We start from the raw sequence: 112723 nt of genomic DNA, 5'->3' as shown, positions 1-112723 counted from the left end.
GCGGCTATTACGCCGAACTGGGCGTGGGTGAATATAACTACACCGACCGGACTTTTTCTGAGCGGGTCAAAAACATGCTGAATGCGATCAAGGATCGGTCGTCTTACCCGGTTGAAGAGGTGATTATCAGCCGTGGCGAACTGACGGAAGAATTGAACCGGGCGGCGAAAGAGAAAGGCATTGACCTGATTATCTTCGGCCATCATCACGATATCTGGAGCCGGTTGGTTTCTTCGGCCCGACAGGCGATCAACAACCTTAATGTCGATCTGTTGGTGATCCCGATCGATAAACACTAAACCCCACCATCGCCGCGCCTCAGTGTGGCGGCGATGATTTTTTGAGCCAGCCGGCCACACTATCGCGACGTTACGGAACTTATTGTTGGGCGATAATAAGCGACAAGGATAGTCACGCCGATAAATTTTATCAATCCCATCAGATGCTTGGCTTAATTCCGATAATGACTGGGCTAGCGCATTGAATTTGCGGTAGATACCTCTTTTTGATTAATAAACCGCACGTTTTGGCTGGCCCTCATCCGCCATGAGACTTATCCTCGAGCCATCAGGATTTGTATGACTTATAGAAATAAATTCACATGGAGGAGGTCTCATGCGTTTTGACAATAAAGTGGTAGTGATCACCGGTGCAGGCAATGGGATGGGGGAAGCGGCAGCGCGTCGTTTTTCTGCCGAGGGGGCTACCGTGGTATTGGCTGACTGGGCGAAGGAGGCGGTGGACAAAGTTGCCGCCTCGCTGCCAAAAGGCAAGGCACTGGCGGTACATATCGACGTTTCCGACCACGTTGCGGTTGAAAAAATGATGAACGAGGTGGCCGAAAAATTGGGTCGCATCGACGTGCTGCTCAACAACGCCGGCGTTCACGTGGCAGGCAGCGTATTGGAAACCAGCGTTGCCGACTGGCGACGCATCGCCGGAGTGGATATCGATGGCGTGGTGTTCTGTTCCAAATTCGCCATGCCGTATCTGCTGAAAACCAAGGGCTGCATCGTTAACACCGCGTCGGTTTCCGGGCTGGGTGGTGACTGGGGCGCGGCATACTACTGCGCGGCGAAAGGGGCGGTGGTTAACCTGACGCGTGCCATGGCGCTGGATCATGGCGGTGACGGTGTGCGGGTGAACTCGGTGTGTCCGAGCCTGGTGAAAACCAACATGACCAACGGCTGGCCGCAGGAGATCCGCGACAAGTTCAATGAGCGTATTGCGCTGGGCCGTGCGGCAGAACCTGAAGAGGTGGCGGCAGTAATGGCATTCCTGGCCAGTGACGACGCCAGCTTTATCAACGGCGCCAACATCCCAGTAGACGGCGGGGCGACCGCCTCAGACGGTCAGCCGAAGATCGTTTAAACAGTGATTACGGGCCCAGCTTGCTGGGCCCGATAGCCTTACACCCCAATCCGATCCCGCAGCTGGTAGTAAGCGGCACCAATCGCGGTGAAAGGAATTTGCAGGTTGCGACCGCCGAAGAACGGCAGGTGCGGCAGCTTGGCAAAGGCATCGAATCTTTCCGCATCGCCGCGCATCAGCTCGGCAATCAGTTTGCCCGCCAAATGAGTACAGGTCACGCCGTGGCCGCTGTAGCCCTGCATGTAATAAACGTTATTTTCCAGCCGGCCAAACTGCGGCATGCGCGACAGCGTCAGCAGGAAATTACCGGTCCAGCGGTAGTCGAGACGCACGCCTTTGAGCTGCGGGAAGGTTTTCAGCAGCTTTGGCCGGATCAGATTGTCGATATCGTCCGGATCGCGGGCGCCATACACTACGCCGCCGCCGTACAGCAGACGGTTATCGCCGGTGATACGGTAATAATCCAGCAGGTAGTTACAGTCTTCGACGCAGTAATTCTGCGGGATCAGCGACCGCGCCACTTCCGGCGCCAGCGGTTCGGTAGCCACCACCTGGGTGCCGCACGGCATGCTGCGTTTCGCCAGCCGCGGTTCCAGCTTATCGCCCAGATAAGCGTTGCCGGCGACAATCACATAACGCGCCGTTACCTGGCCGTTGCCGGTGCTGACGATTGCCGGTTCACCATGACGGATATTAGTGACCGCGGACTGTTCGAAGATCCGTCCACCCTGCAGGCGAATGGCTTCGGCTTCACCGAGCGCCAGATTCAGTGGATGAATATGACCACCGCTGTGGTCCAGCAGCGCGCCGACGTAGCGCTCGCTATCGACCTCCTGGCGGATACGGCTGGCGTCCAGTAATTCAAGCTGGGTATTGCCGTAGCGCTCCCAGTGCTGCTTTTGTTCGATCAACGCATGATATTGCCGGTTGTTCAGCGCGGCGAAGATGCCGCCAGGGCGATAGTCACATTCGATGGCGTACCTTTGGATGCGGCTGCGAATGACCTCTGCGCCTTCAAACATCATGCTGCCGAGCAGGCGGGCGCTTTCGGCGCCATAACGTTGTTCAATGACGTCGATATCGCGGCTGTAGGAGTTCACCAATTGTCCGCCGTTACGTCCGCTGGCACCGAAACCGATGCGGGCAGACTCCAGCACCACCACGTTGTAACCGGCCTCCACCAGAAACAGCGCCGATGACAAACCGGTGTAGCCGCCGCCGACGATACAGACGTCGCATTCAATGGATTCATTCAGCTGCGGGTAGGGCGCGTGGCTGTTGGCCGAGGCCGCATAATAGCTTTTTACGTGTTCAGTCATGATCTCTGCCCTTATTCCAATGAAATCCAGGTGGTTTTCAGCTCGGTGAATTTATCCAGTGCGTGCAGCGATTTGTCGCGGCCGTTGCCGCTTTGCTTGTAGCCGCCGAAAGGAACGGTCATGTCCCCGTCGTTGTAGTTATTGACGAACACCGTGCCGGCTTTTAACTGACGTGCCAAACGATGGGCACGGGACAGATCGCGCGTCCAGACCGCAGCCCCCAGGCCGTAGTCGCTGTCGTTCGCCAACTGCATGGCCTGCTGCTCACCGCTAAACGAAGTGACCGCCAATACCGGGCCGAAGATTTCGTCGCGCGCTACGCTCATGGCGTTGTCTACCTGGGTGAGAATGGTTGGGCCGAGATAACCGGCGTGCCCGCCTTGCGGATGATCGCGACCGTCGAGGAACAGCGCAGCGCCCTGAGTCAAACCCTGTTCGATATAGTCAGCCACTTTTTCGCAGTGGCCCTGGTCGATCAATGTGCCCATCACCGTTGCCGGATCGAGCGGATTGCCAGGCGCGAAGGCTGCTGCATGGCGGCGCAACGCCTGTAAAAATTCTTGCTGTATGCTCTCTTCCACCAACAGCCGGGTCCCGGCGATGCACACTTGCCCCTGGTTATAAAAAATCCCGGCGGCGGCGCTTTGCGCGGCCTTATCCAGATCCGGGCAGTCGGCAAAGATGATATTGGCGCTTTTGCCACCGGCTTCCAGCCAGACCCGCTTCATATTGGACTGGCCGGCGTAGATCATCAGTTGTTTGGCGACCTGGGTTGAGCCGGTGAAGGTCAGTGCGTCGACGTCGTTGTGCAGCGCCAGCGCCTTACCCGCATCCTGACCGAAACCGGGAACGATGTTCAGCACGCCGTCAGGCAGCCCGGCCTGTTGCGCCAGTTGGCCCAGATAGATCGCGCTCAGCGGGGATTTCTCAGAGGGTTTCAGGATCACGCTGTTGCCGGTGGCCAGCGCCGGGCCGAGCTTCCAACAGGCGAGCAATAACGGGAAGTTCCACGGCACTATGGCGCCGACCACGCCAATGGGTTCGCGTTCGATCAACGCCAGCGCATCGCTGCCGGTGGGGGCTATTTCACCATAAACCTTATCGATCGCTTCGGCATACCAGCGCAGACAGCGGATAGCGCCGGGCACATCATCGCGCAGGCTGTGGCGAATCGGTTTGCCGGTGTCCAGCGTTTCCAGCAGCGCCAGCTCTTCGTGGTGCTGTTCCATCAAGGCCGCCAGCTTGAGCAGCGTAGCCTTGCGCTGCGCCGGAGCCGCTCGCGACCAGTCACCACGTTCAAACACCTCGCGGGCGGCGCTGACCGCCAGATCAATATCTACGCTGCTGCCCCGGGCCACCTGGGTCAGCTCTCGCTGACCGGCAGGATCCTCCACGGCAAAGGTTTCGCCTTCGGCCGCCTGCTGATAGCGGCCATTGATAAACAGTCGGTTCTCAATATTCAGGGCCTGCGCCCGGTGTTGCCAATACTGCAGGTGGTGGAAGTCCATACCTTGCTCCGTTAATCAGAATGTCGTCGGCGTATGGGCGCTGATAATCCGGCAAATCCGCGCCGACGTGTTGCTGAAACTGTGGGGAATGCCGGTGTTGATGGCGTAGCTCTGGCCGGCCAGCAGGGGATAAGCCTGCCCGTTGACCTGCAGCACGATTTCGCCTTCCAGCAGGGTGCCGATCTCTTCCCCCTGATGCTTGATGCGTTCGCCGGTGGTGGTACCCGGCTCATAGGTTTCGATCATCATCGCCAGGGTGCGATTAGGATCGCCGTTGTGGATCAGTTTCATGGAAACCCCCTGGCTGCCAATCTCGATCAGATCCTGGTAGTCGATAACAATCCGTGGCTCAGCCGGTTTCTCCGGTTCGGCGAAAAATGCCGACAGGGACAGCCCGTACACCGTCAGCAGCTTTTGTAAGGTGCTGATGGCCGGACTGACCTTGTCCTGTTCGATGGTGCTGATGGCGCTGTGAGTTAACCCAGACAGTTCGGCCGCGCGGCGCTGCGACAATCCCAATTGCTGGCGGATTTGCGACAGACGTTTTCCCGGTGCCAAGCTGACATCGCTCATGGGCGTTTTTCCTTTTGATAGTTCCGGCAGGCGCTAATGAAACCTTCAAACAGCAGGCGCGACAGGGCGTATTCCTCACTGTTCCATTCCGGGTGCCATTGCACGCCCAGCGCAAAGGGCTGATCGCGCAGGCTGATGGCTTCAACCAACCCGTCGGCGGCGTGGGCTTCGATACGTACGCCGGCTCCCAGCGTCTTCGCGCCCTGGCCATGCAATGAGTTCACCCAGAATCTGTTGCAATCCGGTATCAGTTGCGAGAGTAAGCCCCCTTCATGAACGATGACTTCGTGGGCGGGGGCATATTGCTGTTCGAGCGGCAGATCGTGATCTTCACGGTGTTCGAGCAGCTCGGGCAGTTCATACAGCCGGCGGTGCAGGGCGCCCTGGGTAGCGACCACCATTTCCTGCATGCCACGGCAAATGGCGAAAAGGGGAATGCGCCTGTCGAGCGAGTGGCGGATCAGCGCCAGGCTCAATTCATCTCGCCCGGGATCGGCGTCAGGCTCATCGCCGTTTTCACCATAAAGGTGCGGCTGCACGTTGCTGGGGCTGCCTGGCAACAGAATGCCGTCGAGTTGCGGCAGTAACTCCTCGAGCAGTTTCGGTTCTGCCAGCGCGTGTGGCAGGGCTATCGGCAGGCCGCCCGCAGCGATAACGGCATTTAGGTACTTTTCTTGCAAGGTCTGAGTGAGGTGCCCGTTTAACCTATACCTGCACATCACTACGCCGACCACTGGTCTGTTAAATATATTGCCCATGCTGTCCCCTTGGTATGTTCGAAATTATGAACGATAAGCTTCTCCAGTGCCTTTTCCGTTCAATATTTTATAAATCTAGCAGTGGGATGGGCAATATTCAAACTAAAAGTAACACTTGCAAAACAATTTTGTTGCATCTATGTTTCATTGGTGGACATTATATTGAGCAAGATGGTCAAAAAACATCGACGGCAATAAGTGTGAGAACCACAGACAAAAACATACATGGCGGGTGAATCATGCAGACCAACATAGTAGAAGTGGAAAACTTTGTTCAGCACCACGAAGAAAAGCGAAGTAGCGCGTTCCAACGTGAAGTGAAGAAGTATCTGGAACGTTATCCATTAACTCAGCACGTTGACGTTCTGTTGACCGACCTTAATGGCAGCTTCCGCGGCAAACGCATTCCGGTTGGCGGGCTGAGCAAACTGGAGAAGGGCTGTTACTTCCCGGCGTCGGTGTTTGCGATGGATATTCTTGGCAACGTGGTTGAAGAGGCCGGATTGGGGCAAGAGCTCGGTGAGCCGGACCACATCTGCGTACCGGTGTTGGGCACGCTGACACCGTCGGCGGCGGATCCACAATATATCGGCCAGGTACTGCTCACCATGCTGGATGAAGATGGTACTCCCTTTGACGTTGAACCGCGCAATGTGCTGAACCGAGTGTGGCAGCGTTTGCGTCAGCGCGGGCTATCCCCCGTAGTAGCGGTAGAGTTGGAGTTCTATCTCATCGATCGTCAGCGTGATTCGGAAGGTTATCTGCAGCCGCCGTGTGCGCCGGGTACGCAGGAGCGTAACACCCAAAGCCAGGTTTATTCGGTAGACAACCTTAACAACTTTGCCGACGTGCTGAGTGAGATCGACGAACTGGCACGCCTGCAGGGGCTGCCGGCAGACGGTGCGGTGGCCGAAGCCTCGCCCGGTCAGTTCGAAGTCAATCTGCACCATACCGACAACGTGCTGCAGGCCTGCGACCATGCGCTGGCGTTGAAACGCCTGATCCGCATGGTGGCAGAAAATCACAACATGCAGGCCACCTTTATGGCCAAGCCGTATGAAGAGCACGCCGGCAGTGGCATGCACGTGCATATCAGCATGCTGGACCGTCAGGGCAACAACGTGCTGGCAGATGATGACGGCGAGGATTCTGCGCTGTTGAAGCAGGCACTGGCGGGAATGATTGCCCTGATGCCTTCTTCTATTGCGCTGCTGGCACCGAACGTCAATGCCTACCGCCGCTTCCAGCCGGGTATGTACGTGCCGACCCAGGCGTCCTGGGGTCACAACAATCGTACCGTGGCGCTGCGCATTCCCTGTGGCGATCGCGATAGCCACCGCGTGGAATACCGCGTGGCCGGTGCCGATGCCAACCCTTATCTGGTGATGGCGACCATTTTGGCGGGCATCGTCTACGGGCTGGAAACACCGCTGCCGCTGCAAGAGCCGGTAACCGGCAACGGGCTGGAGCAGGACGGACTGCCATTCCCTATCCGCCAGAGCGATGCGCTGTACGAATTCGAGCATCAGCCGGTGCTGAATGCGCTGCTGGGTGAAAGGTTCAGCCATGTTTATCTGGCCTGTAAAACGGATGAGCTGGTGCAGTTTGAGCGCCTGATCACCGATACCGAAATCGAGTGGATGCTGAAAAACGCCTGAACCCGCTCATCCTCGATGATACCGCGCGCGTCTGGCGCATTCCGCCGGCTATCCTGTGGCCTGCGAAGCTGCGCGCTGCGGTAAAGCATTTCTTCTACTTGGCGTACAGGACGCCGGCGAGGAAAGAACCATGACAGCCATAACTGTTCCATCAACCTGCGCGGGCGTTTGCCTGTGCCGCAGTAAATATGGGCCTTCCGCTGGCCGCGTTTTTTTGTCTTTGCACCGTCCCTTCCGCCGCCTGAGCAGCAGTTTCCCCGCGGCCTCTCTGAATGACGTTAAACGGTTACCAGCAGAGGACAAAGGGGGGAAACGCCATGGCGATTAATGCGATTGATGTTAATGAGGCGGCCAAGCCGCAACTGCGTAAAAGCCTGAAACTGTGGCAAGTGGTGATGATGGGGTTGGCCTACCTGACGCCCATGACGGTGTTTGACACCTTCGGCATCGTCTCCGGCCTGACTGACGGCCACGTTCCTGCCGCTTATTTGCTGGCGCTGGCCGGCGTGTTGTTTACCGCCATCAGCTACGGCAAGTTGGTTCGCAAGTTTCCGACCGCCGGTTCCGCCTATACCTATGCGCAAAAGGCCATTAACCCGCACGTCGGCTTTCTGGTGGGGTGGTCCTCGCTGCTCGACTATCTGTTCCTGCCGATGATCAACACCCTGTTGGCAAAGATTTATCTGACCGCGCTGTTTCCCGAGGTGCCGCCGTGGGTGTGGGTGGTAGGCTTTGTGATTATCATTACCGCCATCAACCTGAAAAGCGTCAATTTGGTGGCTAACTTCAACACCCTGTTTGTTCTGGCCCAAATAGCGATCATCGTGGTGTTTATCTTCCTGGTAGTGCGCGGTTTGCACAACGGTGAAGGGCTGGGGACAGTGTGGAGTCTGCAACCCTTCATCAATGAGAATGCGCATTTGCTGCCGATCATCACCGGTGCCACCATTTTGTGCTTTTCGTTTCTCGGCTTCGACGCGGTTACCACCCTGTGTGAGGAAACGCCCGATGCCGCCAGAGTGATCCCAAAGGCTATCTTCCTGACAGCGCTGTACGGTGGGGTCATCTTTATCAGCGTCTCCTTCTTTATTCAGCTGTTTTTCCCTTCCATCCAGCGCTTTCATCAGCCGGACGCGGCGCTGCCGGAAATTGCGCTGTACGTAGGCGGCAAGCTGTTCCAGTCGATTTTCCTGTGCATTACCTTTATCAATACGCTGGCATCGGGTCTGGCCTCGCACGCCAGCGTTTCACGGCTGCTGTATGTGATGGGGCGCGACAACGTGTTTCCGGAAAAATATTTTGGTTACATCCATCCCAAATGGCGTACTCCGTCATTGAACGTGTTGCTGGTGGGGCTGGTGGCCCTGTCCGCGCTGTCTTTCGATCTGGTCACCGCCACTGCGCTGATCAACTTCGGTGCCCTGGTGGCCTTTACCTTCGTTAATCTGTCGGTGATCAGCCATTTCTATATCCGCGAAGGGCGCAACAAAAGCTGGAAGGACCGCTTCAACTACCTGTTCCTGCCGTTGGTGGGGGCGTTGACGGTTGGCGTGCTGTGGCTGAACCTGGAAAAAAGCTCGCTGACCATGGGGCTGATCTGGGCCGGGATGGGCTTTGCCTACCTGGTGTACCTCACCCGGCGTTTCCGTCAACCGCCGCCGCAGTTTGAACGGCAGCCCCAGCAATAAGGCTAAGGCTGTTGATGAACCAATGCCAAGGGTAGATCGGTAGGGGTCGAACATGTTCGACCCGATTCAACCCATTGATTATGCTATAGGGCGCAGCATGCTGCACCCCTACCATGAAACAATGAGCATTCTGAGGCGGGGTTTCCCGCCTTTCTTTTTTTACCCCCGGGCAGTAGAGTGAAAATCCTGATAAAAAATAACTGATTGGAACTCTTTCATGTCTTCTCTGCCCGCTCACTATAAAGCCACCTTGCTCGGTCTGTTGGCGATCCTGCTGTGGAGCAGCGTGGTTGGCCTGATACGCAGCGTCAGTGAAGGGCTGGGGCCGATTGGCGGAGCAGCAATGATCTACAGCGTCAGCGCGGTATTTTTGCTGTTGGCGTTGCGCCTGCCGAATTTACGCCTGTTTCCGCGCTCCTATCTGCTCCTCGGCAGCCTGCTGTTTGTCAGCTATGAAATCTGCCTGTCGTTATCTTTGGGCTATGCCAATACCCGCCTGCAAGCGATTGAAGTGGGGATGATCAACTACCTGTGGCCCTGTTTTACCGTGCTGATGGCGCTGGTGCTTAATGGGCAAAAAGCCAAGTGGTGGCTGCTGCCGGGGTTGTTGCTGTCTTTGTTCGGCATTGGCTGGATCATGAGCGGCGAGGGCGGCTGGTCGCCGGCGCAAATGCTGGAGAATGTGCGCAGCAATCCGCTGAGTTACTCGTTGGCTTTTGGCGGCGCGGTGATTTGGGCGCTGTATTGCAATCTGACCAAGAAAATTGCCCAGGGTCATAACGGCGTGGTGCTGTTCATTACGCTGACCGCCGTGGCGCTGTGGTTGAAATATGCTTTCAGCAGCGAAAGCGGTATGCAATTCACGCTGCCGGTAACCCTGACGCTGCTGTGCGCGGGCATGGCAATGGGGGCAGGCTATGCGGCGTGGAACGTGGGTATATTGCGCGGCAATATGACGCTGTTGGCGACGGCGTCTTACTTCACGCCGGTGCTGTCGGCGGTGTTTGCCGCGCTGGTGCTGGATACTGCATTGACCGCCAATTTTTGGCAGGGCGTGGTCATGGTCACGGCAGGCTCGTTGATCTGCTGGCGGGCAACCCGAGGAAATTAACGGAAATTATCTGCCTGTCGGCCAATGTTGAACTAGAATTTAACTAGCGATTCTGCCTGAAGGAACATAAAAAATGAGAGACGATATCCAATTCATTCAGCAGCCAGTGATTGACGACGAAAGTTTTATGCGAGGGGATACCGTACGCCTGACCACCGCCAACTTGCGCCACGAATACCAGCTGGATGTCGGTATTTTACGCCGTGAAGGCAAGCTGATTTTTGGTTCGGTAATCGCTGCGGCACCGAAAGTGGACATCCCGCCCAAAGAGTGGGAAGTGGCACCGGGGCAGGAGGTAGTGTTCCGCCAGGAAAATATTGCCAAGGCGGTATTGGGCGGAAAATAACGCCTTTTACTCCGTCCTCAGGCCTTTGCTGAGGTAAATTTTGCGATAATCCGTCGGTGAAACTCCGAGCCGACGGACAAAGGCTCGCCGCAGTAATTCGACGCTTGAAAACCCGCAGCTGGCCGCAACCTGTTTGGGTGCAAGCCTACCGCTCTCTAACAATCGTCTTGCCTGTGCGATACGGATATCTTCAATCCATCTGCCAGGGGAAGTACCGACTTCACGGCTGAACAGCCGGGTAAAGTGGCGAGGAGTGATGCCGGCGCGAGCCGCCAGGCTGGCGACGCTGTGCGGCAAGGCGATATTTTCGATGGCCCAGCGTTGAACCTCCTGCAATACAGAACGGCCCGCCAACGAGGTCTTGTCCTGGTAACTGAACTGCATTTGCCCGCCTGGGCGCTGAAAGAACATCACCAACTGAGCGGCAACCCGCCGTGCCACCTCGCGACCCAGATCCTCCTCAACCATCATCAGCGCCAGATCCAGCCCTGAGGTGACGCCGGCTGCGGTTTGCAGGCGACCATCGCGCACATAAATAGCGTCTTTATCGATTTTTACCTGAGGGAAGCGCAGGCTGAGCCGTTCGGCAACGGCCCAGTGGGTGGTGATTTGTCGGCCGTTCAGCAGCCCGGTGGCCGCCAGCAGAAAGGCGCCGCTGCAGACAGATCCATAACGGCGAGTACGCGGAATAACCCGTTTTAGCCAGTCGAGCGTACGCGTCTGGCTTTCCTGTTCGGCCATGCCCGGTGCACCGGCCACCAGCAAGGTATCAATCACTTCATCACGCCATTGGGTAATCGCGCTGTCAGGAAGCACCTTCACCCCGGAGGAAGAGACGATCGGCGCGAGCGTGCGGCCCACCACCAGCAAACGATAGGCCGGGTATCCCACCTGCAGATTGGCTTCGGCAAACACGTCCAGCGGGCCGGAAACATCCAATAGCTGCACGCCCGGCACGGCAAGAATGGCGATGGTTTTTATCATGGTGGTGGCCTGCATATCCCGAACGGCAGGATAAGTCCTTAATCGTAGTATTTGTGCTATTGAGGACATCCAGTGTAATGCCTAACCTGAGCTTCTACCACACAAGCGGAGAAGTGATATGAGCCAAAACATCCAGGGTATCCGAGTGCCTGACAGCGCGTTGGCGCGCCAGGCAACCGAATTGGTACGCGACACCGAAAGCGATCTGCTGTTTCATCATTCCAGTCGGGTTTATTACTGGGCCGCGCTGGCGGGGGCAGAGCGTAATTTGCAGGTTGATCCGGAGCTGTTATACATCGGCTGTATGTTCCACGACATGGGCCTGACTCCGCAGCACTGCAGCTGCGATAAGCGTTTTGAGGTCGATGGCGCCGACGCGGCAGCCGCTTTCTTGCACAGCCACGGCGTTCAACAGCGGGATATCGATCTGGTGTGGACGGCGATTGCGCTGCATACCACGCCGGGTATTCCGCAATATATGCATCCCGTGGTTTCTCTGGTGACCGCCGGTGTAGAAATGGATGTCCTGGGCATTGACTATCAGAAGTTTGATGCCGAATTGCGCGACCAGGTGGTGCAGTTGCATCCGCGCGGTGCGCAGTTTAAGGAGGATATTATTCAGGCATTCTATGACGGGATTAAATCCAAACCGCAAACCACTTTCGGTAACGTAAAGGCCGATGTGCTGGCAGATAAAGATCTCCATTTTGTCCGTAGCAATTTCTGCAGCATCATTCGCAATTCGTCCTGGCCAGCCTAACCCTCGGTGGCCTCTTTTCTTGTCAGCCGGTCATTGCGACCGGCTTTTCTGTTTAACAAAAGTAACCGACATTAACTTTTTGTATTGAACACATTTGGCACAAAACCTGCTTTAAAAATCATCGGGCATGACAAAAATCACAGCGATCGTGAATTTGCATGAAACATAATTTGACAAATGTGAACGCAATCGATTACCTATTCGCGAAATGCATAACTGGATCACAGATTCTTACACCCAGTGATTTCTATAATGCGCGCGTCGCCCGAGAGTTTGTAAGCGGAGGCAACGCCAGGTGTCGTCAGACTGATTGTCATCTTTTCTAACGGGCAGGAAATGGCCCTTTAAGCATGTGGTAATAAAAATGAAAAAAATAGCTCTCGCAGCAGGTGTACTGCTCGCAGCGTCTTACAGTGCATCTTCAATGGCTGATAGCAAAGACAGCCAATACGTCTCGGATTGGTGGCACCAGAGCGTTAACGTGGTAGGCAGCTACCACACCCGTTTCGGACCTCAGTTGAACAACGATCTGTACCTGGAATATGAAGCCTTCGCCAAAAAAGATTGGTTCGACTTCTATGGCTACATCGACGTTCCTAAATTCTTCGGCGTGGGCAACACCCCTGACCGCGGTATCTGGGACAAAGGTTCTCCGATGTTTATGGAAATTGAACCTCGCTTCTCCATCGACAAACTGACCGGCACCGATCTGAGCTTTGGCCCGTTCAAAGAATGGTACTTCGCCAACAACTACATCTATGACCTGGGCCACAACGCTGACGGTCGCCAGAACACCTGGTACATGGGTCTGGGTACCGACATCGACACCGGTTTGCCAATGAGCCTGTCGATGAACATCTATGCCAAGTACCAGTGGGAAAACTACCAGGCTGCCAACGAAAACAGCTGGGACGGTTACCGCTTCAAAGTGAAATACTTTGTGCCGTTGACCCAGGTGTGGGGCGGCAATCTGAGCTACATCGGTTTCACCAACTTTGACTTCGGTTCCGATCTGGGCAAGGACGACTTCACCGTGAACGGTCGTCAGGCGCGCACCAGCAACTCGATCGCTTCCAGCCATATTCTGGCGTTGAACTACGATCACTGGCACTACTCGTTCGTGGCTCGTTATTTCCATAACGGCGGCCAGTGGCAGGACGGTGTGGATATTGGCACCCCACAGGGTCCAATCAAATCCACCGGCTGGGGTTACTATATCGTGGCCGGTTATAACTTCTGATTTTCCGTGGTATCAGAAACAGAAAACCCCGCTTTGGCGGGTTTTTTTTTCGTCATCACTGCGCTTGTTCACCGGGCAGATGCCGCACCGGCATAAATAATCGTCCTTTGATTACGTGGCATTCATTATCGATCCAATTGATGATTTGTTCACGGCTAACGCCTTCGGATTGCGCGTAGCGGTGAAGATCGCCATTAAAGTGCTGCGTGATGTATTCCATGAGGGTCATTTGCATGTCTTTTGCTCCTGAACGCCCACCCGTTGCCAACTGGCCACCGCGGGAGGTTAAGGTTTCTCAGACGCCGAATTTAAAGTATTGGCAACCAAATCTCAACAAAAAGCACCTCTCTGGTGCATCCGATGTCGATTTATCGGTAAAAAAGAATCCCGCACGGAGAGGCGGGAAGCGTTCAGTGTTATCACTTTAGGCGATAAAAAGATGATTTGAGGTGCGACGAAAAAGAGCAGGCTAACTCTTTTTGTGACAGTTCCAAACTACTGCATGGCTTATTTCGCTGCAAGAAAAATCTTAGGCCGGAATTCGGTTTTTTCGAATAGTTTTGCGCTGGGATAATATTCTGTCATCTGGTTTGATTCTCATCTCTGTATGGGATCAAACTCTCAGAGTTTTCCTCATGCTTTAGACGGAGAACTGCGCCTATAGTGAAGGTAATAACCCATGCAGGAAGTAACAAAATGAGCAAACGTCGTACTGCTTTCACCGTATTGGCGCTGATTGTTTCTCTGGGGTTGTCATCCGCACCGGCGCTGGCCGACAAAGGCGGCAACGGAAACGGCAACGGCCATGGTAACAGCGGCAATCATGGTAATAACGGCAACAATGGCAAGCATGGCAATAAGGCCAAAGATAACGATGGCGACCGCGGGCTGGTTTCCGTCAGCATTTCCCATGAGCGTGCACGTTCTCTGGCCGTAAACTACGGCCTGACCGGCTACCGATCTTTGCCGCCGGGGATCGCCAAAAATCTGGCGCGCGGCAAGCCTCTGCCTCCGGGCATCGCCAAAAAAATGGTGCCATCCTCCATGCTGCACGATCTGCCTTATTATCCTGGCTATGAGTGGCGCGTTGCCGGTAACGATCTGGTGCTGGTGGCGTTGAGTACCGCTCTGGTTGCCTCGGTGATCAACGGCGTATTTGATTGATTCCCGCTGACTCTGCTTTAAGGCCCCGCTTCGGTGGGGCTTTTTATTTGCCTGCAACAGGGGATCGTGGTGAACTCTTTTCCTGTTATTTCGGTGCATAAGGAAATTGTGATGTTCAGGATGTTATTGATTGCCTGCTGCCTGGTCAGCTTTTCCGCGCTGGCAAGCGGGGGGACGGCGCTTGGCGAACTGGTCAATCAGCGTCTGGGTTATATGAAAGACGTTGCCGGCTACAAAGCGCAGCAGCATTTGCCGATCGAGGATTTGGCACAGGAAGCCAAGGTGCTGGCAAGCACTCAGGCAGAGGCGGGGCGCTTAGGATTGGATCCGCTTTCGGTTCGGCCGTTTATCATCGCGCAAATGGACGCCGCCAAGGCGATTCAATACCGTTACCGCGCGGACTGGCTGGCGCAGCCGGAAAGCGGCTGGCAGCCGCGCCCGCTGGAACAGGTGAGGCCGCAGATTGCCGAGCTCAGCAGCCGAATTTTGCAGCGATTGGCGCAGGAATTAAAAGCCGGGGCGCTGACGGAGAGTGCGCGCAGTCGTTTTATTCAGGCTATTGATCAGAACAACCTCAGCGAAGCCGACAAGCAGCGGCTGTTCACCGCCTTATTGGCCGTCAGGGCCGCCAAGGCGGAGTGATCCCGGCGTCCGCTAATCGCGGCCGATGCTGCTGCGCTGGAAGGTCAGCACCCGGCTGCGATTGGCAATCAAATCTACGCTGTAGCCGCGGAAATAGAGGCAAAAGCGTTTCAACCACGGGCCGTCGCTGCTTTCGACCAGCATACGGCCCTGGCCCAACGAACTGATCTTCCCGGTTTGCGATGCCGGGCCCACGCCAATGTGCACCCGATCGCCGCAGATCTCGAAGGCGGTGCGGTACTGCGGGTGGTACCACAAGCCTTGCACGTGCTTTAAACAATCGCGGTTGGGCGTGACGGGCAGAAAGCTGCGCGGCACGTGGCACACTTCGCCTTCTACCGCTTCACCGGTCCATTTCAGCCGCATTGGCATATGGGCGGAAAGCGACACCGCGTAGCCGTCATCGGCCTGATACAGCGCCTCTTCACTGCCCAGATAGGCGACGTTGCCGTCTTTCACCTCCAGCCAGTAAGGATCTGCCACCGTGGTGTAAATGCCATCGGGAATGGCGGCGCTGCGTTTCGGCAACGCTTCGCCCAGTAAGGCGGCCATCACCTGCAGCGCCATACCGAAGCTGTCGCAGTCCTCCCGGTTCGCCACCACAACGACACCGGCCTGCCGATCGGGCGCCAGCAGGAAATAAGTTTTGTAGCCGGCGTGCGAACCGCCGTGGCCCAGCAGACGATATTCACCGAGCGGAGTTTGCGCCAGCCCCAGCCCGTAAGCGCTGAGTTGCCCTTGGTTAAGATGGCGCGGGGCACTCAGCTGCGCCAGTACCCCACGACCAGGACCTTGATTGGCCAGCAGCGTTTGTAACCAGCAGGTGAGGGCATTGGCGCTGCCGGTCAGGCTGCCGGAGGCGGAAAGGTGCAGGCCGGCGCTGGCTAACTGCCAGCCCTGTTTGGCGCGCCAGTAACCGGGGATGAGCCCAGGCACCACGTCATACCAGCTTTCAGGCGCTCGTAGCTGCACCTGCAGCGGTTGGGCGATGTGTTGCTGCACCAGTTGGTCGAAATCATGCCCCTTGGCCTGCAGTGCGGCCTCCACCAGCCGGTAACCGGTGTTGGTATAGGTGATTTCACTGCCGGCCGGGTAGTTCAGCCCTTCCAGCCCCTGCAGGAACTGCATGACCGGTTGCGCTTCACTGCGCGTATGCACCGAGATACCCAGCAGCCCCAGGGTTTCACGTACGTCAGGCAGCCCGCTGGTCATATCCAACGCCTGCCCCACGGTGACATTCGCCAGAGGATCCTGCAGCTCTGGCAGCAGATCGCCCAGGCGGTCATCCAGGCTTAGGGCGTTATCGGTGGCGTTTAGCGCCAGCGCGGCGAAAATGTGTTTGGTGACGGAAGCGTAGCGCACCACGCTGTCTGCGTTAAAAGGGGTATTTTGCGCCAGATCGGCTCGCCCGGCACTGGCGGTCGCTCGTATCTGCGCGGCGTCGAACAGGGTAATAGCCCCGCCGGGTTGGTGGTCGGACTGCCAATCGGCCAGCAGCCTGTCAGCGACGGCCTGTGCGGCACGCCAGTTTAGCGGGATTTCGGACATAGGGGCCTCCAGAGTATTTTTATCAATTTGTGCCTCGATGGGCTTTTCGCCAGATTGTCGCGTACCGCGCAAACTGTGGGCCGCCGTTTTGTGCGCTGTTCCGACCAGATTCACTTATTTTCAGTCAAAACTGCGATGCAGTGCGCAAATCGAAAAAGGAACAACCAGGAGGCAAATTGTGTGCCACAACGTGAGGAAGCTAGAGGGGGAGCGCTTGAAGGTTTGATTGTCGCAGGGCAATTAGCATTGCCCCGCAACTGGAGTAGAAAAGGATTAACGCAGTTGGTCGCCGCCGGACAGCAGGCTGTCGATCATCTGTTTTAGCAGGCGCTGCAGGGCGGCGGCACGTTCGGGTGCAAAGGCATACGGATACTGTTCTGACATGTAGTTCACCTGCGCCAGCTCTAGTTGAATGGCATGCTGCTGTTCTTGCGGGCGGCCGTAGGCGCGAGTGATGTAACCGCCTTTGAAGCGTCCGTTAAGCACGTGCGTAAACTGCTGTTGCTGTTCGCAGCAGGCGACCAGACGATCGCTCAGCGCCGGGGCGCAGCTTTCGCCGCCGTTGGTCCCCAGGTTGAGATCCGGCAGCTTGCCGTCGAACAAGCGCGGGATAACGGAGGCGATAGAATGGGCGTCAAACAACAGGGCGTAGCCGTGCTTGGCTTTCAGGCGCGCCAGTTCGTCTTGCAGCTGTTGGTGGTAGGGCTGCCAGATCTGCGCCAGATAGCCGGCGCGCTCCTGGTCAGAGGGGGCCTTCCCCGGCAAGAAGCTCGGGCGACCGTCAAACAGCACATCAGGGTACAGACCGGTGGTGGCGGTGGTGTAGAGCGGTTTGTCATCCGCCGGGCGGTTCAGGTCGATAACGAAGCGCGAGTAATTGCCGATCAGCACGCTGGCACCCATGGCGCGCGCGAAATCGTACAGCTGCGGGATATGCCAGTCGGTGTCCGGCAGCGGTCGCGCCTCTTCGGTCAAACCGGCCTCGACGGCCGGCGTCAATCGGGTACCGGCGTGGGGAATACTGATCAGCAGCGGCAGGCTGCCGGCGTGGAAATCAAAAGCATCGCGAATGGTCATTGACGTACTTCTCCTCGGAAAATCACCGTACAGGGCAGTTGACCGCCCAACCAGTAAGCCAGTTCTGCCGGACGGGACAGCGGCCAGTGCACAAAATCCGCCAGTTTGCCGGCTTCCAGCGTTCCCTGGCTTGCCTGCAGGCCCAGCGCCTTGGCCGCATGCACCGTGACGCCCGCCAACGCTTCTTCCGGCGTCAGGCGGAACAGCGTGCAGGCCATATTAATCATCAAACGCAAGGACAGTGCCGGCGAGGTCCCCGGGTTCGCATCGCTGGCGATCGCCATGGCTACGCCGTGTTTGCGGAACAGGTCTACCGGTGGGCATTGGGTTTCACGCAGCAGGTAATAAGCGCCTGGCAGCAGCACCGCAACGGTGCCTGCATCGCCCATCGCTCGTGCATCCTGTTCGGTAGCATATTCAAGATGGTCGGCGGAAAGAGCATGGTGCTGCGCGGCCAATTCACTCCCGCCGAGGGCAGAAAGTTGTTCCGCGTGCAGCTTCACGGGCAGACCCGCTTTTTCCGCTGCGGCGAACACTCGCGCCACCTGCGCCGGTGAGAACGCCAGATGCTCGCAGAAGGCGTCAACCGCATCGGCCAGTCCGGCAGCGGCGGCCTGAGGAATAATGGTGTTGCACACCAGATCGATATAGTCGTCGGCGCGATGGGCATATTCCGGCGGCAGCGCGTGCGCCGCCAGGCAGGTGGTTTTTACTTCAACCGGCAACAGTTCGCCCAGCTTGCGCGCCACGCGCAGCATTTTCAGCTCGCTTTCCGGCGTCAGCCCGTAGCCGGACTTGATCTCCACGCAGGTCACGCCTTCCGCCAGCAGCGGTCGCAGCCGGAACAGCGCCTGCTCCAGCAGCTGTTCTTCGTCGGCGTCACGGGTAGCTTTGACGGTGGAAATGATGCCGCCGCCCTGGGCAGCGATATCGGCATAGCTGACCCCGTTCAGGCGTTGTTCGAACTCGCCGCTGCGGTTCCCGCCGAATACCAGATGGGTATGGCAGTCGACAAAGCCCGGCGTGATGATGCCACCGTCGAATTTCACCGCTTCATCTGCTATCAGGGTTGCCGGTAACGCCGCATGTTCGCCCAGCCAGACAATCTTGCCGTCACGCACGGCGATCGCGCCGTTGGCGATAGTGTGATATTTGCCGTCGCGCATGGTGACGACATCGGCCCCGTGCCACAGGCTGTCGCAATGAATCTCAGAGGTCATGGCTTTTCTCCGCCGGAGCCGTGGCTCCCACATGGTTGTATATACAATTAAAAACAACCTAGCGCATTCATCGGGTTGTCACAAGGGGCGGGATAAAAATTTGTTATCGGGATGTGATCGTTGTGGAAGGGCGGGTGCCAAAACGGCACCCGCAGAGGATCAGACTTCGCTGGTGAAACGGCCGAACAGTTGATAACGGCTGCCGGGGTACAGCAGGCGTGCCGAAGTGACGACGGTTTTGCCGGACCAGGTGCGGCGGTGGATCAACAGGCCCGGTTCGTGGTCTTCCAACTGCAGCAGTTCGCGCTCCTGGCGGGTCGGCACTACCGCTTCGACGATGTGTTCGCCTGCGGTCAGCGGCGCGGCCTGCGTCAGATAGATATAGGGCGTAACGCGGTCGAAATCCTGTTTCATGTAATCGGGGGCGATGAGGGGGTTCACGCAGCGGTCTTCCACCTGTACCGGCAGGTCGTTTTCGTAATGCACAATCTGCGAATAGAAAAGCTGCTGGCCCGGTTGAATGCCCAGCGCCAATGCTTCTTCCTCGCTGGCCGGCCGCGCCTTCAACTGCAGGATCTTGCTGCTGTGGCGATGTCCACGGGCGGCGATTTCGTCGGCGATATTATGCACTTCCAGCAGCGCGGTGTGCGCCTTGGCTTCGGCGACGAAGGTGCCCACCCCCTGCATGCGGATCAGATAGCCTTCGGTGGTCAGCTCGCGCAGCGCGCGATTGATGGTCATGCGGCTGACGCCCAGTTCGGCGACCAGCTCACTTTCCGAGGGAACGCGTTGGTGCGGCAGCCAATGGCCCGCCCGGATTTGGTTCACGATCGCCTGCTTGACCCGTTGATAAATGGGGGCGGGGGTATCGCTCATTGCAGCAGCCAGTTGCAGCACGGTCTGTTGATCAACCACGGCGTTAACCTCGTCAAATAAAAAAATAATAACATCAGTTTACTGTTGATGTCGGCGTATGTATATGTATATACAACTAGGGGCCGGTCCGCCACAGCAATGCGCTGGGCCCGTGTATTTTCGGATGCGCGATTATCGCGCGTTATTAACCGTTACACTAACAGTGGAATACTGCCATGCCTGCATATTTTGCCTCACGCGCTCTGCTTCCTGAAGGTTGGGCGCATAACGTCCGGTTGGACGTGGATGCGCAAGGTTACCTGACTCAGGTGACCGCCGACGCCGATCCCGAAGGTTGCACCCGTCTGCACGGCGATGCGGTGCCGGGCATGCCAAACCTTCACTCTCACGCCTTCCAGCGTGCGATGGCCGGACTGGCGGAGGTGGCGGGCAATCCGCAGGACAGCTTCTGGACCTGGCGTGACCTGATGTATCGCCTGGTGCAGCGTTTGACGCCGGAGCAGGTGGAGGTGATTGCCCGCCAACTCTATATCGAAATGCTGAAAGGGGGCTATACCCAGGTCGCCGAGTTCCACTATCTGCATCACGGCGCCGACGGTCTCCCTTATGCCGATCGCGGCGAAATGACCGGCCGACTCAGTCAGGCGGCGGCCCAGGCGGGGATCGGCATGACCCTGCTGCCGGTGCTGTACAGCTATGCGGGATTTGGCGGCCAACCCGCTCAGCCGGGGCAAAAGCGTTTTATTCAGAATGCGGACAGCTATCTGGAACAACAGCAGACGATCGCCCGTCAGTTGGCAGACCAACCGTTGCAGAATCAGGGCCTGTGCTTCCACTCGCTGCGTGCGGTGGAGCTGGGCCAGATGCAGCAGATCCTGGCGGCGTCGGACAGTACGCTGCCGGTGCATATTCATATTGCCGAGCAGCAGAAAGAGGTCAACGACTGTCTGGCCTGGAGCGGACGGCGCCCCGTCGCCTGGCTGTACGAGCATCTGCCGGTGGATCAGCGCTGGTGTCTGGTTCACGCCACGCATCTTGATCGCGATGAACTGGAGCTGTTGGCGCACAGCAAAGCGGTAGCGGGCCTGTGCCTGACTACCGAAGCCAACCTGGGCGACGGCATCTTCCCCGGCGACGCCTATCTGCAGCATCAGGGGCGCTGGGGCATTGGTTCTGACAGCCACGTATCGCTCAATGTGGTGGAGGAGCTGCGCTGGTTCGAATACGGCCAGCGTCTGCGCGATCAGCGTCGTAACCGGTTGACCACGCCGGAGCAACCGGCCGTGGCTGACGTTCTCTACCAACAGGCCTTGCAGGGCGGGGCACAGGCCTGCGGTGCGCCGATCGGACGGCTGCAAAGCGGCTACCGTGCCGACTGGCTGGTGCTGGACGGCGACGATCCTTACCTGGCCGCGGCGCCGGACGCCTCGATCCTCAACCGCTGGCTGTTCGCCGGCGGTAAAGAGCAAATCCGCGATGTCTTTGTCGGCGGTCGGCAGGTGATCGAACAAGGACGCCATGCACTGCAGCAACAGAGCAGCGCGGCGTTCTTGCAGGTGTTGAAAACCTTCCAGCAGGAGGCGTGATGAGCCTGACGCGTTTTGATTTTGCTTCCCTGCCGGTCACGCCGTGGCGTAATGGTGGTGGGGAAACCCGAGAGATCGCCAGTTGGCCTGCGGGTGCCCAGGATTTCGACTGGCGTGCCAGTATCGCCACCATCGCGCAAGACGGCCCGTTTTCGGCCTTCAACGGGATAGATCGTTCGATCACCCTGTTGGAAGGCGATGGCGTGCATCTGTTCAGCGCCGGGCACGTTGATCATCATTTATCGCAGGCTGGTGAACCGTTCGCCTTCTCCGGCGATGTGGCGTTGAGCGCGACCCTGTTGGGCGGCAGCAGCCAGGATTTCAATATCATGACCCGGCGCGGCCGCTGGGTAGCCGACGTGCTGCGAGTGACTGAGACCATCGAGCTGCCGTCATCGCATGCTGGTGTGCTGTACGTGCTGCAGGGACGATGGTTGCTGGCGGATGGCGTGATCCTGACCGCACGTCAGGGTGGGTGGTGGCCGGCGGGAGAGTTCAGTGGGGCGCTGACGCCGCTGACCGAGGATAGCGTCATTCTGTGGGCCGACATCACACCCGGCTAAACCGGGCTAGAGTCCAGCGCTAAGTTGTGGGATGATCTGCACTTCTATCCCACACTTATCCCACATTGAGAAGGGCGCATGGCCTCGCTGAAAGACGTTGCAAAACTTGCCGGGGTATCCTTGATGACGGTATCCCGCGCCATCAACGAGCCCGATAAGCTGCGGCCGGATACCTACCAACGCGTCAAGCGGGCGATTGACCAACTGGAATACGTGCCCGATCTCGCGGCGCGGCGCATTCGCGGTGATAGTAACCGGGTCCAGACCCTCGGCGTGCTGGCGCTGGATACCGCGACCACCCCGTTCTCGGTGGAAATGATCCTGTCGATCGAAAAAACGGCGCGTGAACACGGCTGGAACAGCTTCGTGGTCAATCTGTTTGCCGACGACAGTGCGGAACATACCGTAGATTTGCTGCTGGCACACCGACCGGACGGGGTGATCTTCACCACCATGGGGTTACGCCAGGTGGCGATACCGCCCAAGTTGCTGGATAAAAAACTGGTGCTGGCCAACTGCATCAGCCAGGAACACTCGGTCGCCAGTTACATTCCCGATGACGAGCAGGGCCAGTATGACGCCATGCGCGCGTTGATTGCCAAAGGCTATCGCGCACCGCTGTGTATTCACTTGCCGGAAACGACCCTGGCGGCCGGGTTGCGCCGTCGCGGGCTGGAACGTGCCTGGGGTGAAGCGGGCGGAGACGTCGATCAACTACGACAATATCATCTCGATCTGACCGAGGGCGATGAGCATTACCGTGACAGCGTGGCATTGCTGGAACGTCACTTCTCGCCGGGGCAGCGCGACTGCGATGTGGTGGTGTGTGGTAACGATCGGGTGGCGTTTTTGGTGTATCAGGTGTTGCTGGCGCAGGGCTGGAAAATCCCGCAACAGGTCGGGGTGCTGGGCTACGACAATATGGTCGGTATTGACCAGCTGTTCCTGCCACCGCTGACTACGGTGCAGTTACCGCACTACGAGTTGGGTCGGCAGGCGGCGCTGCATTTGATTCATCAATTGGATCACCATGACAGGGTGAAAGTGGCCTGCCCGTTATTACTGCGAGGATCGCTGTAACCCAACAGGGCGCAGTTCATTCATCGCTGCGCCCTGCACATTGAGTTCGTCTCAGATCACTCCCAGATGCTTTCCAGTTCCCAGGCCTGTGCCGCACCAAACTGCGCCAATCCGCTTTCGGCGAACAGGGTGACGCCGCGCTGCCCGTCGGTCGGATAGATACGGCTGGTCAGGCTGGCCTCGCCCTGATTGACGAACACTTCCAGCGATGAGCGGTCGATAAAGACGCGCAGCGACAAAATGTCAGCCTCCTGCAGTGGCACGCTGCGGCAGCCGCACAGGCCCGGATCTTCACTGAAACGTTCCAATACCAATCGATGCGTTTGATTATCGACGTACAGCCGTGCGGCGGTTCCGATGTCGATGCCGTAGCGCTCGGCATCGCTGGTGGCCACGTTCAGCGTCAGCACCAGTTCCTGTACCCCGTCAACCAGCTTCTGGCGTTGGTTACGCACAGACACGGCGTCAAACGACTGTGGCTGCCTACGTAACGCGCTCAGCTCACGAGCCGGATTCATCAATACGTTGCCTTCGCACGACAAGGTCAATTCGCGGGGCAGGGTGAGCGCTCCGGCCCAACCGTGGGGCTTGCTCGGCATCGGCGATTCCCACATGTCCATCCAGGCGAACAGCATGCGGCGACCGTCGGCGGCGGTGAAGGTTTGCGGTGCGTAGAAATCGTGCCCGCTATCCAGCTCGCAGAAGGACTGGGTGACGCTGAAATCCTCATCAGGCCGCCAGTGTCCGAGCAGATACCCGCTCTGGAAGCGGTTGCGATTGCGGTAGCCCTGGGCCGTCAGCCCCTGCGGCGAGAACAGCAGAACCTGCTTTTCACCGAGCGGGAAGAAATCCGGACATTCCCACATATAGCCCTGGTGCGGCGATTGCGCCCCTGCGAGGACGCGATCGAACTGCCAGTCGCGCAGGTCATTCGAACGGTAAAGTCGCGCCTGGCCCAGCCCGTTTTCTTTGGCGCCTACCACCATCCACCAGCGGTCGGCTGCACGCCAAACTTTCGGGTCACGAAAGTGCTGAATGCCTTCCGGCGGCAGCAAAACCGGCCCGTGCTTGACGAAATGCACGCCATCTTCGCTGGTCGCCAGACATTGCACTTCACGTACCTGGTCGTCGTCGCCTTCTTTGCCCAACCAGACGTGGCCGGTGTAGAGCAGCGTCAATACGCCGTTGTCATCCACCGCGCAGCCGGAAAAACAGCCGTCTTTGTCGTAGCTGTCGCCGGGAGCCAGGGCGATCGGCTGATGCTGCCAATGTGCCAGATCCTTGCTGGTGGCATGGCCCCAATGCATGGGGCCCCAGTTTTGGTCATAGGGATGATGTTGGTAGAACGCATGGTAGACGCCGTTAATGTACACCAGACCGTTGGGGTCGTTGATCCAACCGGCGTCCGCCGCCAGATGAAATAGCGGGTAGTAATCGTCCTGACGTTGCGCGCGCAGCGCTTCGACCGCGTGATCGGCCTGAGCTAAAGCATTTTTCATTGGGTTGGCTCACTTGATTTTATCGTTGATTGAAATGGAGGTGCGCAGGCGACGGTTTCACCACGCAGCAGGAAGCAGGAAATCAGCGTGGAGCCAGCCACGGCGCAGCCCATCAGCAAATAGGTGTCGGCAAAGCCGATACGGTCGTAGCCGTAACCGGCCAGCGGCGCCAGGATGCCGGCGACGATTTGGCTGATAAACTGGAAGCCCACCAGATACAGCGTCGAGGACAGGCGGCTGTCAAAGCGGGTGGTGATGTACTTGAACATCGCCACCAGCAGGATAGGCAGCTCCACGGCGTGCAACAGTTTCATGGCGGAAATCATCAGGGCGCCGCTGGCGAAGCCGGAACCGAACATGCGCAGCGCCATCACGCTGCTGGCCAGCAACAAACTCTGTTTGATACCGATGCGATTGACCAGCAGGGGGGCCAGGAACATGCCGCCGGCCTCAAGAAATACCTGCAAGGAGTTGAGGAAACCGTACATGCGGTTGCCTTCTTCGTGGGTGGCGAACTGCGAGGCAAAATACACCGGGAACTGCTGGTCAAACACGCCGTAGATGCTGGTACCGAGAACGAAAACCACCAGTGCCCAGAAACCCGGCAGGCGCAGCAGGGCCAGCGCGTCCTGCAGCTTCAGATTTTCCGGTTTGCCGTATTCCAGACCGGCCATGGCGTTGGGTTTCAGTTCGCGCACCTGCCACAGCAGCAGCAGAAACACCGCCGCCGAGGCCGAAGCGATCCAGAAGTTAATATTGGGATTGATGTTGTAGTTGAAACCGGCGAAGAAGGTGGCGCTGGCCCAGCCCAGTGACCCCCACATGCGAGCCCGGCCAAACTCAAAGCCGACGATCCGGCTGACCCTTTCGGTATAGGACTCCAGCGCGCCAATGCCGGCATTGAACGCCAGGCTGACAAATACGCCGCCCACCAGCGCACCGGCCACCAGGTTGGTTTGCAGCAGCGGGGCGTAGACGTAGATAAAGAACGGGCCGGTCAGCAGCAGCAGCACGCCGACAAACAGCAGCAGGTGTTTACGCAGCCCGAGCTTATCCTGAATAAAGCCGTACAGGGGCTGTGCGCACAGCGCCATGATGGACATTGCCGAGAAGATCAGGCCGGTTTCCGTGCCTTTCAGGCCGATCTTCTGGTTCAGCCAGATGGAGATCAGAGAAAAACTGGATGACCAGGTGAAGAAGAAGAAAAACAACAGGCCGCTGAGAAGCACATAATATTTTTTTGTTTCGCGGTTCATGGGGAATGCCCTGATGGATGAAATTGGCTCTATTGTTAACGTTAACTTTAAACCAAATAAAGCCGCCAAAGCGACGGATTGCGATTTTAATCACAAAAGTTAACGTTAACATTTTACGGGTGTGATCCAAATCACCCGTTAATAAAACAGGGGCGCAGTGCGCCCCGGAGACTGCTGACAAACATATAATGTTTGGCGGCAGGCGTTAGAGATTTTGAAAATAATCAGGAAAATCTATTTCTTGATTATCGGCTGATATCACAAAGGGGGAAAAACCACGCTTTTATCCCCCTTTGTCAATAATCTGAGGGACGCAGTGCGCCCCGCAGGGTTAACGTTCGTTGAGTGAACGGAGATGGTCGTCGCGCCGCAGGGTCATCAGCGCGAACAGGCTGACTACCGAGGTGGCAACCACGTAGTAGGCTGGGATATCGAGGTTGCCGGTCTGTTTGATCAGACCGGTGATGATTAGCCCGGCAGAGCCGGAAAATACCGCGTTAGAAAGCGAATAGGCCAGCCCCAGGCCGGTATAACGCACCTGCGTCGGGAACATCTCCGCCAGCATCGCCGGACCGGGGCCGGCCAGCAAACCGACGACCGCACCGGCGATCATCACTGCGATGCCTTTGACCAGCAACGAACTTTGAGGGTCCTGCAGCAGGTGCAGCAGCGGGAAGGTGAACAGGATCACCGCCACTACCGCCGTCAGCATCACCGTTTTGCGTCCCAGCTTATCGCTGAGGATGCCGGCGGGCAGAATGGTCAGGGCGAAACCGACGTTAGCCAGTACCGTCGCCACCAACGCCTGCTGGAAGGTGGCGTGCAGCGAGGTTTGCAGGTAGGACGGCATCACCACCAGAAAGGTGTAGCCGGCAGCAGACCAGCCCATCATGCGTCCAATGCCGATCGCGATGGTTTTCACCACGCCGCTTAACTTCAGCTCGGCGGCTTGCACCTGGGTGCCGAGGTTTTGCTGCGCCTGGGTAAAGGTCGGTGTTTCTTGCAGTTTCAAGCGTAGCCACAGTGCTACCGCGCCCATCGGCAACGCCAGCAGGAAGGGGATACGCCAGCCCCAGTCATGCAACTGCTCAGGGGTTAAAAGCGCAGCCAACAGCGCCACCAGTCCGGCCCCCGCCAACAGCCCGAAGGCCACGGTCAGCGACTGCCAGGCCCCGAACAGGCCACGTTTTCCCTTTGGCGCGAATTCGGTCATCAGCGAGACCGCACCGCCGAATTCCCCGCCGGCAAACAGCCCCTGGAACATGCGCAACAGGGTCAGCAGCAGCGGGGCGGCGACGCCGATGGAGGCATAGGTCGGCATCACGCCGATCAGGGCGGTGGCCACCGTCATCAGCAACAAGACTGCGATCAGCGTCGGTCGGCGGCCAATGCGATCGCCGATGCGGCCGAAAATCACGGCGCCTATCGGGCGACAGAAAAAGGCCAGCGCAAAGGCGGCATAGGTGAGGATCAGGCTGGTAATTTCACTTTCACCCTGCAGAGTGAAAAAATTGGCGGCGATCACGGTAGCGAGAAAACCGTAAACGCCGAATTCGTACCACTCAATAAAGTTGCCGACCGATCCGGCCAGCAAGGCCTGACGCGACTGACGTGCGTCGATAACCGCTGTTTGTGTGTCCATCCCCATTCCCGTGCGTTTGAATTATTGTCATTCAGTTCTAAATTCTTACGGCAAAACAATCAATTATTTTAAACGGGAAGTGTGAAGGCCTCAGACGATGTCGTCGATTTTCCACCAGTCGGGGCAGCCATCGGCAAAGGAGTGCGCGGTGGGGCGCAGCGCCGCCAGGTCGCCACGATCAAAACTGCCGGTGACCAGTGCGACGGTCGGTTCGTCATCGACAGCGCCCAGAGTACTGCCGCAACGTGGGCAAAAGGCGCGGCTGGAATAGTCGGAAGAACGGTACAGGGCAGGCATGCCGCCGGCACCGATCCAACTGACGGCCTCACGCGGAAACTCAACCCAGCACAACGTTGGCGCGCCGGAGTGACGCTGACAGAACTCGCATGAGCAACTGTGAGGATTACCGGGCTGGCCAACGGCCTGAAAACGGATATGCCCGCAAAGACAGCCACCTGAATACCGCCGTTTTTCCATCGCTTCACCTGTCGTTTGTCGTTGTAGCCTGTAGGTTGAGCTTACTATAAAGGCCCTGGCGGAAAATAAAACGCCGGGGCGAATGATTACCAGGGTAAGGGGGCGGTCTCGTGGCCGTTTTCGGCGTAGTACAGCGAAGGCAGGAATTGCGCCAGATAGCTGAATTCATTGTAGCAATGGCGCATCAGGTTAAAGCCAACCTCGTCCGGCAGTTCTTCATGGGCGTTGGCACAGGATTTCCCCAACAGAAAACGGCTGCGTAGCACGCAACCATAGGGGGTATCGCGGGCCAGATGCAGCATTTCGCCGTCGAGCGGATCGCCGTAGTCGTCCAGAGCCACCTGCTCGCCAAAGCCGATCCGTGCGCATACGGCAGCGGATAACGCCTGACCGTCCCGCGCCTGTCGCAAAGGTTGTGCGGCAAAAAAGTCTTCTGCCGCGTGAAATTTGAGCCGTGCCGGTACCGGCGGCAACTCGGCTAACCATTCCACCGCGTCGATGCTGGCGCCCACGTAGCTTTGGCCTTTTCTCCAGTGCTGATCCCAGCCGCGGTGCTCGACATGATCGTGCGGGTGCCACCAACGGATATGCTGGGTGGTATCGAAAAAGGTAAACCACCAATCCAGCATGCGGCCCTTGCAGCCATGCAGATCGGTACGGATTGCCACGGTTAACCAGCCGTCGCTGTTGCGTGTCAGCCCCATCTCCAGCCGCAGCGGTTCAGGTTTGAGCAACTCGTTGATATCATTTACGCCCCAGGGCAGCATCAGTGATTGATGTGTCATCACGCTCATCCTTTTTTATTTAGGAAACGATATTTGTTTCCTAAATGAGGCTATGCCGCTATGCTGACTCTGTCAACGACTTCGAGGAACTGTGATGGCAAATAAAGTGGAAGCCGAACCGCGTACGCGTGGAAGGCCCTCGGCTCCGGAAGAGGAGTTACGCGCGGCGGCAGTGGAGGCCACCCTGGCGCTGTTGCTGACGCAGGGCTATGCCGCCACCACCGTGGACGCGGTGGCGAAGCGGGCGGGCATGGCGAAGAAAACCCTGTATCGCTTTGCCGAGAACCGCGATGCGCTGGTGACGCAGGCGATCGCGAGCTGGACCGACGCCTTTGCGCCGGTGTTTGAACAGGACGCGCAGCGGGCGACAGAGCTACCGACGCTGTTGTCGCAGGGCTTGCAGGCCATTGCGCGACAGGTGCTGAGCGAGCAGGCGGTGGGGATGTTTTGCCTGCTGCAGAGTGAATTTCCGGGGCGTGAAGACTTGCTGGCGGCTTATCAGCGCAACGGCATTGAACGCGGCAGGGCGATTGTGGCGCAGTGGCTGCAGCGTCAGCAACGCCGTGGCTGGCTGTATGAACGAGATTACGCGCAAATCAGCGATCTGCTGCTGGCGATGGTGATGGCAGAACCCTTACGTCAGATGGCGCTTGGCCTGTTGCCGCCGGGCAGTGCGATCGACACTCGCATAGCGGCGGCGTTGGCACTGGTGTTGCCGGGTTTGCTCAGGGCACCGTCGTCCGGGCCCTGAGGCTGGTGGGGGGGCAAGTTACTTTTTACTTACCGTACCGGCGCAGCAACTGCTCTGCCGCGGCGAAGTCTGGCGCCAGCGGGCGGTCAACCTCGATAAACGGCACCTGCTTGCGCACCGCCGTATAGAGTGCTGCGGTGGGGGCGGATAGCGTAAAACCGTTGTGCCGCTGCTGGCGCAAATCCACTGCCTGCGCGTCATGCACCAACAAGATCCCCAGCAATTGATAGCTGTTGTCCACCTGCTGCTGAACGCGAGCCACTACCGAAGGCGCATTGGTGGCGATGTCTTCAATATCGCCGGCGACCGGGAAGTAATCGAGCGATACCGGCATGGCGAGCTCTTTATTGCGCATCGCCAGCATCATGACCGGCTTTTCCATCGCGCCAAAGGCGTGCACGGTGTGGTCGGTGCCGAGAAAACGACTCAGGCCGGTAAACGCCGGGTTATTCAGCTTGACCACCTGTTGAGCGCTGGCCAGCGAATTATGCGCCAGCGCCAATCCCAATTGCTCAAAGGCCAGCACCCAGGGCAGCGGCTCAAAGTTGGCGCTCGGCAGCACGGCACCTTGCAGACTGCCTTTGCTGACGTAACCTACCGCCTCCTGCGGCCGCTGCGACGGTGCCGTAACGTCGAGTGCCACTCCAGGATTGTCGTCGGAGCTGTTTAACTGTACCAGCAACTGGTCATAAGCCTGCTGATAGCTGCGCTGGAGCTCCGCCAGCAGATAAACCCCGGAGCGAAAACTCAGCGGATCCTGCAGGGGGCGGCTGTCATCGTGCTGCCACAGGCTGGAGCCGGTCAGCAACTCGCGCAGGTTTTTCCCCATGGTCGCCACTTCCGGGTAAGGGCGTAGCGCCAGGGTATTGGCGAGGAACGGCGAGAGGTTGCCGTTCAGCGCCTGCAGGCTGAGCGCATAGGTCAAGGTATTGACCTGCATCAGGTGGGCCAGCGAATCCAGTGCCAGTGCAGCGCTGGCGGCGGAATAGGCATTGGAACTGAGGATCGCCAGCGCGTCTTTGGCATAGGGGGCAATGGCCGGTGTTTGGCTGCCTTGCAGCGCCGCTTTGGCCGCCACTTTGTTGCCCTGGTAATACACGTCACCTTCGCCGAGCATTGCCAGTCCAATGTGGCTGATCACCGTGATATCCCCTTCGCCCACCGATCCGTCTGCCGGGATCACCGGGGTGATGCCTTTGTTGAGAAAAGCGACATAGGCGTCGACAATCGCCGGTTGGACACCGCCGCCACCGCTCAACAGGGCATTGAGCCGGGTGACCATGGTGGCCCGCGCGATGCGGACGCTCATGGCTTCGCCAATACCGCCAGAGTGGGCATGCAGCAGGCCGACGTTAAATTTTTTCGAGGCGTCGATCACCTCCTGCGTCAGTTTGCCGTGGACGTCGACCATGGGCCGGTCCTTGTTTAATCCGACGCCCACCGTCAGCCCATAGATTTTCAGCCCGCTCTGCGCAGCTTCGATCAGCACCTGATGTGACCGTGTCACGCGCTCCATGGCGACGGGCGCGACGCTCACCGCTTCGCCATCGGCGACCTGCGCAATCAGGTGCGGGGTAATAGAGTGTCCATCGAGCGTGACGGTAGCCAAGCCCAATGGGTGGTAACCGAACGTCAGCGCGGCCAACAGCGATAAAGCGAATTTTCCTGGCATGATAAGTAAACCCTTGTTGTTGATTTTTATGATGTTTTAACGTTGTTCGGTTCAGGACTGCTGCGCCGGACGGCGGGCGATAAAATACAGGGTGATCAGCGCCAGCAAGCTGGCGATCATCACGTACCAGGCCGGCGCAAAGCGGGTGCCGGTATTCTGGGTCAACCAGGTAAGGATCGCCGGTGCAAAGCCGCCGAATACCGTCACCGCCAGGTTATAGGACACCGACATGCCGCTGGCCCGGACCTGGGTGGGAAACAGATCGGACAGTGCCGCAGGGGCCACGCCGACGAACAGCGACACCAGCATGCAAAACAGGGTCTGTACCAGGATCAGCATCGCGGTGGTGTGGTAAGCGTCGAGCAGCAATAACAAGGGGTAGCTGGCAACCAGCAACAAGGCGGCACCGGCCTGCAGGATTTTCAGGGTACCGATGCGATCGGACCAGGCACCTGCCGCTACGCAGCAAACCACCATAAAGCAGTTACCGATCAGCGCCGCTAAAAACGCCTGATGGCTCTCGAAATGCAGCACGCGCTGAACGTAAATCGGCATATAGATAATCAGCGCGTAGACGCTGACCGCCCACAGAATAGACAGCCCGGTGCCCAGCAGCACGGCCTGACGATGGGTTCGGAACAGCTGTCTCAGCGGCTTTTCCGGAGCGCATTGCTCCCGCTGACGCCGGGCCTGCTCTTCGGCAAACAGCGGCGTTTCTTCCAGGGTTTTACGCATCCACAGGCCAATCGGAGCGATCGACAAGCCGATGATGAACGGAATACGCCAGCCCCAGTCGCCTACCTGTTCGTGACTGAGCGTCAGGGTGACCGCGGTGGCGACCAGAGCGCCCAGGATATTGGAGATCCCCATGCTGGCCTGCAGCCAGGAGGCGTATTGGCCTTTCTGGTGCGCGGGGGCGTGTTCGATTAAAAATGCGGCCGCGCCGCCCACCTCGCCCCCGGCGGAAAACCCTTGCAGCACCCGGCCGCACAGGATCAATAAAGGGGCGCCTATGCCAATAGCGCTGTAGGGCGGTGCAAAGGCAATGATCGCCGTGCCGACCGCCATGGTCATGATGGTCAGGGTCAGGGCGGCCTTGCGGCCAACCCGATCGCCATAAGCGCCGATCACCAGGGCGCCGAGCGGGCGAATGACGAAACCGAGACCGAAGGCCAGAAAGGCTTCAAAGAGTTGGGTGCCGGCATCGTTGGGGTGGAAAAAGTTCTGCGCGATGTACACCGCGAAGAAGGCGTACACCGAGAAGTCATACCATTCCAGCGCGTTGCCGATAGAAGCGGCGGCAATCGCTTTGCGCCCACGGCTTTTGCGCGGCGTAACGGCGGTGTCGGCAGCCAGCAGGGGGGATATGGGCGGAACCGTGCTTTTATTCATCGTTGTTCTCCGCGAGGCAGTGAGATATAGGGCAGGGATTTTTCGGCAATCTCATCGAGCGACTCCTGATAACCGGCGTCGGCGTATCGCATCACGCCGGTACTGGTGTCGTTGGTCATCGACAATTGCAGGCGTTGCTGCGCCGCGGCGCTGCCATCGGCGATGGTGGTGACGCCTGAGCTGGTCATATAGCCGCTGTAACCGCCGCCGCCGGAGTGGATCGCCACCAAATCCGCCATGGAGGCGCAGTTGACCAGCGCATTGAGCAGCGGCCAGTCGGCGATCGCATCGGAGCCGTCCTTCATCTTTTCGGTCATGATATTCGGGTGAGCCATCGCCCCGGCGTCGAGATGATCGCGGGTGAAGGCGATAGGCCCGGAAAGACGGCCGTCCGCTACCATGCGGTTCACTTCCAGCGCCAGCTCGGTGCGTTCCCCGTGACCGAGCCAGGCGATGCGCGCCGGCAGGCCTTCAAAGGGCACATGTTGGCGCGCCAGGGTGATCCAGTTACTGACGATGCGGTTATCGGCAAAGCGTTGCAGCAGGTAGTCGTCGATCACCCGAATATCGTTGCTGTCGTTGGACAGGGCAATCCAGCGGAATGGGCCGATGGCGCGACAAAACAGCGGCCGCAGGAAGGCCTCGGTGAATATGGGGATCTCGAATGCGCGTGACACGCCGCCCTGGTGGGCGTGGGTGCGGATAAGATTGCCGTTATCGAACACCACCGCGCCGCGATCCATAAAGCCGATCATGGCTTCTACGTGTTGCACGATAGAGCGGCGGCTGGCGTCCATCAGCGCATTGATATCCGCCTCGCGTTGCGCCGCCACCTGCTCAAGGCTGTAGCCGGCGGGGACATAACCGTACACCAGGTCGTGCGCCGCCGTTTGGTCGGTAACGATGTCAGGAATCACGCCGCGAGACAAAATCGCCGGGTAGACTTCGGCGGCATTGCCCAGCAGCGCGACCGACAGCGCCTCTTTGCGCTGTTGTGCGGCGGCGATCATCGCCAGTGCCTGGTCGAGATCTTTCGCCTGGTGCTGTAAAAAGCCGTTTTTCAGCCGTTTGTCGATACTGGCCTGATTGACCTCGACGGTCAGAATTGCCGCGTTGGCCAGGGTGCCCGCCAGCGGTTGCGCACCGCCCATGCCGCCCAGCCCGGCGGTGAGGATAAAGCGGCCGCGCAGATCGCCAGCGAAATGCCGTTCGGCGATGCGCGAGAAGATTTCATAAGTCCCCTGGATCACCCCCTGCGAACCGATATATTGCCAGTCGCCGGCGGTCAGCCCGCCCCAGCAGAGCAGGTTTTCTTTTTCCCAGCGGTAGAAGTTCTCCGCCTTCGCCCACTGACCGACCATATTGCAGTTGGCCATGATCACCAGGGGGGCATTAGCGTGGGTCTGCAGCACGCCGATTGGCTTGCCGGATTGCACCAGCAGCGTTTGGTCTTCACGCATGGCTTTTAACGCATGAACAATGGCATCGTGTGACGGCCAGTCACGCGCCGCACGTCCCAATGCCGCATATACCACCAGTTCGTCGGGGTTTTCGCCAACGGCCAGTACGTTTTCCAATAGACGCAACAGCGCTTCTTGCCGCCAGCCCAGGCAGCGCAGCTCGGTGCCCGAGGTCACTTCAAAGGTTCTTTTCATGCGGCATCTCCCGTCGGCAGGTAGCTGCGTAAGTCAATCCCGAGGGTTTTCTCCACCGGGGGATAGACCGCCGGATCGGTGACCGACGAGGAAAGCGGGAACTGCGAATGATGCATATGGAAAATCACCACTTCCATACCTGGCTTTAACTGCCCGGCGCTGATCGGGTTGCCGGCCTTGTCGAGGGTGGTGATCACGTCCGGATAACTGGCGAGACGCTCGCCGTGGGCGTCTTCCACCGCCATATGTTCATTCATGATATGGATACGGCGCAGGTCCTTGCCCTGGCCGACAGTCACGATGCCGACGTCAAACGCCTCTTCGGTATAACGCAGGCTGTTGGCGGCCACCTTACCGCTGCCGATAATATTGCCGCCGGTGTGGCGACAGATGGCCTCGACGATGCCGTTGCCGTTTGCCGCCAGAATGCTTTCACCCAAGGCAATCGCCTGGCTGATGCCCCCCAACGCAGCGTGTTGGCGTACGTAGGCGACGGGGATCGGGTTGCGACAGCTGGCGATAAAGCCGCCGGACATGTCTGCCGCTTTGCGCAGCACCGGCGACACCTTGACCGTGGCACCTTTCACCACCAGTTCGATATAGGCGTTGTTGGCCCGATTGCCGCCGACGGCAGCCTGGATCATCGGTTCAGGGCTGGAAGCCAGGCCGATGGAGCCCATGTCGCCGGTCGGGTGGGCGCGCAAATCGCCGACCGCATCGACGACCTTGCAACCGAGGATCGCGGCAGGCAACCAGCCGTTGAGGGTGCTGGACATACCGTTCTGTCCGACCATCAATCCGGCGATAGGGGCGCCCAGTTCCTGCTGCACCAACTGCACGGCCTTAACGTAGTCGACGCCGAGCATTTGCCAGTCGGTCAGGCCGCCGGGGGCGCCAATCGCTGCCGCGGTAGCGATCCAGTCGTTATCGTTCAATTCCTCGAGGCTGACCAGTTCCGGCCGGCCAATGGTTACCGCCAGTCGCCCAAGCTCCAGGCCGTGGGCAACCCAACCGCCACCGCCGCAGGCAAATACCGAACCGCCTTTTACCGCGGCCTCCACATCGCTAAGTGTTAAAACACGCCCCATGGTCTGTGCTCCTGAAAGTATCGGTGAGATTGCGCTTGAATGAATAATCTGTGAATAGTTGCGCTACCGGAATTCGATACTAGGGGGCGGTTAACCAAAATGTCGCATTACTTTTTATCACCTGCGTATAACACAATGTTAACCCATGCTTCAGGCGCAAAAAATGAGCCGCCGTCATCCTGGGGAGCTGCGATGAAATGCGTTAGCGCGACCAGTGGATCTGTACGGATTCGAGGGTGGCAATAAACGCCTGAGCCAGCCGTGACAGGGGCTCGTACATGCCGTGTACGATGCTGATGGGGGTTTTGGCGGTGGGTTCGATGGGCCGGAAAACCACCTTGGTCCACACCGGGCCGTTGGCGGTAATTTCATCGATCAGCGCAATGCCAACCCCGGCCTGTACCAGCGCGCAGGCGACGTGGATCTGCTGCACCTCGACGGTAGGGCGCAGAATGATGTCGGCGTCGCTTAACAGTTTGCGCACCAGTTGGCCGATCGGGATCTCGGCACCGTAACCAATAAAAGGCTGGTCGATCAGATCCTCGATCCCTATCACATTTTTGGCGGTTAATGGGTGCGAGGCAGGCAACGCTACCACCAGCCGGTTTTCATACAGCTGGCGCGAATGCACGTTGGGATGGCCTTCATGCAGAAAAGCGACCCCCAGTTCAACCTGCTGCGTCAGCACCGCCTGGAGCAGCACGTCCGGGATCATGGTGTGCAGGATCACCCGCGCTTCGGGCAATTGTGCGTGGAACTTGGCGATGGCGCTGGGGATCAGTCCTTGCCCCAGGCTTGGGCTGCAGGCGATACGCAGGTGGCCCATACGGTTTTGGATCAGGTCCTCTGCCACTTCGTTAACCCGCTGAACGCCCTGATAGACCGAATTGACCTCGACAAACAGGTGGCGAGCCTCCGGGGTCGGGTACAGTCGCCCCTTGATGCGTTCAAACAGCGTCAGACCCAACCGTTGTTCGGTGTAGCCGATCAGCCGGGATACCGCCGGTTGTGAAACGTGCAGCAGCTTGGCGGCACCGCTGATCGAGCCGGTCAGCATGATGGCGCGGAACACTTCGATTTGCTTGAGGTTTAAACGCACAGCCCCTCCACGATGGTTAACATTTTGTTATGCACGAGTGATAAACAAGCATAAGACAGAATAGATAGCCTCACCCTACACTGGCCTGACTGTCGGCACAATCGACCGATTGATAACCTGAGATATATGCATTTTTATGCATTTATTCTATGCAATGGAATAAGAGAGGTGGCGCTATGAATCTGAGTCAACGGCCAGAACTGGTGGTCAAGGGCAATCTGGTGGATGCCGAGCGGGTGACTCCGGAAGGCTGGCTGGCCATCGCCGGCGGTAAAATCATCGGCAGCGGCAGCGGTCAGGCACCGGAGGCCCCGCAGGTGATCGACGCCGGCGGCAAGTGGATCCTGCCGGGGGTGATTGACGGTCAGGTGCATTCCGGCAGCCAGGCGAATCAGGAAGGATTGGGCTGGGCGTCGCGGGCGGCGGCGGCGGGCGGTATCACCGTGATGGTCGATATGCCTTATGACGATCCGGAGCCGGTGGCATGCCGCGCTCTGCTGGAAGCAAAAATTGCCGAGGTGGAGCGTGACTGCCACGTCGACGTAGCGCTGTTTGGCACCCTGAACGCAACCTATGGGTTCGATGCCGCTGCCGGACTGATCGAAGGCGGGGTATGTGCCTTTAAGTTTTCCACCTTCGAAGCTACGCCGGGCCGGTTTCCTCGGGTAGACGAAGACGACCTGATGCATGCCTTTGAGCTTATTGCGCCGACCGGGCTGGCCTGTGCGGTACACAACCAGATGCAGGAGCTGACGCGTAAAAATATCCAGCGAATGGTCGAGGCCGGCGACACCGGCTGGGATGCATTTATGCGTGCTCACACCCCGCTGATTGAAAATCTGGCAACGGCGCTAATTTATGAAATGGGGGCGGAAACCGGGGCTCGCGCCCATGCGGTGCATGTTTCCACTTCACGCGGTTTCGAGCTGTATCGGATGTATCGGCAGGCAGGCTACCCGGTCAGTATTGAAACCTGCGTACAGTATTTGATGCTCAACCATGAACAGCATACCCGCCAGTTTGGCGCCAAGACCAAACACTACCCGCCGATCCGCCCTAAAGCGGAAACCGAACTGTTGTGGAGCCATATTGCCCAGGGCGACTGCACCTTCGTTTCTTCCGATCACGTCAGTTGGGGCCTGGAGCGCAAAGGGGACGACAACGTGTTCAAAAACGCCTCCGGCGGCCCCGGGCTGGAGACGCTGTTGCCGGCGTTGTGGACCGGCTGCGAGCAGCACGGTATTGCGCCGACCACCGTCGCACAGTTGCTGTGTCGTAACCCTGCACGGCATTTTCTGCTCGACGATCGCAAAGGGGGGTTTGACATAGGTATGGACGCCGATTTCGTGGTATTGCGGCCCGAGCGCTACAGATTCGATCCCGCTAACAGTTTGTCGGCGGTGAAATGGAGCGCCTTCGAAGGCATGGAGTTCAGCGTACGGGTGGAAGCCACCTATTGTCGCGGCCAGGCCGTCTTTGCCGAGGGCCGCATTCTCAATTCGCCGGGCTCGGGACAGTTTCTGCGCCCGCACGCTGCCAATGGAGCAGGCCAATGATCGAGTTAATCAACAGTGAACGCTTATGGGCGCGAGTCAATCATCTGGCGCAAATGACCTTGCCGGATGTGCCCTGGACGCGGCGGGCCTTTACGCCCTTGTTCAGCGAGGCGCGAGCCTGGCTGGCGGAACAAATGAAGCAGGCTGGGCTGACGGTGACGCTGGACGAAGGCGGCAACCTGATCGGTCGGCGCGCCGGGCTGCGCAACGATCTGCCACCGCTGGTGACCGGTTCGCATTGCGATACCGTGGTGGGCGGCGGCCGCTATGACGGCATTATCGGCGTGCTGGCGGGGATTGAGATGGCCCATGGTCTGCACCAGCAGGGGATAGTTTTGCAGCACCCGTTTGAGGTTATCGACTTTCTGTCCGAAGAACCCAGCGACTACGGTATTTCCTGCGTGGGCAGCCGGGCGATGAGCGGTGAACTGGACGGCGGCATGCTGGCATCCAGAAACGCGCAAGGCGAAACGCTGGCACAAGCGATGACGCGTATTGGCGCTCAGCCGGAAAAATTGACCCGGCCGCTGCGCCTGCCGGGCGGTACCGCCGCTTACGTCGAGCTGCACATTGAACAAGGGCCAGTGCTGGAGCGCCAGAACCTGCCGATTGGCGTGGTGACGCATATCGTCGGCATCCGCCGGGTGTTGGTGACGGTGCTTGGGCAGCCGGATCACTCTGGTACCACGCCGATGGATATTCGTCGCGATGCTTTGGTCGGGGCAGCGCATGTGATTGAGCAGGCGCATGCGATGGCGTTACAGCAAAGCGGTAATCCGCATTATGTGGTGGCGACCGTAGGGCGCATCGCCATGACGCCAAATGTCCCCAATGCGGTGCCAGGGCAGGTAGAGCTGATGCTGGAGGTGCGCAGTGACAGTCAGCCACTGTTGGACACTTTCCCGGAAGCGCTGTTGGAAAACTGCCGGCCACGTTTGCAGAGTCTGGATTTACAGACGCAATTGCAACATGTCAGCCGCGCACGGCCTACCGCCTGCGCGGAAACGGTGATGCAGGCGATTGAGGGAGCCGCGCAATCGCTGGGGTTGGCCGGCCGCCGGCTGCCGAGCGGTGCCGGGCATGATGCGGTTTATATGGCGTCGACCGGGCCGGTGGGGATGGTGTTTATTCCCTGTCTGAATGGGCGTAGCCATTGCCCTGAGGAGTCGATTACCGAGCAACAGCTGGCCGACGGGGCCAGGGTGCTGGCGCAGGCATTGCTCAACCTGGATAAGCAATTGGCATAAGAAAGGGGCCTGCAGGCCCCTTGTAAGGTTAATAAGGCGCGCCGGCGATCAGAGTTTAGGCCCGGCGCTCACCAGTTTTTCCCCTGCCGCAGTCACGGTGTATTTGGCAAAGTTATCGATAAAGCGCTGGGCCAGATCCTGCGCCTTTTCCTGCCACAATGATTCATCGGCGTAGGTTTTACGCGGATCGAGGATCGAAGGATCCACCCCCGGCAATGCCTTCGGTACCGCCAGGCCAAAGATTGGCAGGGTGAAGGTGTCGGCGTGCTCGATCTCCCCGTTCAAAATGGCGTCGATGATGCCGCGGGTGTCCTTAATGGAAATACGCTTGCCGCTGCCGTTCCAGCCGGTATTCACCAGATAGGCCTGTGCACCGGCCGCTTCCATACGTTTGACCAGCACTTCTGCGTACTGCGTCGGGTGCAGCGTCAGGAACGCCGCGCCGAAACAGGCGGAGAAGGTCGGGGTTGGGGTGGTGATGCCGCGCTCGGTGCCGGCCAGCTTGGCGGTGAAGCCGGACAGGAAGTGATATTGGGTTTGTTCCGGCGTCAGGCGTGACACCGGCGGCAGTACGCCGAAGGCATCCGCCGTCAGGAAGATGATCTTCCTGGCATGCCCCGCCTTGGACACGGGTTTGACGATATTTTCGATGTGGTAAATCGGGTAAGAGACGCGGGTATTTTCCGTCTTGCCGGCATCGTCGAAATCAATGCTGCCATCGGCCAGTACCTGCACGTTTTCCAACAGCGCGTCCCGGCGGATAGCCTGATAAATCTCTGGCTCCGCCTGAGGAGACAACTTGATGGTCTTGGCGTAGCAGCCACCTTCGAAGTTGAACACGCCGTCGTCGTCCCAGCCGTGCTCGTCATCGCCGATCAGCTGGCGTTTGGGATCGGTGGAGAGGGTGGTTTTGCCGGTGCCGGACAGGCCGAAGAACACCGCCACGTCACCCTGTTCGCCCACGTTGGCTGAACAGTGCATCGAGGCAATACCCTGCAGCGGCAGCAGATAGTTCATGATTGAGAACAGGCCCTTTTTCATTTCGCCGCCGTACCAGGTCCCGCCGATCAGCTGTATGCGCTCGGTCAGGTTAAAGGCGACGAAGTTTTCCGAATGCAGCCCCTGCTGCTTCCAGTCAGGATTGGTGCATTTGGCGCCGTTCATCACCACAAAGTCCGGCTCGAAATTCCGCAGCTCTTCATCCGACGGGCGGATAAACATGTTTTTGACAAAGTGCGCCTGCCAGGCCACCTCGGTGATGAAACGCACTTTCAGGCGGGTGTCTGCGTTGGCGCCACAGAAGGCATCCACCACAAACAGACGCTTGCCGGAAAGTTGGTTACCCACCAGCGTTTTCAGATGCTGCCACACTTCCGGCGACAGCGGCTGGTTGTCGTTTTTGCCGGTGCCGCTATCGGACCACCAAACGGTATCGCGCGTGGTGTCGTCACGCACGATGTATTTGTCTTTCGGAGAACGGCCAGTGAATTCGCCGGTATCGACGTTGACCGCGCCCAGCGTGGTTAACGTACCGCGCTCCAGCGCCGGCAGGTCGGCACGGGTTTCCTCGATAAACAGTTGTTCATAGCTTGGATTATGGACGATCTCGGTAGCCTGATGGATACCGTAGCGGGCCAGCGTTTGTGGGGTAATCGCGATTGAAGACATATCCTACTTCCTTATTAGTTCTATGCCCTTCGTCTTTCTGACCGCGGCCTTTGAAAGCGATAGGGCATATATTATGTGCCTGCTTTCCGCACGGTGCCGCGTGCAGAGCAAGGCTCGGGTACAAGCTGACCGGATTCAGCTATTTGCCGCTCCGGTTCTCATTAATAAACGCACGGATTTTTACTTCCATCTATAGCATAGCAGTGAATTAGCGCCTGATTAATTTAATTACAAAACGCTGACGATAATTAATTAAAACCAACATTGGTGGGGGCTCACAATATTGAATTAATAAGAGGTAATTTAGTTTTGTATTTTTATTTTTTATCATATCGTCAGTGCTGTCCACTATTTTATTTATTATAAAAAGCCCATTCCGAAACGTACCTTTTAAAGTTTATAAATTATTTTATATGTCATTAGACGATCCGCTCCACACTGAACGCTTGTCAGCAGGGTGAATAATGAAACAGATAAATGCAGAAATGACCTGTGAGAAAGAGATACCGCAACCTGATTCATCAGGATTGATTAACCACCTGCGGAAAATGGATATCGGCGCCGTACCGGTCGCACTGTTTATCACCATTTGCGCGATTGTCGCCGTATCGGCCTACGCCAACTTCCTGCCAAAGAATATGATCGGCGGCCTGGCGGTGATCATGACGCTGGGCTTTGCGCTGGCGCATTTAGGTAAAAGCATTCCGGTACTGCGTGATATTGGCGGCCCGGCCATTCTGTGCCTGATGGTGCCTTCGGTGCTGGTGTACTTTAATTTCTTCCAGCCCAACGTGATGGGTACTGTTCATCTGCTGATGAAAGACGCCAATCTGCTGTACTTTGTGATAGCCAGTCTGGTGGTCGGCAGTATTCTTGGCATGAACCGGGTGATTCTGATCCAGGGCATGATCCGTATGTTCGTCCCGCTGGTGGTGGGCACGGTGACGGCGGTGGCAACCGGATTGCTGGTGGGCAAGCTGTTTGGTTTTACCTTCTACCACACCTTTTTCTTTATCATCGTGCCGATCATCGGTGGCGGTATCGGCGAGGGCATTTTGCCGCTGTCGTTGGCGTATTCCGCCATTCTGGGTTCGACGCCCGACGTGTACGTCGCACAACTGGCGCCCGCTGCGGTGTTGGGCAATATCTTTGCCATTGTGGCGGCCGGGGTGCTGGCGCGGCTTGGCATGAAGCGCAAGGCGCTGAGCGGTGACGGCATGCTGATCCGCTCTGCGGAGGAAAACGCGGTGTTCGATATCAAGGAAACCAGCGGTAACGTCGATTTCCAACTGATGGGCGGCGGGCTATTGGTGATCTGCGCCTTCTTCATCGTCGGCGGCCTGTTCGAACATATCGTTCATATTCCCGGTCCGGTGCTGATGATTCTGTTTGCGGTGTTGTGCAAATATTGTCGGGTGATCCCGACCTCGATGGAAACCGGCGCGCACAGCTTTTACAAGTTTGTTTCTACCGCGCTGGTGTGGCCGCTGATGATTGGCCTCGGCATGCTGTATGTTCCCCTGGAAAGCGTAGTGGCGGTGTTTTCCGTCGGCTATGTGGTGGTCTGCGGTTCGGTGGTGTTGTCGATGGGGCTGGTGAGTTTCCTGATTGCGCCCTACCTGAAAATGTTCCCGGTTGAAGCGGCGATTGTCACCTGCTGCCACAGTGGATTGGGCGGCACCGGCGACGTGGCTATCCTTTCTGCGTCCAACCGAATGGGATTGATGCCGTTTGCGCAAATCGCCACGCGTATCGGCGGTGCTTCCACCGTAATTGGCGCCACGCTGTTATTGGGTTGGTTAATTTGAATCCGGGCTAAATTAAGGATTGCCGGGGTGGATTGCCCCGGTTTTTTTATTTTCGCCTGCCGCTAATAATAAGCACTCAAATGGAATGAAGATTAGCGAGGATATTTTTAATCGGATAGTTCTGTATTTTTATAAAAAGCGTCTATTCTTTTCTCTAAGGGATTATCGTTCTCATTTAGAGTGCTCATGGAGGGTGCCAACCGCATTACCGAGATCCCCGTATTTATTCAGCACCGGAACACGGCCATTAAGGCCATCCGACAGTGAGCGTATCGACTCACTGAAATGACGAATATGGAGATACTCTAATGTCATCAAGCAATCAACGCGTTAACGCCTCCGCAGAAGCTGCCACCGTATTGGCCCTTCAGGGGGCTTATAAGCCTGACAGCGATCCTGGACTGAACGTCATTCACCCCTCGAAAAGTTTTGAAGATGCCGGATTGGCATTGATCCGCGGTGACAACGGTTGGCATGCCAAAGGCGTGACCGATACCCCGGTTAATCTGAGTTACAGCTTCTGGGAACAAGCACCCGGTAATATGTCCAGCATGGCGATCGGCGGCTTTAGCAGCTTTAGCGAGCTGCAACGAGAACAGGCAAAACTTTCACTGCAATCCTGGTCGGACGTGGCCAATATCACTTTCACCGAAACCAGCGATACCCAAAGCGCCAATATCACCTTTGGCCTGTTCGATGTCAGTGCTCGCGGCTCTTACGCCTTTGCTTATTACCCTGATTCCTCGCCCTCGGTGGCCGGCCAAACCTGGTATAACGCCACCAGCTACGTGTTTGCCAATGACCTGCTCAATGAAAACGAATACGGTCGCCAGACGTTGACCCATGAGATTGGTCATGCACTGGGGTTGGAGCACCCGGGGGATTACAATGCCGCGCCCGGCGTCAGTATCACTTACAACAATGACGCAACCTATTTTGAAGACAGCCGCGCCCACAGCGTGATGAGCTATTTTGACGAGAGCAGCACCGGTCAGGATTTCCAGGGCGCTTATTCTTCCGCACCGCTGTTAAATGACATCACGGCGATCCAGCAGTTTTATGGCGCCAATATGACCACCCGTAGCGGAGATACGGTCTACGGCTTTAATTCCAATACCGATCGTGATTTCCTCACCGCCACCCACGCACAGGATAAAATTGTGTTCAGCGCCTGGGATGCCGGTGGTACGGACACCTTTGATTTCTCGGGCTTTAGCCAGGATCAGCGTATTAACCTCAACGAGAAGTCCTTCTCCGACGTGGGGGGATTAAAGGGGAACGTATCGATTGCCGCCGGCGTGACCATCGAAAATGCGTTTGGGGGATCCGGCAACGATGTGATCATCGGCAACGCCACCAACAACATTTTGATCGGCGGTGCGGGGGATGACATCTTGTACGGCGGAGGTGAAGCGGATCATCTGTTTGGTAATGAGGGCAAGGATACCTTCGTTTATTTCGGCGCCAACGAATCACGTGCTGATGCGCCGGATTGGATCGCGGATTTTGTCAGCGGTGAAGACAAAATCGATCTGACGCTGTTCAACACCGGCAGCAGCAATGGCATCGAGTTCGTTAGTCAGTTCAGCGGTAAGGCAGGTGAAGCCATGTTAACTTACGATCAACTCAATCACGTCAGTGATGTGGCAATCAATCTGGGAGGTGGGTTCGACAGCAGCGACTTCCTGGTGAAAGTGATTGGCCAGCCGCTGGTGGAAAGTGATTTCGTGCTGGTTTGACGGTTGCGGGCAACAAAAATAGTGCTTTATTGGGAAAAACACGACAATTCCTATTAATTTCGTCATGTTAGCCTGACATAGTAGCGTACAGAAGGCCGGGCTTGCATACCTCGGGCTTCTGCCGAATCGCCAACCATTCCGGTTGGCGATTCATTTTCCATCTTTCAACATGTTGATCGCCGCGCCGATCAAGATCCGACGTTCAATGTCGTTGCTTTCGGCCAGTTGTTGCGCCAGGTGTTTTGCCAGCGTTTCGACCGATAAAACCTCGCCGCGATGACGCAACTGCATCACGCTGTCGCCGATCAAACGCGCCACTTCGTCCCACACGGTTTTTATCTCCTGCTCCGAGTACATCATGGGTTACCTCGGCTGGGTGATTTTTGGTCAATGTAGCAGTTGAGGTCAGGAGGCGCCACCGTACCGATCGCACAATGCCAAAACCGGATGTATAAAAAACAAGCCATCAGTGTTTCTTCTGGTTTTTTCGTCCAATACTGAAGGTGTCGAATATCTGGAGGGTGAATGATGAAACTGGTCGATAAACTGGCTGAGTACCATCGCCGCAGCCGGCGGGCTGAAGCGCAACATTGGCTGTACCGGTTATGGCTGCCGCAGGGGGAGGCGAGAATTACCTATTTACGTGAGTTGTTGGAGCCTGAGGCTAAGCAACCCGCGAAGCGGGAACACTGAAAGAAGGCGTGTCAGTATCCGGCCGGACTGGCGTTACTCTAGAATATCTTCAATCTCTTCAAGCACCTGATGACCCAGTTCGGTGGTGATCATCAAAATGCCGCAGACCAAAATAACCAGCGCCAGCAGCAGTAAGGCGATTTGTACGCCGTTGCCATTTCGTTTTGCCATCGGGCCTGCTCCTTGCCATTAGCCAAAGACAATCGCCGCCCAGCGCAATAACAGGAGGGCGAGACAGATCAGTAACAATATCAAAAACATCTTCCAATGCTTGCTGCGCATACGTTTGGTGGCCAATGTGACCTCCTGTTTTAGTGATCAGCTGAAATACCAGCCGCCGATAACAAAGATAACAATCACGGCGACCGCCAGAACTTTTAACAGGTCGCTGAAGGTGTCATCGGGGTCTTTGTCGTCATTCTTCATTTTACCGCCTGGCCGAGAGCCATTGAGTGAATTGCGTCCACAGTATGCCTGTTGTCCCGGCATAGGCACAGGGATTTACCCCAAACAGCCGGTAAAAGAGCCCGATAAGGCGGCTGTGGGGCGAATTCGGCAGTGCAGGCAGCGGCGGATACGTTGTACTATTCTGTCTGCACAAGGATTCATTTAAAAAGGTATGGCAATGGCGATCGAAATTCCTAAGAAATACGAAAATACCGAGCGTTGGGCGTTCGGCAAGACCGAGCAGCAGGCTGACGACGTGGCCAAGCTGATCCTCAACGGCACCAAGACGGCAACCTGCTCCAATCTTGACGGCGAAGGCATCCCGCTGGCCGGTGACGTATTCGTGGTGGTGGATGGTAAAGGTCAGCCGGTTTGCGCGGTGGAACTGACGTCGGTAGAGATGAAAACCTACGATCAGGTTGATGAGGCCCATGCTTTTGCCGAAGGGGAAGGTGACCGTTCGCTGGCCTACTGGCGTAAAGAACTGCAGAGCTTCTTTGAAGAATATGAGCTGTTCTCACCGGACATGACGCTGGTGCTGATGAATTTCAAAGTGACAGAGACTTTCTGATTTGACGTCCCCCGTTCCTTACTTCTGCCAATGGGCGACGCCTGAGCTGGCGGCCGACCTGATTGCCGGTCGTGTGACGTTGGCGGATGACGCCAACTGGGCGCTCAGCGGCGCGCGCGATCGGGCGGAATATCTCGAATGGGCTAACCACGTCTGTGGCATGGCCTGCCTGAAAATGGTGTTGAGCCACCGCGACGGCGATGCGCCGCCGCTGTTGGAACTGGCGCGCCGCAGTTTGCCTTATGGGGCTTACGTGCGTGACGGTGAACGTATCAAGGGGCTGATTTATGCGCCCTTTGTCGACTTTGTGCGTGAGCAGTTTGCCCTGGAGGCGGAGGTTCAGGTGGGTATCGAGGCAGAGGCGCTGCCGAAGTTGTTGGCGCAGCGACGCTATTTTATGGCCTCGGTACATCCCGGTATCCGCCAGCCTGAACAGACACCGCCACTGCGAGGTGGCCATCTGGTGTTGATTACCGCCGCTGAGGCGCAGAGCGTGACCTTCCACAATCCGTCTGGCGATCGGCCGCAAACGCGTCAGCAGGTGACTTTACCTTTGGGCAGCTTTGCCCGTTTCTTCGCCGGGCGCGGTATAGCAATCGCATAAAAAAACGCGCGTTGTTCCCAGCGAAACAGCGCGCGTTCTTCCGTATTCCTTCATTCAATCCAACCGCATCACCCAGGCATCGGTCTGCCGATCGTAATGTTGCTTATACAGCAGCGATTGCTTGCCATCGAGTATTGCCGGGATGCTGGTGTGCTCATCCCAACCGTCCAACTGCATGCACAGATCGGGATCCGACTTGCAAGGGATCGCCAGCGTGCTGACCTGCTCCGGCGAGGAGGACAAATGCGCATCATCGACCTCGAAACTGCCTATTTTCACCACGGTTTTGCCCATTGGAACTCCTTGCTTGCTGTGCTGGTATGAGGTGTGACCAGTTGGTCATCTTAATCAGCATAGCCAAGTGAGCAAAAAATGCCACATAAAAAATACAAACTGGCAACATGAGCATTCAGCGGCTAGCGCAGGGGCTTAATACTCCACGACAAAACTCAGGTTGTCCTGGTAGGTGCCCACCGGCACTTCGGTTTGTGCCGGGTTGATTTGCGCCAGATAGGGAATACTTTGCGCCAGCCCTGTACCGGAGCCGGCCTGTTTGTTAGTGCTGTTCCACACCGTGGTGGTGTTGGGCAGGTAAATTTGATACTGCAGATAGTTGCTGGTGCCACTTTTCATTCGCCGCCATCCGGTGACGGGGTTATTACCATCGGTAAAGTAGGTATTGTAACCCTCGGTTTTAGTGCAGGTGAGGGTGATGCTTTGGTTCACCGGATTAAACTGACCCACCAATGCCATGCTGCCGAAATTGACGTTTTGCGCGGTGCCCAGCAAACAATCTTTGGTGATCGTCAGGCTTATGTTCACGGTGCTGGGCTTATTGGTGCCGTCCCACCAGACGCAGATTCCGAGCAGGCCCAGGCCGCAGATATGGTAGTTCCACACCAGGTTGACGGTATCGGTATAGGTCCCTGCGCGTACGTTAGCCCCGGCGGTGGTTTTGATATACAGCGGGAAGTTGACGTTAGGAGAGATCAGGATCAGCGTTAACAGGTTCAGTGAACTGTAATCGATGGTTTGTCCGACGCTGTAGGGATACTGGTAATTCGCATCGGGGTATATCAAATAAGGGATCTGATCGCCGGAACCGTCGATATTGGCCAGCGCCATATTGTGGGTGGTCGAGTTGATTTTAACCGTCACGGTGTTTTGCGTCAGCAGCGACAGGCCAAGGCCGGTGCAGTTGAGTCCGGCGGTACCTTGAGCGCTGAGCGAACCGTTGTAGACGGCAAAAGAGCTGCTGCCGGGCAGGGTCACGGTACCATTGGTGGTGGTACAGTCGGCGAGCGCCTGGCGGCCTGCGAGCAAGAGCAGCGCCAGCAATAACGCCTTGGTTCCACGGATCATATTTGTCTCCATAATGAGTTACTGGCAAACGATCGGCCCGATACTTTGAATACCCTGGGTTTTCGTCAGGTTGAATTGCGCCTGACAAGGGGCACTGCCGTCTGCCGGGATCACGCTCAGCCGGTTTTGCAATTGCACCGGTTCCACATAGACCATGCCATCCCAGCCGACGTAGCTTTGCTGTTTGCTGCCGATTACGGCCACTTCACTGCCATTAGCCAGTGGTTTGCCCTGGGCGTCGACCAGTTTGACGTCGGCGGCAGAAATGTGCTGGATGGGAAAATCGACCAGAAAACCGCTGTGATCGCGGATCGCCACGGTTTTCTCTACCGTGGGAACCGCCACGTCCGCAGGCAGGTTGAGCGGATCGATTTGGAATTTGGCGTGGTAATAGGAAGTGACGGTTGGCACCAGTAAATAGCCTTTGGCGTTGGTCACCCCGATTAACTGATTTTCATAGCGGACCGGGATGTCCGGGTAGCCCTCGGTAGAGATCAGGGCGAAGGCGTCATTGATGGTATTGGTGGCATACAGATCGCCTTTCATCGCCACCAGCGAGCCGCTCACTTCGCCCCAACGGGTATAATCATTGCTGTTACCGTACATCCCCCCGCGGGCTTCGAGCAGGCGGGTACGCCAGGTGATATCGGCCTGGCTATAGCTGTTGCTGCTCTGTCCATCTGCATAGGCCAGGTTCCAGCCCAAACCACCGTCGGTCGGTGCGGCGCGGCTGTAGCTGACGCGCTGGTTCCAGCGATTGTTGTTGTCACGAGAGGCGCTGACGCTGGTGGTACCCCAACTGTCGAAGGGAATGGACAGTTGCAGTTGGGCGCTGTAGCCGCTGCTGCCGATTTCACGGTTTACTGACGCATACAGACTGGTATTGCGCCACAGCGAGATGCTGTAGGAGAAGTTGACCAGACGGGTGCGTTGGCCAATGGCGTCACGCACATCGAAATAGCCGGCGCCAATGCTACCGAATCGGTTCAGACCGATACTGCCGGTCAGCTGATCGGTGCGGCGGCTCAGACGATAGTCGCTTTTATACACCGAAATATCACCGAAACCGGCGCTGCGCAGGATGCGCTGAGCATTCAGACTGTAATAGCGGTTGCTGTAGGTGTAACCGATGCTGCTTTGATCGCCATGGTTGGTGCTGTATTGATAAACCGGCTGTGGATCGGGCTGAGGGATAGGTTGACCGGTCAGCGGATCGTAGTAGTTGGGTTGTTGTGAGGGGTGATAATCGTTAAAGGCATTATCGCTGGCCTGACTGTAGCTGTACGAGGCATTGAAAACGCCCCATTGACCAAGGCGAACATTCGCGCCTGCACCACCCACCGCCAATTCCGCTGCGCCTTCGGCACGACCTTCCAGAGTTAACCAATCAGTGACGCCGTAACGTCCGCTGCCACTGGTCACCCACTGGCCGTAATCACCGGAGCTGATGCCATAATTGCGCCGCAGAGCACCGGCGGACAGGCTGAAGTCACTCATGCCGGCCTGCAACAGATTACTGGCGACATAAAACGGCACCACGGTACTGACCTGTCGGCCCAGTGCATCGGTGGTGACGACGGTGGCCTGGCCCGCGCCGTTAATGTAGGGCACGGTATCCAGGGTGAAAGGACCGGGGTTAACGCTGGTGCTGCTGTTTTTATAGCTGTTGATATACAGATCGACGCTGCTGGGCAGTGCCGCCTGACCAGAAAACTGCGGTAGCGGATAGGTTATCAAGTCTGGCCGGGAGGCAAAATTACGCGCCAACTGGGCGCCGCCGATACGTACCGAACTGCTCCAGGTCAGGGCTCCGGTGGCGAGATCGCCGGCGGTATAGCTAAGCAGGCGGTCATCATCATTGTAGCGCCACTGACTGTCGTAGCGGATATAGCGGTTGTCCTGATCAGCGTTGGCGGAGGTGTTAAAGCTGCTGCGGAAAATACCGGTGTTGGACACCACGCCAAAGCCATCGAACAGCCGTTGTTCAGTCCAGGCAGAAAGGTAACCCGGCTGGCCGTTGGCGCTGCTTTGGCTGGCGTAAAGATCGTAATTGAACAGCAGGCCGAGGCTGCTCTGCGCCGGCAGGCGATCCAGTGGATTCTGAGCGTTGAATTTCTGCTTGGGGAGCCAGTCGTTGGGCACGTTGATCATCAACTGTTGGGTTTCACCGCTGTAGGTGACGTCCACTTTTTCTAATTGGTCGACTGCGATTTCTTGCGCCTGTTTATCCGCTACCGGCAGACCGGCGTCGAGCAACTGCTGCGGTGTGAGGTAATAGTGGCCACCGCGGTAGGTCACCGGCACCACTTTTCCGGTCTGACGACCATTGACCACCGGCTCCAGATACAGAGTAGTATCCGGCATATTGATGGCGCTGGGCGGCGGCGGCAAATCATCGGCGCAAGCGTACGGTAGCCACGGCATGGCCACTGCGCAAAGTACGGCGAATGCTAACGGCTTCAGCCCGAACCCGTTACGCCTGGGGGACGGCATCCTGGTTAACGGCACATCAAGCTCAATAAGCAGTTAAGGTTATCGGCTGCTTGTTATCGTTAACCGTGGCTTGCAGTTGACCACTGCTGAAACTTCCCGACGCAGGCAGTGCAAAACGCATCTGCGAGCCGGGCAACACATACCCCATCAGACCGGCATTAAGCGTCTTTCCCTGCATCGTCACTTTGGATATGCGTGCATGTACGATGCCCTGGTTGCGTACCTCCAGCCAACGCTGGCTGCTCTGTTGCAACAGGCGATAGCTGAGCTGCGGCTGGTTGGCGGTGGCGTAATCGCGCGGTTTTTCTGAATCTTGCTTGGTCCAGACGCCTTTTCCGCTGACAAACAAAGGCACTGAATAACGCATCTGGAATTTCAGCCCCATCTGCGCACCTTCTGGCGCGGACTGACTGCCTGAATCTTTTACCGGGACTTCATCAATCAGAATACGGTAGGCGCGCTCCTGCCCGGCGGGCGGTGGGGTTTGTTTAACCAGCCGGATCAGTTGGCGTTTACCTGGTGCAATTGAGGCAACGGGTGGGCTGGCGATCACTTCGCTTTGGTTGCTGTAGTCGTCTTTGCCGCCGGTCTGTTTCCAGCCGAGCACGCGCACTTGCATATAGACAGGCTTGCTGTCCCGATTTTCCAACCACAGCGCCGTCGCGGGTTGTTGATCTTCAATCACTGGATCGATGGGCCAAATCAGGATCGACGCGGCGGCCAGTGCCTGTTGTTGGCCGACAATCAGCAGTGCTGCCGTCAGTGGCAGTCGGAAGGGTATGCGCATGGCTAAATCCTTATTCAAAATACTAATAAGTGACCGTCAGTAAGACCGTATCGCTGTATGTGCCACTGGTGGGCAGGGTACTGGTCGAGAACAGACGGGCATAAACTTTTATTTCCTGGGTGCTACCGGTCGCAGCGACGATCTCTGTGGTGCCGCCGTTACTGCCATCGCCCCAAATAGTGGAATAATTACTGTCCTGGTAGAGCTGGTAAATCAGGGTCTCGGGGGTCTGGGTATTTTTCAATTTGCGCCCGGCGGAGATAGAACCGGTGACGTTGTTGCCGATGCCAAGCGCCAGCGTGACGCTCAGGCCAGGATTGCAGCGAAACAGCACGGAGCCGGCCCCCGAACTGGAAACTATGCTGATATTGCTGGCTAACGAGGAGATCTGTCCAAAATTGAGGTTTCCGAAAGTGGTGACATCGCTGCTGCCGCTGCCCAAAATACAGCCTTTCACTACCGTCGCGTTGACGGTAAGCGCCTGGGTTTTTTGCTGATCGTTGACACCCGTGTCGCCCAGTACCGGCGGCGTTATCATCCAGAGCAGTAAACCACCGCTTAAAATACGCATTACCCTTACCAATTGATGGTGACCTGCACGGTGTCGGTGTAGCTGCCGATCGGCGGAGTGGATTGCACCGGGATCATGCCATACACCGGTAACCAGTTATCCTGACCGTTGGCGGTTTGGGATACCCCGGTCAGGTTATCCCAAATGGTGCTGTGGGCACTGTTGGTATACAGGTTGTAGTTCACCTGTTGGCCAGCGGCACTTTTCAGGTAACGGGCCGCGGTGTTACCGCTTTGCCCACCGCCCAGCAAGACGTTGTAACTGGTGCCGTTGTTGCATTTGACACGAATGGCGCCCGCGTTTTGTTGTCCGGCTATGCTGACGTTGGTCGTGAGGAAATAGACCGTACCAAAGTCCAGCGAACCAAAGCTGACATTGCCGCCCGAGTTGCTGCCTGCTTCACAGGCATTCAACAAGGTGGCGCTGACGCCGATGGTGGCGGTTTTGCTATCGGCATTCACCGCCAGGCTCAGCGTCAGCAACCCACAAACAAAAAGGGCCTGCCGCACTGTTACCAGGTTACCGTCATCGTCACGGTATCGTTGTAGGTATCAGGATCTGGCGTGGTGGCTGCCGCCGGGACGCGACCATAGACAATTAATGGAACCGCTGCGCCGGTACCGGTACCGGTCAGGGCATTGGCACCGCTTGACCATGCGGTAGCGCGGGCCTGATCCTGATAGAGGTTGTACTTGATCAACGCACCCGCCGTGCTGGCCATTTGGCGCTGGTTACCGGCACCCACGTGCAGACCGTTGTTCAACGCCACGGTGTAGGCGGTGCCTGTGGTACAGGTCAGTGACAGGGTACCTGCACCGCCGGAACCGGTTGCGCTGGCGTCAATAATGTTGGACAGGGAAGAGTAAGTCCCGAAGCTAATGGCGCCAAAGTCGTTGACGCTACCTGCGCTGTTTCCGCCGCCGACCACGCAACCGGCGCCGATGGTTAAGGTTACCCCCAGGTTGCCCTGAATAGTGCCTGCTGCGTTGGCTGCGCCACTTGCGCACAGCAAGGTGGCTACCGAGGTCAATGCCATCAGAGTTTTTTTCATATTAGTTTCCTTGCTGTGTAAGGGAGAACCCCACAAAAGCGCCGCCCGGAATCGGGTTAAACGCATTAATTTATTTACAGTTTAATTAATAGAATAAGAATGCTGAATTGTCTTGGTCAGAAACAAAAAATTATCTTTATTTTTGAAAGGCGTCGGAATGTTTGCGAATGAAAGGCGATAATGCTGAAAGGGGCAAATGATTAGAATAATAATATTCCCCAGTCGGAATATTATTAGAAGCATTAATTGGCCGAGCGTTTCCCGGCCAGTATTGCGTCAATTGTTGGAATTACTGATGAAAATCCAACGCGCCGTCGCGAACCAGTTCACGTGGCAGGTTGTTTTTCATCCGGCTGCCGATCCGTTTGGCGATCCCCAACGGTTGCTGCTGATAGGTCACAATGCATTCATCGGTCAGCGGCGGCACGTCCGGGTAAAGGTCGCGACCGTGGTACCACTCCTGCGCCAGTGCGGCATCCAGTTCAAAGCATTGCTTGCCGTCGGCAGCCGCCAGCGCGATGACAGCTTCGTGCTGCCAGCGATAGCCTTTGGTGAAGCGTTCGGCCAGTTTCAGCCCAATGCGGGAAAAACGTACTTTGTTGACTAACGTTTCCAGCTCGGCGGGGAACAGCCAAATCTCTTTATCGCGCGCCCACAGGCGGCTGGTTTCATCCCAGACCAACCCGGAAGCAGCGGCGGCCTGGGCTATTTCAGCAGAGTCCTTGGCGGAAAGCGGCGCGAACGGGAATTTGCCCAGCTTATAGCTTGGTTTCGCCAATGCGGGCACGGAGTGATGTTTGCGCAGGCGGGCCACGAAGAAACCTTCGCTGTCGTAGATCTGCGGGAACACGTGCAGGAAGCCTTCGGCGGTCAGGGCTCGTTTTGCTCCTGGGAACAGTTCACCCAATGGCTCGATACTGACCGCGTCGCCATAGGTCGCCAGCAACCCATTGACGATCTGCTGATTTTCCTGCGCGTTAAGCGTGCAGGTGGAGTAGACCATGACGCCGCCCGGCGCCAGGGCATGGAAGGCGCTGTCGATCAGCTCGCGCTGAGTCTCGGCGATGGAGACTACGCTTTCAGGCGACCAGTTGCTCATGGCGTCCGGATCTTTGCGTACTACGCCTTCGCCGGAGCAGGGCGCATCCAGCAGGATGGCATCGAAGCTTTCCGGTAGTGCGGCGCCGAATACCCGCCCATCAAAGTGGGTCAGGGCCGTGTTTTTAACGCCACAGCGGCTGATGTTGGCATGCAGCACCTTGACCCGGCTGGCGGAGTATTCGTTCGCCACAATACCGCCCTGATTGTTCATCAAGGCCGCAATCTGAGTGGTTTTGGAGCCCGGTGCGGCGGCAACGTCCAGCACCCGACGCGGCGTTTCCCCTGCGGCGAACAGTGCGCTGACCGGCAGCATCGAGCTGGCTTCCTGAATATAAAACAGGCCGCTCAAGTGTTCCGCCGCGCTACCCAGCCGCAGCTCCTCGTCCTTGCGTTCGATCCAAAAGCCTTCCGCACACCAGGGGATCGGCTCCAACTGCCAGTCGTAATCCTGCACCAGCGTCAAAAAGTCGGCAACGCTGATCTTCAGCGTATTGACTCGCAAACTGCGGCGCAGCGGGCGTTGGCAGGCGGCAATAAAATCGTCCATCGACAGGTCGGCGGGCATGATGGTGCGCGTCGCGTCGAGAAAGGCGGGCGGCAAATAAACGGAGGCAGGTTTGGCCACGGGGTGAGCTCTCTGGCAGCTGTCAAAATAAGGGCGGAAGTTTACCACAAAGAGGGAAACAGTAGGGGCCCAGCATTGCTGAGCCCCTGAGAAGGCAAGAAACTTACTCTTTAGGGATGGCGGTGCCCCAGTCTCTCCAGTCCTTAGGTTCCTCCGCATTCAGCATAAAGTGCTTGTGCGGCGTGGCCTTAGGCGCCAGCGGAATACTTGGCGGGGTGGCGAAAGCAATGCCGCCGCGAATGAACTGCTGGAAGGTGCCGCTCTTGATCACGCCGCCGGTCAGGCCGAACTGCAGGTTATAGCCGGAGGCTTGCCAGAACACGCTGTTGTTGCGAACCAGATATTGATATTTCTTGCTGATGCGCAGCGCCACGTGGATGCGATCGGACATGGCCCCCAGATAGAAACCGGTGACGGTGCCCACTTCCACGCCGCGGAACAGCACCGGGGTACCAATCTGCAGCGAGCCGGTTTCGGCCGCGTCAAGGATCACGCTCAGACCGTCCAGATAGCGCGAGTCGGTGATGCTGGCTTCCTGCAGCTCAAAACTGCGCAGTTCACGGCCGCGACCGGGTTCTACGTTGATATAAGGCTGCAACAGGGTGTCGAGATTACTGACCCCAGCGGCGGAAATCTCCGGCGAGACAATCGAGAATCGACTGCCCAGGCGTGCGAAGGTCTGGACGTATTCCGGATACAGCACCGCCTTGGCCAACACTTCATTCCGCTCTGGCGCCAGCTTCAACGAATCCACCTGACCGATATCGATACCGAGGTAGCGCAGCGGCATACCCGGTGACAGTTTGCTGGCGTCGTAGGTTTTCAGGATGATCTGGCTACCCACTGCACGGGCCGCGGTTTCCGTGGCGTACAGTACGCGTTTGGCGCCTTTGTCCAGCGTCACGCCCTGCAGGTTGTCGAAACTGATGGCGCCTTTCAACGCGCGGTTAAGCGGGGAGGCTTGTACCGTCAGGCCGTTACCGTTCAACTGTACTTTGGCACCGCCTTCGGCCCAGAAGATACTTTCGCTGGTCAGCAGCTTGCGGTATTCCGGGCTGATATAGACATCGACCTCAAACTCGTTGGCTTTCGGCCGCACGTTAACAATTTCACCCACCTGGAATTTACGGTACAGCACCACCGATCCGGCCTGTACGTCCGGCAGGCTAACGGCGTTCAGCGTCAGGGTAGGCGTTGGGTTGTTGCCGACGATGCCGGCTTCGGCTTTTTCGCTGTTGCCATACAGTGGGTACTGGCCGACAGGATCGCCTTTGCTGCCGGGAATGATGCGTACGCCGCCGTCCAGCCATTCCTGTGCGCTGGCACCCAGCACTTCCATGCCGTCCAGCCCCAGCTTGACGTCGACGCGGCTGTTGACCACGAACTTGCTGTCTTTATGCAGCAGGCGACGATATTGGGCTTCAACGGCGGCGGTGAACACCACGCCGCTGTCGGTCAATGCGCGGCTCATTATCTGGCCGACTTTGACGCCGTGAACCACCAAGGGTTGGCCGACGTCGATGCCGTAGCTTTGCGGCGCGTTAAGCGTTACGGTCAGCACGCCCGGCTGTTGCAGCAGGGTTTCGCTGCTGTCCAGCACGTTGAAATGCTGCTGTGGCTCGCCTTCGCCCGGCACCAGCTCCAGCGTATTGCCGGTCAGCAACTGGCTGAGTTTGGCATCGTTCAGGCTAAGACGCGGACTACGCATGACGATCCGCGTACCGCTGCGCATTAAATCCACCACCGACGGATCGATAGTCAGCTCGCCGGTGACCTTGCTGTCTTGTTCCAGCGTCAGCTTGGTCAGGGTTCCCACCTGCAGCCCCTGGTAAATCAGCGGCGTGTGATTTTCACTCAGGCTGTTACCGCTGGGCAGATCGAGCGTAATATTGACGCCGCGCTGGCTGTGCGCCAGATCCGGGTAGAGGGTGTAGCTTTGATCGGCCTTGGCCTGCAGGCCGTCGAGCGGTGAGTCAAAGGCGATGGCGCCGTTAACCAGCGCGGCCAGGCTTTCCATCTGCACCGAGGCGCCCGACAGGCTGAAATCGCCCTTAAAGCCGGAAACGTTCCAAAAACGGCTGCTGCTCTTCACCAGGTTGGCAAAGCGGCGATCGATCAGCACATCGATAGTAACGCCTTTATTCCCTTCGGAGATGGTGTAGTCATACACTTTGCCTACCGGAATTTTGCGGTAATAAACCAGCGAGCCGGTATTGAGCGAGCCCAGATCGTCGGCGTGCAGGTGAATCATCAGCTCGCCGGTATTCAACCGGTATTTGGGTTGGGTATCAAGGGCGGTGAAGTGGGTTTGCGGCTGCCCGCTGCCCGGCATCATGCCTATATAGTTACCGCCGACCAGAGCATCGAGACCGGATACGCCCGCCAATGAGGCTTTTGGCGTGACCAGCCAAAACTGGGTGCCGTCGCGCAGCGAGTCTTCCAAATCGCTCTTGATGCTGACTTCGACCACGATGCTGCGCAGATCCTTGCTCAGGCTGATGCTTTGTACGGTGCCGACTTCTACCCCTTGATAGCGCACGGGGGTACGGCCGGCGACGATGCCTGCCGCAGACTGAAAATCAATGGTCACCGTGGTGCCGCGTTCCTGGAAATTGCTATAGACCAGCCACCCCGCAATCAGCAGGGCTATAAATGGCAGTAACCAGAACGGCGAAATGCGGCGCTTGTTTTTGACCCGCGCTTCAGTCGGTGTACTCGGCGTTTCCTGTTGCATGTGCATCCCAAATCAATCGGCTATCCAGCCACTCTACGGCAAGAATAGTTAAAATAACCGCAGACCCAAAGTAAAAGGCTGCCGGTCCCATAGTAAAAGATAACAACTGGTCGCGGTTCACCAGCGACATCATCAGTGCAATAACGAATAAGTCGAGCATCGACCAGCGGCCGATCCAGGTCACCAGCCGCAGCAGGCGGATCCGCGTTTTCAGGCTGTGCGAGGTCTTGAAGTGAATGCTGAACAGCAAGGTGATCAGCACAATGACTTTGGTAAAGGGCACCAGCACGCTGGCGATGAAGACGATGGCGGCGATCGGCGCGTTGCCTGAGGTTGCCAGCGAGACCACCCCAGAAAAGATGGTGTCTTCCATCCGCGCGCCGTTGGCGTAAATAATCGATATCGGCAGCAGGTTGGCCGGGATCAGCAAAATCATCGCCGCAATCAGCGCCGCCCAGGTTTTTTGCAGGCTGTAGGGCTGGCGGTGGCACATGGGCACATGGCAGCGCGGGCAGCGTCCGCGCTCGTCGGGATAACCGGTGAAGTGGCACGACAGGCAGATGTGCAACGCCGTCGGCGGGCCTTCCGGCTGCTCTTGCGGATAGTAGCGTTCCCACAGCTGTTCCAGATTAACGTGGATCAGCGTCAGGATGCTGAGCAGGGTGAGCGACAGGTAGGCTATCAATGCGCTGCCGGCCTGGATATCGGCGTACTCTTTGACCTTGATGGTCGCCACGGCCATGCCAATCAGATAAATATCGAGCATGACCCACTCTTTTAGCCGTTCCAGCATCAGCAGCACCGGGCGCAGGTTCATGCCCAGCGCATGGCCGAAACGCAGGTACAAAAGCGACAGCGCCAACGTCAGTGGAGCGCCAATGGTGCAGAACGCCACCATGCTGGCGGTGATAGGATCGCCCTGGCGGCTCATCTGCCAGATGCCCTCGAGCAGGCTGGCGTCGATGCGAACCCCCAGCAAACGGATGCTGATCAGCGGTTCGCTGAAGGCAAAGGGCATCAGCAGCAGCATGGTGACCGCCATGGCGGTCAGGCGGGTCATCGACCAGTCGCGTCCGCTGACCACCTTGGCATCACAACGCGGGCAGTAGGCCGCCTGTTTGGCGCTCAGCGGCGGCAGCACAAACAGCAGGTCGCATTCGCAACAGCGCTGGTGGCGTGCTTTGGAAAGTGGGCCGGTGATCGCGTGTATTTTCATCATGACAAAAGCTGCCCTAAAGCTCGCCGCAACTGTTAGCGTAGCTGAAAAATAAATCTGTCCGTGCCTTATAAGGTCAAGCGCCGGGCGGCAAAACAGGGTTTCTGACCGGCAAACATACCTTGCCCGGTAGGGTTTTGTGAAGCAACAGATGATTAACCTTGTGGCTATAGGCATTTAATGCTTATTTTATAGGGCTTAAGACTTGGGCTTCTGGCCATCTTCACGGTATTAATGGTTAACACATGACAAAAGAACAATTCTACGCGGAATTAAAACGCGATCTGTGCGCGCTGCTTGACGGGGAAACCAACTTTATCGCCGCGTTGTCCAACGCCAGTGCGTTGATCAACGAGCGTCTCGACGACGTCAACTGGGCCGGTTTCTACCTGATGGAAGGCACCCAATTGGTGCTCGGGCCGTTTCAGGGGAAAATCGCCTGCGTGCGCATTCCGGTAGGTAAGGGCGTGTGCGGTACCGCGGTGGCGGAAAACCGCGTGCAGCGCGTTGGCGATGTCCACGCGTTCCCGGGTCATATCGCCTGTGACGCGGCCAGTAATGCAGAAATTGTGCTGCCGCTGAACGTAGGCGGTCAGATTATCGGCGTTCTCGATATCGACAGCACAGTTTATCAACGTTTCGACGAACAGGATGAAAGGGGCCTGGAAGCAGTGGTGGCGGGGCTTTGTGCGCAGCTGGAACAGTGTGATAGTGCGAAATATGTCACTGTGGCAGCAAGTTGATCTACGGTTAACGTGGCATTTACCGATGGCGTCATTATAATGACGCCTGTTCATGCCTGCGCTGGTTGGCAAACCCGTTGTAATCAGGAAATTTCATGGAAAATCAACCTAAGTTGAACTCTAGTAAAGAAGTCATTGCTTTTCTTGCCGAGCGTTTTCCGCTCTGCTTTAGCGCCGAGGGCGAAGCTCGCCCGTTGAAAATCGGTATTTTTCAGGATCTGGTCGAGCGTGTTCAAGGGGAAGAGAACCTCAGCAAAACGCAATTGCGTTCTGCCCTGCGCCTGTACACCTCTAGCTGGCGTTACCTGTACGGCGTCAAAGTTGGCGCACAGCGCGTCGATTTAGACGGCAACCCGTGCGGTGAACTCGAACAGCAGCATGTCGATCATGCCCGCCAACAGCTTGAAGAAGCGAAAGCGCGCGTTCAGGCACAGCGTGCCGAACAAAACGCCAAAAAACGTGAAGCTGCCGGCGAATCAGCCGATGCGCAACCGCGTCGTCCACGTCCAGCCGGTAAAAAACCTGCTGCACGTCGCGAAGGCGGAGCCGCACCGGAGAACCGCAAGCCGCGCCCACAAACTCGCCCACAGCCCGCTCGCCAACCTCGTGAAGTCAAAGAGGAAAGCCAGCAGCGCCATGTGCCAGTCACGGATATCTCTAAACTGCAAATTGGCCAAGAAATCAAAGTCAGAGCAGGCAAGAGCGCGATGGATGCTACCGTACTCGAAATCGCTAAAGATGGCGTACGTGTGCAGCTCTCTTCCGGTCTGGCGATGATTGTGCGCGCAGAACACTTGCAGTTCTGATACGGAGGCCAACCAAGGCATGAACAAATTTGTCAGATTAACAGCAGTCGCGGGTCTGTTGTGGGCGGGCGTCAGTTACGGAGCGGACACAGCCAACATCCGCATCGATCAACTGCCCCAGCTTAAGCAGGAACCGCAACATGCAACGGTGAGTGAGCGCGTAACTTCGCGCTTCACTCGCTCTCATTACCGCCAGTTTGCGCTCGATGCGGACTTTTCAGGCAAGATCTTCGATCGTTACCTGAATATGCTGGACTACAACCATAACGTGTTGCTGGCCTCCGACGTGGCGCAATTCGCCGACAAGCGCAACCAGCTTGGCGAAGAGCTGAAAAGCGGTAAGCTGGATACGCCATACGCGCTGTACAATCTGGCCCAAAAACGCCGTTTTGAGCGTTACACCTATGCCTTGTCGCTGCTGGAAAAGCCAATGAGCTTCACCGGCAACGACACTATCGATCTCGACCGCAGCAAAACGCCGTGGCCGAAAGACAAGGCCGAACTGGACAGTCTGTGGGATGCCAAAGTCAAATATGACGAGTTGAACCTCAAGCTGACCGGCAAGACCGATAAAGAAATTCGCGAAACGCTGACCAAACGCTACCAGTTCGCTATCAAGCGCCTGACGCAAAGCAACAGCGAAGACGTATTCCAACTGGCGATGAATGCCTTTGCGCATGAAATCGACCCGCACACCAATTACCTGTCCCCGCGCAATACCGAACAGTTCAACACCGAAATGAGCCTGTCGCTGGAAGGCATCGGTGCGGTATTGCAGATGGATGACGATTACACCCTGATCAACTCCATGGTGCCGGGCGGCCCGGCGGCGAAGAGCAAGGCGATCACCGTGGGTGACCGCATTGTCGGCGTTGGCCAGGCGGGCAAACCTATGGTTGATGTCATCGGCTGGCGTCTGGACGATGTGGTTTCGTTGATCAAAGGGCCGAAGGGCAGCAAAGTGCGCCTGGATATCCTGCCTGCAGGCAAGGGCACCAAAACCCGTGTGGTGACGCTGACCCGCGAGCGCATTCGTCTGGAAGATCGCGCGGTGAAAATGACCATCAAGACCGTCGGCAAAGAGAAAGTCGCGGTGATGGACATTCCTGGCTTCTACGTTGGCCTGACCGACGATGTGAAAGTTCAGTTGCAGAAGATGGCCAAGCAGAACGTCAAGAGCCTGATCATCGACCTGCGTACCAACGGCGGCGGCGCGCTGACCGAAGCGGTGTCGCTGTCCGGTCTGTTCATTCCGAGCGGCCCGGTGGTGCAGGTGCGTGACAATAACGGCAAAGTGCGTGAAGACGCGGATACCGACGGCGTGACCTACTACAAAGGGCCGCTGGTGGTGCTGGTTGACCGCTTCAGCGCCTCGGCTTCCGAGATCTTTGCTGCCGCGATGCAGGACTACGGCCGCGCGCTGATCGTCGGTGAACCGACCTTCGGTAAAGGGACCGTGCAGCAGTACCGCTCGCTGAACCGCATTTACGATCAGATGCTGCGTCCGGAATGGCCGGCGTTGGGCTCGGTGCAATACACCATTCAGAAGTTTTACCGCGTGAATGGCGGCAGTACCCAGCGTAAAGGCGTAACCCCGGATATTCTGATGCCGAGCGGCATCGATCCGGCGGAAACCGGTGAAGCCTTTGAAGATAACGCGATGCCGTGGGACAGCATCAACGCCGCGACCTACACCAAAACCGGCGATCTGAAGCCTTTCGATCCTGAATTGCTGAAAGATCACGAGCAGCGTATCGCCAAGGATCCTGAGTTCCAGTATATCGCGCAGGATATCGCGCATTACAAGGCTCTGAAGGACAAGCGCAACATCGTTTCACTCAATCTTGCCCAGCGCGAGAAAGAGAACCACGATGATGACGCTACCCGTCTGCAGCGCATTAATGACCGCCTGCAGCGCGCCGGTAAAAAGCCGTTGAAGAAGCTGGAGGATCTGCCGAAGGATTACCAGGAGCCCGACCCATACCTGGATGAAACCGTGCATATCGCTCTGGATCTGGCGCACCTCGAACAGGCGCAGCCAGCGGCGGCGAAGTAACGTCGGCGAGCATCAAAAAAGAAAAGCGCACCTTCGGGTGCGTTTTTTAATGGGCGCGGCCAGGGCCCCGAGTCGAAATTAAACGTTTTGTGAGGTCACGATGAGCGACTTAAGCTCCCCAATGCGCGGCGTACTTCGTTTTGAAGCCGTGCTGGTGTTGATACTGTCCGTGGTGATATACCACGGACAACACTACAGCTGGGGGCTGTTTGCCGCCTGTTTCCTGATCCCCGACATCTCTTTTCTGGCCTATGCATTGGGTAAAAAAGCGGGGGCCATCGGCTATAACATCGCTCACTCTTATATTGGACCGGCGTTGTGCGGCCTGGTATTTGCAGGAACCCAACAGCCACACTGGTTGATGGCGGCGTTGATTTGGGGCGCGCATATCGGCTTTGACCGCACCTTGGGTTACGGACTGAAATACGTTAGCGGCTTTGCCGATACCCATCTGGGCAGGCTGGGACGTAAACCACAGCGTTGAAATACCGGCCCCACGAAGTGTGAGGCCGGTGTTCAGACCGCCTTCTTGCGGTTGCGTAAGCCCAGTTGAATACAGGACACCACCACCAGCAAGCAACCCAGCATCGACAGCAGTAGCGGTACCTCATGCCAGAACAGCCAGCCCCAGGCGATATTGAAAACGATGCCAATGTAGCGCACCACCGACACCACAATCAGGTTATCTGAAGAGAAAGCCTGGGTTAAGACGACCTGCCCCAGCAATGACACCAGCGCAATGGCAATCAGTATTGCGAGCTGATAGCCATTGGGCCAAACAAACTCTCTCCACATCAGCGGGATGGAGATCAGCGTTGCGATAAACAGGAAATAGAACACGATCTCAAAGTTGTGGTGCCGTTGACTGAGTTTATTGACAGACAAATAGGCAATGGCAGCAAAGACCGCACTCATGACCCCAACCAGCGACGCCAGAGTATAGGTGGAGAAATTCCACGGTCTGATCAGCAAGATTGCGCCAACCACCACCAGCGTCAGCCAGAAGGCGGTACTTAAGCTGACCCGTTCGCGAAGCACCAGCAGTGACAGCAGGATTGAAAAAAACGGCGATAAATAGGCCAGCATGCTGGCGTCGGCCAACGTCAGATGAGCAATGCTGTAAAAATAGCAGATCAGATACAGCGCCCCCATGGTCCCGCGCAAAACCAACAGGGGCCGATCTTGGCGACTAAAGCTGACGCCGTGTCGGTACATCAACAGCGCTATCAAAAGACAGCCAATGCTGCTGCGAAAGAACACGATCTCGCCGGTGGGGATCTCATCGGCGATGGTTTTGACCAGCGCATTCATGATGCTAAAAATCAATGAAGCGAAAATCGCCAATAGTGCGCCCCGGTTCATTGCTGTTCCTGCCATTGCTGATAAGTGATTTGCGCCTGCATGGCGCAATGGTCGCCCAGTAATGAGCTATGGCAATGCTCGGTACCGACCTGGTCAATAAATGCCTGTAGCGCCTGTTGGAAACGCACCAATAGCCGTTGGGCGGTTGGCATGGCCACGCCAAGATGATCGGCCAGCAGCCCCAGAGTACGCAGTTTATGCACGTCCTCAAGGGGCACTCGCGGCAAATGCCATAACCCGTTCGCATCCTGGAATACGCCGGCGACCCTCACGGCTGAAAAGTCGTAAAACCGCCCGTGTGCGTCGGGTTCGGAATAGGGATCAACCAGCAGGGCGGTGTAGCGGACAAACAGCGCGTACTGTTGTTCCAGAGGAGCAAGCTGCGGGAATTCGTCTATCCAGCGGCGATTTACCATGCTGGCGGGGACCGGGTAATTGTCGTCATTCAGAAAGCGCAGCAGATTGATCTCGTCAACGCCCAGCCGGTTGAGCAGTTTTTTATAGTCTTCTGCCAGGCCGAGCATGTCGGCGATGACGCCGGGGCAAATCGGCCCTTCGGGTTGGGTTTTATACAGATACTGTGCGCGCTGTTGCGGTTGAAAAATCACCTGCAGCGTGGTGTCGGCCAGCGCCAGCGGAGGATGGACATAGTTGGTGATGCTAAAGCGCTCGGCCTCGAGCAGATTACGGCAGCGAAGGGTCGCGATATTGTGGCGCGACAACACGGATGTCAGCCATTCGAGTTCGCTGAAGCCATGCTGTGCGCCCGTTGCGGCGACATAGACACGCTGTTTAAAGGCTTTGGTATAGACGCTGTAGGGGGTTGCCGCATCATGGTACTTGGTGTCAGCGTAATAACTCGACAGGCTGATGATATCCACAGAAGGGTAGCCCGCGGCGGTTAGCAGGCTTTGCACCATCAGCCCGGAACCGATGGACGGCGATAGCAAAACCACCGAATGCAGCTGCGGTAGCGCTCCCCAGGGCACCTGTTTCAGCACGTCGTAATACTGATCGGCCGGGACAGCGAGTACCAGCCGTTGCCAATTGCCCCCAGCCTGGCTCAGGTTGTCGATATAGCTGTCGATATGCACCCGACATTTCCCCTGGGTTTTCTGCGCTTTTCCGGTGGCCTCTACCAGCAGGTCAGGCGTCTGCGCCAGATGCAGACGCAGACGCTCGCCTTTGATGCTGGGGCGGTTATAGAGCCCGATGCTGGCGTGGCCTGCAGCTTTGATGTCGGCAGCCAATTGAAATGCCGCCGGCCCGGCGCCTAAAATCAGGGTTGAGAAAATATTATTCATGGCGGTGGGACTCCAGGATCATGAGGTCATAAAGCGGGGTGGTGACCGGTTTGCCGACTGCGCGCCAGTGAGTCCCGGCAATCTGATGGTGGTAAGGGCAGTTGAAAATCGATTTAAGGCCGTTGCCGTAGCGCATCAGCAGTTTGCCGTCTTTAGCCAGGCAACGGCTCAGTTGGGGCAGGAGCGTCTGCTTATCCGCTACCAGTGACGCGACAATGATGTGGTCAACGCGGTGCCCCAGCACCTCGAGGCTGTCGATACACTGAATCTGCTGTTCGAGGCCGAGATGGCGAATCAAACGCCGCGCCAGTTGTTGTGCGGCGGGATCGCAGTCGTAGCAAAAGACGGTGGCGGCCAGTTTGGTGACCAGCGTCACTGCGGTGGTCGGCAAGGCGCCGCTGCCGACCAGCAACACCTGTTCACCGGGTTTTATGCCGGCCTGAGCAATCTCCACCTGGAGGGCCAGATCAAAGCTGCTCAGATAGGCATTGGATTGTGCCGGTTGGCTGCACAAGGCGCATACCCGATGCTTTTCGTAGTCGCACAACGCGGCATTGGCGACATCGCGCAGCTGGGCGATTTGTGCCGTGACAGCTTCGTCACTCTCCAATCGTGGCCGATAAGGCTGTAGTTGCGGCTGATGATTGAACGCCTGCAAACGGCTGAATCGACATTCCAGCAGGCTAAAATGCGTCTGATCCTGCCGGGCGAACTGATGTAGCCTGCTGATTTCCTGTTGTAACCCGGCCAGTTGCGCCAGCGCTTCCGCTTTCATCAGGGTGTACATGTGTTTTCTCCATGAGTGGGCAGCAGTTGGGTTGGCAGCAGATAGCGATAGCCCAGAGGGCTCACGCCGCTTTCAATACCCACGCCGAATGCCTGGGACATCATCGGATGTTCCATCATCTGTTGTGCCGCGCCATGACAGGCGACGCGGCCGGCTTGTATCAGGGTGAGCGTCTGGCAAAATCGCAGGGCCAGGCCCAGATCGTGAATAACCATCAGCGTGGTGCACTGATGGCGTTGGCTGTAATCGGCAATTTTGTGCAACACGCGCAGCTGGTGGCTGATGTCCAGGGCGCTGGTGGGTTCGTCCAGCAGAATGATCTGCGGGCGCGAGACGAAAGCCTGCGCCAGCATGACCAACTGCCGTTGACCGCCGCTGAGCCGGTTGAATGGCTGGGCGGCGAGATCGGCGATACCGCATTCCGCGAGGGCCTGTTCAACCGCCTCTGCCTGGGCAGCGCTGACGCGCCAACGCAGCTGCCGTACCTTGCCGAGCAACACCATTTCAAAGACGGTCAATGCGGAATCGCTTCGGTTGAGCTGCGGAACGTAGGCGACCGGCGTCGTTTTCGGGTTTAGCGCTTGTTGCCGATATTCAACTTTTCCGCTGGCCGGCAGCATGTGGTTAATGGCCTTTAACAACGTGGATTTTCCGGCGCCGTTGGGGCCAATAATGCCGCTGAGCTGTGCAGCGGGCCAGGTCACGGAAATATCGCTGAGCAGTTGGCGCCCGTGCAGCCTGACGCCGAGGCCGGTGAGAGTCAGCTGCGTCATGGGCGTTTTACCTGTTTGGTGACAAAGTAGAACAGTACCGGCACGCCGATCAGCGCAATGATGATACCGATCGGCACTACGCCATTGGGCAGGATCAGCTTGGAGATGATCGAGGCACACACCAGCAGCAGGCTGCCACACAGGGCGGAAATGCAGATCAGATAGCGTTGGTCTTCGCCTACCAGCAGGCGGGCGAAGTGGGGAGCCACCAGTCCGACAAAACCTATGGTGCCGACGAACGACACCGAGGCGGCGGTCAGCAGCGTGGCCAGCAAAAAGATCAGCTTGCGCAAGGCTCCCACGTTAATCCCCAACCCCTGCGCCTGCTCTTCACCGGCGGAAAGGGCAGTGAGTCGCCAGGCCTGCTGCAGGCAGATCGCCAGCGCGCAGCCCAACACACAGCTGGTTATCAGTACGCCGTGCAGGGTGGCTTTCAACAGGCTGCCGAAAAGCCAGAACACGATTTGCTGCATGGCCTCGGGGGAAGCAAGAAACAGCATCAAGGATTGCAGCGACTGGAAGAAGAACAGCACCACGATACCGCTTAGCACCAGGATCTGCGGCGTCATGCCCTGCCGCTTTCCCATCAGGTAGATTGGGATACAGGCCAGCAATGCCATCAACGAGGCCAATATCGGCGTTCCCAGCGCCAGAGTGCCGCCTATGCTGAAGCCGGTGAGGATCGACAGCGCGGCGCCAAACCCGGCCGCCGCAGAAATGCCCAACGTATAGGGGCTGGCGAGCGGGTTGGCCAGCACGGTTTGCATCAGCAGGCCCGCCAGCGCCAGGCTGGCACCGACCACCACGGCGGTCAGGGTCATCGGCAGTCGAATGGACCAGAAAATGACTTGATGCAACGCGTCTTGTGGTTGCGAAGAGGGTAAAAACAGCCGCAGGACGTCGAACGGGGTTAGGTCAGCGGCGCCGATGACCAAATCGATAAGAACAGCGGCCAACAGCGCGCCGATCAGTGCCAGGGTCAGCAGCCAGCGGCGCAGCAACAACTGCCGTAACAGTTGTTGCCCCGGGACGATAGCGGGAGAAAGGGAGGACATGGTTATTCCCCCTGCCAGTGCAGCAGAAAGACGCCCTCTGCGGCTATCGGCAAATACTCCTGATAGAAACGCTGCAGATTTAGCTGCGGATCGACATCCTCAAACGCGGAAGGATAGAGTGCCTTCGCCAGGAATTGCACAAAGATGGCGTCATAGAGTGTGCGTGCACCCCCATGATAAAGCGCGTAAATACGCTGGTTTTTGACCGCCGGCAACTGCGACCAACCCGGCCGATGGGCATATTGTGTCAGGCGTTGCTGCACCTGAGCCGGCGCAACGCCAAAGCCCATCGTCACCGCATTGGGCATATTAGCCCAGTCGCCGCCGGCGAGGAAAATGACTTCGGGCCGCTTGGACAACACATACTCAGATCGCAGAGGAGAAGGACTGGTGACCACACCGGCGGCGATGTTGTCGGCGCCGGCCAATTGCAGCAACGGTCCCCAGACCGAAGCCCCATAGCTGCTGCTGTACTCTCCGGGGCCTTTGTCTCCGAGCTCAATATAGGTGGTCGGCGGTGTTAGATTGGCCTGGCGGATGCGTTTTTGAGTGTCTTCCAGACTCTGGCGGTAAGCGCTGACCAGCCGTTCGGCTCGCTCGGCATGACCCAATGCCTGGCCCATCGCCCGAATGCTGGTGAATTTGACCTCTTCACCTTGATTGAAATCGATAACGATGTAGGGGATGCCAAGCTGTTGCAGCACCGGCAAGTAGTTCGAGAATCCTTCAAGTTGCCATTTTGCCAGGATCAACAAGTCTGGTCGGGTGGTCAGCAGGCGCTCAAAATCAAAGCTCTGGTTGTAGAGTGAACCGACATCTACCAGCTCGCCGAGCCGAGGCAGGGCTGATAAATAGCGGGGCCATTGGCTGGTACGCAAGGTCCAGTCGCTTTTGGAGAAGGCGACCACTTGCTGAAGGCTGTCGGGGCCGTTAACCGCCAGGAAATCCTCGTAGTAAAAACCGATATAGACGCGCTGAGCCGGAGCAGTCAGCGTAACCTGCCGTCCCTCAACGTCCGTCAGGTGGATCTCGGCCAGCGCGTTGTGGCAGAGAAATAGCCACGCGCATAACCCCCAGAAGATACGCAACATCATGAGTGACATCCTTTTACGTTAAATTGTTATGTTATATTGTAACAATTATAATTAAGATTCAAACCTTCTGTCTGTATGGAATAGGCCAGGCGTCAGCGAGAATGGCGGTGCTTTGTGTCGAAAGCCCTACCGGCTGGGGCTGGCGTAAATTTTGCTTCCCGCACAGGGGACGAAATTTTGTTCGGTTGAACGTATTGGGTCGCAGATAAAATTCCTATAAAAACTCACCGCTTTGCGCAACAATCGTTTACAATTTGAAAGGTATTGCTTGAGCGCCGTTTTTGTAAAGTTTCGTATTTTTAGTAGGTTAATGGCGCACAACTCTTGAAACTGTGACGAATGCCCATACGATCTAGGGTATCCGAGGCAGCGTTTTGTTAACATTTATGAGGAAGTAAACATTTTATGATGCGTATAGCTCTGTTCCTGCTCACCAACCTGGCGGTGATGTTGGTTTTCGGGCTGGTGCTCAGCCTGACAGGAATCCAATCCAGTAGCGTTCAGGGCCTGATGATCATGGCCGGGCTGTTTGGTTTCGGCGGTTCTTTTGTCTCACTGCTGATGTCCAAATGGATGGCGCTGCGCTCCGTTGGCGGGGAAGTGATTGAACAGCCGCGTAATGAAACCGAAAACTGGCTGCTGGAAACGGTACGCCGTCAGTCGCAGCAGGCAGGCATTGCCATGCCGCAGGTCGCTATTTATCACGCACCGGACATTAACGCCTTCGCCACCGGCGCGCGTCGTAACGCTTCATTGGTCGCCGTCAGTACCGGTCTGCTGCAAAGCATGAGCCGTGACGAAGCGGAGGCGGTTATCGCCCACGAAATCAGCCACGTCGCCAACGGTGACATGGTCACCATGACGCTGATTCAGGGTATCGTGAACACCTTCGTGATCTTTATCTCGCGCCTGATTGCGCAGGTCGCCGCCGGCTTCCTGGGTAACCGCGACGGTGAAGGGGAAAGTAACGGCAACCCGATGATCTACTTTGCCGTGTCGATGGTATTGGAACTGGTGTTCGGTATCCTGGCCAGCATCATCACTATGTGGTTCTCGCGTCACCGTGAGTTCTACGCCGATGCAGGCTCCGCCAAACTGGTGGGCCGCGAGAAGATGATCGCGGCGCTGCAACGGCTGAAGACCAGCTATGAACCGCAGGAAGCGGGCAGCATGATGGCGTTTTGCATTAACGGCAAATCCAAGTCGTTCAGCGAACTCTTCATGTCTCACCCGCCGCTCGATAAGCGTATCGAAGCGCTGCGTTCAGGTCAGTACCTGAAGTAACCCAAAGAACGTAAAAAACCCCGGCTTGCCGGGGTTTTTTATTTCAGGCGTCGCCGGGCTGATGGAGAAGCTTTCCTACCAGCAGACAGAGGCGAACGCCTGCGCAGGCCACGCAGTTTGTCGGGTAGGGTTGATTCGATCCCCCGAGCCGATGGTTAACCATCAGGACTTAAAAAGCGCCGCGCCCATGAAGTCGATGAACGCGCGCAGCTTCGGTGCCAGGTGCTTGCTCGACGGCCAGAGCATGCGGAAGGTGCCCTGATGCTGGTTGAAGTCGTCCAGTACGGTCACCAGCTCGCCCGCCATGATCGCGTCGCACACCATGAAGTCCGGCAGGCAGGCGATCCCGAGGCCATCGCGGGCGACGTGAACCAGGGCCTCGGTGGTATTGCACACCATTGAGGCCGGAAGGACAGGTTCCGCTTCGCCCTCCGGCACGCGCAAGGGCCATGGCTCGAACTTGCCGGTGCTAGGGAACTTGTGTTGCAGGCAGGAATGGCCCGCCAGGTCGGACGGCACGCGTGGCGTGCCGCGTGCGGCGAAGTACCGGGGCGCACCGATCAGCAGCAGCTTAAAGGTGCCCAGCGGACGCGACATCAGCCGGGAGTCCGCCGGTTCCCCGGTGCGAATGACGGCATCGAATCCATCCTCGATCACATCGACCATCCGATCCGAGAAATCCACATCCAGCTCGATGGCCGGGTAGCGGTGCATGAAGGCCGTCAGCGCCGGCATGACCAGGCCGCTGACCAGCGGCAGGCTCACGCGCAGCTTGCCTCGGGGCGCCTGCTGGGTTTCCGACAGTTCCAGCTCCGCAGCCTCGACTTCAGAGAGGATACGACGGCAACGCTCGAGGAACAGAGCGCCTTCGGCCGTTAGTGTAATGCTGCGCGTGCTGCGATGGAACAGGCGCACCCCCAGCCGTTCTTCAAGTCGCGCCACGCTTTTACCTACGGCGGAAGACGAGATGCCGAGCACCCGCCCAGCCTCAGAAAAGCTGCGGGCTTCGGCCGCCTGCACGAAGAATTCGATGCCGTTGAGGAAATCCATTGCGCCGCCAATTTAAGAATATTTGTCCGATATGTTCGGAACCTTAGCCTATTTTTCTTAATCGTGCGAACGCCTACGCTGGCGGCTGCACAGGTTGGATGCGGCGGCCTTGGCTTTCGAGCCATGGCTTTGACGCCTGCCTGCCCCTTCACGGATTCTTTAGCGGAGCTTTTCCATGACACACGCCTCGGCCGCCATTGGCGGCACTAACGGCCGCGACTGGCTGCAACTGCTGGCCGCCTGCCTCACCGGCATCCTGATCCCGTTGTGCTTCACCGGGCCGGCCGTCGTGCTGCCGTCCATCAGCCAGGAACTGGGCGGGACGGCGGTGCAATTGAACTGGGTGGTTAATGGCTACATCCTGACCTACGGTAGCGCCATGATGGCGGCCGGCAGTCTGACCGACACCTATGGGCGTAAGCGCGTGTGGCTGGTTGGGCTGGCGCTGTTTGCGCTGGTGACGTTCGCCATTCCGCTGGCACCCTCGGTCGGCTGGATCGACGGCCTGCGCCTGGCTCAAGGACTGGGTGGCGCAGCCGCCTTTGCCGGCGCCATGTCCTCGCTGGCGCAGACCTTTCACGGCCCGATCCGCACGCGGGTATTCAGCCTGCTTGGCACCACGTTCGGAATCGGCCTGGCCTTCGGGCCGTTGGCAGCGGGCTGGCTGGTGGAAATCGCCGGCTGGCGCTGGGTGTTTCTGGCGACGGCGCTGATCGGTGTAGCTGGCTTCGGGCTGGTATGGGCCAGCGCCACGGAGTCCCGCGACCCGCAGGCCACCGGCCTGGATTGGCCGGGCGCCATCAGCTTCACCGCCGCGCTCACCTTGTTCACCTACGGCATCCTGCTGGCGCCGGAGGATGGCTGGCATAGTGCCACGGTCATAGGCTCGCTGCTGGCGGCGGTAGTGCTGTTCGTGGCCTTCGTGCGGATCGAGCAGCGTGTCGCCCGCCCGATGCTTGACCTATCGTTGTTCGGCCGTGCGCGTTTCGTCGGCGTGCAGGTGCTGGGCGCGTCGCCGGCCTTCTTTTTCGTCACGTTGATCGTGATGCTGCCGGGCCGCTTTATCGGTATCGACGGGCTGGGCGCACTCGATGCGGGGAAAATGATGATTGCTCTGGCTGCGCCGCTGCTGGTGGTGCCGTTCCTTGCCGCGCTGCTGTCGCGCTGGTTCACCTCCGGCATGTTGTCCGGCGTCGGGCTGCTGATGGTGGCGGTCGGGCTGATCTGGCTGGGCCAGGTGCTGGCGGGGGGGGCTGGTCCCGCGTTGGTGGTGCCGCTGGTGCTTATCGGCATCGGCATTGGCCTGCCTTGGGGGTTGATGGACGGCATGGCCGTGAGCGTGGTGGAGAAAGAGCGCGCGGGCATGGCTACCGGGATCTTCAACTGCGTGCGCGTCTCGGCTGACGGCATCGCCATTGCAGTGGCGGGTGCGCTGTTGGCGTTCCTGATCCAGACTGGGTTGCTCGGCACCTTGGGCGCGGCTGCTCCAACCGTTGTGATCGAGGCCGCCAACCGTGCCGCACTGGGCGATTTGGCGCAGGCGTCCGCGCTGGTACCCGGTGAACGCGCCTTGCTGTTGGCAACCTACGACCACGCATTCCGCTGGGTTTTGTACGTTCTGGCTATCTCGTCGGCACTGACGGCATTGCTGGTGTTTGCCTTGCTCGGCCGTTCGCGTGCCCATGAAGACTCGGGAGCGGCGGCATGAGCCAGGCTGATGCACTCGGTTTCGCTGCCATCTGGCTGCGCGACGTGCCATTCCTTGACACCGGTACTGGCAGGCATGCGCTGATCGTCCTTTGGAAGCAGCAACTGGCGCAAGGGGTGCTCCTCGTCGTGTTGAATCTGAAACTGTTGCGGCGTCCCTCCGCTGAAGTCCTGGCAGAATACCTGCTGCCGGATTTTCCCGTCGGGGTGGACGATGCAGCGATGCAGGATGCCGGAGAGGCCCAGCCATGACCGGCCGCTCATCGACGGTTCCCATGTGGAGCGCGGCATGGCTGGTGACGGCCGTGTTCATGCTGTCAAACTCACCGACGCCGCTGTACGTCTACTGGCAGCAGCAACTCGGATTCTCCACCGGTATGCTGACGGTGATCTTCGCCCTCTACATCGCCGGGTTGCTGGGCTCCTTGCTGGTCGCCGGGCAGTTGTCCGACCGCTATGGCCGCAGGCCGATCCTGCTGCCAGGCCTGCTGGCCGCGCTGACGGCCTGCCTGCTGTTCGCCGGTGCGCAGTCAGTGCTGGCTCTGGGTATTGCCCGACTGCTGACGGGCATCGCAGTGGGCGTCATGGTATCGGCTGGCATGGCGGCAGTCGGTGACCTGGGCGGTAGAGATCGCAGGCGCCAGGCGGCGTTGCTGGCTTCGGTGTCGATGGTGTTCGGAGCCGGACTGGGGCCGCTGCTCGCGGGTGGCTTGGCGCAAACGCGGGCGCATCCGATCCTGCCGGTGTTCGGCACCGAGCTGGCCGTTCTTGGCAGTGCGCTGGTCGTTGCCTGCTTGCTGCCCTTGGGCCGTCCGGTTCGATCCAGCGGCCAGCCATTGCAGCTTCGGCTGCCCAAGGTGCCCGCCGCCAATCGGCGGCATCTGGCCTGTGGCATCGCCACCTTCGGGCCGGCTATCACTGCAACCTCGTTCGTGCTGGCGCTGGGGCCATCGCTGCTTTCCCGGCTGCTCGACGTGAGTAGCCCCATGATCGCCGGCGGTATGGCCTGCGCCATGTTCCTGACCGCCACCGGAGTGCAGTTCGTGGTGCGACACTGGCCGATACGCTCGATCTTCCTGGCCAGCACCACAGCAACGGTACTGGCGATGGCGAGTCTGGGCATCGCCGCGCATACCTCGCTCACACCGATGCTGGTAGTGGCGACGCTGCTGGCGGGTGCCGGACAGGGCCTGGGCCAGTTGGGCGGCCTGACCCTGATTGGCCTGCATGTGACCGACGGACGACGCGCCGAAGCGAATGCAGTGCTCAACATCGGCGGCTACATCCCGGCGGGGCTGCTGCCGGTGGCGGCCGGCTATCTGATCGACCGGCTTGGGCTGGCGGGTGGCGCCACGCTGTTCGCTATCGTGCTGGCCCTGATCGCAGGCGTGGGTGGGTTGTTCGTATTCAAGGCGTTGGCGGTTCTTGGCGAACCTCGCACAACGCAACCCTCCAAGAGGGAATGACGATGGAGCTGCGGCATCTCCGTTGCTTGCCGTAGCCTAAGAACCGCGCGTCTTTTTCGACGGCGCCCACGCTGCTGATTCTCTATGAAGCGTGGCTATTCCTTGATGAGCCGTTTTTCGCGGCCCGCATCCGGCAATGGCTCAAGACGCTCAGGAAGAAACGTCAACGTCATCTTCGTTACGCCATCACTGGTGATAACATTTTTATGCCTGCTATTTGGCTTGCTCAGGGTTTTCTGCCGTTTGCGCTCGCGGTTGGGTAATGCGCAGGCTACTGACTGCCGCCGCCAGCGTGGCAAAGGTACCGGCCAGGATCAGCGAGGCGTGGGTGCCTGAGGTGGGGAACAAATTGAACATCAGCGCCACCAGAGCGGCGCCGGAAGTCTGCCCCAATAAGCGAGCGGTACCCAACATGCCGCTGGCACCGCCGCTGCGGTTGCGCGGGGCGGAGGAAATAATGGTGTGGTTATTGGGCGATTGAAACAGCCCGAAGCCGGCACCGCACAGCACCATGCGCCAAATGATATCCAGATCGGAAGGGTTATGCGGCAGCAATGCCAGCAAGAATAACCCCAATGCAAACACCGCCAGGCCGATACACCCCAATAATCCGGCGTGGATCCGCTCCACCAGCCGCCCGGCCAACGGTGCCATGACGATAATCGCCAGCGGCCAGGGGGTCAGCAACAGTCCGGTGGCAACCTCATCGCGTCCCAGCGCCCCTTGCAGAAAGAAAGGTAGCGAAACCATCGCCAGCATTTGTGCGGTAAAGGAACAAATCGAGGTGCCCATCGACAGAGCGAAAATCGGGATACGCAGCAGGTCGACCGGCAGCAGCGGAAATTCCTGGCGCAGCTGGCGGCGGACAAAAAAGAAACCAATGACCAGCAGCGCGGCGATTTCACTGAAAATCAGCGTCAGGCTCTGGCCCTGAGCAAAACCGCTGATGGCGGTGATCAGCAAGCCGAACGTCAGCGCATTCATCACCGCGCTGGTCGGATCAAAACGTTGATTGGCGCTTTTCTGGCTGTTGGCGGGAAGGTATTTCATCCCCAGCAGCAGCGCCACAATGCCGATCGGCAAGTTGATGGCAAACAGCCATTGCCAGGAGGCCACCGAGAGTATTGCCGCCGCCACCGTGGGCCCGGCAGCCGAAGAAAAGGCGACAATCAGCGAGTTGATGCCCATACCGCGCCCGAGAAAACGCTGCGGATAGATAATGCGGATCAGCGCGGTGTTGACGCTCATGATGGCGGCAGCGCCAAACCCCTGAAGCACGCGAGCAATAGTCAGTGTCGTCAGCGAATCTGACAGCGCGCAAAACAGTGAGGTCACGCTGAAGACCAGCAGACCGGCCTGATAGATACGGCGGTAGCCAATCAGATCGCCGAACGACGCCAGCGACAGCAGGGAAATGGTGATGGCTAACTGATAGGCGTTCACCACCCAGATGGAGCTGGCCGGGCTGGCGTTCAGATCGCGGGCGATAGTCGGCAGCGCCACGTTGGCGATTGCGCCGTCGAGCACGGAAACGGTAATGCCGAGGGCAATGGCGAGGATTGCCCCATAGCGCTGCGGGACGGGGAGGCCGTCGGTACAAGAACGCATGTTGATCTCGAAGGTATTAATCCGGGGGAGTATTACCATGCTAATCATGTTCGTCTGCGATTGCATCCACAGTTTTCCGCTCAATTGTAATAACCGATGAGATCCTGCGGGCATTCAGCCCAGCCGCGATTGCGTGGCTTCTGCGGTACCGCGTATACTGAAACCCTTGTTCAAATTTCTTAAAACACAAAAGCTGGGTAGGATTTTGACTATGGTGAACGCAGATCCAGATAAACAACCGGATGCGGTTTCCTCCGTGCTGAAGGTGTTCGGCATCTTGCAGGCGCTGGGCGAGGAACGCGAGATCGGCATTACTGAGCTTTCCCAGCGGGTGATGATGTCCAAAAGTACCGTATACCGTTTTCTTCAGACCATGAAGTCGCTGGGCTATGTGTCGCAGGAAGGGGAAACGGAAAAATATGCGCTGACGCTCAAGCTGTTTGAACTGGGTGCCAAGTCGTTGCAGAACGTCGATCTGATCCGTATTGCCGATGTTCAAATGCGCGAGTTGTCGAATCACACCCGGGAGGCCATTCATCTTGGGGCGCTGGACGAAGACAGCATTGTCTATATCCACAAAATCGATGCGCAATATAATCTGCGCATGTATTCGCGCATCGGCCGGCGCAACCCGTTGCACAGTACCGCTATCGGTAAAGTGTTGCTGGCCTGGCGCGATCGGGCGGAAGTGGAGCAAATTCTTTCGCAGATCGCGTTTACGCGCAGCACGCCAAACACCCTGACCGATGCCACAACGCTGTTGTCGCTGTTGGATCAAGTGCGCGAGCAAGGGGTGGGTGAGGACATCGAAGAGCAGGAAGAAGGGCTACGCTGTATTGCGGTGCCGGTATTTGACCGCTTTGGCGTAGTGACCGCCGGCCTGAGCATTTCGTTCCCGTCGATTCGTTATTCTGATGATGCCAGGGCAGATTATGTCAAACGCCTGCACACAGCTGCACGCAACATTTCCGAGCAAATGGGCTATCACGACTACCCGTTCTGATCCGGTCAGTTGATCAAATCAAGGGCGCAGCCATTCACCGGCGGCGCCCTTTTTTGTTTGGCACAGGGCAGAGATCACAGCGTATCGACCTCAATACGCAGGCTGTCATGTCGCCAGTATTCGATATCAAAATCGAGAATTCGCCCGTGCTGGTCGTAGTTTAACCGGCGTAGCAGCAGTGCGGGCAAGCCAACCATCGCGCCCAACGCAGTGGCGGCGGCGTATGGCAGGGCGGTAGGGTAAAACGACAGGTGCATCCGGTGGTAAATCAAATTGTACCGTTGCTGATAAATCTCGGTCAGGCTGCCGTTAAGATCCTGGTTGAGCAATTCAGGCACCCGCTGCGGCAGGCAGTGGTTCTCGCAATAGCAAATAGCCCGGCCGTCGGCATAGCGTACGCGGCGCAGCAGATAAATTAGGTCACTCGGCTCCAGCGCTAACGGTTGCATCACGTCGAGTGGCACCGCAGTTTTTTCGGCGGACAACAGCTCAGTGCGCGGCGTGCGCCCCTGCTCCTGGCACAATCGGTGGAAGTTGGTGTTCTGCGTTGGATCCAGCCACAGCCTCTCCGGCGTAACAAACCAACCCCGGCGGTCGGCGCGATAGATGGCACCGGTGGCTTCCAACTGCGCCAGGCTTTCCCGCACGGTGACGCGGGTAGTAGAGAAAATGGCGCACAGTTCACGTTCGGAAGGCAGCTTATCGCCCGCCTTCAGCGCGCCGCGAGTGATGCGCGCCTGTAGCTGTTCCTTGATTTGCAGGTAGTGGGGCAACTCACCCAGATGTTCTTTCATTTCATCTCGCTATGGCATTTCGGCACGTGCTCATTATACATGCCCAGATGAATTTTTTGTTTCACCTGCGGTTGGCGTTTGACCCGAGGGCCAGATTGCCATCAGTATAATACCCATCTGGTATAGACCAATTAGGTGAATGACATGTCTGAGCGCGATTATTTGCTGTTAACCCCTGGCCCGTTGACCACTTCAAAAACGGTGAAGGAAGCGATGCTGTTCGATAGCTGCACCTGGGATGAAGATTACAACCTGGGCGTGGTGCAGAGTATTCGCCGCAAGCTGGAAGCGCTGGCAACCCGGTCAAGCGGTTACAGCTCGGTGCTGTTGCAAGGCAGCGGCAGCTTTGCGGTCGAGGCGGTATTGGGCACGGCGATCGGCCCGCAGGACAAACTGCTGATCGTTAACAACGGCGCCTATGGCGCTCGGATGATAGAAATGGCCCGGCTGATGGATATCAATCACCACGCATTTAACTGCGGTGAAGTGAACGAGCCTGATATCGAGGCGATGGAAGCGGTACTGAAAGGCGATGCGGGCATCAGCCATATCGCCATGGTGCATTGCGAAACCACGACTGGGATGCTCAATCCGCTGGAGCGAGTTTCGGGCCTGGCGGCGCGAAATGGCAAAACCCTGATCGTGGATGCGATGAGCAGTTTCGGCGGCATTCCGCTGGATGTCGATGCGCTGGGCATCGATTATCTGATCAGCTCGGCGAATAAATGCATTCAGGGCGTGCCAGGCTTCGCCTTTGTTATTGCCCGTCGTAATGAGCTGGACAAGTGCGCAGGCCGCTCGCGATCGCTGTCGTTGGATCTGTATGCCCAGTGGCGCTGTATGGAAGATAACGCCGGTAAATGGCGCTTTACCTCGCCAACGCATACGGTACTGGCTTTTGCGCAAGCACTGTGCGAACTGGAGCAGGAAGGGGGCATCGATGCCCGCCACGCCCGCTACCGTGGAAACCAGCAGCGGCTGGTGGCTGGAATGCGCGCGCTGGGGTTCGAGACCCTGCTGGAGGATGATTTGCACTCGCCGATCATCACCGCGTTCTATTCGCCGAAGGCTGAGACTTACCGCTTTACGGAGTTCTATCAGCGCCTGAAACAGCAGGGCTTTGTCATCTATCCGGGTAAGGTGTCGCAGAGCGACTGCTTCCGCATTGGCAATATCGGCGAAGTTTACCCGCAGGATATCGAACGTTTGCTGGCTGCGGTCGGGCAGGCAATGTACTGGGAGCAATAAGGATTAGCATGAGTCAGATTAACGCAGTGATACTCGACTGGGCCGGCACCACGGTGGATTTCGGCTCCTTTGCGCCGACGCAGATTTTTGTTGAGGCCTTTAAGCAGATTTTTGATATCGACATCAGCCTGGCGGAGGCGCGCATTCCGATGGGGTTGGGCAAATGGCAGCACATAGAGGCCTTGGGTAAACTGCCCGAGGTGGATGCACGCTGGCGGCAGCAGTTGGGCCGCTCCATGAGCCATCAGGACATTGACGCGCTGTATCAGGCTTTTATGCCGTTGCAAATTGCTAAGGTGGTCGACTTTGCCGACCCGATTGAGGGCGTTCCGCAGGTGATTGCTGCATTGCGTGAGCAGGGCATCAAGATAGGTTCCTGTTCGGGTTATCCACGGGCGGTGATGGAAGTGCTGGCGCCGGCAGCGGCGTTGCGGGGTTACGCGCCGGATCACTGGGTTGCAACTGACGATTTGGCCGCCGGTGGGCGTCCAGGCCCGTGGATGGCGCTGCAAAACGTGATTACGCTGGGTATCGATTCGGTGGCGCACTGTGTGAAAGTGGATGATGCAGTGCCGGGTATCAGCGAAGGATTGAATGCAGGCATGTGGAGCATCGGGCTGGCGCTGTCGGGTAACGAGTTTGGTGCTACCTGGCAGGAATACCAACAAATGAGTGAGTCGGAAGTTAACAAGCGGCGCGCTTTGGCAACCGATAAACTGTATGCCGCCGGTGCGCACTACGTGATTGATACATTGGCACAGCTGCCGGATGTGATTGCTGAAATCAATCAGCGGCTGGCGGCGGGCGAACGGCCCTGAGCGGATTGCGGATATAAAAAACCGGGGCCTTTAGCAGCCCCGGTTTTTTATTGCCGACGAGGTTTACTGGTGAGCCAGTTCCACTTCGTCTTCACTGTCCATAATGGACTTGTCCGTTTGCTTCATCAGTTGGCTGGTGATGGTACCTGCCGCCATAGAGCCGTTGACGTTCAGCGCAGTACGGCCCATGTCGATCAGCGGTTCAACGGAGATCAGCAGGGCAACCAGCGTCACTGGCAGGCCCATTGCCGGCAGCACGATCAGCGCAGCGAAAGTCGCGCCGCCACCCACGCCGGCGACACCGGCAGAGCTGATGGTGACGATACCGACCAGGGTAGCGATCCACACCGGGTCCAGCGGGTTAATCCCGACGGTAGGTGCCACCATGACCGCCAGCATCGCTGGGTACAAGCCTGCACAGCCGTTCTGGCCAATGGTGGCGCCGAACGAGGCCGAGAAGCTGGCAATGGATTCCGGTACGCCCAGACGACGGGTCTGCGCTTCCACGTTCAGCGGAATGCTGGCGGCGCTGGAGCGGCTGGTAAAGGCGAAAGTGATGACCGGCCATACCTTGCGGAAGAACTTCAGCGGATTAACGCCGGTGAAGGCCAGCAGGGCAGCGTGCACAGCAAACATGATCGCCAGACCCAAATAAGAGGCGACCACGAAGCTACCCAGTTTGATGATGTCGTGAACGTTAGAACCGGCAACCACTTTGGTCATCAGCGCCAGAACGCCGTACGGAGTCAGTTTCATCACCAGACGCACCAGCTTCATCACCCAAGCCTGCAGGGTGTCGATAGCGACCAGCACGCGTTCGCCCTTAGGCTTGTCGTCTTTCAGCAACTGCAGCGACGCTACGCCAAGGAAGGTCGCGAAGATCACCACGCTGATGATCGACGTCGGGCTGGCACCGGTCAGATCGGCGAACGGATTTTTAGGAATGAAGGACAGCACCATCTGCGGCACGGTCAGGTCTGCCAGTTTGCCCACATAGTTGCTTTGGATCGCTGACAGACGCGCGCTTTCCTGCGCACCCTGTACCAAACCTTCCGCCGTCAGCCCAAACAGGTTGGTCACCAGTACGCCGACCAGCGCTGAAATCAGCGTGGTGAACAACAGGGTGCCGATAGTCAGGAAGCTGATTTTCCCCAGGGAAGAGGCGTTGTGCAGCTTGGCGACCGCGCTCAGAATCGAGGCGAAGACCAGCGGCATGACAATCATTTGCAGCAGCTGCACATAGCCGTTACCGACGATGTTGAACCAGCTGATGGATTCTTTCAGTACCGGGTTGTCCGAGCCGTACACCAGCTGCAGCGCCAGTCCGAATACCACGCCCATCACCAGGCCGATCAGTACTTTTTTCGCCAGGCTCCATTGCTTATGGCGGCTTTGCGCCAACAGCAAAAGGAGGGCGACAAAAATCACCACGTTAATAACCAGCGGAAAATTCATCCCCAATGTCTCCAATAATTTTTTCTTATATGAAAATGGCTATGCACCATGGCGTAGCGATACTAAATATCGTAACAGTTTGCGTAACGGCCTACTTATATCCAAATGGAATTTGATATAACTCATCGCATTAATTTGTTTAATTAATGTGCTTTCCGGTTAATCGGTGGCCGATTTTTTGTGATCACAGTCTGATATTTTTTATTTGCTCAAAATAAGATTGCACTGGGATGGTGCATCCGCCCTGCCAATAGATAGCGAAAGCCACCAGACAAAGGCACAGGGCGCGCTCGAGCTGATTGCCTTTCTGAGAATTTAGCAGCGGCAGACGAAAACGCCAGCGGCATGGCCAGAGTAAAGGCACGCCGGCGGGGGTGAGCATGTCTGCCAGCAGATGGCTGAAGTAACCGATGATCATGGCATGCAAGACGTCGGCCGGGATTGGCCAACTGCGCGGCACGTCAAGTTGAAACAGCGCCATGCCGCCGGCGATCGCCAGCAGGCTATGGGTAAAACCGCGGTGACCGAAGGCGCGAGAGATCGGAATGGCAATCCAGCGCAGGCGTTGACCCAGTACCGACTTGGGGTGATCGATATCGGGCAGCAGCGAGGTGAGTAGCGCCGCGGGGATGATATGCCACCAGTCGCCGGTAGCCAGCTCCGGTGTCACCTCGGCCTTCTTGGCGAAAATCGCGCAAGCGACAGAGAAAATAAGATGTCCTTCCGCGGTCATACTGCTGTTCCGGCTGATAAACTGTTAATTTATCCAGTATATGGGAAAATTCCCAGTGGTGGAAGCAGTTACCCTGTAACCAATTGTTTATTTTTCTCAGTTTTACAACGGCTTGTTACTTAAATGGCCAGGCGTTGTCTGTTTTTGCTGCAGTCAGAGAGAGGGCGGAGGAGAAAGCGCCGGGCTACAGGATTCGGCTGCGTGGCAGTAACAGCCTGCGCCAGCATCCGGCGACTTTCTTGAACCGCAGAATAAAGAAGGCGGAACGGTAACTCAATAAAAATGAAATAATGTTTTATTTATTTTATGACGCAAGGCGCGGTTTTGAGATTAAGTGGGGATTTCAAGGAAAGGCAATAATGAAAGCGGCACCGGGAGCAACCGATGCCGGACAAACTATGCCAGGTGTTCGGACGTGAGCTGCTCAAGCGAGTCGAGCTTGTGGTCGGCCAACGCCCAACGGCTATCATGACGATACTCGTGGGCAGGGATAACGATAGAACGCATTCTCGCGGCCTTGGTGGCAATCATGCCGTTGAACGAGTCTTCCAGCGTTATGCAGCGCAGGGGATCGCTACCCAGACGCTCGGCGGCGATCAGGTACACCTCCGGGTGCGGTTTGCTGTAGGGCAGATACTCGGCGGAAACCAAGTGATCAAAGTAGCCTTCGAGGTCAAACATCTGCAGCACCTGTTGCTGCATGTGCAGCGGTGAGGCGGAGGCCAGGCCAATATTCAAATCCAGGCTGCGACACAGCTCCAGCGCCTGTTGCACGCCAGGCAGCAGGGGACGCTTTTCGCGCACCAGTTCGATGGCGCGCTCGATAATGCGTGCAGAGACTTCCTCCTGCGACACCCCTTGCCACGGCATGGCCTGGTACCACATTCTCACCACCAGATCGATGCGCAGACCCAGGGTATCCGGCAGCTTGTGGCGGTCAGACAAATCCAACCCCAGTGCGCCAAAGATATCCAGCTCTGCCTGTAGCCACAGCGGTTCTGAATCGATCAATAAACCGTCCATATCAAAAATTGCGGTTTCAATGCGTTGCGAATAGGCCATTAACGGTTAACTCCTGCCGGTGCCGGTGAATGTGCCCGACACTTTATCATCGCTGGCGGCGAGACTAAAATTTTTGCCTGCGTGGCTGAGCCTTGCCGAAACGCAGGATGCGCCACATCTCCTGCACTTTTAGCCACCAGCGCTGATGCTGGCGTTCGGTGACCTGTTGCAGCATGCGGGCATAATCCAGCACCAGTCCCGGTGTCCAGGTCATGCTTTCGCCACGGCTACGGAGCACCGCCAACATCCACAGGTTGGGATCGAGCATCAGCAACAGGAAACGTCGCCACAGATGTTTATCGCCCAGCACGCCTTCCAGCGCACTGTCGAGCGCCTGGATGACCGTGGTGGAGCAGTTGCGTCGGGTCAGATTGTAGGTGGCGTCCTGTTGATAACTTTGCCAGAAGGTGCGCAGCGCCGCAGGGTTGTAGCGGTGAAACTGGATTTTTTTGTCCGGCGGGCACCAGGCCGCCACTTCCTGCTGCAAATCGGGCAGAAAACGCCCTTCGACGTTGTTTTGCTCGCCGGAGTGCAATAACCGGCGGAAATCTTGTGACGACTGGCTGATATCGTTAAGCGGGTAGTGGCTGATGTAGACATCCGGCGCCAATGCCAGGGCGACATGACCGGTGGAGATATTGCCGCCGCCGTCCACCGCTGCGATGTAGCGATCGACGATATAACGTCGGCGGGCATCCCTGGCCGATCCCATCGGTGTCCAGACATGAACCCTGAGCGGGGTAGCCTCATCGGTCGCTAGCGCAGCGGGGTGTTGCGGGCTTTGATTCAGCGAAAAACTCTCCAGACGCCGCGCAATGCGCAGCAATGCCCAGCCGGAAAGCAGGATCATCACGCCGATACAAAAAGGCACCGTCATTCGGTGTGGCACCGGCCAGCCGACAAAAATCATCAGTGAAAGCAGGATTTCTCCGCTGCCCGCCAGTGCGACCGGTTTCCAGCGGCTGTGCTGGATCACCGTAGAAGAAGCGATGCGAACCGCGCCATCAAGCAGCAGCGCGCTGCCAAACACCAGCGTGGCGACGATGTTGTCGTCGGCGGGCACGTCCCAAACTAAAAAGGCCAGAAACAAAAAGCCCAGTCCCTTCAGCATCACTGGGCGACTGGCGGATGAGCCGATCACCAGTGCGGCGGAAATCGCCACTAACCCCTCCAGCGCCAGCAGTACCGCCAGCGCATCCAACGCCAGCACTGAACGCCCGTCCTGAAGTACATCGAACAGCATCAGCGCGCCGACGGCGATCCAAACCCAGCCGAACAGCATCAACAGACGGCGTTGACCCTGCAGAGCTTGCGCACCGAGCAATAAGATAATCAGCCGAATCATGGCGGCCCCTGTTTAAACGGATTGATTTAACTATATAACTATTTACCGGTACTGCGCGGCCGCCGTTAAGCTGTTGATTTCGGATAATCCCGGCTACGCTTGTAGCACAGCAGTGCTGAAGAAAACGGTGGGCGAGTTTCAGTAACTACAGGTAGACTTAGCCCATTACGGTTACGTCGCTTACAAGGGGAACACATGACGTATCAACAGGCTGGGCGCATTGCCATTTTAAAACGCATTCTTGGCTGGGTGGTTTTCATCCCTGCGTTGCTGTCAACGCTGATCTCAATGCTGATGTTTGTGTATCAGCACAGCGAAAAAACTAAAGGCATCAATGCGGTGATGCTGGATTTTGTCCACGTGATGGTGGACATGGTGCGCTTCAACACCTCTTTCCTGAATATCTTCTGGTATAACTCGCCGGTGCCTGACGTAGAAAAAAGCCTGTTCAGCGGCGCGAACCTGATGTTTATCATCATTTATATTCTGATTTTTGTCGGACTGGCGCTGCAGGCCTCTGGCGCACGTATGTCACGTCAGGTGAAGTTTATCCGCGAAGGCCTGGAAGACCAGATGATCCTCGAACAGGCTAAAGGCAGCGAAGGGCACACGCGTGCGCAGTTGGAAGAGCGCATTACGCTGCCGCACCACACCATCTTGCTGCAATACTTCCCGCTGTACATTTTGCCGGTGGTGATTGCGGTGATTGGCTGGTTTGTGATCAAGCTGCTGGGTCAACTGGCCGGAGCGGCCTGATTTATTGAGTGTAGGCGCTGATATCAGCGCCTTTATTTTATCGGGACTCTGGATGCAGCAGCACTTCCACCGCGCGTTGAGCCCGAACCAGATGCTGACCGCCGAACAAGTTGCTGCGGTTGAGCAGGTAATACAGCTGATACAGCGGCTGACGGTCGATAAAGCCGCTCTCCAACGGCCAGACGCTTTGGTAGCCGTCGTAGATCTGCGGTGGCAGCTCCGGGTACAGCGGCAGCATGGCCAAGTCACACTCTCTGTCGCCCCAGTAGCAGGCCGGATCGAACAGCAGTGGACCGTCGGCGGTCATTGCGCAGTTGGCCGGCCACAAATCTCCGTGCAGAAGAGAAGGTTGCGGCTGATGATGCTGCAAACGCAAATACACGATGTCGACAATCTCGTCGATATCCCCGAAGGTCATGCCTTTCTCTGCCGCCATTTGCAACTGCCAGCCAATGCGCTGTTCGGCAAAAAATTCTGACCAGCGGCGCTGCCAGGCGTTGGGTTGCGGGGTGGTGGACAAATCGTTGTCGAAGTCGAGGCCAAACTGCGGCTGCTCGCTCCATTTGTGCAGGTGGGCCAGCTGTTGGCCAAGACAGTAGGCGCCATGGGCGTCGAAAGGTTTCAGGGTTTGGTATTCCAGCAGCAAGAAGCTGTAATCCCGATCGCTGCCGACGCCGTAGACCTGCGGGACACGTACGGTTTTACTGCGCGCCAACAAGGCCAGTTGGTCGGCTTCGGCGGTGAAAATGGGCAACAGTTCGCGAGCATCGCATTTGACAAATACCTGGTTGTCACCGTAACTCACGCGCCACGCCGGATGGATTTCTCCCCCGGGCAGTTCGGTCCTTTCGCGGATTTCTGCGCTGCCAAGATGTTCACTTAACAGACGGCTAACGGCTTGCCACATGGTACACCCCCTCTGTGCTGCCTGCGAATTCATTAGGTTAGCGTCTTTAGCCCTGTGAAAACACGACCTGGCGCACAGCTGGCGCCGACAACCGGCGATTTTATCGCCATCGCGTTTGCTCAAAGTATATACGCTATTGATTAATTTAAGTACGGCGTCGGTTGCAACTTGGCGACGCGGGAGCGATGTTTATTGGGCCAGCAGCGATTGCGGCAAGGGCAGAGTCTTCAGATAACTATCATTATCAATGAGATGAAAAACGATGGAGCAAAACTGGCAGTGGCAGCGGGGCGAATACCGGATCAGCAGTGATAAAAGTGAATTAAATCTCGTCTTTACTCACGCATTCTTGACCACCTCAAGCTGGGCGAACGGCATTTCGTTGCCGACGGTGCAGCTGTCTATCGACAATAGCCTGTGTTTTGGCCTGTACCATCAACACCAGCAGATTGGATTTGCGCGTCTGGTGACGGATTATGCCACTTTTGGCTATCTGTGCGATGTGTTTGTCTCCCCGGACTACCAGGGACAAGGGTTAGCTCGTTGGCTGATGGACTGCACGCTGGAGCATCCGGTGTTGCAGCAGCTGCGGCGGATTATGCTGGTGACCGGTACTGCGCCGTGGTTGTATCAAAAGGTGGGCTATGAAGCGATAAACCGCGAGGATTTTGTCTGGCACATTGTCCGACCGGATATCTATCGGCAGCCATAATGAGAAGCGGCGGTGCTATTAGGCACCGCCGCCTGTTTCAAGGTTTCGCGTCGAGCACTCCACTTTCGTGACGTTGTAACGGTCTGAATTTGCTGTAGAGCAGGGCGAACACGAACAGGATTGCCTGGACTATGACAATGCAGGGGCCGGTGGCACCGTCAATGTGGAAGCTGATCAAGGTGCCGAGTACGCAGGAGAAAACGGACACCACAGTGGCGACCATCAGCATGCGGTCGAAGCTGCGGCACAGCATAAAGGCAATGATGCCCGGGGCGATCAGCATCGCAATCACCAGAATGACCCCGACGGCCTGCAGTGAGGCGACAATGGTCAGCGCCAGCAGGCACAGCAGCCCGTAATGCAACAGTTTCACCGGCAGGCCTATCACTCTGGCATGGTTGGGATCGAAACAGTAGAGCATCAAATCTTTGCGTTTCAGCAGCACCACCAGCAGCGTAATGCCGGCCATCAGCAACGTCTGCTTCAGCTCTGCATCGGTAATGCCCAGCATATTGCCGAACAGAATGTGGCTGAGGTGCTGATCGGTATCGATGCGGGAAAACAACACCAGCCCAAAGGCAAACATGCCGGAGAAAACGATACCCATCACCGTGTCTTCTTTGACCCGACTGTTTTCTTTCAGGTAGCCGGTGGCGACCGCACAGAAAATGCCCGAGAAGAAGGCGCCTATCACCACCGGAATGCCGAGCACGAATGCCACCACAATACCGGGCAGCACCGCATGCGAGATGGCGTCACCCATCAGCGACCAGCCTTTGAGCACCAGATAGCAAGAGAGCACTGCACACACCACGCCGGTCACGATGGCGGCCAGGATTGCCCGCTGCATAAAGGGATAGGCGAAGGGCTCGCTGAGCAGTTGATACAGGGTTTCCATCAGTGGCCTCCGGTTTGTTCACGTGCCACGCGGCGTTTGGATGCCAGCAGCCCGTGCTTGGGGGCGAAGAAAAAGGCCGCCAGGAACACCAGCGTTTGCAGGGTTACGATCACCCCACCGGTAGCGCCGTCGAGGAAGAAGCTGAGGTAAGCGCCCAGTCCGCTGGTCAGTGCGCCAATCACGATGGCGATAATCACCAACCGGCTGAAACGGTCGGTCAGCAGGTAGGCGGTAGCCCCCGGCGTGATCACCATGGCGATCACCAAAATAGCTCCTACCGTTTGCAATGCCGCTACGGTGCAGGCGCTGAGCAGGGTGAAGAACAGGATCTTTAACCGCAGCGGTGACAGGCCGATAGACACAGCGTGGTTTTCGTCAAAAAACACCGCCAGCAGGTCTTTCCACACCAGACACAAGATCAGCAGCGAAACGCCGATGATAATCTCGACCTGCAATACGTCTTCATCGGCGATACCCAGGATGTTGCCGAAGATAATCGACTGGACGTTAACCGACGTCGGGTTGAGCGACACAATCAACAGGCCCACGGCGAAGAAGGTGGAAAAGATAAAGCCGATAATGGCATCTTCACGCAGGCGAGTGACATGGCGCACCAGGGTCATCGCCAGCGCGGCCAGCATGCCGGTGAAAAAGGCCCCGGCGGCGTAGGGCAGGCCTAGCGCATAGGCCCCGGCAACGCCGGGCACCACCGAATGCGACAGTGCGTCACCCATCAGCGACCAGCCCTTTAGCATCAGGTAGGCAGAAAGGAACGCGCAGGCGGCGCCGACGATGGCGCTGACCCAAATGGCTTTGACCATGTAGTTGTAACTGAAGGGTTGCAGCAGAAGTTCCAGCATCAGGGTTGTTTCTCCTTCGGCTGGCTTTGCGCCGGCGGATCGCTCTTGGTATGGCCATAGAACACCGCCGGGCGCTCGTCATCGGTCAATACCGTTACCGTGCGTGGATCGTTGTCGTCGTGCAGATCCGGGCCTGACAGATTGATATGGCGCAGTACGCCGCCGAATGCCTGTTCCAGATTGCTCTGGGTAAAAGTGGTTTCTGTTGGGCCGGCGGCCAGCACCGTGCGGTTAATCAGGATCACCCGATCGCAAAATTCCGGTACGCTCCCCAGGTTATGGGTTGAAACCAGGATCAGGTGGCCTTCATCACGCAGTGCGCGCAGCAGGTCGATAATGGCGTTCTCGGTTTTGACGTCGACCCCGGTGAAAGGCTCGTCCAGCAACAGAACGCTGCCTTGCTGTGCCAGCGCACGCGCCAAAAAGACGCGTTTTTTCTGCCCGCCAGAAAGCTCGCCGATCTGGCGGGTACGCAGCTCACTCAGCCCAACGCGCTCCAGCGCCTTATCTACCCGCAGCCGGTCTTCCTTTGAAGGAATACGCAGGAAGTTCATCTTGCCGTAACGGCCCATCATCACCACGTCTTCCACCAGCACCGGAAAATTCCAGTCGACGTCTTCGGTTTGCGGCACGTAGGCAATAACGTTTTTCTTCAGTGCCTGCGCGACCGGCTGCTCGTTGAGCTGCACGCGGCCGGTCGTGGGGCGCACCAGGCCCATAATGCTTTTGAACAGGGTCGATTTACCGCTGCCGTTGACGCCGACCAGCGCGCAGATGGCACCGCCGCTCAGGGTAAAGCTGGCGTTATGGATCGCGGTATGGCCGTTGTTGTAGGTCACGGTAACGTCGTCCACGCTCAACTCAGGGCGGACAAAAACCTCGTTGCTCATTGATCAAATCCTTTGGCAATAGTTTGTACGGTGACATTGAGCAGGTCGATATAGGTCGGTACCGGGCCATCCTGGGTGGACAGGGAGTCGACATAGAGTACGCCGCCGTATTTTGCGCCGGTTTCTTTCGCCACCTGCCTGGCCGGTTTGTCCGAAATGGTGCTTTCGCTGAACACCACCGGGATATGGTTGGCGCGCACGGCGTCAATCACGCGGCGAACCTGCTGCGGTGAACCTTGTTCATCGGCGTTGATCGGCCACAGATAGACTTCTTTCAACTGATAGTCTTTAGCCAGATAGCTGAAGGCGCCCTCGCTGGTCACCAGCCAACGCTGGGCTTCAGGAATACGAGACAGGCGTTCGCGCAACGGGGCGTCCAGCGCGGCAATTTTGGCGGCGTAGGCTTTGGCATTGCGATTGTAGGTTTCGGCATTGGCCGGGTCGTGCTGCACCAGCGCTTTGCGGATATTTTCAATGTACACCTGCGCATTGCTGGCAGACATCCAGGCGTGCGGGTTCGGGTTGCCGTTATAAGGGCCTTCGCGGATCGGCAGCGGGGTGATGCCCTCGGTGACCACGGCCGCAGGTACCTGCTTAATGTTCTCGAAGAAGCGTTGGAACCAGCGTTCCAGATTCATGCCGTTCCACAGGATCAGGTCGGCGTGCTGCGCCTTGACGATGTCGCGCGGCGTAGGCTGGTAATCATGGATCTCGGCACCCGGCTTGGTGATTGACTCCACCACGGCGGCGTCACCGGCCACGTTCTGGGCGATATCCTGAATAATGGTAAAGGTGGTCACCACGCGCAGCTTCTTTTCCGCCAACGCGGCATGGCTGGCAAGGCTGGCGGTCAACAACAGACACAGCAGGGCGAAAGGGCGGAAACAGGCCCTGCTCTTAATGAGGGAAAGGCGGGGAAAAGCGCGTTGTTTCAAAAACATGGTGACATCTCCTGGCTCAAATGAAAATGATTATCAATATCAATTAGAGCAAAGTCAAGCGTCACCTGCAGGCAAACTGCCGGTTATTTCCACAGCGAAGGGAAATAATACCCTGCAGTGAGTTATAGCATTTTATGTATCAGCATGTAACCGCTTTACGTAGTCCTCATAGGTGACGATGTCGACCTCCGGCGCCTTGCCCAAGGCCACCTGCCCAAGCTTTTGGGCCAGTTGTTGTACATCCTCTTGATCCAGTGGGGTTATTAACGCAAAACTGTTGCTGCCCAGCTCGTGCGGAACGCCATTTTCGTCGGCCACCGACGTGACAAACCCTTGCAGGGTTAATTGTCCTGTCAGCCTCGCTAAATCAGCCAATCCTTCTTCCTGATAGCGAAAAGTCACCACAAAACACGTCGTTGCAGATTGACTCATAAATCACCTCTTGGTATACGAGTAGCTTGAGAATAGACCAAAAAAACCGTACAGGCGTCCTTACAAGTTGTATATGCTACGCAACTCATTGAAAGGAGTGAGGGATTCTGTGAAAACAAAAATAGGTTGCCTGACGGCAATTTTGCTTTTGTCGGGGTGCGCGAAAGACCCGCAAACAGCAACTAATAATTCAGGCAGTGGCACATCGCGTGGTGGTTGGCTAAAGACCCCCCCGCAGGCACCGGTTAACCGCACGGGGACACCGATAGCCTATAACGATTACATTCGTCAGGCCGCCAGCAGCTATGGCGTTGACGAGACGCTGATTAAAGCGATTATTCAGGTGGAGTCCGGGTTTAACCCGAACGCGGTCAGCACCTCGAACGCAGTGGGATTAATGCAGCTGAAGCCTTCAACCGCCGGGCGTGATGCCTATCGCCTGAAAGGAAGAAGCGGGCAGCCAAGCTCGCGTGAGTTGAAGGATCCGGCGGTCAATATTGATCTGGGAACGGCCTATATCAATATTCTTCAAAGCCAGCAGCTAGCCGGGATCAACAACCCACAGACGTTGCGTTACGCCACCATCGTTTCTTACGTGAATGGGGCGGGCGCTATGCTACGTACCTTTTCGTCAGACAAGCGGGTGGCGGTAAACCGCATCAACCAGATGAGCCCGGATGAGTTTTATCAGCACATCCAGAAAAAGCATCCGGCCCCTCAGGCGCCGCGCTATTTATGGAAGGTGACCACCGCCTACCAGGCGATGTCACCCTAGGTAAGATTGCTTCGTCAAACCGGCTGTGTAAACGGCCGGTTTTGTTTTTGGCGCGCGAAAAATCGCGACACATCTCTCATTTCTCGTTATTTCCCATCCTGTTATCTAAAAAACCGCACGAATAGTTAATTTTACATTAACCATCAAATCTTTACGTTCATTCAATAAGTTACCGGTAACATTCTGGCGTTTGCTCACATTCTGGCCTTCAATAAATATACAAATAAGTAACAATTTATGTTTAAAACCCGCAGCGACCGCAAGGTTGAGGTTAAATAGTTGTGATTATCTTTGGATGGAATGTGATATGTCGGACGATAAAACTAACAATTCACGGCGCGATTTCCTGTTGAAATCGATGACTTTAATTCCCGCAGCGGTGATTGGCGGCAGTGGCGTTAGCGCCCTGGCGGCACCCTTACCGGCAGTGGCGGCAGCAGACACCCCAAAACAGTCAGATTACCAACCGACCTTCTTTACGCCAGAAGAGTGGGCCTTCGTCAAGGCCGCTGTAGCGCGGCTGATCCCGGCTGACGAGCGTGGCCCGGGCGCGCTGGAAGCCGGCGTACCGGAGTTTATCGATCGTCAGATGAATACCCCGTACGCCACCGGTTCCATTTGGTACATGCAGGGGCCGTTTAACCCGGATGCACCGAAAGAAATGGGTTATCAACTGCCGCTGGTGCCGAAACAGATTTATAACCTGGGCATTGCGGATGCGGATGCCTATTGCAAAAAAACCGCCGGTAAACCTTTTGCCGAACTGGACGCTGCGCAGCAAGACGCGCTGTTGCAGAAGTTCGAGTCCGGAGAGGCGGAATTTTCGCAGTTGCCTGCAAAACTGTTCTTCTCCTACCTGTTGCAAAACACCCGCGAAGGTTTCTTCAGCGACCCGATCCATGGCGGCAACAAAGACATGGTCGGCTGGAAGCTGATTAATTTTCCGGGCGCGCGCGCCGACTTTATGGACTGGGTTGAGCGAGGGGAACGTTATCCCTTACCTCCGGTATCGATTCGTGGGGAAAGGGGGTAACAATGGCAACGGTAATGAAAAAAGTAGACGCGGTGATCGTCGGTTTCGGTTGGGTAGGCGCCATTATGGCCAAAGAGCTGACCGAAGCGGGCCTGAACGTGGTGGCGCTGGAGCGTGGTCCGATGCGCGATACCTATCCGGACGGTTCCTATCCGCAGGTGATCGACGAGCTGACCTATAACATCCGCCGCAAACTGTTCCAGGATCTGTCGAAAAGCACCGTGACTATCCGTCACAATACCAGCCAGACTGCGGTACCTTACCGCCAGTTGGCCGCGTTCCTGCCGGGTACCGGCGTGGGTGGCGCAGGCCTGCACTGGTCCGGCGTGCATTTCCGGGTCGATCCTATCGAGTTGCGTATGCGCAGCCATTACGAAGAGCGCTACGGCAAAAGCTTTATCCCGAAAGACATGACCATCCAGGATTTCGGCGTGAGCTACGCCGAGCTGGAGCCGTTCTTCGATAAGGCCGAGAAAGTGTTTGGCACTTCCGGCACCGCCTGGACCATCAAAGGCCAGAAAGTGGGCCAAAAGGGCGGCAACCCGTTTGCCGGTGACCGTTCGGACGATTTCCCGCTGCCGGCGCAGAAAAATACGTTCTCTGCCCAGCTGTTTGAGAAGGCGGCGCTGGAGGTGGGCTATCACCCGTATAATCTGCCTTCCGCCAACACCTCCGATTCCTATACCAACCCGTATGGCGCGCAGATGGGGCCGTGCAACTTCTGCGGTTTCTGCAGTGGTTACGCTTGCTATATGTATTCCAAGGCTTCGCCGAACGTCAATATTCTGCCGGCGCTGCGCATGGAAAAACGCTTTGAGTTGCGCACTAACGCCAACGTGTTGAAAGTGAATCTGACCGCCGACAAATCCCGGGCGACCGGGGTGAATTACATTGACGCGCAGGGCCGTGAAGTCGAACAACCGGCGGAGCTGGTGATCCTGGGTGCGTTCCAGTTCCACAACGTACACCTGATGCTGTTGTCCGGCATCGGTAAACCTTACGATCCGGTCACCGGTGACGGGGTGGTCGGGCGTAACTTCGCCTATCAGAACATGACCACCATCAAGGCGTTCTTCGACAAGGACGTATACACCAACCCGTTCATCGGTGCCGGCGGTAACGGAGTCGGGGTCGATGACTTCAACGCCGATAACTTCGACCATGCCAAAGAAGGCTTCGTCGGCGGTTCGCCGTTCTGGGTCAACCAGGCGGGGACCAAACCTATTTCCGGCTTGCCAACGCCGCCAGGAACGCCAGCCTGGGGCAGCAAGTGGAAAGCGGCAGTGGCCGATGCCTATACCCACCATGTGTCGATGGATGCTCACGGTGCGCATCAGTCGTACCGCAGCAACTATCTGGACCTCGATCCCAACTACAAGAACGTCTTCGGCCAGCCCTTGCTGCGCATGACGTTCGACTGGCAGGAAAATGACGTCAAGATGTCGCAGTTCATGTACGACAAAATGGCGCCTATCGCCAAGGCCATGAACCCTAAACTGATCGCCGGCAGCGCGAAAAACGCCAATAGCCACTTTGATACCACCAACTACCAGACCACCCATATGAACGGCGGGGCGGTGATGGGCGAGGATCCGAAAACCAGCGCGGTGAACCGCTATCTGCAAAGCTGGGACGTGCATAACGTGTTCTCGATCGGCGCGTCGGCCTTCCCTCAGGGGCTGGGTTACAACCCGACCGGCACCGTGGCCGCGTTGGCTTACTGGTCTGCCCGTGCCATTCGCGAGCAGTATCTGAAAAACCCAGGCCCTTTGGTGCAGGCATAAGGACGGCGACTGATGAAAGCATTTGTTCCCGCACTGGTTCTCAGTGCACTGAGTTTTTCCGTTTGGGCGCAGGACGCCACGGTCAGCAGCGAGCTGATCAAACGCGGCGAGTATTTGGCGCGCGCCGGTGACTGCGTGGCCTGCCACACCAACGGCAAAAGCGGTAAAGAGTTTGCCGGCGGTCTGGCGATGGAAACGCCGATCGGCACCATCTACTCCACCAATATTTCGCCGGACAAGAAAACCGGTATCGGTGACTACAGCTTCGAAGACTTCGACAATGCGGTGCGCAAAGGCGTCGCCAAAAACGGCAGCACCCTGTATCCGGCCATGCCGTATCCGTCGTTTGCGTTGGTGAAAGAGGAGGACATGCGAGCCATGTACGCCTATTTCATGCACGGCGTACAGCCGGTGGAGCAGGCCAACAAGGATTCTGACATCCCCTGGCCGCTGTCGATGCGTTGGCCGCTGAGCATCTGGCGCGGCATGTTTGCGCCTTCGCCAGCCGATTTTGTGGCTGATGCCAAGGCGGATCCGGTGATCGAACGCGGTCGCTATCTGGTGGAAGGGCTGGGCCACTGTGGTGCCTGCCATACGCCACGCAGCCTTACCATGCAGGAAAAAGCGCTGAGCAATAACGACGGCGACAGCTATCTGTCCGGCAGCAATGCGCCGATCGACGGTTGGGTGGCTTCCAGCCTGCGCGGTGACAACAAGGATGGGCTGGGGACCTGGAGCGAAGCCGAACTGACGGAGTTCCTGAAAACCGGACGCAACGACAAGTCTATCGTGTTTGGTGGCATGAGCGATGTGGTGGAGCACAGCCTGCAGTATCTCAGCGATGAGGATCTGACGGCGATCTCGCGCTACCTGAAAACGCTGCCACCGAAAGACGGCAAGCAGCAGGCGGCACCGGTCGAAGACAGCGTAGCCAAGGATCTGTGGCGCGGTAACGACAGTAAGCCCGGTGCGGCGCTGTACGTCGATAACTGCGCAGCCTGCCACCGCACCGATGGCGTAGGCTACAAACGCGCCTTCCCGGCGCTGAAGGGCAATCCGGTGGTACAGACCGAAGACGCGACTTCGCTGATCCACATTGTGCTGACGGGTAACACCACGCCGGCGGTGAAGGGGGCGGTTTCCAACATCACCATGCCGCCGTTCGGCTGGCGTCTGAACGACCAGCAGGTGGCGGATGTGGTGAACTTCATCCGTTCAAGCTGGGGTAACAGCGCCAAGCCAATCGATGCCTCAGACGTGGCCAGCGTGCGTAAAGACCGCTCGATGATCCGCGATGAGAAGGAGATGGGCAGCGCCGTCGTGCCGGAACATCCGGACGCCAACAAGTAAATCTGAAAGGGCCTCGTTCGAGGCCCTTTTCTTTTGACCCGGCGTGCTGATTTTGGCAGCATTTTCTGCTCGTAAATCACCCTGTCAGCCGATAAAACATAGACCCGAGCCGCATTTTTCATTATCCTTTGCCGTCCTTTTAGCAGGAACAAGAGTGAAATACTGCGTTAATCCACTGATTAATATTAAAAATTCGCGGAGAAGGATATCCCGTTGAGCGCAATCGTTGTCGCTGAAGAGTAAGGTAAGCTTTCTTATGAGTACGATTTCTCCCGATTCAGGCACGCTGGCAACTGCCCAGGCAGCCAAATGGAATAAAACCGATACCGTGTGGATGTTTGGGCTCTATGCCACCGCTGTCGGCGCAGGAACCCTGTTCCTGCCGATCAATGCAGGTCTGAATGGCCCGCTGGTCCTATTGTTGATGGCGTTGTTCGCTTTCCCGCTGACTTATTTACCGCACCGCGCATTGAGCCGCTTCGTGCTGTCCGGCTCCAGCCGTGACGGCAATATCCATGATGTGGTGGTGGAGCACTTTGGCGTGCTGGCCGGCAAAATCATCATGGTGCTGTACCTGATGGCGTTCTTCCCGATCGTGCTGGTGTACAGCATCTCGATCACCAATGCGCTGGACAGCTTCCTGATCCATCAGTTTCATCTGGCTCCGCTGCCACGTGTCTGGCTGAGCCTGGCGGTGGTGGTGGTTCTGAACCTGGTATTGCTGCGCGGCAAAGACGCTATCGTTTCGGCGATGGGCATGTTGGTGTTCCCGCTGCTGGTGTTTTTGATGGGCATTTCGCTGTACCTGGTACCGACCTGGCAAACGGCGGCCTTTGTCAACGGCTTGGCCAACACCCAGTTCAGCAGCCCGGATCTGTGGCATTCACTGTGGCTGGCGGTGCCGGTGATGGTGTTTTCTTTCAGCCATGCGCCAATTATTTCGTCCTTCGCCTCCACGCAAAAGAGCCTGTACGGTGAAAAGGCCGAGCGCCGCTGCGCGCGCATCATGCGTTACAGCTATGTGCTGATCTGCGTCACCGTATTGTTCTTTGTCTTTAGCTGCGTACTGAGCCTGTCTCATGAGGATATGCAGCAGGCTAAAGATCAAAACATCACCGTGCTGACCACGCTGGCGAACAAGTTCTCCAACCCGCTGATTGCCTACCTTGGCCCGATGATGGCGATGTTGGCGATGGCCAAGTCTTATCTGGGCACTTCCCTGGGCGTAACCGAAGGGGCGACCAGCCTGATTGATGGCCTGACGCGTGCGGTGGGCAAACCCTTGAGCTCACGTATTACGCACCGGATTTCCGCCGTGTCGCTGTTCCTGTTGACCTGGGCGGCGACGGTGTGGAACCCGAGCGCACTGCACATTATCGAAACCATCAGCGGCCCGCTGATTGCGGCAATCTTGTTTATTCTGCCGATGTACGCGGTCAGGGCGGTGCCCGCGATGCGCCGCTATCGTGCGCTGAGCAATGTCTTTGTCCTGGTGATGGGCCTGATAGCGCTGTCGGCGCTGATTTACGGCCTGATTTGACCTCGGTAGCGCATCGGATCCGGTGCGCTACTTTTCCCTGTTCACATCCCTTTTCAATTAAGCGAAAACGCACCCGGGGTTCTCTTTGATAATGGGAGCGGTTCTCATTATTATTTCCGCACTGATTTCCTACGCTAAGGAGTTTTAAGTGCACCGTCGAATGACTATGTTGGCTTTGGCCTGCGCCTGCGGTTTGTCCGCTCAGGCGATGGCGACCACTTATCCGTTAACCCTGACAGACACCTCCGGTCAGAGTCTGACCATCAAGCAAGAGCCGAAACGCATTGTGGTGCAGGACGGGCGCGATATTCTGACGCTGGCCTTGCTCGACCGCGCCGATCCTTTCACCCGGCTGGTGGCCTGGAATAACCTGCTCAAGAAAAGCGACGGCGAAACCTGGAAAATCCTGCGTAACAAGTGGCCGGAAGCCAACGGCATTATCGATATGGGCTTTAGCGACAAGGGGGAGATCAACCTGGAAAGCGTGATCGCCAAACAGCCTGATCTGATGGTGGCACAGCTGCGTTCCAAGCCCTCACTGAGCCAGACCGGCGTATTGGATAAGCTGAAAGCGCTCAACATTCCGGTGCTGTTCATCGACACCATGCTCAAGCCGGTGGAAAACACCCCGAAAAGCATCACGCTGTTGGGTGAGACCCTGAACCGAGAAAGCGAAGCAAAGCAGTACACCGATTTCTATCAGCAGCATTATCAGAACATCCTGGATAAAACCAAAGCCGTGGAGCCGAAGCCGTTGGTATTTATCGAGGCAAAAGCCGGTCTGAACGGGCTTGAGTCCTGTTGCTTCACCCATTCTCACGTCGGTTGGGGCGGGATGATCGAGGCGGTGGGGGCACGTAACCTGGGCTCCGAATTGTTGCCTGGCGCTACCGGCGACGTCTCCCTGGAAAAAGTGATCAGCATGAAACCGGACGCCTATATCGTTTCCGGCTCTCAATGGGCGACGAAAACCAATGCCGCAGTGCCCTTTGGTTACGGCGTGACGCAGCAACAGGTTGATGACGCTTTTAACCGGATGAAGCAACGCCCGGGGTTTGCCCAGGTCACGGCGGTGAAGGAGGGGCGCTTCTACGGCATTTACCATAACTTCTATAACCACCCGTACAATATCGTCGGGCTGGAATATCTGGCGAAGTTTATCTATCCGAATCAGTTCAAGGAATTGGATCCGGCCAAAACCTACAGCGAGATCCTCAGCCGCTTTACCGAGGTGCCGGAAGGCAAGGGGATTTTGGGGGCGCAGGCACCGGCAGGGAAGTAAGCATCGTGAAGGGCGCGGTTGATACCGCGCCCTTATTGTCAGGCCGCAGGCACGTAGGTGGAGATGATTTCCAGCACGCCGTTGATAATAAACTGCACGCCCATACACACCAGCAAGAACCCCATCAGACGCGAAATGGCTTCGATGCCGCTTTTGCCCACCAGGCGCATAATGGCGCCGGAGCTGCGCAGGCAAACCCACAGGATAAAAGCAACCGAGAAGAAAATCGCCACCGGGGCCACCAACAGTACCCAATGGGCGAAACCCAGCGTATTTTCGTGAATGCTCGACGCCGAGCTGATGATCATGGCGATAGTCCCGGGGCCAGCGGTGCTTGGCATTGCCAACGGGACAAAGGCGATATTGGCCGAGGTTTTCTTACGCAGCTCGTTTGACTTGGTTTCCACTTCTGGCGCTTCTTCTGCGCTTTGCTGTGGGAACAGCATGCGGAAACCGATAAATGCCACAATCAACCCACCGGCAATACGCAGACCTGGAATGGAAATGCCGAAGGTGTTCATCACCACTTGGCCGGCGTAGAACGCCACCGTCATGATAAAGAACACATAAATGGATGCCATCAGCGACTGCTGATTGCGTTCTTCGCGCGTCATATTGCCCGACAGGCCAAGCAACAGCGCGACGGTAGTTAGCGGGTTGGCCAGTGGCAACAGCAGCACCAAACCCAGTCCTATGGCCTGGAATAGCTGCAAAATACTTGTCATAAAGCGAACTCCCTGTTTTCAGTTAAAACGCGGCAGCGCAACCCGAACGCCTGCCAAGACGGGCGAATTGCTGCCGCAATAAGTTACTTAAAATGCAATGAATTAATAAAAACGCCCACGGCGTCAGCCCGGACTGCCCGGAGGGAGCAGTTCAGGAACGGCGTCGGCATTAGCGTCATCGTCGTTCACGCAATCATTGGCAATCTCCGGCGTATCCTCACATTCCATCGGCGGCTCATTCACCGCAATGGCTCGGGGATGACGGTCTGCCCCCAGATGGAGCAGGACAAAAAGAGCCGTCAGCACCAGGCAGGCGCCAACGAGTAACTTCAATAACCGGTTCATGATGCGGGGTGCTGTCTCAACTCTGCCGTTAATGGCATCAGAATAGCGGGAGCCAGAGATGTTCGCCATCGCTGATTTACTCGATGTGCAGGGAATAAAACACCGGCTAAACACGGACAAACAGTGTTTGTATCATTAGTTAATTTTATATTTTTGATCATTAAGCCACCCGTTTTTTTATTGGATTCTATACTGATAGGGCTTTCGGGCAGTTTTACTTAATCGAAAAGCTTAAAAGGAGTTTTACTATGCAAGTGGCAAACGAATTGGCAACGGTTAAAAAAATATCGTGGGGAAGCGTGATTGGTGGGGTCATCACCGTATTGGCGGTGTCGCTGCTGCTGTCTACCTTGGGCACCAGCCTTGGGTTTTCTATCGTTGACCCGACTTCTGACGATCCGGTCAACGGGGCGGGCACCACCGTGGTGGTTTGGTCTGCAGTTTCGATCATCCTGAGCCTGGCTGCCGGTGCCTTTATTGCCGGCCGTCTGGCGGCAAATGATGGGTTAATTCACGGTTTCCTGGTTTGGGCGACCTCGCTGATTGTGGCGGCCGTGTTGGGCACTTTATTGGTGGGTTCTGCGGTCAAAGCTACGGGGAACGCGCTGGGGGCTATTGCCTCGACTTCCGGTAGCCTGCTTTCCGGTGCCGGGTCAGCCATTGGTAAAGGCGCTTCGGGTATCGCGGATGCCGGTGGCAAAGTGTTTGATAAGTTGGGTATCGACACCCAGCTGGAACCCGAAAAGTTACAAGACAATGTCGTGGCGGCACTGAAAAAAAGCGATATCCCTTCATTGCAGCCGGAGTTTATGCAGCAACAGTTGGATGCGGCCAAGAGTGAAGTGGGGGACGCGGTGAAAGCATTGGCGCTGCAGCCGGACAATAGCGATGCGATTATCCAGGATCTGGTGGCGAAATTGAAAAAGCATGGTGAGGCCATTTCTCAGGACGTCGATGAGGATTCGCTCAAGAAAGCGCTGTCGGAGAATACCGATATGACACCGCAGGAAGTTGACCAGACCGTCAAAAATATGGTGGATGCGAAAAACAAAACGGCGCAGTTGGTGAATCAGCGCTTGAACGATGTGGAAGTAAAAATCAATCAGGCTAAGCAGGAATATACAGAGCTGAAGCAAAAAGCGCGCGAGCAGGCAGCGGAAGCTGCTAAGGCCTTGTCGCATGCGGCCCTGTGGTCATTCTTCGCATTGCTGATTGGCGCAGTCATCAGCGCGTTGGCCGGCCTGTGGGGCGTTAAGACCAACAGCCGTATCGTGGTGGTGAGAGAATAACGGCGACAAGGAGTAAGCCGGGTCTTACTTGCGCGTCTCAGTATCGGGATGAGAGGCCCGGATCTTCACGACGGTGAAGTGACAGCCAGGAAAGACTGGCATCCTCCCTGGCAATTTGCCGGGGATTTTTGTTTTTTATGGCCATTTAGTGGTAAATCAGGCACGAAGCAGGCCTATTCCGCATCAATTGCCACGATCCCCTTACGCAGGTGAATACCATAGTCGCGCTTTAAATAATAACGAGTATGACTATGAAACATGATCTGCAAATTTTACTGGGAAAAATAGGCTCCTTTCTGCTTTACAGCGCATTTTTGGCTGCGCTGATGGGCTTAATGTTCATTGATGTGCACTGGCTGCATAATTTTGTCTACGAAACCTCCTTAACTGAATCGGCGCAGGAAGTGATGCTGGCCGCCATCTCCGGCTTATTCTTTGTGGCTGCACGCCGGCAAGTTGCCTATCGGCCCGCATGGGTGTTGGCCGGCGGTTTCTTCCTTTGCATGCTGATCCGCGAGATGGATTTTGCCTTCGATATGCTGTGGCATGGTTCCTGGTTGTGGTTCGCCTTGGCGGTGACGCTTGGATGCCTGTGGTATGCCTCACGCCATGTCACGGCCACGGTCAAGGGCCTGGTGCATTTTGTTACGCACCCGAGCTACGGCATGATGTGCGCGGGCCTGCTGTGCATTCTGGTATTTTCACGCTTGTTCGGCATGAATTCCCTGTGGCACATGCTGATGCTGGATGGCTACAACCGGGTGGTGAAGAACATGGTGGAAGAGGGCTGCGAGCTGTTGGGTTACGCCTTCTGCCTGATTGCCGCGTTGGGCTATCTGAAGGATCGCCCGGCGTCCCGTTAGAGCCGGGCCTGTGCTGCAGTTTATTTATCCGGAACAATTTTAGTGATACTATCCGCTTAGCCAATATGGCTGTGAAGGTATGCTTTTCATTCTGTGTACCAAGTTAGGTTTCAATCTGGCAATTGTGGGCGAGATCTGAAACCTGGCTGACTAAACCCAAACTCAATTTTCGTACTGCATGTGATCTGTCGTGTGGGTCACCACTGTAGATAAGGAATTATTAATGCCTGTTATTACTCTTCCTGACGGAAGTCAGCGTCATTTCGATCACCCCGTTTCCCCTTTGGATGTTGCCCGCGATATCGGCCCTGGCCTGGCGAAAGCCTGTATTGCCGGCCGTGTGAACGGTGAGCTGGTTGATGCCGGCGATCTGATCGAATCAGACGCGCAGTTGGCTATCATCACCATCAAGGATGCCGAAGGCCTGGAAATCATGCGCCACTCCTGTGCGCACCTGTTGGGCCATGCTATCAAGCAGCTGTGGCCAGACACCAAAATGGCTATCGGCCCGGTGATCGACAACGGTTTCTATTATGACGTTGATATCGACCGTACCCTGACGCAGGAAGACCTGGATCTGCTGGAAAAGCGGATGCATGAGTTGGCCGACAAAGATTATGACGTCATCAAGAAGAAGGTGAGCTGGCAAGAAGCCCGTGACACCTTTGCCGCGCGTGGTGAAAACTACAAGGTGGCGATTCTGGATGAGAACATCAGCCATGACGACCGTCCTGGCCTGTATCACCACGAAGAATATGTCGACATGTGCCGCGGTCCGCACGTGCCGAATATGCGTTTCTGCCATCACTTCAAACTGCAGAAAACGTCTGGCGCCTACTGGCGTGGCGACAGCAAAAATAAAATGCTGCAGCGTATCTACGGCACCGCATGGGCAGACAAGAAACAGCTGAATGCCTATCTGCAGCGTCTGGAAGAAGCCGCCAAGCGTGACCACCGCAAGATTGGCAAGCAGCTCGACCTGTACCATATGCAGGAAGAAGCGCCGGGTATGGTGTTCTGGCACAACGATGGCTGGACAATTTTCCGCGAGCTGGAAGCCTTTGTGCGCATGAAGCTCAAAGAGTACCAGTACCAGGAAGTGAAAGGGCCATTTATGATGGACCGTGTGCTGTGGGAAAAAACCGGCCACTGGGAAAACTATAAAGACGCCATGTTCACCACCTCGTCGGAAAACCGCGAGTATTGCATCAAGCCGATGAACTGCCCGGGTCACGTGCAGATCTTCAACCAGGGCCTGAAATCCTACCGTGATTTGCCGCTGCGTATGGGTGAGTTCGGCAGTTGCCATCGTAACGAGCCTTCGGGTTCTCTGCATGGCCTGATGCGCGTACGCGGGTTCACCCAGGATGACGCCCATATCTTCTGTACTGAAGAGCAGGTGCGTGCCGAAGTGAACGAATGTATCCGTATGGTCTATGATGTTTACGGTACCTTTGGCTTCGACAAGATTGCGGTAAAACTGTCTACCCGCCCTGAAAAGCGCATCGGGACTGACGATATGTGGACCCGTGCGGAAGAGGATCTGGCTGCGGCGCTGACTGAAAACGGGATTCCGTTTGAATATCAGCCGGGTGAGGGTGCCTTCTACGGACCAAAAATTGAATTTACTCTGCATGATTGTTTGGATCGTGCATGGCAATGTGGTACCGTGCAGCTCGATTTCTTCTTACCTGGCCGTTTAGGCGCATCGTATGTTGGCGAAAACAACGATCGCGTGGTCCCGGTAATGATTCACCGCGCTATTTTGGGCTCCATGGAGCGTTTCATCGGTATTCTTACCGAAGAATACGCAGGGTTCTACCCAACCTGGATTGCTCCGGTGCAGGTGGTGGTGATGAATATCACCGACAGCCAGTCTGATTATGTCCAGCAATTGACCAAAAAACTGCAGGACGCAGGGATTCGCGTTAAAGCGGACTTGAGAAATGAGAAGATTGGCTTTAAAATTCGCGAACATACTTTACGACGGGTTCCTTACATGTTGGTCTGCGGTGATAAAGAGGTCGAATCAGGCAAAGCTGCCGTTCGTACCCGCCGTGGCAAAGACCTGGGAAGCCTGGACGTAAACGAAGTCGTAGACAAGCTGCAAAAAGAGATTCGCAGCCGTAGTCTTCATCAACTGGAGGAATAAAGTATTAAAGGCGGAAAACGAGTTCAACCGGCGCGTCCTAATCGCATTAACAGAGAAATTCGCGCGCAAGAAGTTCGCCTAACCGGCGTCGATGGCGAGCAGATTGGTATTGTCAGTCTGAATGAAGCTCTTGAAAAAGCTGAGGAAGCGGGCGTTGATTTAGTAGAAATCAGCCCAAATGCCGAACCGCCAGTTTGCCGAATCATGGATTACGGCAAATTCCTCTACGAGAAGAGCAAGTCGACAAAAGAACAGAAGAAGAAGCAAAAAGTTATTCAGGTCAAGGAAATCAAATTCCGTCCTGGTACCGATGATGGCGACTATCAGGTCAAACTACGCAACCTGATTCGCTTTCTGGAAGATGGCGATAAAGCCAAAATCACCCTGCGTTTCCGTGGGCGTGAGATGGCGCACCAACAGATCGGTATGGAAGTGCTTAACCGCGTCCGTAAAGACCTGTGTGAAGATTCTGATTTGGCCATTGTCGAATCCTTCCCTACGAGGATCGAAGGCCGTCAGATGATCATGGTGCTCGCACCGAAGAAGAGACAGTAAGGCTTCCAAGTAATCGAACCCACGCAGCGCTTGCGTTGTGTGGGTTTTATTCGCCTCACTGATTCGTTGTTTAACAATGCGAAGTGGATTTAATTAAAATGCCAAAGATTAAAACTGTACGTGGTGCAGCCAAACGCTTCAAAAAAACCGGCAGCGGTGGTTTTAAGCGTAAACATGCTAACCTGCGTCATATTCTGACCAAAAAAGCAACCAAGCGTAAACGTCACCTGCGTCCGAAAGGCATGGTGTCTAAAAACGATCTGGTCCTGGTTACCGCGTGCCTGCCGTACGCTTAAGCCATTTTTTTTGAATCTAGAATAAGACTTTAGGAGAGAGCATATGGCTCGCGTAAAACGTGGTGTAATTGCACGCGCACGTCACAAGAAAATTTTAAAACAAGCGAAAGGTTACTACGGTGCCCGTTCGCGCGTTTATCGTGTTGCCTTCCAGGCAGTAATCAAAGCAGGTCAGTACGCTTACCGTGACCGTCGTCAACGTAAGCGTCAGTTCCGTCAGCTGTGGATTGCACGTATCAACGCAGCTGCACGTCAGAACGACATGTCTTACAGCAAATTCATTAACGGCTTGAAAAAAGCTTCTATTGAAATTGACCGTAAGATCTTGGCTGACATCGCGGTCTTCGACAAAGTGGCATTCTCTGCACTGGTTGAGAAAGCGAAAGCAGCACTGGCGTAAGTCAGTTGAAGAGGGAGCTTGCTCCCTCTTTTAATCTTTAGCTTTCAGAGACAATATTGACTTTTATTGCCCATCGCTATATCACTGGTGGACAATCATCGACAAGGTAACGCAATCATGCACGCTGCTATTTTTCGTTTCTTCTTTTACTTTAGCGCCTGATCTCAGGAGGCTTTGCGCGTAAGAAAAGAAACGAAAAGTAGCGCCTAAGCCTCCCCTGTGGAGGCTTTTTTGTTTTTGGCCGTCTTCTGAGCCGGGTTAAAGCGTTAAATGCTTTGAAGATGTGCCAAAGGCGTGTTCGAATAATAGATAACAATTACTTAGAGCCATATCGGCCAGAGGAAGAGGAAAGCAATGCCACATCTCGCAGAGCTGGTTGCCAATGCCAAGGCAGCCGTAGAAGATGCCCAGGATGTTGCCGCGTTGGATTTGGTGCGCGTCGAATATTTAGGCAAGAAAGGCCATTTTACCTTGCAGATGCAATCGCTGCGTGACGTGCCGGCAGAAGATCGCCCGGCAGCAGGCGCGGTAATCAACCAGGCAAAACAGGCAGTGCAGGATGCGCTGAACGCGCGTAAAAATACGCTGGAATCGGCTGCGCTGAACGAGCGACTGGCAGCAGAAACCATCGACGTTTCCCTGCCGGGCCGTCGTATGGAAAACGGTGGGCTGCATCCGGTCACCCGTACCATCGACCGTATCGAAGCTTTCTTCGGCGAACTGGGTTTCTCCGTGGAGACCGGGCCTGAGATTGAAGACGACTATCATAACTTCGACGCGTTGAACATTCCGGGTCACCACCCGGCGCGTGCCGATCATGACACCTTCTGGTTCGATGCTACACGCTTGCTGCGCACCCAGACTTCCGGCGTGCAAATCCGCACCATGAAGAACCAGCAGCCGCCAATCCGCATTATTGCGCCGGGCCGCGTGTACCGTAATGACTACGACCAAACGCACACCCCGATGTTCCATCAGATGGAAGGCCTGATTGTCGATAAAGACATCAGCTTCACCAATCTGAAGGGCACGCTGCATGATTTCCTGAACAACTTCTTTGAAGAAGATTTGCAGGTTCGTTTCCGTCCGTCTTACTTCCCGTTTACCGAACCTTCCGCTGAGGTGGATGTGATGGGTAAAAACGGCAAGTGGCTGGAAGTTCTGGGTTGCGGCATGGTGCACCCGAACGTCCTGCGTAATGTGGGCATCGATCCGGAAATCTACTCCGGTTTCGCTTTCGGTATGGGTATGGAGCGTCTGACGATGCTGCGTTACGGCGTCACCGACCTACGTGCGTTCTTCGAAAACGATCTGCGTTTCCTCAAACAGTTTAAGTAAGGCGGGAATATCACATGAAATTCAGTGAACTCTGGTTGCGCGAGTGGGTAAACCCGGCCATCAGCAGCGAAGCATTATCCGATCAAATTACCATGGCCGGCCTGGAAGTGGACGGCGTGGAACCGGTTGCCGGTGCCTTTAACGGCGTGGTAGTAGGCCATGTGGTTGAGTGCGGTCAGCACCCGAACGCAGACAAATTGCGCGTGACCAAGGTCAACGTGGGCGGCGATCGTCTGCTGGACATCGTCTGCGGTGCACCTAACTGCCGTACCGGCCTGAAAGTGGCGGTTGCCACCGTAGGCGCAGTACTGCCGGGCGACTTCAAGATCAAAGCCGCCAAACTGCGTGGTGAGCCTTCCGAAGGCATGCTGTGTTCGTTCTCCGAGCTGGGCATTACCGACGATCACGACGGTATCATTGAGCTGCCGGAAGACGCGCCGATTGGCACCGACATCCGTGAATACCTGTCGCTTGACGACAACACTATCGAAATCAGCGTAACGCCAAACCGTGCCGACTGCCTGGGCATTATCGGTGTGGCGCGCGATGTTGGGGTGCTGAACCAGGTTGCCCTGAACGAACCGGATATGAGCCCGGTAGCGGCCACTATTGCGGATACGCTGCCAATCCGCGTTGACGCGCCGCAGGCGTGCCCGCGTTACCTGGGCCGCGTAGTAAAAGGCATCGACGTCAAAGCGGCAAGCCCGCTGTGGATGCGCGAGAAGCTGCGTCGTTGCGGCATCCGTTCCATTGACGCGGTGGTTGACGTGACCAACTACGTGCTGTTGGAACTGGGTCAGCCGATGCATGCCTTCGATCTGAGCCGTATTGAAGGCGGTATCGTGGTGCGCATGGCGAGCGAAGGCGAGACCCTGACGCTGCTGGACGGCAACGAAGCCAAACTGAATGCCGATACCTTAGTGATCGCCGATCACAAGAAAGCTCTGGCAATGGGCGGTATCTTCGGGGGTGAACATTCCGGCGTGAATGAAACTACTCAGGACGTGCTGCTGGAATGCGCGTTCTTCAGCCCGCTGTCCATTACTGGCCGCGCGCGCCGTAATGGCTTGCACACTGACGCTTCACATCGCTACGAGCGCGGCGTTGATCCTGCGTTGCAGTACAAAGCGATGGAACGTGCGACCCGCCTGCTGATTGATATCTGTGGTGGCCAAGCCGGCCCGGTTATCGATGTGACTACCGAAGCCGAGTTGCCCAAGCGTGCCACCATCACCTTGCGTCGCGAAAAGCTGGATCGTCTGATCGGCCACGTGGTACCGAGCGAGCAGGTCAGCGATATTCTGCGTCGTCTGGGCTGCCAGGTGACTGAGCAGGGTGACAACTGGCTGGCAGTGGCGCCGAGCTGGCGTTTCGATATGGAAATCGAAGAAGACCTGGTGGAAGAAGTAGCGCGTGTTTACGGCTACAACAATATTCCTGACGTTCCTGTACGTGCTGATCTGATCATGACCAAGCATTGCGAAGCGGATCTGACCCTCAAGCGGGTGAAAACCATGCTGGTCGATCACGGTTTCCAGGAAGCGATCACTTACAGCTTCGTCGATCCCAAGGTTCAGGCCTTGCTGCACCCGGGCGAAGAAATGCTGATCCTGCCAAGCCCAATCTCGGTAGAGATGTCCGCTATGCGCCTGTCGCTGTGGACCGGCTTGCTGTCTGCGGTGGTGTATAACCAGAATCGTCAGCAGACTCGTTTGCGCCTGTTCGAAAGCGGCCTACGCTTTGTGCCTGATACTGCGGCAAATCTGGGTATCCGTCAGGACGTCATGCTGGCAGGCGTGATTGCCGGTCATACGCATGAAGAACATTGGGATCTGGCGCGTAAGCCGGTCGACTTCTATGATTTGAAAGGGGATCTGGAGTCTGTCCTGGAGCTGACCGGTAAATTATCCGAAATTCAGTTCAAGGCAGAGGCTAATCCGGCCTTGCACCCAGGGCAAAGCGCGGCTATTTATTTCCAGGGCGAACGTGTTGGTTTTATCGGTGTTGTTCATCCGGAACTTGAACGTAAACTGGATCTTAACGGCCGCACCGTGGTGTTTGAACTGGAGTGGAACAAGGTCGCAAGCCGCGCCGTGCCTCAGGCGCGGGAGATTTCTCGCTTCCCGGCAAACCGTCGAGATATCGCCGTTGTGGTGGCTGAAAACGTCCCCGCAGAAGATATTTTGGCAGAGTGTAAGAAAGTTGGCGCAAATCAGGTAGTTGGCGTAAACTTGTTTGATGTGTACCGTGGCAAGGGCGTGGCAGAGGGTTATAAGAGCCTGGCTATCAGTCTGGTATTGCAGGATACCGCTCGTACACTGGAAGAAGAGGAGATAGCCGTTACCGTTGCAAAATGTGTAGAGGCTCTAAAACAGCGATTCCAAGCATCCTTGAGGGATTGAACCTATGGCGCTTACTAAAGCTGAAATGTCAGAACACCTGTTTGAAAAGCTTGGGCTTAGCAAACGGGATGCCAAAGACCTGGTAGAACTGTTTTTCGAAGAGGTACGTCGTGCTCTTGAGAACGGTGAGCAGGTGAAACTGTCAGGTTTTGGCAATTTTGATTTGCGTGACAAGAACCAACGTCCGGGGCGTAACCCGAAGACCGGCGAGGACATTCCGATTACGGCGCGCCGCGTGGTCACTTTCCGTCCAGGGCAAAAACTGAAAAGTCGGGTAGAGAACGCAAGCCCGAAAGAGTAAGTTACGTGAAACCAAAAAAGGCCGCATTAGCGGCCTTTTTCTTTTTCGAAGCTAAATTCGGTTTATTCTTAGCGGAACGGTAAGACAATCCCCAATTAATTATATTGAGATTTTCTTTATATTGGTTTTACGGACTTATCTTATGGCTATTTGTACATTGTAGGTTGTTTGAAATAAAACAGGAGCCTAAGCCCCTGAGTATTAATCGTGGTTATAATAGTGGCCCGGGCCACCACCGCCACGATGACCGCCACCGTGGGGCCCGAAGCAGCAGGCGCTGAGCGCCGTGGTCAGAACGGCGACCGCGAACAACAATCCAATGCGTTTAATCATAATAATATCTCTCTGGTCAATGTCAGCGTAATTATAAATAGCGGTATGGCATCAGGTATGTCAGCTATTCGTTAAGCGTTGTTAGCAGCTATTTTATTTAATTTTAAAAATGAGAGTGTATGGATTACGTAAGGGAGATGAAAACGATCTGAAAATAGGCATTGAGGCGATAGGCGGAAAATAATCACGCTGATATAACCAGCTCAGCAAGAAAATAAAGCGAGAGTGTAAAATGAAAAAGATCCTGTTGCTGGTGTGTTTACCGCTGCTGTTGCCGCTCGTGGCACAGGCAGATGTCTCTATTGATATTAACGTGCCGGGCGTCTCGGTCCATCTGGGGGATCAGGATCGGCGAGGTTACTACTGGGACGGTTATGACTGGCGTCCGCCACAGTGGTGGCACGCGCATCAGGGACGTGGCATGGGTGAGCGTAACAGTCGCGGGATGTATTGGGATGGTGGTCGCTGGCAAGCTTCTCCACCACGCGGCAACGGCCATTCTGGCCCCGATCGGCCCGGCAATCCGTTCCACGGTGACCGTGATAACCGTAACGATGGCAACCGTCATGACAATGATCGCGGTAAGGGCCGCGCCAATGACAATGAGCACGGCAAACCTTACCCGCAAAACGGTAACGATCCTCGACGCTAATGGATTTTACGGCGGCTGATGTTGCTCCTCTGCCTAGGGGGGCAGTATCAGCCGCTGTTTTCCGGCCATAATCCTTAAGCAAGGCTTTCCCTTCTGGCGCTAACCCCCTAATATTTGACCCAGACGTCAATTATTCGACCGCTTTCGCGGCCCGCAGGGAATCGCCACATCTATGTCAACCAGCCAGACCTTTACTTTATTACTGCACAAACAGCGCCATCGCGATAAACGCCATTTATTGCTGTTGGCGCTGGGCGTTGCCGTGGCTTTTGTTTTTAGCCTCAGTGCGGGTGATATCTGGCTCTGGCCTTCACAGTGGTCAGGTGAAGCGGCTCAGCTGTTTGTCTGGCAATTACGCCTGCCGCGTGCGCTGGCGGTGATGTTGGTGGGGGCCAGTCTGGCGGTGGCCGGTGCGGTGATGCAGGCGCTGTTTGAGAACCCGCTGGCCGAACCTGGCTTGCTGGGGGTGGCGAACGGTGCCGGCGTGGCGTTGGTGCTAACCGTGCTGCTTAGCAACGGCCTGTTACCGGTAGCGTTGATGAGCCTGAGCGCCATTGCTGGTGCGTTGATTATGACCTTTATGCTGCTGAGCTTTGCGCGCCGCAAGCGCCTGACCAATGCGCGACTGTTGTTGGTGGGAGTTGCCTTGGGCATTGTGTGCAGCGCAGTGATGACCTGGGCAGTGTACTTCAGTTCAAGCCTGGATCTGCGCCAGCTAATGTACTGGATGATGGGCGGCTTTGGCGGCGTAGACTGGCGCCAAAAATGGCTGGTGCTGGCCCTGGTGCCGGTGGTGCTGTGGCTGTGTTGCCAGGGCAAGGCGCTGAACTTTATGGCACTGGGCGAGGTGCAGGCGCGTCAGCTCGGGCTTTCCCTGCATCTGTGGCGCAATCTGCTGGTGCTGGCAATCGGCTGGCTGGTGGGCGTTAGCGTGGCGTTGGCGGGGGTGATCGGATTTGTCGGGCTGGTGATACCGCATATGCTGCGTCTTAGCGGTCTAACCAATCAGCGTTATTTATTACCGGGTTGCGCACTGGCCGGTGCCGGTGTCTTGCTGGCGGCCGACGTGGTGGCGCGTATTACGCTGCTGTCGGCTGAGTTGCCCATCGGGGTGGTGACCGCCACACTGGGGGCACCCCTGTTTATCTGGTTGCTGACCCGGGTAAAAAGCGTAAGGTAGTTTCTCTGTTCACCTGCTAGTAAAACAAGAGGATAAGCTTCATGACTCAAGCTATTTATGACATTCCCCTGAACACCATCGAAAATCAATCCACCACGCTGGCACAATATAAAGGCCGCGTATTGCTGGTGGTGAATGTGGCGTCGGAATGCGGCCTGACCAAGCAATATGAAGGGCTGGAAGCCCTGTACGAAACCTACCGCGATCAAGGTCTTGAGGTACTGGGGTTCCCCTCCAACGAATTCCTGGGGCAGGAGCCGGGCAGCAACGAAGAGATCCTGGCATTTTGCCGGGGCACCTTTGGCGTCCAGTTCCCGATGTTTGCCAAACTGGAAGTGAACGGTGAAAACCGTCATCCACTGTATCAGGCGTTGACCGCCGCCAAACCGCACGCCGTTGCGCCACAGGGCAGTGAATTCCTGGCGCGCATGAGCAGCAAGGGGCGGGCACCAAAGCAAACTGGCGATATCCTGTGGAACTTCGAGAAATTCCTGATTGGCCGCGATGGCAAGGTCATCGAACGCTTTTCCCCGGATACGACGCCGGAAGATCCTGCGTTGGTGGCCGCAGTCAAACAGGCGTTGGCCGACTAAAGAAGGAGCGGTAATACATCATGCTGCAACTCAGGCAGGTTGGGGTAGAAGGGCGCTTGGCCCCGTTTTCAGCACAGGTTGATGCTGGGTTGCAGTTTCACCTTATCGGCCCTAACGGCGCCGGTAAAAGCACTCTGCTGGCCTGTCTGGCGGGGATATTGCCCGGCATAGGGGAGATCCTGCTGGACGGTCATCCGCTGAAAAGTTTTCAGGGCAATGAGCTGGCGCTGCGCCGCGCCTATTTAAGTCAACAGCAGCCACCGGTGGCGTTGATGCCGGTATTCCAGTATCTGGCATTGCATCAACCGGCGGGAGCGTCGGAAGAGGTGCTGGAAAGCACCATTCTTTATCTGTGCCAACGTTTAAAGCTGATGGACAAGCTGCCGCGCATGCTGACTCAGCTCTCCGGTGGGGAATGGCAGCGAGTACGTCTGGCCGCGGTGCTGCTGCAGGTTTGGCCGACGGTCAATCCGAACAGCCAACTGCTGCTGCTGGACGAACCGACCAACAGCCTGGACGTGGCGCAGAAGGTGGCGCTGGATCGGCTATTGCGGGAGTTTTGCCAGAGTGGACGCAGTGCATTGGTATGCGCGCACGATCTTAACCACACCTTGCAGCAGGCGGACCGGGTCTGGTTGCTGCATGCCGGCCGCCTGGTCACGCAGGGCACTACGCGAGAAGTGATGGAACCGGTTCTGCTTTCACAAATTTATGACGTCGATTTTCATTTGCAGGCGGTGGGCGATCAACGCTGGATTATGACCAAAACGGCCTAGCTCGTCACCGTAGTGAAAATTCGACTTAAACGAAAATTAAACAGACCTGATATAAATAGCCGGGTAAGTACCGGCATTATTTCCCCCCTAACTAAAAAATACCCCACCAATCTTGAAAACCGTCGCTGACGTGCTACGCTGATTGAGTT

The 112723-nt window shown here is 56.9% G+C and carries 110 protein-coding genes and 1 other annotated feature (1 of these 111 cut by a window edge); of the genes, 54 read left to right on the top strand and 56 right to left on the bottom strand.

Annotated elements, in window-relative coordinates:
• Together H5P17_RS15590 and H5P17_RS15585 are read left to right on the top strand one after the other, a co-directional pair.
• Window positions 1–299, top strand: the 3' portion of a protein-coding gene (locus H5P17_RS15590; protein WP_044550158.1) for a universal stress protein. 130 nt of this gene lie to the left of the window's left edge; only the last 299 of its 429 coding nucleotides appear in the window; its start codon lies off the left edge, out of view; it ends in the stop codon at window positions 297–299.
• Between the two features lie 316 nt (window positions 300–615).
• Entirely contained in the window at window positions 616–1371 is a 756-nt protein-coding gene (locus tag H5P17_RS15585; protein ID WP_020826497.1) for an SDR family NAD(P)-dependent oxidoreductase, read from the top strand.
• A gap of 38 nt (window positions 1372–1409) precedes the next feature.
• Here the strand turns inward: H5P17_RS15585 and H5P17_RS15580 are convergent, their stop codons facing one another.
• The 4 genes from H5P17_RS15580 to puuD are packed head-to-tail and all read right to left on the bottom strand — an operon-like array spanning window position 1410 to window position 5529.
• Window positions 1410–2690, bottom strand: a complete 1281-nt coding sequence (locus tag H5P17_RS15580) for an FAD-binding oxidoreductase (protein ID WP_182823866.1) — start codon at window positions 2688–2690, stop codon at window positions 1410–1412.
• Between the two features lie 11 nt (window positions 2691–2701).
• Window positions 2702–4198, bottom strand: a complete 1497-nt coding sequence (gene puuC, locus H5P17_RS15575; protein ID WP_182823864.1) for an aldehyde dehydrogenase PuuC — start codon at window positions 4196–4198, stop codon at window positions 2702–2704.
• A gap of 15 nt (window positions 4199–4213) precedes the next feature.
• Complete coding sequence (gene puuR, locus H5P17_RS15570) at window positions 4214–4771, bottom strand: HTH-type transcriptional regulator PuuR (protein ID WP_044550164.1); 558 nt, start codon at window positions 4769–4771, stop codon at window positions 4214–4216.
• Complete coding sequence (gene puuD / locus H5P17_RS15565; protein ID WP_182823862.1) at window positions 4768–5529, bottom strand: gamma-glutamyl-gamma-aminobutyrate hydrolase; 762 nt, start codon at window positions 5527–5529, stop codon at window positions 4768–4770. The genes puuR and puuD overlap by 4 nt, the downstream gene beginning before the upstream one ends.
• Before the next feature lie 239 nt (window positions 5530–5768).
• Between puuD and H5P17_RS15560 the strand changes: the two genes are divergently transcribed.
• From H5P17_RS15560 to H5P17_RS15545, 4 genes are all read left to right on the top strand, one after another.
• The gene (locus H5P17_RS15560) at window positions 5769–7187 is read left to right on the top strand and encodes a glutamine synthetase family protein (RefSeq protein ID WP_182823860.1); all 1419 of its coding nucleotides are present in this window, start codon (window positions 5769–5771) and stop codon (window positions 7185–7187) included.
• Between the two features lie 317 nt (window positions 7188–7504).
• The gene (locus tag H5P17_RS15555; RefSeq protein ID WP_044550170.1) at window positions 7505–8875 is read left to right on the top strand and encodes an APC family permease; all 1371 of its coding nucleotides are present in this window, start codon (window positions 7505–7507) and stop codon (window positions 8873–8875) included.
• 217 nt (window positions 8876–9092) lie between these two features.
• Complete coding sequence (yddG, locus tag H5P17_RS15550; protein ID WP_182823858.1) at window positions 9093–9986, top strand: aromatic amino acid DMT transporter YddG; 894 nt, start codon at window positions 9093–9095, stop codon at window positions 9984–9986.
• Between the two features lie 73 nt (window positions 9987–10059).
• Entirely contained in the window at window positions 10060–10332 is a 273-nt protein-coding gene (locus H5P17_RS15545; protein ID WP_044550176.1) for a hypothetical protein, read from the top strand.
• Window positions 10333–10338: 6 nt separating this feature from the next.
• Here H5P17_RS15545 and H5P17_RS15540 read toward each other — a convergent pair whose 3' ends face one another.
• Entirely contained in the window at window positions 10339–11316 is a 978-nt protein-coding gene (locus H5P17_RS15540; protein WP_182823856.1) for a GlxA family transcriptional regulator, read from the bottom strand.
• 118 nt (window positions 11317–11434) lie between these two features.
• Here H5P17_RS15540 and H5P17_RS15535 point away from each other — a divergent pair, with 118 nt between their 5' ends.
• Window positions 11435–12076, top strand: coding sequence for an HD domain-containing protein (locus H5P17_RS15535; protein ID WP_182823855.1), 642 nt, complete (start codon window positions 11435–11437; stop codon window positions 12074–12076).
• A 364-nt stretch (window positions 12077–12440) separates the two neighbouring features.
• Window positions 12441–13316 carry a nucleoside-specific channel-forming protein Tsx gene (locus H5P17_RS15530; protein WP_041414482.1) on the top strand — a complete coding sequence of 292 codons (876 nt, stop codon included), beginning with the start codon at window positions 12441–12443 and terminating at the stop codon, window positions 13314–13316.
• Between the two features lie 55 nt (window positions 13317–13371).
• On the opposite strand, the gene H5P17_RS15525 is transcribed toward H5P17_RS15530, so the two are convergent.
• The gene (locus H5P17_RS15525; RefSeq protein WP_020826507.1) at window positions 13372–13551 is read right to left on the bottom strand and encodes a hypothetical protein; all 180 of its coding nucleotides are present in this window, start codon (window positions 13549–13551) and stop codon (window positions 13372–13374) included.
• A gap of 461 nt (window positions 13552–14012) precedes the next feature.
• Between H5P17_RS15525 and H5P17_RS15520 the strand changes: the two genes are divergently transcribed.
• Window positions 14013–14480: an anti-virulence regulator CigR family protein gene (locus tag H5P17_RS15520; protein ID WP_182823853.1), complete on the top strand. Its 468-nt coding sequence runs from the start codon at window positions 14013–14015 to the stop codon at window positions 14478–14480.
• A 111-nt stretch (window positions 14481–14591) separates the two neighbouring features.
• On the top strand, window positions 14592–15122 hold the full coding sequence (locus H5P17_RS15515) for a chorismate mutase (RefSeq protein WP_182823851.1): 531 nt from the start codon (window positions 14592–14594) through the stop codon (window positions 15120–15122).
• A gap of 12 nt (window positions 15123–15134) precedes the next feature.
• Here H5P17_RS15515 and H5P17_RS15510 read toward each other — a convergent pair whose 3' ends face one another.
• From H5P17_RS15510 to hutC, 4 genes are all read right to left on the bottom strand, one after another.
• The gene (locus H5P17_RS15510; RefSeq protein ID WP_182823849.1) at window positions 15135–16670 is read right to left on the bottom strand and encodes a serine hydrolase; all 1536 of its coding nucleotides are present in this window, start codon (window positions 16668–16670) and stop codon (window positions 15135–15137) included.
• 273 nt (window positions 16671–16943) lie between these two features.
• Entirely contained in the window at window positions 16944–17747 is an 804-nt protein-coding gene (hutG, locus tag H5P17_RS15505) for an N-formylglutamate deformylase (protein ID WP_182823847.1), read from the bottom strand.
• Window positions 17744–18967, bottom strand: a complete 1224-nt coding sequence (gene hutI, locus H5P17_RS15500; protein ID WP_182823845.1) for an imidazolonepropionase — start codon at window positions 18965–18967, stop codon at window positions 17744–17746. The genes hutG and hutI overlap by 4 nt, the downstream gene beginning before the upstream one ends.
• 159 nt (window positions 18968–19126) lie before the next feature.
• Window positions 19127–19882 carry a histidine utilization repressor gene (gene hutC / locus H5P17_RS15495; protein WP_020826513.1) on the bottom strand — a complete coding sequence of 252 codons (756 nt, stop codon included), beginning with the start codon at window positions 19880–19882 and terminating at the stop codon, window positions 19127–19129.
• Window positions 19883–20058: 176 nt separating this feature from the next.
• Here hutC and H5P17_RS15490 point away from each other — a divergent pair, with 176 nt between their 5' ends.
• The 3 genes from H5P17_RS15490 to H5P17_RS15480 all read left to right on the top strand — a co-directional run bounded on the left by H5P17_RS15490 (window position 20059) and on the right by H5P17_RS15480 (window position 23072).
• The gene (locus H5P17_RS15490) at window positions 20059–21429 is read left to right on the top strand and encodes a formimidoylglutamate deiminase (protein ID WP_044550192.1); all 1371 of its coding nucleotides are present in this window, start codon (window positions 20059–20061) and stop codon (window positions 21427–21429) included.
• Window positions 21429–21992: a HutD family protein gene (locus H5P17_RS15485; RefSeq protein WP_182823844.1), complete on the top strand. Its 564-nt coding sequence runs from the start codon at window positions 21429–21431 to the stop codon at window positions 21990–21992. The genes H5P17_RS15490 and H5P17_RS15485 overlap by 1 nt, the downstream gene beginning before the upstream one ends.
• A 78-nt stretch (window positions 21993–22070) precedes the next feature.
• Window positions 22071–23072 (top strand): LacI family DNA-binding transcriptional regulator, encoded by a 1002-nt coding sequence (locus tag H5P17_RS15480; RefSeq protein ID WP_182823842.1) that lies wholly within the window; start codon window positions 22071–22073, stop codon window positions 23070–23072.
• A 56-nt stretch (window positions 23073–23128) separates the two neighbouring features.
• On the opposite strand, the gene H5P17_RS15475 is transcribed toward H5P17_RS15480, so the two are convergent.
• From H5P17_RS15475 to H5P17_RS15455, 5 genes are all read right to left on the bottom strand, one after another.
• Window positions 23129–24571, bottom strand: a complete 1443-nt coding sequence (locus H5P17_RS15475) for a glycoside hydrolase family 32 protein (RefSeq protein WP_182823840.1) — start codon at window positions 24569–24571, stop codon at window positions 23129–23131.
• Window positions 24568–25827, bottom strand: a complete 1260-nt coding sequence (locus H5P17_RS15470; protein ID WP_182823838.1) for an MFS transporter — start codon at window positions 25825–25827, stop codon at window positions 24568–24570. The genes H5P17_RS15475 and H5P17_RS15470 overlap by 4 nt, the downstream gene beginning before the upstream one ends.
• A 331-nt stretch (window positions 25828–26158) precedes the next feature.
• Entirely contained in the window at window positions 26159–27469 is a 1311-nt protein-coding gene (locus H5P17_RS15465) for an MFS transporter (RefSeq protein WP_182823836.1), read from the bottom strand.
• 90 nt (window positions 27470–27559) lie between these two features.
• Window positions 27560–27946 carry a GFA family protein gene (locus H5P17_RS15460; protein WP_182823835.1) on the bottom strand — a complete coding sequence of 129 codons (387 nt, stop codon included), beginning with the start codon at window positions 27944–27946 and terminating at the stop codon, window positions 27560–27562.
• 86 nt (window positions 27947–28032) lie between these two features.
• Window positions 28033–28731, bottom strand: a complete 699-nt coding sequence (locus H5P17_RS15455) for a DAPG hydrolase family protein (protein WP_182823833.1) — start codon at window positions 28729–28731, stop codon at window positions 28033–28035.
• A 94-nt stretch (window positions 28732–28825) separates the two neighbouring features.
• On the opposite strand from H5P17_RS15455, the gene H5P17_RS15450 reads away from it, so the two are divergent.
• Window positions 28826–29482 (top strand): TetR/AcrR family transcriptional regulator, encoded by a 657-nt coding sequence (locus H5P17_RS15450; protein WP_182823831.1) that lies wholly within the window; start codon window positions 28826–28828, stop codon window positions 29480–29482.
• Window positions 29483–29507: 25 nt separating this feature from the next.
• On the opposite strand, the gene hutH is transcribed toward H5P17_RS15450, so the two are convergent.
• The 5 genes from hutH to H5P17_RS15425 form a co-directional block, all read right to left on the bottom strand.
• On the bottom strand, window positions 29508–31154 hold the full coding sequence (gene hutH / locus H5P17_RS15445) for a histidine ammonia-lyase (RefSeq protein WP_182823829.1): 1647 nt from the start codon (window positions 31152–31154) through the stop codon (window positions 29508–29510).
• 51 nt (window positions 31155–31205) lie between these two features.
• Window positions 31206–32546, bottom strand: coding sequence for an MFS transporter (locus H5P17_RS15440; RefSeq protein ID WP_182823827.1), 1341 nt, complete (start codon window positions 32544–32546; stop codon window positions 31206–31208).
• Window positions 32543–34201 (bottom strand): urocanate hydratase, encoded by a 1659-nt coding sequence (locus H5P17_RS15435; protein WP_182823825.1) that lies wholly within the window; start codon window positions 34199–34201, stop codon window positions 32543–32545. The genes H5P17_RS15440 and H5P17_RS15435 overlap by 4 nt, the downstream gene beginning before the upstream one ends.
• A complete protein-coding gene (locus H5P17_RS15430) occupies window positions 34198–35289 on the bottom strand; it encodes a DUF917 domain-containing protein (RefSeq protein ID WP_182823823.1) in 1092 nt (363 codons plus the stop codon). The genes H5P17_RS15435 and H5P17_RS15430 overlap by 4 nt, the downstream gene beginning before the upstream one ends.
• Before the next feature lie 202 nt (window positions 35290–35491).
• Window positions 35492–36388: a LysR family transcriptional regulator gene (locus tag H5P17_RS15425; RefSeq protein ID WP_044550217.1), complete on the bottom strand. Its 897-nt coding sequence runs from the start codon at window positions 36386–36388 to the stop codon at window positions 35492–35494.
• A 176-nt stretch (window positions 36389–36564) separates the two neighbouring features.
• Between H5P17_RS15425 and H5P17_RS15420 the strand changes: the two genes are divergently transcribed.
• A complete protein-coding gene (locus tag H5P17_RS15420) occupies window positions 36565–37944 on the top strand; it encodes a dihydroorotase family protein (protein WP_182823821.1) in 1380 nt (459 codons plus the stop codon).
• A complete protein-coding gene (locus tag H5P17_RS15415; protein ID WP_182823819.1) occupies window positions 37941–39191 on the top strand; it encodes a Zn-dependent hydrolase in 1251 nt (416 codons plus the stop codon). Before H5P17_RS15420 ends, H5P17_RS15415 begins: the two co-directional genes overlap by 4 nt.
• Window positions 39192–39239: 48 nt before the next feature.
• Here the strand turns inward: H5P17_RS15415 and pckA are convergent, their stop codons facing one another.
• Window positions 39240–40859 (bottom strand): phosphoenolpyruvate carboxykinase (ATP), encoded by a 1620-nt coding sequence (gene pckA, locus H5P17_RS15410; RefSeq protein WP_044550224.1) that lies wholly within the window; start codon window positions 40857–40859, stop codon window positions 39240–39242.
• Window positions 40860–41323: 464 nt separating this feature from the next.
• On the opposite strand from pckA, the gene H5P17_RS15405 reads away from it, so the two are divergent.
• Together H5P17_RS15405 and H5P17_RS15400 are read left to right on the top strand one after the other, a co-directional pair.
• Window positions 41324–42667: a 2-hydroxycarboxylate transporter family protein gene (locus H5P17_RS15405; protein WP_020826531.1), complete on the top strand. Its 1344-nt coding sequence runs from the start codon at window positions 41324–41326 to the stop codon at window positions 42665–42667.
• Window positions 42668–42975: 308 nt separating this feature from the next.
• Window positions 42976–44406: a serralysin family metalloprotease gene (locus H5P17_RS15400; protein ID WP_182823817.1), complete on the top strand. Its 1431-nt coding sequence runs from the start codon at window positions 42976–42978 to the stop codon at window positions 44404–44406.
• Window positions 44407–44556: 150 nt separating this feature from the next.
• Here the strand turns inward: H5P17_RS15400 and H5P17_RS15395 are convergent, their stop codons facing one another.
• Complete coding sequence (locus H5P17_RS15395) at window positions 44557–44766, bottom strand: hypothetical protein (protein ID WP_044550229.1); 210 nt, start codon at window positions 44764–44766, stop codon at window positions 44557–44559.
• Between the two features lie 165 nt (window positions 44767–44931).
• Between H5P17_RS15395 and H5P17_RS15390 the strand changes: the two genes are divergently transcribed.
• Entirely contained in the window at window positions 44932–45099 is a 168-nt protein-coding gene (locus tag H5P17_RS15390) for a hypothetical protein (protein WP_182823881.1), read from the top strand.
• A gap of 33 nt (window positions 45100–45132) precedes the next feature.
• On the opposite strand, the gene H5P17_RS15385 is transcribed toward H5P17_RS15390, so the two are convergent.
• Together H5P17_RS15385 and yniD are read right to left on the bottom strand one after the other, a co-directional pair.
• Window positions 45133–45270: a hypothetical protein gene (locus H5P17_RS15385; protein ID WP_017892602.1), complete on the bottom strand. Its 138-nt coding sequence runs from the start codon at window positions 45268–45270 to the stop codon at window positions 45133–45135.
• Between the two features lie 18 nt (window positions 45271–45288).
• Window positions 45289–45381, bottom strand: coding sequence for a small membrane protein YniD (yniD, locus tag H5P17_RS26655; protein ID WP_369982358.1), 93 nt, complete (start codon window positions 45379–45381; stop codon window positions 45289–45291).
• A 343-nt stretch (window positions 45382–45724) separates the two neighbouring features.
• On the opposite strand from yniD, the gene H5P17_RS15380 reads away from it, so the two are divergent.
• Complete coding sequence (locus H5P17_RS15380) at window positions 45725–46117, top strand: ASCH domain-containing protein (RefSeq protein WP_044550232.1); 393 nt, start codon at window positions 45725–45727, stop codon at window positions 46115–46117.
• A gap of 1 nt (window position 46118) precedes the next feature.
• Window positions 46119–46721, top strand: coding sequence for a hypothetical protein (locus H5P17_RS15375; protein ID WP_182823815.1), 603 nt, complete (start codon window positions 46119–46121; stop codon window positions 46719–46721).
• 54 nt (window positions 46722–46775) lie between these two features.
• Here H5P17_RS15375 and H5P17_RS15370 read toward each other — a convergent pair whose 3' ends face one another.
• The 10 genes from H5P17_RS15370 to yebS form a co-directional block, all read right to left on the bottom strand.
• Window positions 46776–47015 (bottom strand): DUF1480 family protein, encoded by a 240-nt coding sequence (locus H5P17_RS15370; protein WP_044550237.1) that lies wholly within the window; start codon window positions 47013–47015, stop codon window positions 46776–46778.
• 135 nt (window positions 47016–47150) lie between these two features.
• Window positions 47151–48083, bottom strand: coding sequence for a spore coat protein U domain-containing protein (locus tag H5P17_RS15365; protein WP_044550239.1), 933 nt, complete (start codon window positions 48081–48083; stop codon window positions 47151–47153).
• Window positions 48084–48101: 18 nt separating this feature from the next.
• The gene (locus tag H5P17_RS15360) at window positions 48102–50507 is read right to left on the bottom strand and encodes a fimbria/pilus outer membrane usher protein (protein WP_182823813.1); all 2406 of its coding nucleotides are present in this window, start codon (window positions 50505–50507) and stop codon (window positions 48102–48104) included.
• 91 nt (window positions 50508–50598) lie between these two features.
• The gene (locus tag H5P17_RS15355; RefSeq protein ID WP_044550241.1) at window positions 50599–51363 is read right to left on the bottom strand and encodes a molecular chaperone; all 765 of its coding nucleotides are present in this window, start codon (window positions 51361–51363) and stop codon (window positions 50599–50601) included.
• Between the two features lie 22 nt (window positions 51364–51385).
• Window positions 51386–51934, bottom strand: coding sequence for a spore coat U domain-containing protein (locus tag H5P17_RS15350; RefSeq protein WP_044550243.1), 549 nt, complete (start codon window positions 51932–51934; stop codon window positions 51386–51388).
• A gap of 5 nt (window positions 51935–51939) precedes the next feature.
• Window positions 51940–52443 carry a spore coat U domain-containing protein gene (locus tag H5P17_RS15345; RefSeq protein ID WP_182823811.1) on the bottom strand — a complete coding sequence of 168 codons (504 nt, stop codon included), beginning with the start codon at window positions 52441–52443 and terminating at the stop codon, window positions 51940–51942.
• Window positions 52444–52445: 2 nt separating this feature from the next.
• Window positions 52446–52985 (bottom strand): spore coat U domain-containing protein, encoded by a 540-nt coding sequence (locus tag H5P17_RS15340; RefSeq protein WP_182823809.1) that lies wholly within the window; start codon window positions 52983–52985, stop codon window positions 52446–52448.
• A gap of 289 nt (window positions 52986–53274) precedes the next feature.
• On the bottom strand, window positions 53275–54711 hold the full coding sequence (rsmF, locus tag H5P17_RS15335; RefSeq protein WP_182823808.1) for a 16S rRNA (cytosine(1407)-C(5))-methyltransferase RsmF: 1437 nt from the start codon (window positions 54709–54711) through the stop codon (window positions 53275–53277).
• A gap of 103 nt (window positions 54712–54814) precedes the next feature.
• Complete coding sequence (locus H5P17_RS15330; RefSeq protein WP_182823879.1) at window positions 54815–57445, bottom strand: PqiB family protein; 2631 nt, start codon at window positions 57443–57445, stop codon at window positions 54815–54817.
• Window positions 57414–58661 (bottom strand): membrane integrity lipid transport subunit YebS, encoded by a 1248-nt coding sequence (yebS, locus tag H5P17_RS15325; protein ID WP_182823877.1) that lies wholly within the window; start codon window positions 58659–58661, stop codon window positions 57414–57416. Before yebS ends, H5P17_RS15330 begins: the two co-directional genes overlap by 32 nt.
• Window positions 58662–58906: 245 nt before the next feature.
• Here yebS and H5P17_RS15320 point away from each other — a divergent pair, with 245 nt between their 5' ends.
• From H5P17_RS15320 to H5P17_RS15305, 4 genes are all read left to right on the top strand, one after another.
• Window positions 58907–59404 carry a GAF domain-containing protein gene (locus H5P17_RS15320; RefSeq protein WP_044550255.1) on the top strand — a complete coding sequence of 166 codons (498 nt, stop codon included), beginning with the start codon at window positions 58907–58909 and terminating at the stop codon, window positions 59402–59404.
• Between the two features lie 95 nt (window positions 59405–59499).
• Complete coding sequence (gene proQ / locus H5P17_RS15315) at window positions 59500–60210, top strand: RNA chaperone ProQ (RefSeq protein WP_020826550.1); 711 nt, start codon at window positions 59500–59502, stop codon at window positions 60208–60210.
• A 19-nt stretch (window positions 60211–60229) separates the two neighbouring features.
• Window positions 60230–62266 (top strand): carboxy terminal-processing peptidase, encoded by a 2037-nt coding sequence (prc, locus tag H5P17_RS15310; protein WP_182823806.1) that lies wholly within the window; start codon window positions 60230–60232, stop codon window positions 62264–62266.
• Window positions 62267–62366: 100 nt separating this feature from the next.
• A complete protein-coding gene (locus tag H5P17_RS15305; protein WP_182823804.1) occupies window positions 62367–62750 on the top strand; it encodes a DUF4260 domain-containing protein in 384 nt (127 codons plus the stop codon).
• A 32-nt stretch (window positions 62751–62782) separates the two neighbouring features.
• On the opposite strand, the gene H5P17_RS15300 is transcribed toward H5P17_RS15305, so the two are convergent.
• Genes H5P17_RS15300 through H5P17_RS15275 form a run of 6 tightly spaced genes read right to left on the bottom strand, consistent with a single transcriptional unit; the run spans window position 62783 to window position 68641 of the window.
• Window positions 62783–63628 carry a DMT family transporter gene (locus H5P17_RS15300; RefSeq protein ID WP_044550362.1) on the bottom strand — a complete coding sequence of 282 codons (846 nt, stop codon included), beginning with the start codon at window positions 63626–63628 and terminating at the stop codon, window positions 62783–62785.
• Window positions 63625–64932: an opine metallophore biosynthesis dehydrogenase gene (locus tag H5P17_RS15295; protein ID WP_182823802.1), complete on the bottom strand. Its 1308-nt coding sequence runs from the start codon at window positions 64930–64932 to the stop codon at window positions 63625–63627. The genes H5P17_RS15300 and H5P17_RS15295 overlap by 4 nt, the downstream gene beginning before the upstream one ends.
• Window positions 64925–65719: a cyclopropane-fatty-acyl-phospholipid synthase family protein gene (locus H5P17_RS15290; protein WP_182823800.1), complete on the bottom strand. Its 795-nt coding sequence runs from the start codon at window positions 65717–65719 to the stop codon at window positions 64925–64927. The genes H5P17_RS15295 and H5P17_RS15290 overlap by 8 nt, the downstream gene beginning before the upstream one ends.
• Window positions 65707–66492 carry an ABC transporter ATP-binding protein gene (locus H5P17_RS15285; protein ID WP_182823798.1) on the bottom strand — a complete coding sequence of 262 codons (786 nt, stop codon included), beginning with the start codon at window positions 66490–66492 and terminating at the stop codon, window positions 65707–65709. The genes H5P17_RS15290 and H5P17_RS15285 overlap by 13 nt, the downstream gene beginning before the upstream one ends.
• Window positions 66489–67547 (bottom strand): iron ABC transporter permease, encoded by a 1059-nt coding sequence (locus tag H5P17_RS15280; protein WP_182823796.1) that lies wholly within the window; start codon window positions 67545–67547, stop codon window positions 66489–66491. The genes H5P17_RS15285 and H5P17_RS15280 overlap by 4 nt, the downstream gene beginning before the upstream one ends.
• A 2-nt stretch (window positions 67548–67549) precedes the next feature.
• Complete coding sequence (locus tag H5P17_RS15275; protein ID WP_044550373.1) at window positions 67550–68641, bottom strand: ABC transporter substrate-binding protein; 1092 nt, start codon at window positions 68639–68641, stop codon at window positions 67550–67552.
• Window positions 68642–69046: 405 nt separating this feature from the next.
• Here H5P17_RS15275 and htpX point away from each other — a divergent pair, with 405 nt between their 5' ends.
• The gene (htpX, locus tag H5P17_RS15270) at window positions 69047–69925 is read left to right on the top strand and encodes a protease HtpX (protein WP_182823794.1); all 879 of its coding nucleotides are present in this window, start codon (window positions 69047–69049) and stop codon (window positions 69923–69925) included.
• Between the two features lie 162 nt (window positions 69926–70087).
• On the opposite strand, the gene H5P17_RS15265 is transcribed toward htpX, so the two are convergent.
• Entirely contained in the window at window positions 70088–70975 is an 888-nt protein-coding gene (locus H5P17_RS15265; protein WP_182823792.1) for a LysR family transcriptional regulator, read from the bottom strand.
• 175 nt (window positions 70976–71150) lie between these two features.
• Here H5P17_RS15265 and H5P17_RS15260 point away from each other — a divergent pair, with 175 nt between their 5' ends.
• From H5P17_RS15260 to H5P17_RS15250, 3 genes are read left to right on the top strand one after another with little or no spacing between them, the layout of a single operon-like run.
• Entirely contained in the window at window positions 71151–72683 is a 1533-nt protein-coding gene (locus H5P17_RS15260) for an MFS transporter (RefSeq protein ID WP_182823790.1), read from the top strand.
• Window positions 72680–72934, top strand: coding sequence for a hypothetical protein (locus tag H5P17_RS15255; protein ID WP_182823788.1), 255 nt, complete (start codon window positions 72680–72682; stop codon window positions 72932–72934). The genes H5P17_RS15260 and H5P17_RS15255 overlap by 4 nt, the downstream gene beginning before the upstream one ends.
• Entirely contained in the window at window positions 72931–74148 is a 1218-nt protein-coding gene (locus H5P17_RS15250; RefSeq protein WP_182823786.1) for an MFS transporter, read from the top strand. Before H5P17_RS15255 ends, H5P17_RS15250 begins: the two co-directional genes overlap by 4 nt.
• Window positions 74149–74361: 213 nt before the next feature.
• Here the strand turns inward: H5P17_RS15250 and H5P17_RS15245 are convergent, their stop codons facing one another.
• On the bottom strand, window positions 74362–75756 hold the full coding sequence (locus H5P17_RS15245; RefSeq protein ID WP_182823875.1) for an MFS transporter: 1395 nt from the start codon (window positions 75754–75756) through the stop codon (window positions 74362–74364).
• A 211-nt stretch (window positions 75757–75967) separates the two neighbouring features.
• Between H5P17_RS15245 and kdgR the strand changes: the two genes are divergently transcribed.
• A complete protein-coding gene (kdgR, locus tag H5P17_RS15240) occupies window positions 75968–76759 on the top strand; it encodes a DNA-binding transcriptional regulator KdgR (RefSeq protein WP_044550376.1) in 792 nt (263 codons plus the stop codon).
• Window positions 76760–76833: 74 nt separating this feature from the next.
• Here kdgR and phnR read toward each other — a convergent pair whose 3' ends face one another.
• Window positions 76834–77553: a phosphonate utilization transcriptional regulator PhnR gene (phnR, locus tag H5P17_RS15235; protein WP_182823784.1), complete on the bottom strand. Its 720-nt coding sequence runs from the start codon at window positions 77551–77553 to the stop codon at window positions 76834–76836.
• Between the two features lie 144 nt (window positions 77554–77697).
• Here phnR and phnW point away from each other — a divergent pair, with 144 nt between their 5' ends.
• Both phnW and phnX read left to right on the top strand, forming a co-directional pair.
• Window positions 77698–78801 carry a 2-aminoethylphosphonate--pyruvate transaminase gene (gene phnW, locus H5P17_RS15230; RefSeq protein ID WP_182823782.1) on the top strand — a complete coding sequence of 368 codons (1104 nt, stop codon included), beginning with the start codon at window positions 77698–77700 and terminating at the stop codon, window positions 78799–78801.
• An 8-nt stretch (window positions 78802–78809) separates the two neighbouring features.
• Window positions 78810–79619, top strand: a complete 810-nt coding sequence (phnX, locus tag H5P17_RS15225) for a phosphonoacetaldehyde hydrolase (RefSeq protein WP_182823781.1) — start codon at window positions 78810–78812, stop codon at window positions 79617–79619.
• Window positions 79620–79682: 63 nt separating this feature from the next.
• Here the strand turns inward: phnX and H5P17_RS15220 are convergent, their stop codons facing one another.
• The 4 genes from H5P17_RS15220 to H5P17_RS15205 all read right to left on the bottom strand — a co-directional run bounded on the left by H5P17_RS15220 (window position 79683) and on the right by H5P17_RS15205 (window position 84214).
• Window positions 79683–81074: an L-cystine transporter gene (locus tag H5P17_RS15220; RefSeq protein ID WP_044550383.1), complete on the bottom strand. Its 1392-nt coding sequence runs from the start codon at window positions 81072–81074 to the stop codon at window positions 79683–79685.
• Between the two features lie 184 nt (window positions 81075–81258).
• Window positions 81259–81807, bottom strand: coding sequence for a metal-dependent hydrolase (locus H5P17_RS15215; RefSeq protein ID WP_020826560.1), 549 nt, complete (start codon window positions 81805–81807; stop codon window positions 81259–81261).
• Between the two features lie 396 nt (window positions 81808–82203).
• On the bottom strand, window positions 82204–82869 hold the full coding sequence (hxpB, locus tag H5P17_RS15210) for a hexitol phosphatase HxpB (protein ID WP_044550390.1): 666 nt from the start codon (window positions 82867–82869) through the stop codon (window positions 82204–82206).
• 64 nt (window positions 82870–82933) lie between these two features.
• Entirely contained in the window at window positions 82934–84214 is a 1281-nt protein-coding gene (locus H5P17_RS15205) for an HdeD family acid-resistance protein (protein ID WP_182823779.1), read from the bottom strand.
• 195 nt (window positions 84215–84409) lie between these two features.
• On the opposite strand from H5P17_RS15205, the gene H5P17_RS15200 reads away from it, so the two are divergent.
• Window positions 84410–84970, top strand: coding sequence for a YniB family protein (locus H5P17_RS15200; RefSeq protein WP_044550395.1), 561 nt, complete (start codon window positions 84410–84412; stop codon window positions 84968–84970).
• A gap of 37 nt (window positions 84971–85007) precedes the next feature.
• Here the strand turns inward: H5P17_RS15200 and H5P17_RS15195 are convergent, their stop codons facing one another.
• A complete protein-coding gene (locus tag H5P17_RS15195) occupies window positions 85008–85877 on the bottom strand; it encodes a fructosamine kinase family protein (protein ID WP_182823777.1) in 870 nt (289 codons plus the stop codon).
• Between the two features lie 262 nt (window positions 85878–86139).
• On the opposite strand from H5P17_RS15195, the gene H5P17_RS15190 reads away from it, so the two are divergent.
• The gene (locus tag H5P17_RS15190; protein ID WP_182823775.1) at window positions 86140–86589 is read left to right on the top strand and encodes a GNAT family N-acetyltransferase; all 450 of its coding nucleotides are present in this window, start codon (window positions 86140–86142) and stop codon (window positions 86587–86589) included.
• A gap of 37 nt (window positions 86590–86626) precedes the next feature.
• On the opposite strand, the gene H5P17_RS15185 is transcribed toward H5P17_RS15190, so the two are convergent.
• The 5 genes from H5P17_RS15185 to ghoS form a co-directional block, all read right to left on the bottom strand.
• The gene (locus H5P17_RS15185) at window positions 86627–87487 is read right to left on the bottom strand and encodes a metal ABC transporter permease (protein ID WP_044550403.1); all 861 of its coding nucleotides are present in this window, start codon (window positions 87485–87487) and stop codon (window positions 86627–86629) included.
• Window positions 87487–88347, bottom strand: a complete 861-nt coding sequence (gene yfeC, locus H5P17_RS15180) for an iron/manganese ABC transporter permease subunit YfeC (protein WP_046373759.1) — start codon at window positions 88345–88347, stop codon at window positions 87487–87489. The genes H5P17_RS15185 and yfeC overlap by 1 nt, the downstream gene beginning before the upstream one ends.
• On the bottom strand, window positions 88347–89237 hold the full coding sequence (locus H5P17_RS15175) for a manganese/iron ABC transporter ATP-binding protein (RefSeq protein WP_044550410.1): 891 nt from the start codon (window positions 89235–89237) through the stop codon (window positions 88347–88349). The genes yfeC and H5P17_RS15175 overlap by 1 nt, the downstream gene beginning before the upstream one ends.
• Window positions 89234–90178, bottom strand: coding sequence for a metal ABC transporter substrate-binding protein (locus tag H5P17_RS15170; RefSeq protein ID WP_182823773.1), 945 nt, complete (start codon window positions 90176–90178; stop codon window positions 89234–89236). Before H5P17_RS15170 ends, H5P17_RS15175 begins: the two co-directional genes overlap by 4 nt.
• 132 nt (window positions 90179–90310) lie before the next feature.
• Window positions 90311–90610 carry a type V toxin-antitoxin system endoribonuclease antitoxin GhoS gene (gene ghoS / locus H5P17_RS15165; RefSeq protein WP_182823771.1) on the bottom strand — a complete coding sequence of 100 codons (300 nt, stop codon included), beginning with the start codon at window positions 90608–90610 and terminating at the stop codon, window positions 90311–90313.
• Between the two features lie 109 nt (window positions 90611–90719).
• Between ghoS and H5P17_RS15160 the strand changes: the two genes are divergently transcribed.
• The 6 genes from H5P17_RS15160 (at window position 90720) to H5P17_RS15135 (ending at window position 98374) form a co-directional block, all read left to right on the top strand.
• Window positions 90720–91385, top strand: a complete 666-nt coding sequence (locus tag H5P17_RS15160) for a transglycosylase SLT domain-containing protein (RefSeq protein ID WP_020826571.1) — start codon at window positions 90720–90722, stop codon at window positions 91383–91385.
• A gap of 307 nt (window positions 91386–91692) precedes the next feature.
• On the top strand, window positions 91693–92418 hold the full coding sequence (locus H5P17_RS15155; RefSeq protein WP_182823769.1) for a gluconate 2-dehydrogenase subunit 3 family protein: 726 nt from the start codon (window positions 91693–91695) through the stop codon (window positions 92416–92418).
• 2 nt (window positions 92419–92420) lie between these two features.
• Entirely contained in the window at window positions 92421–94202 is a 1782-nt protein-coding gene (locus H5P17_RS15150; protein ID WP_182823767.1) for a GMC family oxidoreductase, read from the top strand.
• Window positions 94203–94214: 12 nt separating this feature from the next.
• Entirely contained in the window at window positions 94215–95552 is a 1338-nt protein-coding gene (locus H5P17_RS15145) for a cytochrome c (protein WP_182823766.1), read from the top strand.
• A gap of 256 nt (window positions 95553–95808) precedes the next feature.
• Window positions 95809–97092, top strand: a complete 1284-nt coding sequence (locus H5P17_RS15140) for an HAAAP family serine/threonine permease (protein WP_182823763.1) — start codon at window positions 95809–95811, stop codon at window positions 97090–97092.
• A 148-nt stretch (window positions 97093–97240) separates the two neighbouring features.
• Window positions 97241–98374, top strand: a complete 1134-nt coding sequence (locus H5P17_RS15135; RefSeq protein ID WP_182823761.1) for an ABC transporter substrate-binding protein — start codon at window positions 97241–97243, stop codon at window positions 98372–98374.
• 38 nt (window positions 98375–98412) lie between these two features.
• On the opposite strand, the gene H5P17_RS15130 is transcribed toward H5P17_RS15135, so the two are convergent.
• Together H5P17_RS15130 and H5P17_RS15125 are read right to left on the bottom strand one after the other, a co-directional pair.
• Entirely contained in the window at window positions 98413–99099 is a 687-nt protein-coding gene (locus H5P17_RS15130; protein ID WP_044550431.1) for a MarC family NAAT transporter, read from the bottom strand.
• 123 nt (window positions 99100–99222) lie between these two features.
• On the bottom strand, window positions 99223–99513 hold the full coding sequence (locus H5P17_RS15125) for a hypothetical protein (RefSeq protein ID WP_255477929.1): 291 nt from the start codon (window positions 99511–99513) through the stop codon (window positions 99223–99225).
• A gap of 179 nt (window positions 99514–99692) precedes the next feature.
• Between H5P17_RS15125 and H5P17_RS15120 the strand changes: the two genes are divergently transcribed.
• From H5P17_RS15120 to ihfA, 10 genes are all read left to right on the top strand, one after another.
• The gene (locus H5P17_RS15120) at window positions 99693–100733 is read left to right on the top strand and encodes a PspA/IM30 family protein (protein WP_182823759.1); all 1041 of its coding nucleotides are present in this window, start codon (window positions 99693–99695) and stop codon (window positions 100731–100733) included.
• Window positions 100734–100984: 251 nt separating this feature from the next.
• Window positions 100985–101596 carry a hypothetical protein gene (locus H5P17_RS15115; protein ID WP_182823757.1) on the top strand — a complete coding sequence of 204 codons (612 nt, stop codon included), beginning with the start codon at window positions 100985–100987 and terminating at the stop codon, window positions 101594–101596.
• Window positions 101597–101819: 223 nt separating this feature from the next.
• Window positions 101820–103748, top strand: coding sequence for a threonine--tRNA ligase (gene thrS, locus H5P17_RS15110; protein WP_182823755.1), 1929 nt, complete (start codon window positions 101820–101822; stop codon window positions 103746–103748).
• Between the two features lie 3 nt (window positions 103749–103751).
• Window positions 103752–104303 carry a translation initiation factor IF-3 gene (gene infC, locus H5P17_RS15105; RefSeq protein WP_013812633.1) on the top strand — a complete coding sequence of 184 codons (552 nt, stop codon included), beginning with the start codon at window positions 103752–103754 and terminating at the stop codon, window positions 104301–104303.
• A gap of 98 nt (window positions 104304–104401) precedes the next feature.
• Window positions 104402–104599 (top strand): 50S ribosomal protein L35, encoded by a 198-nt coding sequence (rpmI, locus tag H5P17_RS15100; RefSeq protein ID WP_004931418.1) that lies wholly within the window; start codon window positions 104402–104404, stop codon window positions 104597–104599.
• A 43-nt stretch (window positions 104600–104642) separates the two neighbouring features.
• Entirely contained in the window at window positions 104643–104999 is a 357-nt protein-coding gene (gene rplT / locus H5P17_RS15095; protein ID WP_020826620.1) for a 50S ribosomal protein L20, read from the top strand.
• Window positions 105000–105112: 113 nt separating this feature from the next.
• Window positions 105113–105235: a sequence feature (Phe leader region), on the top strand.
• Window positions 105117–105161 (top strand): pheST operon leader peptide PheM, encoded by a 45-nt coding sequence (gene pheM / locus H5P17_RS26555; protein ID WP_121626058.1) that lies wholly within the window; start codon window positions 105117–105119, stop codon window positions 105159–105161. It overlaps the preceding feature by 45 nt.
• A 118-nt stretch (window positions 105236–105353) precedes the next feature.
• A complete protein-coding gene (gene pheS / locus H5P17_RS15085; RefSeq protein ID WP_020826621.1) occupies window positions 105354–106337 on the top strand; it encodes a phenylalanine--tRNA ligase subunit alpha in 984 nt (327 codons plus the stop codon).
• Window positions 106338–106351: 14 nt separating this feature from the next.
• The gene (gene pheT, locus H5P17_RS15080) at window positions 106352–108739 is read left to right on the top strand and encodes a phenylalanine--tRNA ligase subunit beta (RefSeq protein ID WP_182823753.1); all 2388 of its coding nucleotides are present in this window, start codon (window positions 106352–106354) and stop codon (window positions 108737–108739) included.
• A gap of 4 nt (window positions 108740–108743) precedes the next feature.
• Window positions 108744–109040, top strand: a complete 297-nt coding sequence (gene ihfA, locus H5P17_RS15075) for an integration host factor subunit alpha (RefSeq protein WP_004943604.1) — start codon at window positions 108744–108746, stop codon at window positions 109038–109040.
• Window positions 109041–109241: 201 nt separating this feature from the next.
• Here the strand turns inward: ihfA and H5P17_RS26650 are convergent, their stop codons facing one another.
• A complete protein-coding gene (locus H5P17_RS26650) occupies window positions 109242–109373 on the bottom strand; it encodes a hypothetical protein (RefSeq protein WP_255477928.1) in 132 nt (43 codons plus the stop codon).
• A gap of 232 nt (window positions 109374–109605) precedes the next feature.
• Between H5P17_RS26650 and H5P17_RS15070 the strand changes: the two genes are divergently transcribed.
• The 4 genes from H5P17_RS15070 (at window position 109606) to btuD (ending at window position 112574) form a co-directional block, all read left to right on the top strand.
• The gene (locus tag H5P17_RS15070; RefSeq protein ID WP_182823752.1) at window positions 109606–110025 is read left to right on the top strand and encodes a DUF2502 domain-containing protein; all 420 of its coding nucleotides are present in this window, start codon (window positions 109606–109608) and stop codon (window positions 110023–110025) included.
• Between the two features lie 172 nt (window positions 110026–110197).
• Window positions 110198–111205: a vitamin B12 ABC transporter permease BtuC gene (btuC, locus tag H5P17_RS15065; RefSeq protein ID WP_182823750.1), complete on the top strand. Its 1008-nt coding sequence runs from the start codon at window positions 110198–110200 to the stop codon at window positions 111203–111205.
• 41 nt (window positions 111206–111246) lie between these two features.
• Entirely contained in the window at window positions 111247–111798 is a 552-nt protein-coding gene (locus H5P17_RS15060; RefSeq protein WP_044550477.1) for a glutathione peroxidase, read from the top strand.
• Window positions 111799–111818: 20 nt separating this feature from the next.
• Window positions 111819–112574 (top strand): vitamin B12 ABC transporter ATP-binding protein BtuD, encoded by a 756-nt coding sequence (btuD, locus tag H5P17_RS15055; protein ID WP_044550479.1) that lies wholly within the window; start codon window positions 111819–111821, stop codon window positions 112572–112574.
• Window positions 112575–112723: the final 149 nt, after the last annotated feature.

Origin of the sequence: Serratia sp. OS31 (assembly GCF_014164835.1) — a bacterium.
Classification (GTDB): Bacteria; Pseudomonadota; Gammaproteobacteria; order Enterobacterales; family Enterobacteriaceae; genus Serratia; species Serratia liquefaciens_A.
This window is presented reverse-complemented; position numbering and strand designations above follow the sequence as displayed.

Excerpts from the sequence above, each read along its gene's own strand:
- proQ (WP_020826550.1), top strand. The coding sequence starts at position 59,500 with ATGGAAAATCAACCTAAGTTGAACTCTAGTAAAGAAGTCATTGCTTTT.
- H5P17_RS15450 (WP_182823831.1), top strand. The coding sequence starts at position 28,826 with ATGGCAAATAAAGTGGAAGCCGAACCGCGTACGCGTGGAAGGCCCTCG.
- H5P17_RS15465 (WP_182823836.1), bottom strand. The coding sequence starts at position 27,469 with ATGGACACACAAACAGCGGTTATCGACGCACGTCAGTCGCGTCAGGCC.
- hutI (WP_182823845.1), bottom strand. The coding sequence starts at position 18,967 with ATGACCTCTGAGATTCATTGCGACAGCCTGTGGCACGGGGCCGATGTC.
- H5P17_RS15415 (WP_182823819.1), top strand. The coding sequence starts at position 37,941 with ATGATCGAGTTAATCAACAGTGAACGCTTATGGGCGCGAGTCAATCAT.
- H5P17_RS15060 (WP_044550477.1), top strand. The coding sequence starts at position 111,247 with ATGACTCAAGCTATTTATGACATTCCCCTGAACACCATCGAAAATCAA.
- H5P17_RS15115 (WP_182823757.1), top strand. The coding sequence starts at position 100,985 with ATGAAACATGATCTGCAAATTTTACTGGGAAAAATAGGCTCCTTTCTG.
- H5P17_RS15290 (WP_182823800.1), bottom strand. The coding sequence starts at position 65,719 with ATGTACACCCTGATGAAAGCGGAAGCGCTGGCGCAACTGGCCGGGTTA.
- yebS (WP_182823877.1), bottom strand. The coding sequence starts at position 58,661 with ATGAAAATACACGCGATCACCGGCCCACTTTCCAAAGCACGCCACCAG.
- H5P17_RS15555 (WP_044550170.1), top strand. The coding sequence starts at position 7,505 with ATGGCGATTAATGCGATTGATGTTAATGAGGCGGCCAAGCCGCAACTG.
- H5P17_RS15440 (WP_182823827.1), bottom strand. The coding sequence starts at position 32,546 with ATGAATAAAAGCACGGTTCCGCCCATATCCCCCCTGCTGGCTGCCGAC.
- phnR (WP_182823784.1), bottom strand. The coding sequence starts at position 77,553 with ATGAAAGAACATCTGGGTGAGTTGCCCCACTACCTGCAAATCAAGGAA.
- H5P17_RS15285 (WP_182823798.1), bottom strand. The coding sequence starts at position 66,492 with ATGACGCAGCTGACTCTCACCGGCCTCGGCGTCAGGCTGCACGGGCGC.
- H5P17_RS15350 (WP_044550243.1), bottom strand. The coding sequence starts at position 51,934 with ATGCGTATTTTAAGCGGTGGTTTACTGCTCTGGATGATAACGCCGCCG.
- H5P17_RS15435 (WP_182823825.1), bottom strand. The coding sequence starts at position 34,201 with ATGAAAAGAACCTTTGAAGTGACCTCGGGCACCGAGCTGCGCTGCCTG.
- H5P17_RS15405 (WP_020826531.1), top strand. The coding sequence starts at position 41,324 with ATGAAACAGATAAATGCAGAAATGACCTGTGAGAAAGAGATACCGCAA.
- H5P17_RS15295 (WP_182823802.1), bottom strand. The coding sequence starts at position 64,932 with ATGAATAATATTTTCTCAACCCTGATTTTAGGCGCCGGGCCGGCGGCA.
- hutG (WP_182823847.1), bottom strand. The coding sequence starts at position 17,747 with ATGACCATTCGCGATGCTTTTGATTTCCACGCCGGCAGCCTGCCGCTG.
- H5P17_RS15470 (WP_182823838.1), bottom strand. The coding sequence starts at position 25,827 with ATGAACCGCGAAACAAAAAAATATTATGTGCTTCTCAGCGGCCTGTTG.
- H5P17_RS15355 (WP_044550241.1), bottom strand. The coding sequence starts at position 51,363 with ATGCGCATACCCTTCCGACTGCCACTGACGGCAGCACTGCTGATTGTC.
- H5P17_RS15195 (WP_182823777.1), bottom strand. The coding sequence starts at position 85,877 with ATGTGGCAAGCCGTTAGCCGTCTGTTAAGTGAACATCTTGGCAGCGCA.
- H5P17_RS15385 (WP_017892602.1), bottom strand. The coding sequence starts at position 45,270 with ATGGCAAAACGAAATGGCAACGGCGTACAAATCGCCTTACTGCTGCTG.
- H5P17_RS15300 (WP_044550362.1), bottom strand. The coding sequence starts at position 63,628 with ATGAACCGGGGCGCACTATTGGCGATTTTCGCTTCATTGATTTTTAGC.
- H5P17_RS15070 (WP_182823752.1), top strand. The coding sequence starts at position 109,606 with ATGAAAAAGATCCTGTTGCTGGTGTGTTTACCGCTGCTGTTGCCGCTC.
- thrS (WP_182823755.1), top strand. The coding sequence starts at position 101,820 with ATGCCTGTTATTACTCTTCCTGACGGAAGTCAGCGTCATTTCGATCAC.
- htpX (WP_182823794.1), top strand. The coding sequence starts at position 69,047 with ATGATGCGTATAGCTCTGTTCCTGCTCACCAACCTGGCGGTGATGTTG.
- H5P17_RS15170 (WP_182823773.1), bottom strand. The coding sequence starts at position 90,178 with ATGTTTTTGAAACAACGCGCTTTTCCCCGCCTTTCCCTCATTAAGAGC.
- H5P17_RS15400 (WP_182823817.1), top strand. The coding sequence starts at position 42,976 with ATGTCATCAAGCAATCAACGCGTTAACGCCTCCGCAGAAGCTGCCACC.
- H5P17_RS15530 (WP_041414482.1), top strand. The coding sequence starts at position 12,441 with ATGAAAAAAATAGCTCTCGCAGCAGGTGTACTGCTCGCAGCGTCTTAC.
- H5P17_RS15515 (WP_182823851.1), top strand. The coding sequence starts at position 14,592 with ATGTTCAGGATGTTATTGATTGCCTGCTGCCTGGTCAGCTTTTCCGCG.
- hxpB (WP_044550390.1), bottom strand. The coding sequence starts at position 82,869 with ATGGCCTATTCGCAACGCATTGAAACCGCAATTTTTGATATGGACGGT.
- H5P17_RS15560 (WP_182823860.1), top strand. The coding sequence starts at position 5,769 with ATGCAGACCAACATAGTAGAAGTGGAAAACTTTGTTCAGCACCACGAA.
- H5P17_RS15360 (WP_182823813.1), bottom strand. The coding sequence starts at position 50,507 with ATGCCGTGGCTACCGTACGCTTGCGCCGATGATTTGCCGCCGCCGCCC.
- kdgR (WP_044550376.1), top strand. The coding sequence starts at position 75,968 with ATGGTGAACGCAGATCCAGATAAACAACCGGATGCGGTTTCCTCCGTG.
- H5P17_RS15280 (WP_182823796.1), bottom strand. The coding sequence starts at position 67,547 with ATGTCCTCCCTTTCTCCCGCTATCGTCCCGGGGCAACAACTGTTACGG.
- H5P17_RS15485 (WP_182823844.1), top strand. The coding sequence starts at position 21,429 with ATGAGCCTGACGCGTTTTGATTTTGCTTCCCTGCCGGTCACGCCGTGG.
- H5P17_RS15340 (WP_182823809.1), bottom strand. The coding sequence starts at position 52,985 with ATGAAAAAAACTCTGATGGCATTGACCTCGGTAGCCACCTTGCTGTGC.
- H5P17_RS15145 (WP_182823766.1), top strand. The coding sequence starts at position 94,215 with ATGAAAGCATTTGTTCCCGCACTGGTTCTCAGTGCACTGAGTTTTTCC.
- rplT (WP_020826620.1), top strand. The coding sequence starts at position 104,643 with ATGGCTCGCGTAAAACGTGGTGTAATTGCACGCGCACGTCACAAGAAA.
- ihfA (WP_004943604.1), top strand. The coding sequence starts at position 108,744 with ATGGCGCTTACTAAAGCTGAAATGTCAGAACACCTGTTTGAAAAGCTT.
- H5P17_RS15200 (WP_044550395.1), top strand. The coding sequence starts at position 84,410 with ATGACGTATCAACAGGCTGGGCGCATTGCCATTTTAAAACGCATTCTT.
- phnW (WP_182823782.1), top strand. The coding sequence starts at position 77,698 with ATGTCTGAGCGCGATTATTTGCTGTTAACCCCTGGCCCGTTGACCACT.
- H5P17_RS26650 (WP_255477928.1), bottom strand. The coding sequence starts at position 109,373 with ATGATTAAACGCATTGGATTGTTGTTCGCGGTCGCCGTTCTGACCACG.
- pheS (WP_020826621.1), top strand. The coding sequence starts at position 105,354 with ATGCCACATCTCGCAGAGCTGGTTGCCAATGCCAAGGCAGCCGTAGAA.
- H5P17_RS15390 (WP_182823881.1), top strand. The coding sequence starts at position 44,932 with ATGATGAAACTGGTCGATAAACTGGCTGAGTACCATCGCCGCAGCCGG.
- puuR (WP_044550164.1), bottom strand. The coding sequence starts at position 4,771 with ATGAGCGATGTCAGCTTGGCACCGGGAAAACGTCTGTCGCAAATCCGC.
- H5P17_RS15480 (WP_182823842.1), top strand. The coding sequence starts at position 22,071 with ATGGCCTCGCTGAAAGACGTTGCAAAACTTGCCGGGGTATCCTTGATG.
- H5P17_RS15320 (WP_044550255.1), top strand. The coding sequence starts at position 58,907 with ATGACAAAAGAACAATTCTACGCGGAATTAAAACGCGATCTGTGCGCG.
- yfeC (WP_046373759.1), bottom strand. The coding sequence starts at position 88,347 with ATGCTGGAACTTCTGCTGCAACCCTTCAGTTACAACTACATGGTCAAA.
- H5P17_RS15380 (WP_044550232.1), top strand. The coding sequence starts at position 45,725 with ATGGCGATCGAAATTCCTAAGAAATACGAAAATACCGAGCGTTGGGCG.
- rpmI (WP_004931418.1), top strand. The coding sequence starts at position 104,402 with ATGCCAAAGATTAAAACTGTACGTGGTGCAGCCAAACGCTTCAAAAAA.
- H5P17_RS15395 (WP_044550229.1), bottom strand. The coding sequence starts at position 44,766 with ATGATGTACTCGGAGCAGGAGATAAAAACCGTGTGGGACGAAGTGGCG.
- H5P17_RS15490 (WP_044550192.1), top strand. The coding sequence starts at position 20,059 with ATGCCTGCATATTTTGCCTCACGCGCTCTGCTTCCTGAAGGTTGGGCG.
- H5P17_RS15365 (WP_044550239.1), bottom strand. The coding sequence starts at position 48,083 with ATGATCCGTGGAACCAAGGCGTTATTGCTGGCGCTGCTCTTGCTCGCA.
- H5P17_RS15260 (WP_182823790.1), top strand. The coding sequence starts at position 71,151 with ATGACACACGCCTCGGCCGCCATTGGCGGCACTAACGGCCGCGACTGG.
- H5P17_RS15205 (WP_182823779.1), bottom strand. The coding sequence starts at position 84,214 with ATGATTCGGCTGATTATCTTATTGCTCGGTGCGCAAGCTCTGCAGGGT.
- H5P17_RS15140 (WP_182823763.1), top strand. The coding sequence starts at position 95,809 with ATGAGTACGATTTCTCCCGATTCAGGCACGCTGGCAACTGCCCAGGCA.
- H5P17_RS15220 (WP_044550383.1), bottom strand. The coding sequence starts at position 81,074 with ATGAATTTTCCGCTGGTTATTAACGTGGTGATTTTTGTCGCCCTCCTT.
- H5P17_RS15255 (WP_182823788.1), top strand. The coding sequence starts at position 72,680 with ATGAGCCAGGCTGATGCACTCGGTTTCGCTGCCATCTGGCTGCGCGAC.
- H5P17_RS15185 (WP_044550403.1), bottom strand. The coding sequence starts at position 87,487 with ATGGAAACCCTGTATCAACTGCTCAGCGAGCCCTTCGCCTATCCCTTT.
- btuD (WP_044550479.1), top strand. The coding sequence starts at position 111,819 with ATGCTGCAACTCAGGCAGGTTGGGGTAGAAGGGCGCTTGGCCCCGTTT.
- H5P17_RS15525 (WP_020826507.1), bottom strand. The coding sequence starts at position 13,551 with ATGCAAATGACCCTCATGGAATACATCACGCAGCACTTTAATGGCGAT.
- H5P17_RS15265 (WP_182823792.1), bottom strand. The coding sequence starts at position 70,975 with ATGGATTTCCTCAACGGCATCGAATTCTTCGTGCAGGCGGCCGAAGCC.
- H5P17_RS15585 (WP_020826497.1), top strand. The coding sequence starts at position 616 with ATGCGTTTTGACAATAAAGTGGTAGTGATCACCGGTGCAGGCAATGGG.
- phnX (WP_182823781.1), top strand. The coding sequence starts at position 78,810 with ATGAGTCAGATTAACGCAGTGATACTCGACTGGGCCGGCACCACGGTG.
- puuC (WP_182823864.1), bottom strand. The coding sequence starts at position 4,198 with ATGGACTTCCACCACCTGCAGTATTGGCAACACCGGGCGCAGGCCCTG.
- H5P17_RS15510 (WP_182823849.1), bottom strand. The coding sequence starts at position 16,670 with ATGTCCGAAATCCCGCTAAACTGGCGTGCCGCACAGGCCGTCGCTGAC.
- H5P17_RS15460 (WP_182823835.1), bottom strand. The coding sequence starts at position 27,946 with ATGGAAAAACGGCGGTATTCAGGTGGCTGTCTTTGCGGGCATATCCGT.
- H5P17_RS15330 (WP_182823879.1), bottom strand. The coding sequence starts at position 57,445 with ATGCAACAGGAAACGCCGAGTACACCGACTGAAGCGCGGGTCAAAAAC.
- pheT (WP_182823753.1), top strand. The coding sequence starts at position 106,352 with ATGAAATTCAGTGAACTCTGGTTGCGCGAGTGGGTAAACCCGGCCATC.
- H5P17_RS15430 (WP_182823823.1), bottom strand. The coding sequence starts at position 35,289 with ATGGGGCGTGTTTTAACACTTAGCGATGTGGAGGCCGCGGTAAAAGGC.
- puuD (WP_182823862.1), bottom strand. The coding sequence starts at position 5,529 with ATGGGCAATATATTTAACAGACCAGTGGTCGGCGTAGTGATGTGCAGG.
- btuC (WP_182823750.1), top strand. The coding sequence starts at position 110,198 with ATGTCAACCAGCCAGACCTTTACTTTATTACTGCACAAACAGCGCCAT.
- H5P17_RS15475 (WP_182823840.1), bottom strand. The coding sequence starts at position 24,571 with ATGAAAAATGCTTTAGCTCAGGCCGATCACGCGGTCGAAGCGCTGCGC.
- H5P17_RS15125 (WP_255477929.1), bottom strand. The coding sequence starts at position 99,513 with ATGGCGAACATCTCTGGCTCCCGCTATTCTGATGCCATTAACGGCAGA.
- H5P17_RS15455 (WP_182823833.1), bottom strand. The coding sequence starts at position 28,731 with ATGACACATCAATCACTGATGCTGCCCTGGGGCGTAAATGATATCAAC.
- H5P17_RS15370 (WP_044550237.1), bottom strand. The coding sequence starts at position 47,015 with ATGGGCAAAACCGTGGTGAAAATAGGCAGTTTCGAGGTCGATGATGCG.
- H5P17_RS15520 (WP_182823853.1), top strand. The coding sequence starts at position 14,013 with ATGAGCAAACGTCGTACTGCTTTCACCGTATTGGCGCTGATTGTTTCT.
- H5P17_RS15120 (WP_182823759.1), top strand. The coding sequence starts at position 99,693 with ATGCAAGTGGCAAACGAATTGGCAACGGTTAAAAAAATATCGTGGGGA.
- pckA (WP_044550224.1), bottom strand. The coding sequence starts at position 40,859 with ATGTCTTCAATCGCGATTACCCCACAAACGCTGGCCCGCTACGGTATC.
- H5P17_RS15215 (WP_020826560.1), bottom strand. The coding sequence starts at position 81,807 with ATGACCGCGGAAGGACATCTTATTTTCTCTGTCGCTTGCGCGATTTTC.
- yddG (WP_182823858.1), top strand. The coding sequence starts at position 9,093 with ATGTCTTCTCTGCCCGCTCACTATAAAGCCACCTTGCTCGGTCTGTTG.
- ghoS (WP_182823771.1), bottom strand. The coding sequence starts at position 90,610 with ATGAGTCAATCTGCAACGACGTGTTTTGTGGTGACTTTTCGCTATCAG.
- H5P17_RS15150 (WP_182823767.1), top strand. The coding sequence starts at position 92,421 with ATGGCAACGGTAATGAAAAAAGTAGACGCGGTGATCGTCGGTTTCGGT.
- H5P17_RS15155 (WP_182823769.1), top strand. The coding sequence starts at position 91,693 with ATGTCGGACGATAAAACTAACAATTCACGGCGCGATTTCCTGTTGAAA.
- H5P17_RS15545 (WP_044550176.1), top strand. The coding sequence starts at position 10,060 with ATGAGAGACGATATCCAATTCATTCAGCAGCCAGTGATTGACGACGAA.
- H5P17_RS15420 (WP_182823821.1), top strand. The coding sequence starts at position 36,565 with ATGAATCTGAGTCAACGGCCAGAACTGGTGGTCAAGGGCAATCTGGTG.
- H5P17_RS15275 (WP_044550373.1), bottom strand. The coding sequence starts at position 68,641 with ATGATGTTGCGTATCTTCTGGGGGTTATGCGCGTGGCTATTTCTCTGC.
- H5P17_RS15245 (WP_182823875.1), bottom strand. The coding sequence starts at position 75,756 with ATGCGTTCTTGTACCGACGGCCTCCCCGTCCCGCAGCGCTATGGGGCA.
- H5P17_RS15305 (WP_182823804.1), top strand. The coding sequence starts at position 62,367 with ATGAGCGACTTAAGCTCCCCAATGCGCGGCGTACTTCGTTTTGAAGCC.
- yniD (WP_369982358.1), bottom strand. The coding sequence starts at position 45,381 with ATGCGCAGCAAGCATTGGAAGATGTTTTTGATATTGTTACTGATCTGT.
- H5P17_RS15175 (WP_044550410.1), bottom strand. The coding sequence starts at position 89,237 with ATGAGCAACGAGGTTTTTGTCCGCCCTGAGTTGAGCGTGGACGACGTT.
- hutH (WP_182823829.1), bottom strand. The coding sequence starts at position 31,154 with ATGCCAGGAAAATTCGCTTTATCGCTGTTGGCCGCGCTGACGTTCGGT.
- H5P17_RS15190 (WP_182823775.1), top strand. The coding sequence starts at position 86,140 with ATGGAGCAAAACTGGCAGTGGCAGCGGGGCGAATACCGGATCAGCAGT.
- H5P17_RS15250 (WP_182823786.1), top strand. The coding sequence starts at position 72,931 with ATGACCGGCCGCTCATCGACGGTTCCCATGTGGAGCGCGGCATGGCTG.
- prc (WP_182823806.1), top strand. The coding sequence starts at position 60,230 with ATGAACAAATTTGTCAGATTAACAGCAGTCGCGGGTCTGTTGTGGGCG.
- H5P17_RS15540 (WP_182823856.1), bottom strand. The coding sequence starts at position 11,316 with ATGATAAAAACCATCGCCATTCTTGCCGTGCCGGGCGTGCAGCTATTG.
- H5P17_RS15535 (WP_182823855.1), top strand. The coding sequence starts at position 11,435 with ATGAGCCAAAACATCCAGGGTATCCGAGTGCCTGACAGCGCGTTGGCG.
- H5P17_RS15130 (WP_044550431.1), bottom strand. The coding sequence starts at position 99,099 with ATGACAAGTATTTTGCAGCTATTCCAGGCCATAGGACTGGGTTTGGTG.
- H5P17_RS15580 (WP_182823866.1), bottom strand. The coding sequence starts at position 2,690 with ATGACTGAACACGTAAAAAGCTATTATGCGGCCTCGGCCAACAGCCAC.